This is a genomic window from Mycobacterium sp. SMC-4, assembly GCF_050205565.1.
Taxonomy (GTDB): Bacteria; Actinomycetota; Actinomycetes; order Mycobacteriales; family Mycobacteriaceae; genus Mycobacterium.
Window position 1 is genome coordinate 115,343 of record NZ_JBNMQU010000005.1, and the last position, 115,343, is coordinate 230,685.

Annotated in this window: 108 protein-coding genes (2 of these 108 running past the window's edge); 77 read left to right on the plus strand and 31 right to left on the minus strand. The window is 68.2% G+C overall.

Annotated elements, in window-relative coordinates; translation table 11 throughout:
* From yvcK to ppc, 8 genes are all read left to right on the plus strand, one after another.
* Window positions 1-464, plus strand: the end of a protein-coding gene (gene yvcK, locus ACQI46_RS10995; RefSeq protein WP_427094025.1) for a uridine diphosphate-N-acetylglucosamine-binding protein YvcK. Its footprint begins 562 nt before the window's first position; the window shows 464 of its 1,026 coding nt (coding positions 563-1,026); its start codon lies beyond the left edge, outside the window; the stop codon is at window positions 462-464.
* Window positions 461-1,438 (plus strand): DNA-binding protein WhiA, encoded by a 978-nt coding sequence (whiA, locus tag ACQI46_RS11000; protein ID WP_427094208.1) that lies wholly within the window; start codon window positions 461-463, stop codon window positions 1,436-1,438. Before yvcK ends, whiA begins: the two co-directional genes overlap by 4 nt.
* A 1-nt stretch (window position 1,439) precedes the next feature.
* Window positions 1,440-2,144 (plus strand): ABC transporter substrate-binding protein, encoded by a 705-nt coding sequence (locus ACQI46_RS11005; RefSeq protein ID WP_427094026.1) that lies wholly within the window; start codon window positions 1,440-1,442, stop codon window positions 2,142-2,144.
* 103 nt (window positions 2,145-2,247) lie between these two features.
* A complete protein-coding gene (gene gap / locus ACQI46_RS11010; RefSeq protein ID WP_427094027.1) occupies window positions 2,248-3,270 on the plus strand; it encodes a type I glyceraldehyde-3-phosphate dehydrogenase in 1,023 nt (340 codons plus the stop codon).
* A gap of 6 nt (window positions 3,271-3,276) precedes the next feature.
* Window positions 3,277-4,491 carry a phosphoglycerate kinase gene (locus tag ACQI46_RS11015; RefSeq protein WP_427094028.1) on the plus strand — a complete coding sequence of 405 codons (1,215 nt, stop codon included), beginning with the start codon at window positions 3,277-3,279 and terminating at the stop codon, window positions 4,489-4,491.
* 12 nt (window positions 4,492-4,503) lie between these two features.
* On the plus strand, window positions 4,504-5,289 hold the full coding sequence (tpiA, locus tag ACQI46_RS11020; protein WP_427094029.1) for a triose-phosphate isomerase: 786 nt from the start codon (window positions 4,504-4,506) through the stop codon (window positions 5,287-5,289).
* A gap of 31 nt (window positions 5,290-5,320) precedes the next feature.
* On the plus strand, window positions 5,321-5,554 hold the full coding sequence (gene secG / locus ACQI46_RS11025) for a preprotein translocase subunit SecG (protein ID WP_427059929.1): 234 nt from the start codon (window positions 5,321-5,323) through the stop codon (window positions 5,552-5,554).
* A gap of 53 nt (window positions 5,555-5,607) precedes the next feature.
* Window positions 5,608-8,403 (plus strand): phosphoenolpyruvate carboxylase, encoded by a 2,796-nt coding sequence (gene ppc / locus ACQI46_RS11030; protein ID WP_427094030.1) that lies wholly within the window; start codon window positions 5,608-5,610, stop codon window positions 8,401-8,403.
* Window positions 8,404-8,445: 42 nt separating this feature from the next.
* Here the strand turns inward: ppc and ACQI46_RS11035 are convergent, their stop codons facing one another.
* Window positions 8,446-8,817, minus strand: a complete 372-nt coding sequence (locus tag ACQI46_RS11035; RefSeq protein ID WP_427094209.1) for an ATPase — start codon at window positions 8,815-8,817, stop codon at window positions 8,446-8,448.
* A gap of 208 nt (window positions 8,818-9,025) precedes the next feature.
* On the opposite strand from ACQI46_RS11035, the gene ACQI46_RS11040 reads away from it, so the two are divergent.
* Window positions 9,026-10,627, plus strand: a complete 1,602-nt coding sequence (locus tag ACQI46_RS11040; RefSeq protein ID WP_427094031.1) for a DUF222 domain-containing protein — start codon at window positions 9,026-9,028, stop codon at window positions 10,625-10,627.
* A gap of 22 nt (window positions 10,628-10,649) precedes the next feature.
* On the opposite strand, the gene pgl is transcribed toward ACQI46_RS11040, so the two are convergent.
* Genes pgl through tkt form a run of 5 tightly spaced genes read right to left on the minus strand, consistent with a single transcriptional unit; the run spans window position 10,650 to window position 17,054 of the window.
* Window positions 10,650-11,378, minus strand: coding sequence for a 6-phosphogluconolactonase (pgl, locus tag ACQI46_RS11045; protein ID WP_427094032.1), 729 nt, complete (start codon window positions 11,376-11,378; stop codon window positions 10,650-10,652).
* On the minus strand, window positions 11,375-12,286 hold the full coding sequence (gene opcA, locus ACQI46_RS11050; RefSeq protein WP_427094033.1) for a glucose-6-phosphate dehydrogenase assembly protein OpcA: 912 nt from the start codon (window positions 12,284-12,286) through the stop codon (window positions 11,375-11,377). Before opcA ends, pgl begins: the two co-directional genes overlap by 4 nt.
* A gap of 2 nt (window positions 12,287-12,288) precedes the next feature.
* Window positions 12,289-13,818: a glucose-6-phosphate dehydrogenase gene (gene zwf / locus ACQI46_RS11055; protein WP_427094034.1), complete on the minus strand. Its 1,530-nt coding sequence runs from the start codon at window positions 13,816-13,818 to the stop codon at window positions 12,289-12,291.
* A gap of 10 nt (window positions 13,819-13,828) precedes the next feature.
* Window positions 13,829-14,947 carry a transaldolase gene (tal, locus tag ACQI46_RS11060; protein ID WP_427094035.1) on the minus strand — a complete coding sequence of 373 codons (1,119 nt, stop codon included), beginning with the start codon at window positions 14,945-14,947 and terminating at the stop codon, window positions 13,829-13,831.
* Between the two features lie 16 nt (window positions 14,948-14,963).
* Complete coding sequence (gene tkt / locus ACQI46_RS11065) at window positions 14,964-17,054, minus strand: transketolase (protein ID WP_427094036.1); 2,091 nt, start codon at window positions 17,052-17,054, stop codon at window positions 14,964-14,966.
* Window positions 17,055-17,315: 261 nt separating this feature from the next.
* Here tkt and ACQI46_RS11070 point away from each other — a divergent pair, with 261 nt between their 5' ends.
* Window positions 17,316-18,209: a heme o synthase gene (locus ACQI46_RS11070; RefSeq protein WP_427094210.1), complete on the plus strand. Its 894-nt coding sequence runs from the start codon at window positions 17,316-17,318 to the stop codon at window positions 18,207-18,209.
* On the opposite strand, the gene ACQI46_RS11075 is transcribed toward ACQI46_RS11070, so the two are convergent.
* Entirely contained in the window at window positions 18,206-19,180 is a 975-nt protein-coding gene (locus ACQI46_RS11075; protein WP_427094037.1) for a quinone oxidoreductase family protein, read from the minus strand. The genes ACQI46_RS11070 and ACQI46_RS11075 overlap by 4 nt on opposite strands.
* Window positions 19,181-19,223: 43 nt before the next feature.
* On the opposite strand from ACQI46_RS11075, the gene ACQI46_RS11080 reads away from it, so the two are divergent.
* Window positions 19,224-20,162: an ATP-grasp domain-containing protein gene (locus tag ACQI46_RS11080; protein ID WP_427094038.1), complete on the plus strand. Its 939-nt coding sequence runs from the start codon at window positions 19,224-19,226 to the stop codon at window positions 20,160-20,162.
* Here ACQI46_RS11080 and ACQI46_RS11085 read toward each other — a convergent pair.
* The 4 genes from ACQI46_RS11085 to mptB all read right to left on the minus strand — a co-directional run bounded on the left by ACQI46_RS11085 (window position 20,112) and on the right by mptB (window position 24,517).
* Entirely contained in the window at window positions 20,112-21,041 is a 930-nt protein-coding gene (locus tag ACQI46_RS11085) for a COX15/CtaA family protein (protein ID WP_427094211.1), read from the minus strand. The genes ACQI46_RS11080 and ACQI46_RS11085 overlap by 51 nt on opposite strands.
* A gap of 91 nt (window positions 21,042-21,132) precedes the next feature.
* Window positions 21,133-21,909 (minus strand): ABC transporter permease, encoded by a 777-nt coding sequence (locus ACQI46_RS11090; RefSeq protein ID WP_427094039.1) that lies wholly within the window; start codon window positions 21,907-21,909, stop codon window positions 21,133-21,135.
* Window positions 21,906-22,835 (minus strand): ABC transporter ATP-binding protein, encoded by a 930-nt coding sequence (locus tag ACQI46_RS11095; RefSeq protein ID WP_427094040.1) that lies wholly within the window; start codon window positions 22,833-22,835, stop codon window positions 21,906-21,908. The genes ACQI46_RS11090 and ACQI46_RS11095 overlap by 4 nt, the downstream gene beginning before the upstream one ends.
* Window positions 22,832-24,517 (minus strand): polyprenol phosphomannose-dependent alpha 1,6 mannosyltransferase MptB, encoded by a 1,686-nt coding sequence (gene mptB / locus ACQI46_RS11100; protein WP_427094041.1) that lies wholly within the window; start codon window positions 24,515-24,517, stop codon window positions 22,832-22,834. The genes ACQI46_RS11095 and mptB overlap by 4 nt, the downstream gene beginning before the upstream one ends.
* 30 nt (window positions 24,518-24,547) lie before the next feature.
* Here mptB and ACQI46_RS11105 point away from each other — a divergent pair, with 30 nt between their 5' ends.
* The 8 genes from ACQI46_RS11105 to ACQI46_RS11140 all read left to right on the plus strand — a co-directional run bounded on the left by ACQI46_RS11105 (window position 24,548) and on the right by ACQI46_RS11140 (window position 32,995).
* Window positions 24,548-25,360 carry a helix-turn-helix transcriptional regulator gene (locus ACQI46_RS11105; protein ID WP_427094212.1) on the plus strand — a complete coding sequence of 271 codons (813 nt, stop codon included), beginning with the start codon at window positions 24,548-24,550 and terminating at the stop codon, window positions 25,358-25,360.
* 64 nt (window positions 25,361-25,424) lie between these two features.
* Complete coding sequence (sufB, locus tag ACQI46_RS11110) at window positions 25,425-26,876, plus strand: Fe-S cluster assembly protein SufB (protein WP_427094042.1); 1,452 nt, start codon at window positions 25,425-25,427, stop codon at window positions 26,874-26,876.
* Window positions 26,876-28,066, plus strand: coding sequence for a Fe-S cluster assembly protein SufD (gene sufD / locus ACQI46_RS11115; RefSeq protein WP_427094043.1), 1,191 nt, complete (start codon window positions 26,876-26,878; stop codon window positions 28,064-28,066). The genes sufB and sufD overlap by 1 nt, the downstream gene beginning before the upstream one ends.
* A gap of 1 nt (window position 28,067) precedes the next feature.
* Complete coding sequence (gene sufC, locus ACQI46_RS11120) at window positions 28,068-28,838, plus strand: Fe-S cluster assembly ATPase SufC (RefSeq protein WP_427094044.1); 771 nt, start codon at window positions 28,068-28,070, stop codon at window positions 28,836-28,838.
* A gap of 2 nt (window positions 28,839-28,840) precedes the next feature.
* On the plus strand, window positions 28,841-30,088 hold the full coding sequence (locus ACQI46_RS11125) for a cysteine desulfurase (RefSeq protein ID WP_427094045.1): 1,248 nt from the start codon (window positions 28,841-28,843) through the stop codon (window positions 30,086-30,088).
* A gap of 8 nt (window positions 30,089-30,096) precedes the next feature.
* On the plus strand, window positions 30,097-30,594 hold the full coding sequence (gene sufU, locus ACQI46_RS11130; RefSeq protein WP_427094046.1) for a Fe-S cluster assembly sulfur transfer protein SufU: 498 nt from the start codon (window positions 30,097-30,099) through the stop codon (window positions 30,592-30,594).
* Window positions 30,587-30,934 carry a metal-sulfur cluster assembly factor gene (locus ACQI46_RS11135; RefSeq protein WP_427094047.1) on the plus strand — a complete coding sequence of 116 codons (348 nt, stop codon included), beginning with the start codon at window positions 30,587-30,589 and terminating at the stop codon, window positions 30,932-30,934. The genes sufU and ACQI46_RS11135 overlap by 8 nt, the downstream gene beginning before the upstream one ends.
* Window positions 30,935-31,489: 555 nt before the next feature.
* Window positions 31,490-32,995 carry a glycoside hydrolase family 16 protein gene (locus ACQI46_RS11140; RefSeq protein WP_427094048.1) on the plus strand — a complete coding sequence of 502 codons (1,506 nt, stop codon included), beginning with the start codon at window positions 31,490-31,492 and terminating at the stop codon, window positions 32,993-32,995.
* Here the strand turns inward: ACQI46_RS11140 and ACQI46_RS11145 are convergent.
* Window positions 32,983-33,774: a helix-turn-helix transcriptional regulator gene (locus ACQI46_RS11145; protein WP_427094049.1), complete on the minus strand. Its 792-nt coding sequence runs from the start codon at window positions 33,772-33,774 to the stop codon at window positions 32,983-32,985. The two genes, ACQI46_RS11140 and ACQI46_RS11145, sit on opposite strands and share 13 nt — an antisense overlap.
* Before the next feature lie 101 nt (window positions 33,775-33,875).
* On the opposite strand from ACQI46_RS11145, the gene ilvD reads away from it, so the two are divergent.
* The 5 genes from ilvD (at window position 33,876) to ACQI46_RS11170 (ending at window position 38,931) form a co-directional block, all read left to right on the plus strand.
* A complete protein-coding gene (ilvD, locus tag ACQI46_RS11150) occupies window positions 33,876-35,750 on the plus strand; it encodes a dihydroxy-acid dehydratase (RefSeq protein WP_427094050.1) in 1,875 nt (624 codons plus the stop codon).
* A gap of 7 nt (window positions 35,751-35,757) precedes the next feature.
* The gene (trxA, locus tag ACQI46_RS11155) at window positions 35,758-36,120 is read left to right on the plus strand and encodes a thioredoxin (RefSeq protein ID WP_427094051.1); all 363 of its coding nucleotides are present in this window, start codon (window positions 35,758-35,760) and stop codon (window positions 36,118-36,120) included.
* Complete coding sequence (locus tag ACQI46_RS11160; protein ID WP_427094213.1) at window positions 36,117-36,962, plus strand: enoyl-CoA hydratase; 846 nt, start codon at window positions 36,117-36,119, stop codon at window positions 36,960-36,962. Before trxA ends, ACQI46_RS11160 begins: the two co-directional genes overlap by 4 nt.
* Window positions 36,963-37,044: 82 nt before the next feature.
* Window positions 37,045-38,673 (plus strand): ABC-F family ATP-binding cassette domain-containing protein, encoded by a 1,629-nt coding sequence (locus tag ACQI46_RS11165; RefSeq protein ID WP_427094052.1) that lies wholly within the window; start codon window positions 37,045-37,047, stop codon window positions 38,671-38,673.
* A 63-nt stretch (window positions 38,674-38,736) separates the two neighbouring features.
* The gene (locus ACQI46_RS11170) at window positions 38,737-38,931 is read left to right on the plus strand and encodes a helix-turn-helix domain-containing protein (RefSeq protein ID WP_427094053.1); all 195 of its coding nucleotides are present in this window, start codon (window positions 38,737-38,739) and stop codon (window positions 38,929-38,931) included.
* Here the strand turns inward: ACQI46_RS11170 and ACQI46_RS11175 are convergent, their stop codons facing one another.
* A complete protein-coding gene (locus ACQI46_RS11175) occupies window positions 38,932-39,495 on the minus strand; it encodes a TetR/AcrR family transcriptional regulator (RefSeq protein ID WP_427094054.1) in 564 nt (187 codons plus the stop codon).
* Window positions 39,496-39,505: 10 nt separating this feature from the next.
* Window positions 39,506-42,325, minus strand: coding sequence for an aconitate hydratase (locus tag ACQI46_RS11180; RefSeq protein ID WP_427094055.1), 2,820 nt, complete (start codon window positions 42,323-42,325; stop codon window positions 39,506-39,508).
* A 190-nt stretch (window positions 42,326-42,515) separates the two neighbouring features.
* Between ACQI46_RS11180 and ACQI46_RS11185 the strand changes: the two genes are divergently transcribed.
* From ACQI46_RS11185 to ACQI46_RS11225, 9 genes are all read left to right on the plus strand, one after another.
* Entirely contained in the window at window positions 42,516-43,052 is a 537-nt protein-coding gene (locus ACQI46_RS11185) for a DUF6676 family protein (protein WP_427094056.1), read from the plus strand.
* A 209-nt stretch (window positions 43,053-43,261) separates the two neighbouring features.
* Window positions 43,262-44,698 carry an NlpC/P60 family peptidoglycan endopeptidase RipA gene (ripA, locus tag ACQI46_RS11190; RefSeq protein WP_427094057.1) on the plus strand — a complete coding sequence of 479 codons (1,437 nt, stop codon included), beginning with the start codon at window positions 43,262-43,264 and terminating at the stop codon, window positions 44,696-44,698.
* Window positions 44,699-44,702: 4 nt separating this feature from the next.
* Window positions 44,703-45,389 (plus strand): NlpC/P60 family peptidoglycan endopeptidase RipB, encoded by a 687-nt coding sequence (gene ripB, locus ACQI46_RS11195; RefSeq protein ID WP_427094214.1) that lies wholly within the window; start codon window positions 44,703-44,705, stop codon window positions 45,387-45,389.
* 175 nt (window positions 45,390-45,564) lie between these two features.
* Window positions 45,565-46,722, plus strand: coding sequence for an AAA family ATPase (locus ACQI46_RS11200; protein ID WP_427094058.1), 1,158 nt, complete (start codon window positions 45,565-45,567; stop codon window positions 46,720-46,722).
* 58 nt (window positions 46,723-46,780) lie between these two features.
* Complete coding sequence (locus tag ACQI46_RS11205) at window positions 46,781-47,704, plus strand: DUF58 domain-containing protein (RefSeq protein WP_427094215.1); 924 nt, start codon at window positions 46,781-46,783, stop codon at window positions 47,702-47,704.
* A 21-nt stretch (window positions 47,705-47,725) separates the two neighbouring features.
* Window positions 47,726-48,733, plus strand: coding sequence for a VWA domain-containing protein (locus ACQI46_RS11210; protein WP_427094059.1), 1,008 nt, complete (start codon window positions 47,726-47,728; stop codon window positions 48,731-48,733).
* Between the two features lie 43 nt (window positions 48,734-48,776).
* The gene (fabG1, locus tag ACQI46_RS11215; RefSeq protein WP_427094060.1) at window positions 48,777-49,535 is read left to right on the plus strand and encodes a 3-oxoacyl-ACP reductase FabG1; all 759 of its coding nucleotides are present in this window, start codon (window positions 48,777-48,779) and stop codon (window positions 49,533-49,535) included.
* Between the two features lie 18 nt (window positions 49,536-49,553).
* The gene (gene inhA / locus ACQI46_RS11220) at window positions 49,554-50,363 is read left to right on the plus strand and encodes an NADH-dependent enoyl-ACP reductase InhA (RefSeq protein WP_427094061.1); all 810 of its coding nucleotides are present in this window, start codon (window positions 49,554-49,556) and stop codon (window positions 50,361-50,363) included.
* A gap of 9 nt (window positions 50,364-50,372) precedes the next feature.
* The gene (locus ACQI46_RS11225; RefSeq protein WP_427094062.1) at window positions 50,373-51,410 is read left to right on the plus strand and encodes a ferrochelatase; all 1,038 of its coding nucleotides are present in this window, start codon (window positions 50,373-50,375) and stop codon (window positions 51,408-51,410) included.
* Between the two features lie 4 nt (window positions 51,411-51,414).
* On the opposite strand, the gene ACQI46_RS11230 is transcribed toward ACQI46_RS11225, so the two are convergent.
* Window positions 51,415-52,272, minus strand: a complete 858-nt coding sequence (locus tag ACQI46_RS11230; RefSeq protein ID WP_427094063.1) for a hypothetical protein — start codon at window positions 52,270-52,272, stop codon at window positions 51,415-51,417.
* A 59-nt stretch (window positions 52,273-52,331) separates the two neighbouring features.
* On the opposite strand from ACQI46_RS11230, the gene ACQI46_RS11235 reads away from it, so the two are divergent.
* From ACQI46_RS11235 to ACQI46_RS11245, 3 genes are read left to right on the plus strand one after another with little or no spacing between them, the layout of a single operon-like run.
* Complete coding sequence (locus ACQI46_RS11235; RefSeq protein ID WP_427094064.1) at window positions 52,332-52,766, plus strand: NfeD family protein; 435 nt, start codon at window positions 52,332-52,334, stop codon at window positions 52,764-52,766.
* 15 nt (window positions 52,767-52,781) lie between these two features.
* On the plus strand, window positions 52,782-53,969 hold the full coding sequence (locus ACQI46_RS11240) for an SPFH domain-containing protein (protein WP_427094065.1): 1,188 nt from the start codon (window positions 52,782-52,784) through the stop codon (window positions 53,967-53,969).
* A 4-nt stretch (window positions 53,970-53,973) separates the two neighbouring features.
* A complete protein-coding gene (locus tag ACQI46_RS11245; RefSeq protein ID WP_427094066.1) occupies window positions 53,974-54,330 on the plus strand; it encodes a DoxX family protein in 357 nt (118 codons plus the stop codon).
* Here ACQI46_RS11245 and ACQI46_RS11250 read toward each other — a convergent pair.
* Window positions 54,327-55,049: a TVP38/TMEM64 family protein gene (locus ACQI46_RS11250; protein WP_427094067.1), complete on the minus strand. Its 723-nt coding sequence runs from the start codon at window positions 55,047-55,049 to the stop codon at window positions 54,327-54,329. The genes ACQI46_RS11245 and ACQI46_RS11250 overlap by 4 nt on opposite strands.
* A 105-nt stretch (window positions 55,050-55,154) precedes the next feature.
* On the opposite strand from ACQI46_RS11250, the gene mutA reads away from it, so the two are divergent.
* From mutA to ACQI46_RS11270, 4 genes are all read left to right on the plus strand, one after another.
* Entirely contained in the window at window positions 55,155-57,038 is a 1,884-nt protein-coding gene (gene mutA, locus ACQI46_RS11255) for a methylmalonyl-CoA mutase small subunit (protein ID WP_427094068.1), read from the plus strand.
* 1 nt (window position 57,039) lies between these two features.
* Window positions 57,040-59,295 (plus strand): methylmalonyl-CoA mutase, encoded by a 2,256-nt coding sequence (scpA, locus tag ACQI46_RS11260; RefSeq protein ID WP_427094069.1) that lies wholly within the window; start codon window positions 57,040-57,042, stop codon window positions 59,293-59,295.
* Entirely contained in the window at window positions 59,296-60,291 is a 996-nt protein-coding gene (gene meaB, locus ACQI46_RS11265; RefSeq protein WP_427094070.1) for a methylmalonyl Co-A mutase-associated GTPase MeaB, read from the plus strand.
* A 111-nt stretch (window positions 60,292-60,402) separates the two neighbouring features.
* Window positions 60,403-61,596, plus strand: coding sequence for a serine hydrolase domain-containing protein (locus ACQI46_RS11270; RefSeq protein ID WP_427094216.1), 1,194 nt, complete (start codon window positions 60,403-60,405; stop codon window positions 61,594-61,596).
* A gap of 13 nt (window positions 61,597-61,609) precedes the next feature.
* On the opposite strand, the gene ACQI46_RS11275 is transcribed toward ACQI46_RS11270, so the two are convergent.
* On the minus strand, window positions 61,610-62,344 hold the full coding sequence (locus tag ACQI46_RS11275) for a hypothetical protein (RefSeq protein ID WP_427094071.1): 735 nt from the start codon (window positions 62,342-62,344) through the stop codon (window positions 61,610-61,612).
* 57 nt (window positions 62,345-62,401) lie between these two features.
* Window positions 62,402-62,773 (minus strand): XRE family transcriptional regulator, encoded by a 372-nt coding sequence (locus tag ACQI46_RS11280; protein WP_427094072.1) that lies wholly within the window; start codon window positions 62,771-62,773, stop codon window positions 62,402-62,404.
* Window positions 62,774-62,907: 134 nt separating this feature from the next.
* Here ACQI46_RS11280 and ACQI46_RS11285 point away from each other — a divergent pair, with 134 nt between their 5' ends.
* Together ACQI46_RS11285 and ileS are read left to right on the plus strand one after the other, a co-directional pair.
* Entirely contained in the window at window positions 62,908-63,513 is a 606-nt protein-coding gene (locus ACQI46_RS11285; RefSeq protein WP_427094073.1) for a hypothetical protein, read from the plus strand.
* Window positions 63,514-63,777: 264 nt separating this feature from the next.
* Entirely contained in the window at window positions 63,778-66,894 is a 3,117-nt protein-coding gene (gene ileS, locus ACQI46_RS11290; protein WP_427094217.1) for an isoleucine--tRNA ligase, read from the plus strand.
* Between the two features lie 8 nt (window positions 66,895-66,902).
* Here ileS and usfY read toward each other — a convergent pair whose 3' ends face one another.
* Both usfY and ACQI46_RS11300 read right to left on the minus strand, forming a co-directional pair.
* Window positions 66,903-67,214 carry a protein UsfY gene (usfY, locus tag ACQI46_RS11295; RefSeq protein ID WP_427094074.1) on the minus strand — a complete coding sequence of 104 codons (312 nt, stop codon included), beginning with the start codon at window positions 67,212-67,214 and terminating at the stop codon, window positions 66,903-66,905.
* Between the two features lie 56 nt (window positions 67,215-67,270).
* Window positions 67,271-67,489: an RNA-binding S4 domain-containing protein gene (locus tag ACQI46_RS11300; RefSeq protein ID WP_427094075.1), complete on the minus strand. Its 219-nt coding sequence runs from the start codon at window positions 67,487-67,489 to the stop codon at window positions 67,271-67,273.
* A gap of 32 nt (window positions 67,490-67,521) precedes the next feature.
* Between ACQI46_RS11300 and ACQI46_RS11305 the strand changes: the two genes are divergently transcribed.
* On the plus strand, window positions 67,522-68,886 hold the full coding sequence (locus ACQI46_RS11305) for a DNA polymerase IV (protein WP_427094076.1): 1,365 nt from the start codon (window positions 67,522-67,524) through the stop codon (window positions 68,884-68,886).
* Between the two features lie 4 nt (window positions 68,887-68,890).
* On the opposite strand, the gene ACQI46_RS11310 is transcribed toward ACQI46_RS11305, so the two are convergent.
* The gene (locus ACQI46_RS11310) at window positions 68,891-69,820 is read right to left on the minus strand and encodes an asparaginase (RefSeq protein WP_427094077.1); all 930 of its coding nucleotides are present in this window, start codon (window positions 69,818-69,820) and stop codon (window positions 68,891-68,893) included.
* 84 nt (window positions 69,821-69,904) lie between these two features.
* Here ACQI46_RS11310 and lspA point away from each other — a divergent pair, with 84 nt between their 5' ends.
* The 16 genes from lspA (at window position 69,905) to ACQI46_RS11390 (ending at window position 87,476) form a co-directional block, all read left to right on the plus strand.
* A complete protein-coding gene (lspA, locus tag ACQI46_RS11315) occupies window positions 69,905-70,441 on the plus strand; it encodes a signal peptidase II (protein ID WP_427094218.1) in 537 nt (178 codons plus the stop codon).
* Complete coding sequence (locus ACQI46_RS11320; RefSeq protein WP_427094078.1) at window positions 70,438-71,367, plus strand: RluA family pseudouridine synthase; 930 nt, start codon at window positions 70,438-70,440, stop codon at window positions 71,365-71,367. The genes lspA and ACQI46_RS11320 overlap by 4 nt, the downstream gene beginning before the upstream one ends.
* Window positions 71,364-72,260: an EamA family transporter RarD gene (gene rarD / locus ACQI46_RS11325; protein ID WP_427094079.1), complete on the plus strand. Its 897-nt coding sequence runs from the start codon at window positions 71,364-71,366 to the stop codon at window positions 72,258-72,260. The genes ACQI46_RS11320 and rarD overlap by 4 nt, the downstream gene beginning before the upstream one ends.
* 59 nt (window positions 72,261-72,319) lie before the next feature.
* A complete protein-coding gene (gene dnaE, locus ACQI46_RS11330) occupies window positions 72,320-75,853 on the plus strand; it encodes a DNA polymerase III subunit alpha (RefSeq protein ID WP_427094080.1) in 3,534 nt (1,177 codons plus the stop codon).
* Window positions 75,838-77,049, plus strand: coding sequence for an MFS transporter (locus ACQI46_RS11335; protein WP_427094081.1), 1,212 nt, complete (start codon window positions 75,838-75,840; stop codon window positions 77,047-77,049). Before dnaE ends, ACQI46_RS11335 begins: the two co-directional genes overlap by 16 nt.
* An 89-nt stretch (window positions 77,050-77,138) precedes the next feature.
* Window positions 77,139-77,645, plus strand: coding sequence for a hypothetical protein (locus ACQI46_RS11340; RefSeq protein ID WP_427094082.1), 507 nt, complete (start codon window positions 77,139-77,141; stop codon window positions 77,643-77,645).
* Window positions 77,642-78,547, plus strand: a complete 906-nt coding sequence (locus ACQI46_RS11345) for an ABC transporter substrate-binding protein (RefSeq protein ID WP_427094083.1) — start codon at window positions 77,642-77,644, stop codon at window positions 78,545-78,547. Before ACQI46_RS11340 ends, ACQI46_RS11345 begins: the two co-directional genes overlap by 4 nt.
* Entirely contained in the window at window positions 78,544-79,608 is a 1,065-nt protein-coding gene (locus ACQI46_RS11350) for an ABC transporter substrate-binding protein (RefSeq protein WP_427094084.1), read from the plus strand. Before ACQI46_RS11345 ends, ACQI46_RS11350 begins: the two co-directional genes overlap by 4 nt.
* Window positions 79,605-80,498: an ABC transporter permease gene (locus tag ACQI46_RS11355; RefSeq protein ID WP_427094085.1), complete on the plus strand. Its 894-nt coding sequence runs from the start codon at window positions 79,605-79,607 to the stop codon at window positions 80,496-80,498. Before ACQI46_RS11350 ends, ACQI46_RS11355 begins: the two co-directional genes overlap by 4 nt.
* The gene (locus ACQI46_RS11360) at window positions 80,495-81,307 is read left to right on the plus strand and encodes an ABC transporter ATP-binding protein (protein WP_427094086.1); all 813 of its coding nucleotides are present in this window, start codon (window positions 80,495-80,497) and stop codon (window positions 81,305-81,307) included. Before ACQI46_RS11355 ends, ACQI46_RS11360 begins: the two co-directional genes overlap by 4 nt.
* On the plus strand, window positions 81,304-82,194 hold the full coding sequence (locus ACQI46_RS11365; protein ID WP_427094087.1) for a carbon-nitrogen hydrolase family protein: 891 nt from the start codon (window positions 81,304-81,306) through the stop codon (window positions 82,192-82,194). Before ACQI46_RS11360 ends, ACQI46_RS11365 begins: the two co-directional genes overlap by 4 nt.
* The gene (locus ACQI46_RS11370; protein ID WP_427094088.1) at window positions 82,191-83,714 is read left to right on the plus strand and encodes an amidohydrolase family protein; all 1,524 of its coding nucleotides are present in this window, start codon (window positions 82,191-82,193) and stop codon (window positions 83,712-83,714) included. The genes ACQI46_RS11365 and ACQI46_RS11370 overlap by 4 nt, the downstream gene beginning before the upstream one ends.
* Window positions 83,711-85,093 carry a dihydropyrimidinase gene (gene hydA / locus ACQI46_RS11375; protein ID WP_427094089.1) on the plus strand — a complete coding sequence of 461 codons (1,383 nt, stop codon included), beginning with the start codon at window positions 83,711-83,713 and terminating at the stop codon, window positions 85,091-85,093. The genes ACQI46_RS11370 and hydA overlap by 4 nt, the downstream gene beginning before the upstream one ends.
* On the plus strand, window positions 85,090-85,797 hold the full coding sequence (locus tag ACQI46_RS11380; protein WP_427094090.1) for a GntR family transcriptional regulator: 708 nt from the start codon (window positions 85,090-85,092) through the stop codon (window positions 85,795-85,797). The genes hydA and ACQI46_RS11380 overlap by 4 nt, the downstream gene beginning before the upstream one ends.
* A 22-nt stretch (window positions 85,798-85,819) precedes the next feature.
* Entirely contained in the window at window positions 85,820-86,239 is a 420-nt protein-coding gene (locus ACQI46_RS11385) for an allophanate hydrolase-related protein (RefSeq protein ID WP_427094091.1), read from the plus strand.
* Complete coding sequence (locus tag ACQI46_RS11390) at window positions 86,220-87,476, plus strand: Zn-dependent hydrolase (RefSeq protein ID WP_427094092.1); 1,257 nt, start codon at window positions 86,220-86,222, stop codon at window positions 87,474-87,476. Before ACQI46_RS11385 ends, ACQI46_RS11390 begins: the two co-directional genes overlap by 20 nt.
* Here ACQI46_RS11390 and ACQI46_RS11395 read toward each other — a convergent pair whose 3' ends face one another.
* Window positions 87,477-87,707, minus strand: coding sequence for a hypothetical protein (locus ACQI46_RS11395; protein ID WP_427094093.1), 231 nt, complete (start codon window positions 87,705-87,707; stop codon window positions 87,477-87,479).
* A 191-nt stretch (window positions 87,708-87,898) separates the two neighbouring features.
* Here ACQI46_RS11395 and ilvA point away from each other — a divergent pair, with 191 nt between their 5' ends.
* Window positions 87,899-89,155 (plus strand): threonine ammonia-lyase IlvA, encoded by a 1,257-nt coding sequence (gene ilvA / locus ACQI46_RS11400; RefSeq protein ID WP_427094219.1) that lies wholly within the window; start codon window positions 87,899-87,901, stop codon window positions 89,153-89,155.
* 4 nt (window positions 89,156-89,159) lie between these two features.
* On the opposite strand, the gene treZ is transcribed toward ilvA, so the two are convergent.
* Genes treZ through ACQI46_RS11420 form a run of 4 tightly spaced genes read right to left on the minus strand, consistent with a single transcriptional unit; the run spans window position 89,160 to window position 97,531 of the window.
* The gene (gene treZ / locus ACQI46_RS11405) at window positions 89,160-90,893 is read right to left on the minus strand and encodes a malto-oligosyltrehalose trehalohydrolase (RefSeq protein WP_427094094.1); all 1,734 of its coding nucleotides are present in this window, start codon (window positions 90,891-90,893) and stop codon (window positions 89,160-89,162) included.
* On the minus strand, window positions 90,886-93,186 hold the full coding sequence (gene treY / locus ACQI46_RS11410) for a malto-oligosyltrehalose synthase (RefSeq protein WP_427094095.1): 2,301 nt from the start codon (window positions 93,184-93,186) through the stop codon (window positions 90,886-90,888). Before treY ends, treZ begins: the two co-directional genes overlap by 8 nt.
* Window positions 93,187-93,188: 2 nt before the next feature.
* Window positions 93,189-95,354 carry a glycogen debranching protein GlgX gene (gene glgX / locus ACQI46_RS11415; protein WP_427094096.1) on the minus strand — a complete coding sequence of 722 codons (2,166 nt, stop codon included), beginning with the start codon at window positions 95,352-95,354 and terminating at the stop codon, window positions 93,189-93,191.
* Window positions 95,339-97,531: an acyltransferase family protein gene (locus tag ACQI46_RS11420; protein WP_427094097.1), complete on the minus strand. Its 2,193-nt coding sequence runs from the start codon at window positions 97,529-97,531 to the stop codon at window positions 95,339-95,341. The genes glgX and ACQI46_RS11420 overlap by 16 nt, the downstream gene beginning before the upstream one ends.
* A gap of 23 nt (window positions 97,532-97,554) precedes the next feature.
* On the opposite strand from ACQI46_RS11420, the gene ACQI46_RS11425 reads away from it, so the two are divergent.
* The 4 genes from ACQI46_RS11425 to ACQI46_RS11440 are packed head-to-tail and all read left to right on the plus strand — an operon-like array spanning window position 97,555 to window position 101,252.
* Window positions 97,555-98,856 carry an adenosylmethionine--8-amino-7-oxononanoate transaminase gene (locus ACQI46_RS11425; RefSeq protein WP_427094098.1) on the plus strand — a complete coding sequence of 434 codons (1,302 nt, stop codon included), beginning with the start codon at window positions 97,555-97,557 and terminating at the stop codon, window positions 98,854-98,856.
* A 51-nt stretch (window positions 98,857-98,907) separates the two neighbouring features.
* Window positions 98,908-100,050 carry an 8-amino-7-oxononanoate synthase gene (locus ACQI46_RS11430; protein ID WP_427094099.1) on the plus strand — a complete coding sequence of 381 codons (1,143 nt, stop codon included), beginning with the start codon at window positions 98,908-98,910 and terminating at the stop codon, window positions 100,048-100,050.
* Complete coding sequence (gene bioD, locus ACQI46_RS11435; protein WP_427094100.1) at window positions 100,047-100,727, plus strand: dethiobiotin synthase; 681 nt, start codon at window positions 100,047-100,049, stop codon at window positions 100,725-100,727. The genes ACQI46_RS11430 and bioD overlap by 4 nt, the downstream gene beginning before the upstream one ends.
* On the plus strand, window positions 100,728-101,252 hold the full coding sequence (locus tag ACQI46_RS11440) for a 2'-5' RNA ligase family protein (protein ID WP_427094101.1): 525 nt from the start codon (window positions 100,728-100,730) through the stop codon (window positions 101,250-101,252).
* Here the strand turns inward: ACQI46_RS11440 and ACQI46_RS11445 are convergent, their stop codons facing one another.
* The gene (locus tag ACQI46_RS11445; protein ID WP_427094102.1) at window positions 101,253-101,825 is read right to left on the minus strand and encodes a TetR/AcrR family transcriptional regulator; all 573 of its coding nucleotides are present in this window, start codon (window positions 101,823-101,825) and stop codon (window positions 101,253-101,255) included.
* A gap of 92 nt (window positions 101,826-101,917) precedes the next feature.
* Here ACQI46_RS11445 and bioB point away from each other — a divergent pair, with 92 nt between their 5' ends.
* The 3 genes from bioB to ACQI46_RS11460 are packed head-to-tail and all read left to right on the plus strand — an operon-like array spanning window position 101,918 to window position 103,778.
* A complete protein-coding gene (gene bioB, locus ACQI46_RS11450; RefSeq protein ID WP_427094103.1) occupies window positions 101,918-102,913 on the plus strand; it encodes a biotin synthase BioB in 996 nt (331 codons plus the stop codon).
* Window positions 102,913-103,140 (plus strand): hypothetical protein, encoded by a 228-nt coding sequence (locus ACQI46_RS11455; protein WP_427094104.1) that lies wholly within the window; start codon window positions 102,913-102,915, stop codon window positions 103,138-103,140. The genes bioB and ACQI46_RS11455 overlap by 1 nt, the downstream gene beginning before the upstream one ends.
* The gene (locus tag ACQI46_RS11460; RefSeq protein ID WP_427094105.1) at window positions 103,137-103,778 is read left to right on the plus strand and encodes a DUF2567 domain-containing protein; all 642 of its coding nucleotides are present in this window, start codon (window positions 103,137-103,139) and stop codon (window positions 103,776-103,778) included. Before ACQI46_RS11455 ends, ACQI46_RS11460 begins: the two co-directional genes overlap by 4 nt.
* On the opposite strand, the gene ACQI46_RS11465 is transcribed toward ACQI46_RS11460, so the two are convergent.
* The gene (locus ACQI46_RS11465; protein WP_427094106.1) at window positions 103,729-105,081 is read right to left on the minus strand and encodes a lipase family protein; all 1,353 of its coding nucleotides are present in this window, start codon (window positions 105,079-105,081) and stop codon (window positions 103,729-103,731) included. The two genes, ACQI46_RS11460 and ACQI46_RS11465, sit on opposite strands and share 50 nt — an antisense overlap.
* 42 nt (window positions 105,082-105,123) lie before the next feature.
* Complete coding sequence (locus tag ACQI46_RS11470; RefSeq protein ID WP_427094107.1) at window positions 105,124-105,828, minus strand: NUDIX hydrolase; 705 nt, start codon at window positions 105,826-105,828, stop codon at window positions 105,124-105,126.
* 48 nt (window positions 105,829-105,876) lie between these two features.
* Between ACQI46_RS11470 and nadA the strand changes: the two genes are divergently transcribed.
* The 4 genes from nadA to ACQI46_RS11490 are packed head-to-tail and all read left to right on the plus strand — an operon-like array spanning window position 105,877 to window position 109,765.
* Window positions 105,877-106,908, plus strand: a complete 1,032-nt coding sequence (gene nadA / locus ACQI46_RS11475; RefSeq protein ID WP_427094108.1) for a quinolinate synthase NadA — start codon at window positions 105,877-105,879, stop codon at window positions 106,906-106,908.
* Entirely contained in the window at window positions 106,905-108,458 is a 1,554-nt protein-coding gene (locus ACQI46_RS11480) for an L-aspartate oxidase (RefSeq protein ID WP_427094109.1), read from the plus strand. Before nadA ends, ACQI46_RS11480 begins: the two co-directional genes overlap by 4 nt.
* The gene (gene nadC / locus ACQI46_RS11485) at window positions 108,458-109,315 is read left to right on the plus strand and encodes a carboxylating nicotinate-nucleotide diphosphorylase (RefSeq protein ID WP_427094110.1); all 858 of its coding nucleotides are present in this window, start codon (window positions 108,458-108,460) and stop codon (window positions 109,313-109,315) included. Before ACQI46_RS11480 ends, nadC begins: the two co-directional genes overlap by 1 nt.
* 3 nt (window positions 109,316-109,318) lie before the next feature.
* Window positions 109,319-109,765: a hypothetical protein gene (locus tag ACQI46_RS11490; RefSeq protein ID WP_427094111.1), complete on the plus strand. Its 447-nt coding sequence runs from the start codon at window positions 109,319-109,321 to the stop codon at window positions 109,763-109,765.
* Window positions 109,766-109,768: 3 nt separating this feature from the next.
* Here the strand turns inward: ACQI46_RS11490 and ACQI46_RS11495 are convergent, their stop codons facing one another.
* Together ACQI46_RS11495 and ACQI46_RS11500 are read right to left on the minus strand one after the other, a co-directional pair.
* The gene (locus tag ACQI46_RS11495; RefSeq protein ID WP_427094112.1) at window positions 109,769-110,407 is read right to left on the minus strand and encodes a LysE family transporter; all 639 of its coding nucleotides are present in this window, start codon (window positions 110,405-110,407) and stop codon (window positions 109,769-109,771) included.
* Between the two features lie 21 nt (window positions 110,408-110,428).
* Complete coding sequence (locus ACQI46_RS11500) at window positions 110,429-110,812, minus strand: nitroreductase family deazaflavin-dependent oxidoreductase (protein WP_427094113.1); 384 nt, start codon at window positions 110,810-110,812, stop codon at window positions 110,429-110,431.
* A 36-nt stretch (window positions 110,813-110,848) separates the two neighbouring features.
* Between ACQI46_RS11500 and hisD the strand changes: the two genes are divergently transcribed.
* The 6 genes in view from hisD to ACQI46_RS11530 are tightly spaced (at most 29 nt apart) and all read left to right on the plus strand, a layout consistent with a single transcriptional unit that may run on beyond the window.
* Window positions 110,849-112,204, plus strand: coding sequence for a histidinol dehydrogenase (gene hisD / locus ACQI46_RS11505; protein ID WP_427094114.1), 1,356 nt, complete (start codon window positions 110,849-110,851; stop codon window positions 112,202-112,204).
* The gene (locus ACQI46_RS11510) at window positions 112,201-113,298 is read left to right on the plus strand and encodes a histidinol-phosphate transaminase (RefSeq protein ID WP_427094115.1); all 1,098 of its coding nucleotides are present in this window, start codon (window positions 112,201-112,203) and stop codon (window positions 113,296-113,298) included. Before hisD ends, ACQI46_RS11510 begins: the two co-directional genes overlap by 4 nt.
* Entirely contained in the window at window positions 113,295-113,933 is a 639-nt protein-coding gene (gene hisB, locus ACQI46_RS11515; protein WP_427094116.1) for an imidazoleglycerol-phosphate dehydratase HisB, read from the plus strand. Before ACQI46_RS11510 ends, hisB begins: the two co-directional genes overlap by 4 nt.
* Window positions 113,930-114,550 (plus strand): imidazole glycerol phosphate synthase subunit HisH, encoded by a 621-nt coding sequence (gene hisH, locus ACQI46_RS11520; protein ID WP_427094117.1) that lies wholly within the window; start codon window positions 113,930-113,932, stop codon window positions 114,548-114,550. Before hisB ends, hisH begins: the two co-directional genes overlap by 4 nt.
* 29 nt (window positions 114,551-114,579) lie before the next feature.
* Window positions 114,580-115,308 carry a bifunctional 1-(5-phosphoribosyl)-5-((5-phosphoribosylamino)methylideneamino)imidazole-4-carboxamide isomerase/phosphoribosylanthranilate isomerase PriA gene (priA, locus tag ACQI46_RS11525; RefSeq protein ID WP_427094220.1) on the plus strand — a complete coding sequence of 243 codons (729 nt, stop codon included), beginning with the start codon at window positions 114,580-114,582 and terminating at the stop codon, window positions 115,306-115,308.
* A 10-nt stretch (window positions 115,309-115,318) separates the two neighbouring features.
* Window positions 115,319-115,343, plus strand: partial view of an inositol monophosphatase family protein gene (locus ACQI46_RS11530; protein ID WP_427094118.1) — the 5' portion only. 791 nt of this gene lie beyond the right edge of the window; the window shows 25 of its 816 coding nt (coding positions 1-25); it begins with the start codon at window positions 115,319-115,321; its stop codon lies off the right edge, out of view.

Sequence of the window (115,343 nt, forward strand, 5' to 3'; positions counted from 1 at the left end):
ACCTGGTCGTACTCGGTCCCGGCTCCTGGTTCACCAGTGTCATTCCGCACGTCCTGGTCCCCGAACTCGCCGCGGCGCTCAAGGAGACCACGGCGCGCCGGGCGCTGGTGCTCAACCTGGTGGCCGAGCCCGGGGAGACGGCCGGCTTCTCCGTCGAGCGGCACATCCACGTGCTCGCTCAGCACGCACCGGACTTCACGGTCGCCGACATCATCGTCGATTCGTCACGGGTGCACAGCGAACGGGAGCGTGAACAGCTGCGCCGCACCGCCACCATCCTCGACGCTTACGTCGAGTTTGCTGACGTTTGCCGGCCTGGTACACCTTTACATGACCCGGCCAAGTTGGCCGCGGCATTGGAGGGGGTGCTCCAAAAAGGCGAGAATCCCGCCGGCACGGTTGTCCCACCGACAGTGCCCACCCCGACAGCGAACGGACCGAGAGGTGACGACCCGTGGCGATGACAGCCGAGGTCAAAGACGAACTCAGCCGCTTGGTGGTCAATTCGGTCAGCGCGCGCCGCGCGGAGGTGGCCTCGCTGCTGCGCTTCGCGGGCGGACTGCACATCGTGTCGGGCCGAGTCGTCGTCGAAGCCGAGGTCGACCTGGGAATCATCGCCCGCCGGCTGCGCAAGGACATCTACGACCTGTACGGCTACAACGCCGTGGTGCATGTGCTCTCGGCCAGTGGAATCCGCAAGAACACCCGTTATGTGGTGCGCGTCGCCAAGGACGGCGAGGCGCTGGCGCGCCAGACCGGGTTGCTCGACCTGCGCGGCCGCCCGGTGCGCGGTCTGCCCGCCCAGGTGGTCGGCGGGAGCGTCGCTGATGCCGAAGCCGCTTGGCGCGGCGCGTTTTTGGCCCACGGGTCGCTGACCGAGCCGGGCCGTTCGTCGGCGCTGGAGGTCAGCTGCCCCGGCCCGGAAGCCGCGCTGGCACTCGTCGGTGCGGCTCGGCGTCTCGGCGTCAGCGCCAAGGCGCGCGAGGTCCGCGGCAGCGACCGCGTGGTGGTCCGCGACGGCGAGGCGATCGGCGCGCTGCTCACCCGGATGGGCGCCCAGGACACCCGGCTGACGTGGGAGGAGCGGCGCATGCGTCGCGAGGTCCGCGCCACCGCCAACCGGTTGGCCAACTTCGACGACGCGAACCTGCGTCGCTCGGCGCGCGCGGCCGTGGCTGCCGCGGCGCGGGTGGAGCGTGCGTTGGAGATCCTCGGCGACACCGTCCCCGACCATCTGGCCGCTGCCGGCCATCTGCGGGTCGCGCACCGCCAGGCCTCCCTGGAGGAACTCGGCCGGCTGGCTGACCCGCCGATGACCAAAGATGCTGTGGCAGGGCGGATTCGACGACTGTTGTCGATGGCCGACCGCAAAGCCAAACAAGACGGCATCCCCGACACCGAATCGGCCGTCACACCGGATCTGCTCGAAGACGCCTGACGTGCGGGTCGGTGTGGCGCTCCCGGATCCGCCGTTCAACGCGATGCCCGGCCACGGCGGCCTCGACATCGACGTGATGACGGCGCTGGCCGCGGTCCTCGGCGAGGAGGTCGAGTTCGTCGCCGACGACGGCGCGGAGTTCGACGGCATCTTCGACCGACTGGCCGCCGGCGAGTACGACTGCGTGATCTCCGGGACCACCGTCACCCCCGAACGCGAACGCCGCGCGGCGTTCCTGCCGCCGTACCTGATCTCCGGGCAGGGGCTGGCGGTCGACACCGCGCGGCTGCCGCACGTGCGGTCCGTCGACGATCTGGCCGGGCTGACCATCGGCGTGCAGCGCGGCAACACCGGGGAGGCGCTGGCCCGGCAGCTGGTCGCCGACGGGAAGGCCGCACACCTGCGGCTCTACGACCACGGCGCGGTGGCCACCGCGATCGCCGACCTGGTGGCCGGCGGCTGTGACGCGGTGATCAAGCTCGCACCGGCACTGGCCGAACTGGTCAGGCAGGTGCCCGACGTCGAGCTCGTGGCGCGTGGACTGTCGGTGGAGAACATCGCGATCGCGGTGCGGCGCGACGACCAGCAGCTACTGGCGCGTCTGCAGGTCGCGCAGGCCGAACTCGAAGAGAACGGAACCCTGCAGCGCATCCGGCGAACCTGGCTGGGCAACCCGTACGTCGACCAGAGTCTGGGAGCGCTCTGACCTCGATGCGGGGCGACCGCACCCGGCGCCGGCGACACTACTAGGCTGGCCTGGAGTAGTCGTCGGCGCAGTTCAACAGAGACAAAGCACAGAGGAGAGACACGTGACGATCCGAGTAGGCGTAAACGGTTTCGGCCGTATCGGACGCAACTTCTTCCGCGCGCTGGACGCGCAGAAGGCCGAAGGCAAGAACACCGACATCGAGATCGTGGCAGTCAACGACCTCACCGACAACGCCACGCTGGCCCACCTGCTGAAGTTCGACTCGATCCTGGGCCGTCTGCCTTACGACGTCAGCCTCGAGGGCGAGGACACCATCGTCGTCGGCGACCACAAGATCAAGGCGCTCGCGATCAAGGAGGGGCCCGCGGCGCTGCCGTGGGGTGACCTCGGTGTCGACGTCGTCGTCGAGTCCACCGGCATCTTCACCGCCCGCGACAAGGCACAGGGCCACCTGGACGCCGGCGCCAAGAAGGTCATCATCTCCGCGCCCGCCAGCGACGAAGACATCACCATCGTGCTCGGCGTCAACGACGACAAGTACGACGGCAGCCAGAACATCATCTCCAACGCGTCGTGCACCACGAACTGTCTGGGACCGCTGGCCAAGGTGCTCAACGACGAGTTCGGCATCGTCAAGGGCCTGATGACCACCATCCACGCCTACACGCAGGACCAGAACCTGCAGGACGGCCCGCACAAGGATCTGCGGCGCGCCCGCGCTGCCGCGCTCAACATCGTCCCGACCTCGACAGGTGCGGCCAAGGCCATCGGGCTGGTGCTGCCCGAGCTCAAGGGCAAGCTCGACGGGTACGCGCTGCGGGTGCCGATCCCCACGGGCTCGGTCACGGACCTGACCGCCGAACTGTCGAAGTCGGCCACCGTCGACGAGATCAACGCCGCGATGAAGGCCGCCGCCGAGGGCCCGCTCAAGGGCATCCTGAAGTACTACGACGCCCCGATCGTGTCGGCCGACATCGTCACCGACCCGCACAGCTCGCTCTACGACGCCGGCCTGACCAAGGTCATCGACAACCAGGCCAAGGTCGTGTCCTGGTACGACAACGAGTGGGGCTACAGCAACCGTCTCGCCGACCTGATCGCTCTGGTCGGGAAGTCGCTGTAGTCGACGATGGCCATCAAGTCGCTCTCCGATCTTCTGGCCGAGGGAGTTTCGGGGCGGGGCGTGTTGGTGCGCTCCGACCTGAACGTCCCGCTCGACGACCAGCGCCAGATCTCTGACCCGGGTCGCATCATCGCGTCGGTGCCCACGCTCAAAGCCCTGGCCGACGCAGGGGCCAAGGTCGTCGTCACCGCCCACCTGGGCCGCCCCAAAGGTGAGCCCGATCCCAAGTACTCGCTGGCCCCGGTGGCTGCGGCACTGGGGGAGAAGCTCGGCCGGCACGTGCAGTTGGCCGGTGACGTCGTGGGCAGTGACGCGCTGGCGCGTTCGGAAGGCTTGACCGACGGCGACGTCCTGTTGCTGGAGAACGTGCGTTTCGACGCCCGGGAGACCAGCAAGGACGACGCCGAGAGGCTGGCGTTCGCCAAGTCGCTGGTCGAAATGGTCGGCGACGACGGGGCTTTCGTCTCGGACGGCTTCGGCGTCGTGCACCGTAAGCAGGCCTCGGTCTACGACGTCGCCACCCTGCTGCCGCACTATGCGGGCACGCTGGTGGACACCGAGGTCAAGGTGCTCGAGCAGCTCACCAGTTCCACCGAGCGCCCGTATGCGGTGGTGCTCGGCGGTTCGAAGGTGTCGGACAAGTTGGCGGTCATCGAGAACCTCGCCACCAAGGCCGACAGCCTGATCATCGGTGGCGGCATGTGCTTCACTTTCCTTGCCGCACAGGGTTGTTCGGTGGGCAGCTCGCTGCTCGAGGAAGGCATGGTCGACACCTGCCGCAAGCTGCTCGACACCTACGGCGACGTGCTGCACCTGCCGGTCGACATTGTGGTGGCGGAGAAGTTCGCCGCCGACTCGCCGGCCGAAACCGTTGCCGCCGACCGCATTCCGGACGGGAAGATGGGCCTGGACATCGGCCCCGAGTCGGTCAGACGGTTCACCGCGCTGCTGTCGAACGCCAAGACGGTCTTCTGGAACGGGCCGATGGGCGTGTTCGAGTTCCCGGCGTTCGCGGCGGGCACCAAGGGTGTGGCCGAGGCCATCATCGGCGCGACCGGGCGCGGCGCGTTCAGCGTCGTGGGCGGCGGTGATTCCGCCGCGGCGGTGCGCCAGCTCGGGTTGGCCGAGGACGGCTTCTCCCACATCTCCACCGGCGGCGGAGCGTCGCTGGAGTACCTCGAGGGCAAGACCCTGCCCGGCATCTCCGTACTCGAGAACTGAAAGGCGCCAGCTGTGACCCGCAAGCCGTTGATCGCCGGCAACTGGAAGATGAACCTCAACCACTTCGAGGCCATCGCGTTGGTGCAGAAGATCGCATTCTCGTTGCCGGACAAGTACTTCGACAAGGTCGACGTCACCGTCATCCCACCGTTCACCGACCTGCGCAGCGTGCAGACGCTCGTCGACGGGGACAAATTGCGGCTGACCTACGGCGCGCAGGACCTCTCGCAGCACGACTCCGGCGCGTTCACCGGCGAGATCAGCGGCGCCTTCCTGGCGAAGCTGGGATGCACCTTCGTCATCGTCGGGCATTCCGAGCGGCGCACCTACCACGGTGAGGACGACGCGCTGGTGGCCGCGAAGGCGGCCGCGGCGTTCAAGCACGGCCTCGTTCCGATCATCTGCATCGGTGAGCACCTCGAGGTGCGTGAGGCCGGCAACCACGTCGAGCACAACGTCAACCAGCTGCGCGGTTCGCTGGCCGGTCTGTCGGCCGAGCAGATCGGGCAGGCGGTCATCGCCTACGAACCGGTCTGGGCCATCGGCACCGGCCGCGTGGCCAGCGCCGCGGACGCCCAGGAAGTGTGTGCCGCCATCCGGGCCGAGCTGGGCAACCTGGCGTCGGCGGACGTGGCGGCGGGTGTGCGCGTGCTCTACGGCGGTTCGGTCAACGCCAAGAACGTCGGCGAGATCGTCGGGCAGACCGATGTCGACGGCGCGCTGGTCGGTGGGGCATCGCTGGACGGCGAGCAGTTCGCCACCCTGTCGGCCATCGCGGCCGGCGGACCGCTGCCCTGAGCTGGACTCGACACGTTGTAAGGTTGGCCCTATGCAATTGGCCCTGCAGATAACCCTGGTCGTGACCAGTGTTCTGGTCGTCCTCCTGGTCCTCCTGCATCGCGCCAAGGGCGGCGGTCTGTCCAGCCTGTTCGGTGGCGGTGTGCAGTCCAGCCTGTCGGGATCGACCGTCGTGGAGAAGAACCTGGACCGGCTGACGCTGTTCGTGACCGGCATCTGGCTGGTCTCGATCGTCGGCATGGCGCTGATGATCAAGTACAACTAGCGGCACCACCTCTACGTTCTGCGACGCGGCCGGTCGACCCGGATAATCGTGTGATGGCCGACCCCGCCGACGAGTCCCTCGAACCCATCGGAGCGGTCCAGCGAACCCAGGTGGGGCGTGAAGCGACCGAACCGATGCGGGAGGACATCCGCCTCCTCGGCGCGATCCTCGGCGACACCGTGCGCGAGCAAAACGGTGAGGCGATTTTCGACCTCGTCGAACGCGCGCGGGTCGAGTCCTTCCGGGTGCGCCGTTCCGAGATCGACCGCGCCGACTTGACCGAACTGTTCGACGGGATCGACGCGCGTGAGGCGATCCCCGTCATCCGGGCCTTCACGCACTTCGCGCTGCTGGCCAACGTCGCTGAGGACATCCACCGCGAGCGGCGCCGCGCAGTGCACGAAGCGGCCGGCGAACCTCCACCCAACAGCACCCTGGCGGCCACCTACGCCAAGCTCGATGCCGCCGCACTGGACGCCGACACCGTCGCCGACGCGCTGCGCGGAGCGCTGGTTTCGCCCGTCATCACCGCGCATCCCACCGAGACGCGGCGCCGGACCGTCTTCGACACCCAGCACCGGATCACCGAATTGATGCGGCTGCGGCTGCACGGCCATCACACCACCGAGGACGGCCGCGACATCGAACACGAGTTGCGGCGCCACATCCTGACGCTGTGGCAGACCGCGCTGGTTCGGTTGTCCCGGCTGAAGATCAGCGACGAAATCGAGACCGGTCTGCGGTACTACCCGGCGGCGTTCTTCGACGTGATCCCCGCCGTCAACGCCGCGGTCCGGGACGAGCTGCAGCGCCGCTGGCCCGACGCGGCCCTGCTGGACGAGCCCATCCTGCGGCCGGGCTCATGGATCGGCGGGGACCGGGACGGCAACCCGAACGTCACCGCTGAGGTGGTCCGACTGGCCACCGGCAGCGCCGCCTACACCGCGTTCGACCACTATTTCGGTGAGCTCACCGCCCTCGAGCAGGAGCTCTCGATGTCCAAGCGGCTGGTGCAGCCGAGCGCCGCCCTGTTGGAGCTGGCCGAAGCCTGCGACGAAGCCGCCCGCGCCGACGAACCGTACCGGCGCGCGCTGCGCGTCGTGCATGCGCGGCTGACGGCCACCGCCCGCGAGATCCTGGACCGGCAGCCCGAGCACGAACTCGACCTGGGTCTGCAGCCGTACCCGACACCGGGCGAGGTGCTGGCGGATCTGGACATCGTCGATGCGTCGCTGCGCTCGCACGGCAGTGCGGTACTCGCCGACGACCGGCTGGCCCGGCTCCGGGAATCGGTGCGCGTCTTCGGGTTTCACCTCTGCGGGCTCGACATGCGGCAGAACTCCGACGTCCACGAAGAGGTGGTGGCCGAACTGCTCGCGTGGGCCGGTGTGCACACCGACTACGCCTCGTTGAGCGAGCCCGAGCGGATCGATCTGCTCGCCGCCGAACTGGCCACCCGCAGGCCGCTCACCGGGCCCGGCGCCGAACTGTCCGAGCTGGCGCGCAAGGAACTCGACATCGTTACCGCGGCCGCCCGCGCCGTGCATGTGTACGGTCCGGCGGCCGTGCCGAACTACATCATCTCGATGTGCGAGTCGGTCTCGGACATGCTGGAGGCCGCGCTGCTGCTCAAGGAAGCCGGTCTGCTCGACGCCTCGTCGGAGCATCCCTACGCGCCGGTGGGCATCGTCCCGCTGTTCGAGACCATCGACGATCTGCAACGCGGGGCGTCGATTCTCGAAGCAGCCCTTGACCTTCCGCTGTACCGAGCCGTCGTCGCCGCCCGCGGTGACAGCCAGGAGGTGATGCTCGGATACTCGGACTCCAACAAGGACGGCGGCTACCTGGCGGCCAACTGGGCGCTGTACCGCGCGGAACTGGACCTGGTGGAATCCGCAAGCAAGACCGGGATCCGGCTGCGGCTCTTCCACGGGCGCGGCGGCACGGTGGGTCGGGGCGGCGGACCCAGCTACGACGCGATCCTCGCGCAGCCGCCCGGGGCGGTGCAGGGCTCGCTGCGGCTGACCGAGCAGGGCGAGGTGATCGCCGCCAAGTACGCCGAACCCCGCATGGCTCACCGCAACCTCGAGACCCTGCTGGCCGCGACGCTGGAAGCCACCCTGCTCGACATCGAGGGACTGGGAGGCCTCGCCACCAGCGCCTATCAGGTTCTCGACGACCTGGCCGCGCGGGCGCAACGCGCCTACGCCGAGCTGGTACACGAGACACCAGGGTTCGTGGACTACTTCAAGGCATCCACACCGGTCAGTGAGATCGGCGCGCTCAACATCGGCAGCCGCCCCACCTCGCGGAAACCGACCACGTCGATCTCGGACCTGCGCGCGATCCCCTGGGTCCTGGCGTGGAGCCAATGCCGCGTCATGCTGCCCGGCTGGTACGGCACCGGCACCGCGTTCGAGCAGTACATCGACGAAGAGGACGGCCGACTGGAGGTCTTGCAGGACCTGTATCGACGCTGGCCGTTCTTCGCGACGGTGCTGTCGAACATGGCGCAGGTGCTCGCCAAGTCAGATCTCGGACTCGCGGCGCGCTACGCCGAACTCGTCGAAGATGAAGAACTGCGCCGACGGGTGTTCGACAAGATCGTCGATGAGCACGCCCGCACGATCCGGATGCACAAGCTGATCACCGGCCACGACGATCTGCTGGCCGACAACCCCGCGCTGGCACGGTCGGTGTTCAACCGGTTCCCGTACCTCGAGCCGCTGAACCACCTGCAGGTCGAGCTGTTGCGGCGGTACCGCTCCGGAGACGACGACGAGCTGGTCCAGCGTGGCATCCTGCTGACGATGAGCGGCTTGGCCACCGCGCTGCGCAACTCCGGTTAGATTTGTCGCTGCCGCGACGGTGGCTAGATCTGTCGCTGAGTTTCAGAGCCCCGTGCTGCGCCGCACCCGGTTCAGCGCCCCGCGGACGACGTGCTCGGTGGCGGCCAGCGGCATGATCACCGACTCGCCCATCCCGACGATGCGTTCCACCCGCGTGACGATGCCATCCATGCGGTCCAGGATCGAGATCAGGCGCGGAGCCAGCTCATCGAACAGGCCGATGGTGGCGTTGAACCTTTCCATGGTGGCGTCCAGGTTGGCCGTCGAGCGGTCCAAGTCCTGCAATGTGTCGCTCAAGCCCTCGAGGATCGTGTCCACCTGCTCGACGGTGACGTCGGCGTTCAGGGCTGCCTGCGCCAGTTTGCGGATCCGTTCGGGACCGGTGCGTACGGGCCTGTCGCCTCTGTCAGCCATAACGGCCAGTATGACGGACAGCTTCGATACCTCGTTCTGGAAGATCAGATGAACATTCGCCCCGCGCTGTTCGCGACCTGCCGCGCGGCACCGGCGCGTCGACCACCGCGACGCTGGTGGCCGCCGCGCGCTGAGCTTGGCTTCGGTTATCCACAGGCCGGAAAAATAGTGCAGCAGGGACACTTCGGGCGGCACTAGAGTCGAACCTATGTTCGATAGATTGTTGGCTGACCTGCCTGATGAGGGGTTGGTGGCTGCCATCGAGCAGGCTGCGCGGGAGGAGAACCAAGCCAGCGCGCGGCGTTACGCGGCGATCGCGGAGTTCGTCCACCGCACTGTCGACGAGGACGATGAGCGCGGTGGGTGGGCGTTTGATCCGTGGAACAACGCGGCGGCGCATGTGGGGGCGGCGCTGTCGGTGGGGCAGCGGCGGGCGTCGGGGCAGATGCGGATCGCGGTGGCGCTGCGTGATCGGTTGCCCAGGATCGCTGCGTTGTTCTTGGCCGGCTCGCTGAGCGCGCGGTTGATCTCGGAGATCACCTGGCGCACGCACCTGGTCGAAGATCATCGGGTGTTGGCGCTCATCGATGCCGCGCTGGCCGAACGGGCGAGCCGGTGGGGGCCGTTGTCGGATGCCAAGCTCGTCGGTGCGATCGAGGCGGTGATCGAGCGCTATGACCCGGATGCGGTGCGTCGGGCGCAGGAGGTGATCAGAGCGCGCGATTTCCGTATCGGTGCCTGTGATGATCCCAATGAGATCGTGTCGGTGCACGGGCAGTTGACCGCCGGTGACGGTGAGGCTTTCCAAGCGCGGATCGCTGCACTGGTCAAGGGCCTGTGCGAGGACGATCCGCGCACCGCGGGGGAGCGTCGTTCTGATGCCGCGGGTGCCATTGTGCAGGACATCGAGCGCTTGGCCTGCCGTTGCGGCTCCCCGGAGTGTCCGGCGCCTGATCCGGTGTCCTCGCGTGTGGTGATCCAGGTGATCGCCGATCAGGACGCCGTCGATGCCGCCCAGGATCTGATCGCCGCCCAGGACCGCGAGCAGCAGCATAAGCAGGCCGAGAACCAGAAACCTGCCGAACCAAGGTCAGAGCCGGAGACGGAACCCGAGAAAGACTCGGATCCGGTGCAGCCCAAGAGGGAGTCTGGCGTCGCCGTCCGCTCGAAAGGGCGGGTCCTGCCGATCCCCGCGTTGGCGGAGGCCATTCGTGGTGGTGCGGTGATCAAGCCGCTGTGGATGCCCGGCCCCGACCCCGAGCCGCACTATCGTCCGTCGGCGAAGCTCGCCGCGTTCGTGCGGGCCCGTGACATGTTCTGTCGGTATCCGGGTTGTGATGTGCCCGCTGAGCATTGCGACATCGACCATGTGGTGCCGTGGCCGTTCGGTCCCACGCATGCGTCGAATCTGAACTGCAAGTGTCGAAATCATCACTTGGCCAAGACTTTTTGGGATGGCTATCGGGACGTGCAGCTGCCCAGCGGGGAGGTCATCTGGACCACTCCGGAGGGTCGCACGTATTCAACGATGCCGGCGAGTCGCCTGTACTTCCCGGCCTGGGATACCACGACCGCACAACTTCCGCCGATGGCGCAGCCGCCGCCGGGGCTGCTGCGCACCGGCAAGATGCCCAGACGGCGCCGTACCCGCGCCGCTGAGAACGCCGCGCGCATCAAAACCGAACGCGAACACAACGCAACCCAACGCGCCCTCGAGCGCGAACGCATGCGCACGCAGCGCGAGACGCGGCAACCGAAACGCCAACCGGCGCATCAACCCGACTACGGCGCCGACCCGCCGCCCTTCTGACTCGAGCCCGCGGGAACCGCGGTCAGAGCTTGGATGCGGCTCCCGCGTCGAGCAGCCACACCGTCTGTTCACTGCCGACGGCGCCGGCGGCCGGGACATCCACCGGGTCGGCGCCGCCGATCGCCGCGGCCACCGCGTCGGCCTTGCCTTCACCGGACACCACGAGCCAGACTTCGCGGGACCGTTGAATCGCCGGCAGCGTCAACGTGATTCGTTGCGGGGGCGGCTTGGGGGAGTCGGTCACGCCGACAACGGTGCGGGTGGTCTCGCGTACCGCCGCGGTGTCGGGAAACAACGAGTTGACGTGTCCCTCCCCGCCCATGCCGAGCAGATGTACGTCGAACACCGGTGTCGGTGCCGCACCACCGGCCTCTGCCAGCGCGTGCGCGTAAGCCTGGGCAGCTGCGTCGAGCGCATCACCGAACTCGCCGTCACTGGCCGCCATCGGATGCACGTTGGCCTCCGGGATGTCGACGTGGTTCAGCAGCGCCTCGCGGGCCTGCTTGTCGTTGCGTTCCGCATCGTCGCTGGGCACGAATCGTTCGTCACCCCAGTAGATGTGGACCTTCGACCAGTCGATCTCATCGGCGCGCGCAGCCACCCGCTCGAGCAGACCGATGCCGGTACCGCCACCGGTCAGCACGATGTGCGCCACGCCCCGGGCACCGATGGCCGCAACGATGACCTCCACCAGCCGGTCGCCGGCGGCGGCAGTCAAAGCAGCGGTGTCCGTGTACTTCTCGATGATCATCGGTATGTCACCCTGTCGATTCCGGCCAGCGCCTCGTGGTAGATCTCGTCGGCGTCGAGGCGGCGCAGCTCCTCGGCCAGACATTCCTTGACGTCGCGACGAGCAAGAGGAAGCAGCGCCACGGGACGCGACGTGCGGCTCAGCGTCGCCGTCACCCCCTCCTGTGGACGGCTCAACGTCACCGTCTCACTGGCCCTGTGCAGTTCGACCTTCAAGGTGCCCACCGTCCGAGTCACCGATCCGTCGATCCGGCTGGCCAGCCAGCCGGCCAGGACGTCCAGTGCGGGTTCGGTCGCCAGGCCCGACACCACCGCAGAGTCGATGGGTTCATGGGGCGGTTCGTCGATGGCGGAAGCGAGCAGCGCCCGCCAATAGGTGATGCGACTCCAGGCGATGTCGGTGTCACCCGGCGAGTATCCGGGCAGCCGGCCCTTGATCGCGGCCAGCGGATCCTGCGCGTGGGTGGCATCGGTGATTCGGCGAACCGCCAGCTTGCCGACCCGGTCCGCGGCCGGCGCGTCCGGGGCGGCCGTCGGCCACCACGCCACGATGGGGGTATCCGGCAGCAGGAACGGCAGCACCACGCTGTCGGCGTGGTCGGCCAGATCTCCGTGCAGGCGCAACACGACGACCTCGCCCGCCCCGGCATCGCGGCCCACGCGCAACTGCGCGTCGAGACGCGCGTCTGTCCTGGAGCGTTCGCCGGGCACGGTCACGATCACCCGGCACGGATGTTCACGGCTGGCGAAGACCGCGGCGTCCACCGCGTCCTCGAGCGCGTCGTCACCATCGACCACGACCACCAGCGTCAGAACCCGGCCGAGAGTGAGCGCACCGCCTTCCTCGCGCAGAACCGTGATCTTCTTGTTGATTTCGTTGGTGGTGGTGTCGGCAAGGTCGACGATCATGGTTAAGGACGCCTCCATTCCCGGCCCAGCCGGTGCACCATGTCGTTCGCCGACGGCGGACCCCAGGTTCCGGCCGGATACGGCTCCGGACGTCCGTGGGAAGCCCAGTGGTCCAGAACCGGATCGAGGATCTCCCACGATCGCTCGACCTCGGCGTTGAGCGGGAACAACGACGGCTCGCCGAGCAGGACGTCGAGGATCAGTCGCTCGTATGCCTCCGGAGAGTCCTCGGCGAAGGCCGAGCCATACGAGAAATCCATGTTGACGTCGCGCACTTCCATCGCGCTGCCCGGCACCTTGGAACCGAACCGCATGGTGATGCCTTCGTCGGGCTGGATGCGCATCACCAGGGCGTTCTTCCCGAGCTCCTCGGTCATGGTGGCGTCGAACGGCAGATGCGGCGCCCGCTTGAACACCAGAGCCACCTCAGTGACCCTGCGGCCCAACCGTTTTCCGGTGCGCAAGAAGAACGGCACCCCGGCCCACCGGCGGGTGTCGACCTCCAGGGTGATCGCGGCGAACGTCTCGGTGGTCGAATCGGGGGAGAACCCGTCCTCGTCGAGCAGCCCGGGTACCCGCTCGCTGCCCTGCCAGCCGGCGGCGTACTGACCGCGCGCGGTGGTCTGATCCAGCGGCTGCATCGGCTGGGTGGCTGCGAGCACCTTGATCTTCTCGGTCTGCAGCTCGTGCGGGTTGAAGCTGACCGGCTCCTCCATGGCCGTCAGCGCCAGCAGCTGCAACAGGTGATTCTGGATGACGTCGCGCGCCGCTCCGATGCCGTCGTAATAGCCTGCGCGGCCGCCCAATCCGATGTCCTCGGCCATGGTGATCTGCACATGGTCGACATAGTGCGAGTTCCAGATCGGCTCGAAGAGCTCGTTGGCGAAGCGCAGCGCCAGGATGTTCTGCACCGTCTCCTTGCCGAGGTAGTGGTCGATGCGGAACACCGAATCCTCGGGGAAGACGTTGTTGACCACGGCGTTGAGTTCCTGCGCGCTCTCGAGGTCGTGTCCGAACGGCTTCTCGATGACGACGCGGTTCCAGCGGTTGTCCTGTTGACGGGCCAACCCCGATTTCTCGAGTTGCTCGCAGACCACGGGGAACGCGTTCGGCGGAATCGAGAGATAGAACGCGTGGTTGCCGCCCGTGCCGCGTTCGGCGTCGAGCTTTTCCAGTGTCTCGCTGAGCCGCTCGAAGGCGCTGTCGTCGTCGAAAGTGCCCTGGACGAAGCGGAATCCCTCGGCCAGCCGGTCCCACACCTCCTGCCGGAACGGTGTGCGGGCGTGTTGCTTGACCGCGTCATAGACGACCCGGCCGAAGTCCTCGTCGGCCCAATCGCGGCGCGCAAACCCCACCAGAGCGAACGACGGGGGGAGCAACCCGCGGTTGGCGAGGTCGTAGATGGCCGGCATGAGTTTCTTGCGGGCCAGGTCTCCGGTGACCCCGAAGATCACCACACTGCACGGTCCTGCGATGCGGGGCATGCGCTTGTCGCGCTTGTCCCGCAACGGGTTGCGCCGCGGCTGGCTCATCGGCGCGGCGTTACTTCTTGGCCGCGTCGAGTTGGTCCTGCGTGGCCTCCAGCAGTTCCTGCCAGGACTTCTCGAACTTGTCGACGCCCTCGTTCTCCAGAACCAGGAACACATCGGTCAAGTCGATGCCGAGCTCGGCGAGCTTGTCGAAGATCTCCTGGGACTCGGCGCCGCGCCCGGTGACCGTGTCACCGGTGACCACTCCGTGGTCGGCGACCGCCTCGAGCGTCTTCTCCGGCATGGTGTTGACGGTGTTCGGCGCGACCAGCTCGGTGACGTAGAGCGTGTCGGAGTAGTCCGGGTTCTTCACCCCGGTCGACGCCCACAGCGGCCGCTGCACGCGGGCGCCGGCGGCTTTGAGTGCCTCGAACCGCTGTCCACCGAGGAACACCTCTTCGTAGGCCGCGTACGCCAGGCGCGCATTGGCCACACCGGCCTTGCCCAGCAACGCCGACGCCTCGGGGCTGTCGATCTTCTCCAGCCGGTTGTCGATCTCGGTGTCGACTCGGGACACGAAAAACGATGCCACCGAATGGATCCGGGACAGGTCGTGCCCGGCTTCCTTGGCCTTCTCCAGGCCCTGCAGGTAGGCGTCCATCACCAGCCGGTAGCGCTCGACGGAGAAGATCAGCGTCACGTTCACCGAGATGCCCTCGGCCAGAACGGATGCGATGGCCGGGATACCGGCCTCGGTGGCGGGAATCTTGATCAGCAGGTTCGGCCGGTCGACGATCTTCCACAACTCGATGGCCTGCAGGATCGTCTTGTCGGTGTCGTGCGCCAGCCGCGGGTCGACCTCGATGGAGACCCGGCCGTCGACACCGTCGGACTGCTCGTAGGTCTTGGCGAAGACGTCGCAGGCGTTGCGCACGTCGTCGGTGGTGACGGTGCGGATCGTCGCGTCCACGTCGGCGCCCCGCTCGGCGAGCTCGCGGATCTGACCGTCGTACGCCTCGCCCTTCGACAGCGCGGCCTGGAAGATCGACGGGTTGGTGGTCACGCCCACCACCGACCTGGTGTCGATGAGTTCCTGCAGGTTGCCGGTCTGCAGGCGTTCGCGGGACAGGTCGTCCAGCCACACCGATACCCCGGAACCGGCCAGCGCCGCCAGGTTCTGATTCTGAGTCATGTCTCGTCCTCTTTCACTAGTTCGCGATTACGCGTTGCGCGGCGGCCACCACAGCCTCTGGGGTGAAGCCGAACTCGCGGAACAGGGTCTTGTCGTCGGCGGACTCGCCGTAGTGCTCGATCGAGATGATCTCGCCGGTGTCGCCGACGATCTTGTGCCAGCTCTGCGCCACACCCGCTTCGATCGCGACCCGCGCGCAAACATTGGGCGGCAGCACGGCATCCCGGTACTCCTTGGGCTGGGACTCGAACCACTCCAGGCAGGGCATGGACACCACTGCGGCACCGATACCCTTGTCGCCCAACGCTTTCTGCGCTTCGATCGCGATCTGGACCTCGGATCCGGTCGCGATCAGCAGCACGTCGGCGGCCGTGGCGTCACCGCCGCCGATGACGTAGCCGCCGCGCGCCACGCCATCGGAGTCGGTGCCCTCGAGCACCGGAACACCCTGGCGGGTCAGGATGAAACCGACAGGCCCGCTGCCGTTTCCGCGAGCGATGATGCTGCGCCACGCGTACGCGGTCTCGTTCGGGTCGGCGGGGCGCACCACCGACAGGTTCGGGATCGCGCGCAGCGCGGCGAGGTGCTCGATGGGCTGGTGGGTGGGGCCGTCCTCGCCCAGGCCGATGGAGTCGTGGGTCCAGATGTAGATGGTGTCGATGTCCATCAACGACGCCAGCCGCACCGCGGGCCGCATGTAGTCGGAGAACTGCAGGAAGGTGCCGCCGAACGCGCGGGTGGGGCCGTGCAGCACGATGCCGGACAGGATGGCGCCCATCGCGTGTTCGCGGACACCGAAGTGCAGGACCCGCCCGTACCAGTCGGCGGTGAAGTCCTTGGTCGAGATCGACGGCGGACCGAACGACTTCACGCCCTTGATCGTGGTGTTGTTGCTGCCCGCCAGGTCCGCCGAGCCGCCCCACAGTTCCGGCAGCTTCGGGGCGACGTCGTTGAGCACCTGCCCGAACGCCGCACGGGTGGCGACGGCCTTGGAACCCGGCTCCCAGTACGTCAGGTCGGCGTCCCAGCCCTCGGGCAATTCCTCGGCGGTCAGCCGGTCGAGCAGCTTCTTGCGTTCGGGCTCGCGCGCCGCCCATGCCTCGAAGTCCTGCTGCCACGCGTCGTGGGCCTCTTTGCCGCGGGCCACCAGTCCACGGGTGTGGGTGATGACGTCCTCGCTGACCTCGAAGGTCTTGTCCGGGTCGAACCCGAGGATCTCCTTTACCGCGGCGACTTCGTCGTCGCCGAGCGCCGAACCGTGGATCCCGCCGGTGTTCATCTTGTTCGGGGCCGGATAGCCGATGACCGTGCGCAGCGCGATGAACGACGGCTTGTCGGTCACCTTCTTCGCCTCGGCGATCGCCGCTTCGATCCCGGTGACGTTCTCGCCGCCCTCGACCTCCTGGACATGCCAGCCGTAGGCGCGGTAGCGGTCGGCGACGTTCTCCGACAGCGCGATGTTGGTGTCGTGCTCGATGGAGATCTGGTTCTGGTCGTAGAACACGATCAGGTTGCCGAGCTGTTGCGTGCCTGCCAGCGACGAGGCCTCACTGGTGACCCCCTCTTCGATGTCGCCGTCGGAGGCGATCACGTAGATGAAGTGGTCGAACGGGCTGGTTCCCGGCGCGGCGTCGGGGTCGAACAGGCCGCGTTCGTAGCGGGCGGCCATCGCCATGCCCACCGCCGAGGCCAGACCCTGACCGAGCGGCCCGGTGGTGATCTCCACGCCGGGGGTGTGCCGGAACTCGGGGTGACCGGGGGTCTTGGACTTGAAGGTGCGCAGTGCCTGGATGTCGGACAGCTCGAGACCGAACCCGCCGAGGTAGAGCTGGATGTACAACGTCAGGCTGGAATGCCCACAGGACAGGATGAAGCGGTCGCGTCCCAGCCAGTGCACGTCGCTGGGATCGTGGCGCATCTGTCGCTGAAACAGCGTGTAGGCCAGCGGAGCGAGGCTCATCGCGGTGCCGGGATGGCCGTTGCCGACCTTCTGCACGGCGTCGGCGGCCAACACCCGGACGGTGTCGACCGCCCGCGAATCCAGGTCCGTCCAGTCGTCCGGGTGGTGCGGCTGGGTAAGGGAAGCGATCTCTTCGATCGTGGTCACGAGGGTGCACTCCTAAACTTGGCGGGCGTATCGATCCGCATCAACCACCCTAGTGTTCAACCCGGTCACCACGCAGTCCTCATCCCCCCTTGCGGCGGCGGAAATCGGACCCTGCGATTTCGGGCACTGGCCCATGCGGTCTACCATCGTCTGTAGTAGACGCCCCGCTGGGTGTTTCGTTCGGCCCCGAGTTGTTGCTGAGGAGTTGGTGGCGTGAGGATTCGCGAAGGCCAGCTTGTCGACGACGCCGCCAAGGGGCCGATCCGCCTCCGCGACCGCGTACTCGGCTACATCGGTCTGACCAAGCCCCGCGTCATCGAGCTGTTGCTGGTCACCACCATCCCCGCGATGCTGTTGGCCAACCGCGGCACGGTCGACCCGTTGCTGATCTTCAACACCCTGGTCGGTGGACTGCTGGCCGCAGCCGGCGCCAACACCCTCAACTGTGTCGCCGACGCCGACATCGACAAGAAGATGAAGCGCACCGAGCGCCGGGCGCTGGCCCGTGCGACCGTGCCGCGCAGCCACGCGCTGGTCTTCGGTCTGACGCTGTCGGTCACCTCGTTCTTCTGGCTGTGGTGGACCACCAACATGCTCTCGGCGCATCTGGCCGGCGCCACCATCGCGTTCTACGTGCTGGTCTACACGCTGCTGCTGAAGCGCCGCACGTCGCAGAACGTGGTGTGGGGCGGGGCCGCCGGATGCATGCCGGTGATGATCGGCTGGTCCGCGGTCACCGGCACGATCGAGTGGCCCGCGCTGGTGATGTTCCTCATCATCTTCTTCTGGACGCCTCCGCACACCTGGGCGCTGGCCATGCGCTACAAGGAGGACTACGAGGCCGCCGGTGTCCCGATGCTGCCCGTGGTCGCCACCGAGCAGCAGGTCACCAAGCAGATCCTGGTGTACACCTGGCTGACCGTGGCCGCGACGCTGGCGCTGGCGCTGGCGACCGGCTGGCTGTACGCGTCGGTGGCGATCCTCGCCGGCACCTGGTTCCTGGTGATGGCTCACCAGCTCTACGCCGGGGTCAAGCGCGGGGAAGCGGTGAAGCCGCTGCGGTTGTTCCTGCAGTCGAACAACTACCTGGCCGTCGTGTTCTGCGCGCTCGCGGTCGACTCTGCGCTGGCACTGCCCACGCTGCTGCACCTCTAGGGCACGAGCACCACCGACCCGACCGTCTTGCGGCCCTGCAGGTCGCGGTGCGCCTGTTCGGCCTCGCGCAGCGGGTAGCGCCCGCTGACCGTGACGTTGAGGGTTCCGTCCGCCACGGCGCTGAGGAATTCACCCGCCCGCCACGCGAATTCGTCCGGGGTGCGGGTGTGGTGCGCCAGATTGGGCCGGGTCAGGTAGACCGAGCCGGCGGCGTTGAGCCGCTGCGGATCCACCGGTGGCACCGGCCCGCTGGACGCCCCGAACAGCGCCAGGGTGCCGCGCACGGCGAGGCTGGCCAGGCTCGCCTCGAACGTCGACGCACCGACGCCGTCGTACACGGCGGCCACGCCGTTCCCGTTGGTCAGCTCACGGATGCGGGAGGCGAACTCCTGCGGGTCGTCCGGGTAGTCGAGCACCTCGATGGCGCCGGCCTGCCGGGACATCTCGGCCTTCTCGGGCGTCGACACCGTGGTGATGACCTTGGCGGCGAGGCTGGTGGCCCACTGGGTCAGGATCAGGCCGACACCGCCGGCGCCGGCGTGCACGAGGACCGTGTCGCCCTGCTGGACGGGATACGTCGACTTGATCAGGTAGTGCGCGGTCATGCCCTTGAGCAGGGCCGAGGCCACCGCTTCGGGCGCGACGCCGTTCGGTACGTAGGCCACGTAGTCCGCCGGAGCCAGGCAGTACTCGGCATACGCACCGAGCCCCTTGTCGGTGACGACCCGGTCGCCGACGTTGAGCGCGGCGACGTCGGGACCGACGGCCTCGATGGTCCCGCACACCTCGCTGCCGACGACGAACGGGAGATCGCGGGGATACAGGCCCGACCGGAAGTACGTGTCGATGAAATTCACCCCGATGGCCTCGGCTCTGATCAGCACCTGACCGGGCCCGGGTGAGGGCTGGGGTTTCTCCACATGGGTCAGGACTTCAGGTCCGCCGGTCTGCGTCACTTCGATCGCGTACATGTCCACCATCCTTACCCGTCGGGGGCGGCTAGCATCCACTGGAGTGTCTCTGGTCCGCCCCGATCTCTTCCACCCCCGCATCGTCCTGGCGGGATGTCCGGCCCTGCCGGAGGGGGACGGCGACGACGCCGGCTTGATCGGTGCTCTGCGTGCACGCGGACTCCACGCGCGCTGGTTGCCGTGGGACGATCCGGCCACCCTGGAGGCCGACCTGGTCATTCTGCGCGCCACGTGGGACTACGCGGAACGCCTCGACGAGTTTCGGGCGTGGACCACCCGAGTTGCCCACTTGCTCAACCCGTCTCGGGTGGTCGCCTGGAACACCGACAAGCGTTATCTGATCGACCTCGCCGTCGCGGGTGTACCGACGGTGCCCAGCGCGTTCTACGCGCCCGGTCAGGACGTGTGGGTCCCCGACGAGGAGGTCGTGGTCAAGCCGGCCGTGGGTGCCGGCTCGAGAGGCGCGCTGCGCTGCGACGACCCCGAGCAGGCGCGGGCACACGCCGCGGCGCTGCACGCCGAGGGCCACACAGTCCTGGTCCAGCCGTACGACCCGCGCGTCAGCGACGGTGAAACGGCGCTGGTGTTCCTGCGCGGAGCCGCGTCGCACGCGTTCACCAAAGGTCCGATGCTGCCCGCACCCGGCCAGGCGCCCGGCCTCGACGAGTCCGGAACCTTCGCGACCGAGAGGCTGGGCCCGGCCGATCCGGACCCCGAACTGTGGGAGCTGGGGCACGCCGCACTGGTCGCGGCGGCAGCCCATCTCGGTCTGGAGGTCACCGACCTGCTCTACGCACGGGTCGACCTGCTCGGTGCCGCCGATGCGCCGGTGCTGCTGGAGCTCGAGCTGGTCGAGCCGTCGCTGGGATGGCGCCTGCTCGACGAGCGCACCAGGGACGCGCAGCAGCGGCAGTTCGCTCTGGCCGTCGAGTCAGCGCTGGAGAGCTTCGGGCTCGGCCCGCTCTCGCATCGACGCCCATAGCGCCGCGGTGGCGGCCGTGCACGCGGCCGCGCCGGCCACGTGGACGGCGACCAGCGCCGCGGGCACGCCGGTGAAGAACTGCACCGCGCCCAGCGAGCCCTGCGCGGCGACGAGCACCAGCAGCACGCCCAGGCGTTTGCGGATCGCGGCCGGCGCACCCACCGCCAACAGCCCGAAGCCCAGCCCGACCAGCAGCGCCAGGTAGGCCACCAGCAGCGACGAGTGCATGTGCACCAGCGTGGTGATCTCGACCTGCAGCCGCGGCACCGGACGGTCGATGCTCTTGTCCCCGGCGTGCGGCCCGGCGCCGGTCACCATGGTTCCGGTCACCAACACGGCGGAAAGCGTCAGCGCGCTCAGCACGGTCAACTGGCGCAGCGGCTTCGGCGCCGCAGCCGTGACGACACCGTCGTCGGGCTGGCCGATCTTGACGAACAGCAGCACCGCCACCCACACCATCGCCATGGAGGCCAGCAGGTGGATGGCCACGGTCCACCACAGCAGCCCGGTCAGCACGGTGATGCCGCCGATGACCGCCTGCACCACCGTCGACGCCGGCATTAACCACGCATAGATCAGGACTTCCCGGCGGCGGCGGGCACGGGTGACCACGATGACCGCGGCGGCCGCGGTCAGGACCACCAAAAACGTCAGCAGTCGGTTGCCGAACTCCACCGCCTGATGGATACCGGCGACCTCGGGGTGGGGGACCGGGGTGAAGCTGCCCGGGAAGCACTGCGGCCACGTCGGGCAGCCGAGACCGGATGCGGTGACGCGCACGATCGCCCCGGTGACGGAGATTCCGCCCTGGGTGAGGATCACCGCAGCGGCGACGATGCGCTGCACCCGCAGACTGGGCTCGGGAAGCACGTCGACCAGCCGCAGGAAGATACGTCCGACGGACACGTGTCGATGGTAGAGGTCCGCTAACTACGTGCCGTAGTAGGGGCGGGCTCCCGGCCTCGGCGACTCAGGTGAACCGGAACCAGCGCAACGCACCCACGGCGGCCACCGCGCCCCAGATGGCGAGCACCACGAGGCCGACCCAGTCGACCGACAGCGCCATGGCTGCCGACAGCGACTCCGTCAGCGCGCCCGAGGGCGTCAGCCGCGCGACCCACTGCACGCCGGACGGCACGTCAGCGCCGTCGAGCACCAGGGCGCCCAGACCGGCGAAGACGAACCACGCCAGGTTGGCCACCGCCAGGACGATCTCGGCGCGCAGCGTGCCACCCAGCAGCAGCCCGAGAGCAGCGAACACGGCGGTGCCGAGCGCGATCACCAACCCGCCGAGCGCCAGCCCGGGCAGCGACGGGCGCCATCCCAGGGCGAAGCCGATGGCGCCGAACAGCACCGACTGCAGGATCACCACGGCGACCACCGCCAGCGACTTGCCGGCGATGATGCCCCACACCGGCAGCGCGGTGGCGCCCAGGCGTTTCAACGCGCCGTAGCGGCGATCGAAGGCCACGGCGATGGCCTGTCCGGTGAACGCCGTCGAGATCACCGCCAACGCCATGATGGCCGGCACGAAGACGGCCGCACGGTTGGGCCCGAACGACCCCAGCGGCAACAGCGTCAGGCCGACCAGCAGAGTGATCGGAATGAACATCGTCAGCAGGAGTTGTTCGCCGTTGCGCAACAGCAGGCGCAGTTCCAGACCGAACTGTGCGCGCAGCATCTTGGGCACCGGAGCCGGGCGTGGGTCGGGAGTGAAGGTGCCTGCGGCGAACCGGTTGACGGTCATTTGCGGAGCTCCCGCCCGGTGAGTTCGAGGAAGACGTCTTCGAGGCTGCGTTGTTCGACGCGCATGTCGGTGGCCAGCACGTCCAATCGGGCGCACCAGGCGGTGACGGTCGCCAGCACCTGCGGGTCGATGTGTCCTTCGACCAGGTACTCGCCCGGGGCGGCCTCCGTGGCGCGGTAGCCCTCCGGGAGCGCGGCCACCAGCAGCGCGAGGTCGAGCATGCGGGGTGCACGGAAACGCAGCTGGTTCTCGGCGCCGCTGCGCATCAACTCCGCCGGCGTGCCGGTGGCCACCGACCGGCCGTGGTCGATGATGACGATCCGGTCGGCGAGCTCCTCGGCCTCGGCCAGTTGATGTGTGGTCAGTACCACCGTGACGCCGTCCCGGCGCAGCGCGTCGATCAGCTCCCACACCACCAGCCGGGCGTGGGCGTCCATGCCGGCCGTCGGCTCGTCGAGGAACACCAGCTCGGGACGGCCGACCACCGCGCACGCCAGAGCAAGCCGCTGTTGCTGGCCGCCGGACAACCGGCGGTAGGTGGTCTTGACCGAGTCGGTGAGCCCGAGGGTGTCCAGCAGCCACTGCGGGTCCAGCGGGTCGGCCGCGTAGGAGGCGACGAGATCGAGCATCTCGCCGGCCCGCGCGGCCGGATAGGCGCCGCCGCCCTGCAGCATGACGCCGGTACGGGACCGGACCTGCGCGTTGTCGGCGACAGGGTCCAGTCCGAGGATCCGGATCGAGCCTTCGTCGGGCCGCAGGAACCCTTCGCACATCTCCACGGTGGTCGTCTTGCCGGCGCCGTTGGGGCCGAGCAGCGCGAGGACCTCGGCGGTCTGCACGTCGAGGTCGAGCTCGCAGACGGCCGTTGTTGACCCGTACCGCTTGCTGACGTTGCGCAACAGCACGGGTGGGGAGTTCGCGCTCACGGTGACTCAGCGTAAGCGTCGGTCACGGCGGTCGGTGGCGGCGGTGGTGAGCCGTCACGACCCTTGTCGTTGCCGTCGTCCTCGGCGAGGGTTCCGGAGGCGGCTTCCGGGACGGCGCGCCACGGCAGCCAGCGGTAAGTCAGCGCCATCAGCGCCAGCACGATCACGGTGCTGGCCACGGTGGCCAGCACGATCTGGAACAGCGCGAACCGGTCGCCGTTGGCGGTCGGACCGAAGATGCCGACCACGAGCGTCACGACGATGACCGCGGAGCGGAAACCCGGTCGGGTTGCCCACGCGGCCAGCGGGATGATGGCCCACAGCAGGTACCACGGCTGGACCACCGGGAAGAGCAGCACTGTGGCACCCAGCGCCACGCCCAGACCGCCGACGGGGTGGAGTCGGCCGCGCAGCACCGACAACAGCAGCCAGGTCACGATCACCGCGATCAGGCTGACGCCGATCGCGCGGGTCAGTCCCAGGACGGCGGTGGTGTGGTCGCCCAGGCCGAGCAGAATGCCGACCTGCCCGGTGCCCAGCGCCAACAGGGTCGGCGGGGACATCCAGCTGCGCACCACATTGGCCGTGCCCAGGGTGAACAGCCAGCCGAACCCCAGCCCGCTGGCCCAGCCGATGATCGCCATCACCGCGACCGACACCGCGGTCAGCGCGGCACCGGAGCACAAGAACGCCTTGACCGTGCCGCCCCACCGGTGGGCCAGCGCCATCGCGACGAACCCGAGCGCCAGCAGGGACGGGAGCTTGACCTGCGACGACATGGTGATCAGCACCGTGCCGACCACCAGCATCGCCGCCGGGTACCACCGGGCTCGCGTCGCATCGCCGATCGCCTCGATGCCGCGCAACGCGAACTCCGTGCCGGCCAGCATCAGCCCGAGCATCAGCGCCTCGTTGTGGATACCGGCCACCAGATGCATGAACAGCAGCGGGTTCGTCGGTCCCAGCCACAGCGCGCTGACCTCGGCGACGCCGCACCGGCGCGCCAGCCGTGGCGTCGCCCAGACGATCAGCCCCACGCCGAACAGCACCACCAGCCGGTGGAACAGCACCGCCTCGACGACGTTCTCCCCGGTGATCGACGAGATCCCCCGGCCGATCCAGAGGAACAGCGGGCCGTAGGGGGCCGGCGTCTCGCGCCACAGGCTCGGCACCGACAGCGTGAAGATGTGGTCCAGACCCAACCCCGGCGCGGGACCCACCCGATACGGATCGGCGCCCTGCAGGGAGATCTCGCTCTGCGCCAGGTAGGAGTAGACGTCCTTGCTGTACATCGGCGGCGCGATGAGCAACGGCAGCGCCCACAGCAGCAGCGTCCGGTCCAGCTGGCTGCGCGTCATCTTCCGCCGGCCCAGGGTGAACCGGCCGAGCATCAGCCAGGCCAACGCCATCATCACCGCGCCCGTGGTGGTCATCGTCAGCGAAACCGTCTGGATGCGGGAGGGCAGGTTCAGGAGCCGGACACCGAACGTCGGATCCTGCACCACCGGACGAGCCCCGGCGCCGAGGGCGCCGATGGCCATCAGTACGGTTCCGGTGGCGCCGAACAGCCGGGTCCGGTGCATCGCGACCAGCTCGGCAGGGGTGAGTGGGCTGCCGACGGTCCGCTCGTCGCCGTGCCACCCGGCGATCGAGGTACTGAGGGAATGTCGGCGGGCTGCCACCAGGGCAGCGTAACGGGCCGCGTATTCCCGATTCGTCGCGTCAAGGGTTGTGAGAAGAGCAACGACCGGCTAAGGGTGCCCTTGCTGGACCCGATCCGGGAATTGCGTCACACTGGTGTAGTGAAATTCAGCCAGCAGGGTTCGACTGTGCCGAGACCGGTACCGTCGCACGCTGTCGACGGGGATTCACACGGGCATACCCGCAGCGCGATCATTCAGTTGCTGCTCGAATCCGGTCCGACGACCGCCCGCAGCATCGGTGCGCGGCTGGGACTGTCCCCGGCCGGAGTGCGCCGCCACCTCGATGCGCTCATCGAGGCAGGTGACGCCAAGGCGACGGCCGCGGCAGCCTGGCAGCAGGAGGGGCGGGGCCGCCCGGCCAAGCGCTACCAGCTCACCGCTGAGGGGCGCGCCAAGCTCGACCACGCGTACGACGATCTCGCCTCGGCCGCCATGCGGCAGCTCCGCGAGATCGGCGGTGACGAAGCCGTCCAGGCGTTCGCGCGGCAGCGGATCGACACGATCCTCGCCGACATCCGCCCCGTCGACGGACCTGCCGACAGCGCGGACGTCGAAGCCGCCGCGGAACGGATCGCCGACGCGTTCACCGGTGCCGGGTACGCCACCACCACGGCGCGGGTGCGGGGACCGATGCCCGGGGTGCAGATCTGTCAGCACCACTGCCCGGTGTCACATGTGGCCGAGGAGTTCCCCGAGTTGTGCGAGGCCGAGGAGCAGGCCATGGCCGAGGTGCTGGGGACCCACGTTCAGCGGTTGGCCACGATCGTCAACGGCGACTGCGCGTGCACCACCCACGTTCCGCTCAGCGCAGCGGAGCGCTAGACGTACCACCTTCGGCGCACAGCCCGCGCCGAAGCCACCACACGAGCAAGAGGAGTGTGTCGCAATGACACTCACACCGGAGGCTTCAGTTTCTGAGACCGCCGCCCCTTTGACTCAGGAAGAGACCATCGCTTCCCTGGGCAAGTACGGGTACGGCTGGGCCGACTCTGACGTCGCAGGAGCCAGTGCGCAACGGGGGCTGTCCGAAGCCGTGGTCCGTGACATCTCGGCCAAGAAGAGCGAGCCGGAGTGGATGCTCGACATCCGACTCAAGGCGCTGCGCACCTTCGACAAGAAGCCCATGCCGAAGTGGGGCTCCGACCTCGAGGGCATCGACTTCGACAACATCAAGTACTTCGTGCGCTCCAGCGAGAAGCAGGCGGCCACGTGGGACGACCTGCCCGAGGACATCAAGAACACCTACGACAAGCTCGGCATCCCCGAGGCGGAGAAGCAGCGTCTGGTTTCGGGAGTGGCGGCGCAGTACGAGTCCGAGGTGGTCTACCACTCCATCCGCGAGGACCTCGAGGCCCAGGGCGTCATCTTCCTCGACACCGACACCGCGCTCAAAGAGCACCCCGACCTGTTCAAGCAGTACTTCGGCACGGTCATCCCGGCCGGTGACAACAAGTTCTCCGCGCTCAACACCGCGGTGTGGTCGGGCGGTTCGTTCATCTACGTCCCCAAGGGCGTGCACGTCGACATTCCGCTGCAGGCCTACTTCCGCATCAACACCGAGAACATGGGCCAGTTCGAGCGCACCTTGATCATCGTCGACGAAGACGCCTACGTGCACTACGTGGAAGGCTGCACCGCGCCGATCTACAAGAGCGACTCCCTGCACAGCGCCGTCGTCGAGATCATCGTCAAGCCGGGCGGCCGCTGCCGCTACACGACCATCCAGAACTGGTCGAACAACGTCTACAACCTGGTCACCAAGCGTGCCCGCGCGGAGGCCGGCGCCACCATGGAGTGGATCGACGGCAACATCGGCTCCAAGGTCACGATGAAGTACCCGGCGGTGTGGATGACCGGTGAGCACGCCAAGGGCGAGGTGCTCTCGGTGGCATTCGCCGGCGAGGGACAGCACCAGGACACCGGCGCCAAGATGCTGCATCTGGCCCCGCACACGTCGAGCAACATCATCTCCAAGTCGGTCGCCCGTGGCGGGGGACGCGCGTCCTACCGCGGCCTGATCCAGGTCAACAAGGGTGCCCACGGTTCGCGCTCCAGCGTGAAGTGCGATGCGCTGCTCGTCGACACCGTCAGCCGCTCCGACACCTATCCGTACGTCGACATCCGCGAGGACGACGTCACGATGGGCCACGAGGCCACCGTGTCGAAGGTCAGCGAGGATCAGCTGTTCTACCTGATGAGCCGCGGCCTGACCGAGGACGAGGCGATGGCGATGGTCGTGCGCGGCTTCGTCGAGCCCATCGCCAAGGAACTGCCGATGGAGTACGCGCTCGAACTCAACCGCCTGATCGAACTGCAGATGGAAGGCGCGGTGGGCTAGTGACTTCCGGTGCGAATCTCACTGAAGCGGTGGAGGGTTCGGCCCTCGCAGTGAACAAGGGCGAGCTGTTCTCGTCGTTCGACGTCAACGCCTTCGAGGTACCCGGCGGGCGCGACGAGATCTGGCGGTTCACGCCGCTCAAGCGGCTGCGCGGGCTGCACGACGGGTCCGCGACGCCCAGCGGTGCGGCCGGAATCGCCGTCGCCGAACAACCCGGTGTGACGGTCGAGACCGTGCGCCGCGGGGACGAGCGACTGGGACAGGCCGGTGTGCCGAGTGATCGTGTTGCCGCGCAGGCGTTCTCGTCGTTCGACACGGCCACCATCGTGACCGTGGCCCGCGACACCGAGGTCGCCGCTCCCATCGAGGTCGACATCAACGGACCCGGGGCGGACAAAGTCGCCTACGGCCACCTGCAGATCCGGGTCGAGGAACTGTCCCGCGCCATCGTCGTGGTCGATCTGCGCGGCAGCGGCACCTACGCCGACAACGTCGAGATCATCGTCGGCGACTCGGCGGGCCTGGGCGTCATCTGGATCGCCGACTGGGCCGACGACATGGTGCACGTCAGCTCGCATCACGCCAGACTCGGCAAGGATGCGGTGCTCGGCCACGTCAACGTCACCCTCGGCGGCGACGTGGTCCGCACCACCGCGACCGTGCGCTTCACCGCGCCGGGCGGCGACGCGAAGATGCTGGGCACCTACTTCGCCGACGACGGACAGCATTTCGAGTCCCGGTTGCTGGTCGACCACTCGGAGCCCAACTGCAAATCCGACGTGCTCTACAAGGGTGCGCTGCAAGGCGATCCGGATTCGGACAAGCCCGACGCGCACACCGTGTGGGTGGGCGACGTGCTGATCCGCGCCGAAGCGACCGGGACCGACACCTTCGAGGTCAACCGCAACCTGGTGCTCACCGACGGCGCCCGCGCCGACTCGGTGCCCAACCTCGAGATCGAGACCGGCGAGATCGTCGGCGCCGGACACGCCAGCGCGACAGGCCGTTTCGACGACGAGCAGCTGTTCTACCTGCAGGCGCGCGGCATCCCCGAAGATCAGGCCCGCCGGCTGGTGGTGCGCGGATTCTTCAACGAGATCATCGCGAAGATCGCGGTACCCGAGGTCCGCGAGCGCCTCACCGAAGCCATCGAACGAGAACTAGCGATCACAGAATCGAGAACGAACTGACATGACCACGCTGGAAGTCAAAGACCTGCACGTCTCGGTCCACACACCCGAAGGCGACGAAGTCCCGATCCTCAAAGGCGTGAACCTGACCGTCAAATCGGGGGAGACCCACGCGGTCATGGGGCCCAACGGGTCCGGCAAGTCGACGCTGTCCTACGCCGTCGCCGGCCATCCGAAGTACACCGTGACCTCCGGGTCGATCACCCTGGACGGTCAGGACGTGCTCGAGATGAGCATCGACGAACGCGCCCGCGCGGGCCTGTTCCTCGCGATGCAGTACCCGGTGGAGGTGCCGGGGGTGTCGATGTCGAACTTCCTGCGGACCGCGGCCACCGCCGTGCGCGGCGAGGCCCCGAAGCTGCGGCACTGGGTCAAAGAAGTCAAGGCCGCGATGGGCGACCTCGGCATCGACCCGGCGTTCGGCGAGCGCAGCGTCAACGAGGGATTCTCCGGCGGCGAGAAGAAGCGCCACGAGATCCTGCAGCTGGGCCTGCTCAAGCCCAAGATCGCGATCCTCGACGAGACCGACTCCGGTCTGGACGTCGACGCCCTGCGCGTCGTCAGCGAGGGCGTCAACCGCTACGCGCAGGCGGAGAACGCCGGCGTGCTGCTGATCACCCACTACACCCGCATCCTGCGCTACATCCAGCCGCAGTTCGTGCACGTCTTCGTCGACGGGCGCATCATCGAGTCCGGCGGCCCGGAGCTGGCCGACGAGCTCGAGGAGAACGGTTACGAGCGCTTCACGCAGGCCGCCGCCACTGGAGCCTGACGGTGACGGCCGCGAAGACGCTCGACCTGACGGCGATCAGGGCTGACTTCCCGATCCTGAATCGGGTGATGCGTGGCGGAAACCAGCTGGCCTACCTCGACTCGGGCGCGACGTCGCAGAAGCCGCTGGCTGTCCTCGACGCGGAGCGGGAATTCCTGCTGCACTCCAACGGCGCGGTGCACCGCGGTGCCCACCAGCTGATGGAGGAGGCCACCGACGCCTACGAGCAGGGTCGCGAGGACATCGCCGCCTTCGTCGGCGCCGACTCCGACGAGTTGGTGTTCACCAAGAACGCCACCGAGGCTCTCAACCTGGTCGCGTACACGGTGGGGGACAAGCGGTTCCAGAACGCGGTCGGCCCCGGTGACGTGATCGTCACGACCGAGCTCGAACACCACGCGAACCTGGTGCCGTGGCAGGAGCTGGCGCTGCGCACTGGCGCCACGCTGAAGTGGTACTCGGTGACCGACGACGGCCGCATCGACCTGGACTCGCTCGAACTCGACGAGCGCGTGAAAGTCGTTGCCTTCAGCCATCATTCCAACGTCACCGGTGCGGTGGCTCCTGTCGCCGAGCTGGTGTCGCGGGCCAGGGCGGTGGGTGCACTGACCGTGCTGGACGCATGCCAGTCGGTGCCGCACCAGCCCGTCGACCTGCACGCTCTCGACGTCGACTACGCGGCGTTCTCCGGGCACAAGATGCTCGGACCCACCGGGATCGGGGTGCTCTACGGACGTCGTGAACTGCTCGACGCGATGCCCCCGTTCCTCACCGGCGGATCGATGATCGAGACCGTCACGATGGAGGCCACCACCTATGCGCCGGCGCCGCAGCGTTTCGAGGCGGGCACGCCGATGACGTCGCAGGTGGTCGGGTTGGCCGCTGCGGCACGTTATCTCGACAAGATCGGAATGGCGGCAGTGTGCGAGCACGAGCACGAATTGGTCCGGGCCGCGCTCGACGGGCTCGCCACCATCGACGGAGTGCGGGTCATCGGGCCGACCACGCCGGTCGATCGCGGCTCGCCGGTCTCGTTCGTCGTCGACGGTGTGCACGCGCACGACGTCGGCCAAGTGCTCGACGACGAAGGTGTGGCCGTGCGCGTCGGCCACCACTGCGCGTGGCCGCTGCACCGCCGGTTCGGGATCGCCGCGACCGCGCGGGCATCGTTCGCCGTCTACAACACCACCGACGAGGTCGACCGGCTGATCGCCGGTGTGCGCCGCGCCGTGGAGTTCTTCGGGGACTGACACCGGCGATGCGTCTCGAGCAGATCTACCAGGAAGTGATCCTGGACCACTACAAGCGTCCGCACCACCGCGGGCTGCGTGAGCCGTTCGATGCCCAGGTGCACCACGTGAATCCGACCTGCGGCGACGAGGTGACGTTGCGCGTGGCGCTGTCCGGGGACCACGAAACCGTCGTCGACGTCTCCTATGACGGGCAGGGCTGCTCCATCAGCCAGGCGGCGACGTCGGTGCTGACCGACCAGGTCATCGGGCAGAGCGTCGGCGATGCGCTCAAAACCGTGGCGGCGTTCTCCGAGATGGTCTCGAGCCGGGGCAGAATCGAGGGGGACGAGGATGTGCTCGGTGACGGTGTGGCGTTCGCCGGGGTTTCGAAGTATCCAGCCCGGGTGAAGTGCGCGCTACTGGGATGGACGGCCTTCAAGGCCGCCGTCGCGGAAGCGCACGAATCAGACACCGTCGCGGAGGCACACGGGTCCGACAACGTGAAGGAGAACGTCAGTGAGTGACACAGCGATACCCGAGGACCAACTACTCGCCGAGATCGAGGAGGCGATGCACGATGTCGTCGACCCCGAACTCGGTATCAACGTCGTCGATCTCGGCCTGGTCTACGGGCTCGGCGTGGAGAGCGGTGAGGCAGGCAAGGTCGCGCTGATCGACATGACGCTGACGTCGGCGGCGTGCCCCCTGACCGACGTGATCGAGGACCAGTCCCGCACCGCACTCGTCGGCGCCGGCCTGGTCAACGAGATCAAAATCAACTGGGTGTGGAACCCGCCGTGGGGTCCGGACAAGATCACCGACGACGGTCGCGAACAGCTGCGCGCTCTGGGCTTCACCGTCTGACATCCGCGCCCGCAGGCCCTCCGCGAGCCCAGCCTGCGCGACATTCTTGACCTGTATCTGCCCACCTGCCTTGCCCGAGGCGGGTGGGCAGAGTCATAGCCACGCTGTGTTGCTCCCGGCGTGTCTGGCAAGTCGGCTGACGTGGCACCTGCCGTTCCAGTGACGGCGAAACGGGCATGTCGTCAGCCCCCAGTGTGCTGCCCACGCCCCCGGGTCGTCTCTGCTGGCAAACATCCTCCGCCGCGCTGTTCTAGCAGCAAATTGGTCAACTGGCGCTAATTGCGAGCCTCCATCCTTTTTGGATTGCTCACTGCCGCAGGAATTCTGGCGAAAAGCCGTACCGTGAGCGACAATTGGCTATCGTTTGCTGTGCTCACCGCGCAGCAGTCGGAAGGAGGCGACCAGAGGTCGCGTCTTACAGGGGAAGTCATGCACGTGGGGGAATCTATGGGTCGTCACTGACCCAACCATTGCGTTCGCTCCAAGCGGTTGTCGCATCGCGCCGACCGTTGAGTTCTTCTACCTTCTTCATCCCTTCGACGAAATGGATGGTCGATGCACAAAGGGCGACCCGCTGGGGTCCAGATCGGCAGTGGCAAACACTGGTTCGCCGGAAGTGTGGTGGCGGCCGGTCTGGGTGCGGCGATGATGGCCGGCGCCGGGGCGGCGAGCGCGGAGACTTCAGGTGCCGCGGGGGCCGACAGCTCCGGCAACTCGGTGTCGGCCTCGCGTGACTCTCAGTCGACCCGGACGCCGCGAGAGCACCGCAGCAGCCGCGCCGACAAAGCGACCAGGGCGCGCAAGACGGTGACGGTCGAAGTCGGCGACAAAGCGATTCGGGACATCAAGGACATCAAGGACACCGAGGACATCAAGGACACCGAGGACATCAAGGACACCGAGGACACCGAGGACGACGCCGCCGTTCCGGCTCTGGCCGCGGCCACCCGAAAGGACCTCCGGGCGGCGCGCGTCGACTCCGACGAAGATGCCAGGGGAACGGGCGTGGTGGGCGAGTCACGCTCTGCCGCAGTGGAACCCGAAGAGCTTCCGGCCACGGTGGCGGCAATGGCGACGGCCTCGGCGGCGCCCACCACGGTCCGGGTCACCGTCGGCTCGATGATCGTCGACTGGCTGTATTCCATCGGGGTGAAGAACACCAAGTACGGTCCCGACTTCCTGGCCATCCCGGTGCCCGGGTTCGTCGAGAGGTGGTGGCTGGGTGTACGTGCGCGGATCTACCGTGACGTCGTGCCGGGTCCCGGCGCTCCCGGCGAGCCGCAAGGGCCGGCGCAGAAGAGGCTGTTGTGGGAGACCAACTTCTCGAGTCAGGCCGAGGCCGAGCGGTATTGGGGCTTCCAGACCGGGCGGTGGGGTTGGCCGGCCGGTGAGAACCAGTACTACACCGACGGCGACAACGCCTACGTCGATTCCGCGGGCAACCTGGTCATCGAGGCGCGTCGGGAGGAGACCCCCGACCGGTTCGGGGCACCGCACAACTACACCTCGGCGCGGGTGGTGACGTTCGGCAAGCAGTCGATCGGAGTGGGCACCCGGGTGGTGGCGCGCATCCAGATGCCGGTGAACCAAGGTGCGCTGCCGGCGTTCTGGACCGTCGGCCTCGAGCCCGGCCACGAGTACGACTGGCCGCGCCAGGGCGAGATCGACATCGTCGAGGTCCCCGGCTTCGGCACCCCGGTGGCCCGCCGCACGTGGACCGGCAACATCCACGGCCCGGCCGACCGCGACAACACCATCGACGTCAAACTCCCTGGCTTCAGCAAGGATCTCGCTGCCGACCTGTCGCAGGGCTTCCACGAGTACGGAATCGACTGGTACAGCGACCGCATCGTCTGGCACGTCGACGGTGTCGAGGTCGGCCGCGTCACCAAGGCTCAGTACGAGGCTCTCGGCGGAGACTGGAGGCCGTTCTCCGGCGAGTGGGATCACTACCTGATCCTCAACGTCGCCGTCGGCAACCCGTGGACCGGCGACCCGGCGGCCCACGCGCCGTTCGTGGCTCAGATGAAGGTGGACTGGGTGAAGGCCTACGAGCTGTAAGGCGTGTAGACGACGATCTGCAGATCGGGCCGGTCGGAAGGCCGCAACTGGTGGTGTTCCAACCGCACCAGCCCGCTGACGGGGTGGTGAAACACCCGTTCGCGTGACTCGAATCCGGCCACCGGATGGGTGTCCCAGCCGCGCCGGAACTCTGCGCTGACGGCGCGCAGCCGGTCGAGCAGTTCGCGGATGGGCGGCTCACCGAGGCGTCCCGCGACCTCTGCGCGGAACTCCGCCAGAAAGCGCGCGCTGGTGACCTCCCAGTCGTCGAGCAGCTCACGGACCGAGGGATCGGTGAACACCAGCCACAACAGGTTTCGTTCGTCGTCGTCGACACGGGCGACATTCGGATACAGCTCGGCGTAGGCAGCGTTCCAGCCGGTGATCGACCAGTCCGCGGCCAGCACGTACGCGGGCCGGTCACCCAGCGCATCAAGTAGGCGCTGGATGTGGGGCGGGGCCGGTTCCACCCGCGCCGGATGGGCCGGCGGCGCGTATCCGGCCAGCCCCAGCAGGTAGTGGTGCTCGGTCGCCGAGAGCTGAAGGGTTCGCGCGACCGCATCGAGCACCTGGCGCGACGGGGTGATCGCCCTGCCTTGTTCGAGCCACGTGTACCAGGTGATGCTGACTCCGCACAGGGTGGACACCTCTTCCCGGCGCAGACCGGCGTCGCCTCCGCGGGGCAGCGGAGGCAGCCCGTACAGGCTGCGCGGAACCCGTTGGCGGCGCGCCCGCAGAAAGGCGCCGAGTTCGGCTCGGTTCTCGGCCTGCACCGCCATGGACGACATGCTATTTCGGCGCGGCAGCGATCGGCTGGTGCTCTGACTACCAGTAGCGAGGCCGCCTTGGTACAGGAAGTGGCTCCGACGAGGCTGAGGTCATGCCTGAACTGCGGTCCAGAACCGTCACGCACGGACGCAACATGGCCGGCGCCCGCGCTCTCCTACGTGCCGCCGGAGTCTCGGCCGACGACTTCGGCAAGCCGATCGTCGCGATCGCCAACAGCTTCACCGAGTTCGTCCCCGGTCACACCCATCTGCAACCGGTCGGCCGGATCGTCGCCGATGCGGTCTGCCGCGCCGGCGGGATCCCGCGGGAGTTCAACACGATCGCCATCGACGACGGCATCGCCATGGGGCACGCAGGCACGTTCTACTCGTTGCCGTCGCGCGACCTGATCGCCGACTCGGTGGAGTACGTCGTCGAAGCCCACCGCGCCGACGCCCTGGTGTGTATCTCCAACTGCGACAAGATCACTCCGGCGATGCTGATGGCTGCACTGCGCATCGACATCCCGACCGTGTTCGTCGCCGGCGGTCCGATGGAAGGTGGGCGGACCGCGCTGGCCGACGGCACGACCCGTGACGGCCTTCATCTGATCGATCCGATGTCGGCGGCCGCCGACGGCCGCGTCACCGACGACGATCTGCGCCGCATCGAAGAGGCCGCCTGCCCGACCTGCGGTTCGTGTGCCGGGATGTTCACCGCCAACTCGATGAACTGTCTGGTCGAGGCGTTGGGACTCGCGCTGCCCGGCAATGGGTCCACTCTGGCCACCCACACCGACCGTCGCGCGCTCTACGAGCGCGCCGGTGCCGTCGTCGTCGAGCTCGCTCGCCGGTGGTACGACGGTGACGACGCGCGGGTGCTGCCGCGAAGGATCGCCGGACGTGCGGCGTTCCACAACGCGATGGCCGTCGATGTCGCCATGGGCGGGTCGACGAACACCGTCCTGCATCTGCTTGCCGCCGCGCACGAAGCGGAGTTGGACTTCACCCTCGATGACATCGACGAGATCTCGCGGCACGTTCCATGCCTGTGCAAGGTCGCGCCCAACGGGACGCATCTCATGGAAGACGTGCACCGCGCCGGCGGCGTGCCCGCGCTGATGGGGGAGCTGCGCCGCGCCGGGGTGCTCGCCGAGGACGTGTGGGCGGTACACGCCGAGGACCTGGGCGCGTGGCTCGACGACTGGGATATCCGCGGTGCCGCCGCGACCACCGCAGCGACGGAGCTGTTCCGCGCCGCACCGGGCGGAACGCGGTCGTCGTCGGCGTTCTCCCAGTCACGGCGGTGGGAGGACTCGGACGTCGACGCGTCCGCCGGGTGCATCCGCGACGTCGCGCACGCCTACAGCGCAGACGGTGGGCTGGCGGTGTTGCGGGGCAATCTGGCCGCCGACGGCTGCGTGGTCAAGACCGCCGGCGTCGTCGAGGCGATGCGGGCATTTCGCGGTCCCGCTGTCGTCGTGGAGTCGCAGGACGACGCCGTCGAGGCGATCCTCAGCGGCCGGCTCCGACCCGGCGATGTGTTGGTCGTGCGGTACGAGGGGCCGCGCGGGGGCCCGGGCATGCAGGAGATGCTGCACCCGACGTCGTTCATGAAGGGGAGGGGGCTGGCGACCCGGTGCGCGCTGGTGACCGACGGCAGGTTCTCGGGCGGCAGCTCCGGACTGTCGATCGGGCACGTGTCTCCGGAAGCAGCCGCCGGGGGACTGATCGCGCTGGTCGAGGACGGTGACGTCATCGAAATCGACATCGCTGCCCGCCGGATCCACCTCGATGTCGCCGACGATGTGCTGGCGATGCGCCGGGATGCCCTCGACGGCTTCAAACCGCGGGCACGGAACCGGCCGGTGTCGGCTGCGCTGCAGGCCTATGCCGCACTGGCCACCTCGGCCGACCGAGGCGCGGTGCGGGTCGTCTCGACGGGAGCGACCGCAGCACGGGAACATGGGTTGACACCGCGACGTTAGGACAATCATGGCTACCCGAGACATCACTGCCGAAGAATTCAACGACACCATCAACGACAACGACATCGTGTTGGTCGATTTCTGGGCGTCGTGGTGCGGCCCGTGCAAGGCATTCGCGCCTACCTTTTCCGCATCGTCGGAGAAGCACCCTGACGTCGTCTACGCGAAGGTCGACACCGAAGCCGAGCAGCAGCTCGCCGCCGCGGCCGACATCCGTTCGATCCCGACGCTGATGGCATTCAAGAAGGGCAAGCTGGTGTTCAACCAGGCCGGCGCGCTGCCCCCTGCCGCGCTGGAGGATCTGGTCCAGAAGGTCAAGGAGTTCGACATCGACGCCGCGATCGCCGCCCAGGAGGACGGTCAGGGCTGATTGCCCGTTACCGTGCAGGCGTGACCACGCCTGAGCCGTTCGTCCTCGTCGAGCGGCCGCGCCCGCACGTCGCCCTGGTGACGCTGAACCGTCCCGAGCGCATGAACTCGATGGCCTTCGACGTCATGGTCCCGCTGCGCGACGTGCTGGGGCAGCTGACCTACGACAACGACGTGCGCGTCGTCGTCCTCACCGGCGCCGGCCGGGGATTCTCCTCGGGAGCCGACCACAAGTCGGCAGGCGCGGTCCCGCACGTCGACGGCCTGACCCGCCCCACCTTCGGGCTGCGGTCCATGGAGCTGCTCGACGACGTCATCCTCGGCCTGCGGAAACTGCACCAACCGGTGATCGCCGCGGTCAACGGAGCAGCGATCGGCGGCGGTCTGTGTCTGTCGCTCGCCGCCGACATCCGAGTCGCCTCCACCGAGGCGTACTTCCGCGCCGCGGGCATCAACAACGGGCTGACCGCCAGCGAACTGGGACTGAGCTACCTGTTGCCGCGCGCCATCGGTTCGTCCCGGGCGTTCGAGATGATGCTGACCGGGCGCGACGTCGACGCCGACGAGGCCGAGCGCATCGGTCTGGTGTCCCGCACGGTGCCCGCCGAGGCGCTGCTGGAGACCTGTTTCGAGATGGCCGAGCGGATCGCCGGGTTCTCGCGGCCCGGCACCGAACTGACCAAGCGGACGTTGTGGAGTGGCCTGGACGCCGGCTCGCTGGAGTCACACATGCAGGCCGAAGGTCTCGGTCAGCTCTACATCCGACTGTTGACCAACAACTTCGAAGAAGCGGTCGCGGCCCGCAAAGAGGGACGCCCGGCGCACTTCACCGACGACAAGTAACCGGTAATCGATTGGCTTCCGGCAGGTCGGAGCCATTAGCCTTGCCGACGAACCCCACCCTCGTTTTCTCAGGAGCATCAGCGTGATCACCGCAACGGACCTCGAGGTCCGCGCCGGAGCGCGCACCCTGCTCTCCATCGAAGGTTCTGCACTGCGCGTCCAGCCCGGCGACCGCATCGGCCTCGTCGGCCGCAACGGTGCCGGCAAGACCACGACGATGCGCATTCTCGCCGGCGAAGGCGAACCCTATGCGGGGACGATCACCCGGACCGGCGAAATCGGTTACCTCCCACAGGATCCCCGCGAGGGTGACCTCGACATGCTCGCCCGCGACCGGGTCTTGTCGGCGCGCGGGCTGGACACCCTGCTCTCGGACCTGGAAAAGCAGCAGGCGTTGATGGCCGAGGTCGCCGACGACGCCGCCCGCGACAAGGCGGTGCGCCGCTACGGTCAGCTCGAGGAGCGGTTCGCCGCCCTCGGCGGATATGCCGCCGAGAGCGAAGCCGGCCGGATCTGTGCCAGTCTCGGCCTGCCCGACCGCGTGCTGACCCAGCCGCTGCGCACGCTGTCCGGCGGTCAACGGCGCCGCGTGGAGCTGGCTCGCATCCTGTTCGCCGCCTCCGAAGGCGGCAGCGGGTCGGCCACCACCCTGCTGCTCGACGAGCCCACCAACCACCTCGACGCCGACTCGATCGGTTGGCTGCGCACCTTCCTGCAGAACCACACCGGCGGGCTGGTCGTCATCAGCCACGACGTCGAGCTGCTCGCCGACGTGGTCAACCGCGTGTGGTTCCTCGATGCCGTGCGCGGTGAGGCCGACGTCTACAACATGGGTTGGCAGAAGTATCTCGACGCGCGCGCCACCGACGAGCAGCGCCGCCGGCGGGAACGCGCCAACGCCGAGAAGAAGGCGTCCGCGCTGCGCGCCCAGGCCGCCAAGATGGGGGCCAAAGCCACCAAAGCCGTTGCCGCGCAGAACATGTTGAAACGTGCCGACCGGATGCTGGCTGCACTCGACGAGGAACGGGTGGCCGACAAGGTCGCGCGGATCAAGTTCCCGACCCCGGCGCCGTGCGGTAAGACCCCGCTGATCGCCAAGGGATTGACCAAGACGTACGGATCGCTGGAGATCTTCACCGGCCTGGACCTGGCCATCGACCGCGGTTCCCGCGTGGTGGTCCTCGGCCTCAACGGCGCCGGAAAGACCACGCTGTTGCGCCTGCTGGCGGGGGTGGAGAAACCCGACGCCGGGGGATTGGAACCCGGTCACGGGCTCAAGATCGGCTACTTCGCGCAGGAGCACGACACCCTCGACAACCTCGCGACGGTGTGGGAGAACATCCGCCACGCCGCCCCCGATACCGGGGAACAGGACCTGCGGGGACTGTTGGGCGCGTTCATGTTCAGCGGCGCTCAGCTCGATCAACCCGCAGGCACACTGTCCGGCGGGGAGAAGACCCGGCTCGCGCTGGCGGGCCTGGTCGCATCGACGGCCAACGTGCTGCTCCTCGACGAGCCGACCAACAACCTGGACCCGGCCTCCCGCGAGCAGGTGCTCGACGCGCTGCGCAGCTACGCGGGATCAGTGGTGCTGGTGACCCACGACCCCGGCGCCGCCGAGGCGCTCAACCCGCAGCGTGTGCTGCTGCTTCCCGACGGCACCGAGGATTTCTGGTCCGACGAGTACCGGGATCTCATCGAGCTCGCCTGACCCACGTGTCAACGCTTCTCCCGCGGGGTAATCGGTCGCGAGCACATCTGCGGGAGGGCGTCGATGAAAAAGGACAACAAAAACAGGGATCAGTTGATCAACGAGCTCCGCAACGCCTACGAGAGCGGCGCGAGCATCCGCACCCTCGTAGCGTCGACCGGACACTCCTACGGGTCGATCCACAGCATGCTTCGCGAATCCGGCGCGACGATGCGCAGCCGCGGCGGGCCCAACCACCGCGGCCGCAAGTCGGCCTGATCAGCGCTGACGCACTGAATCCTCCACCAGGTCGAGGACCGCGCTGAGCCGGTCGGGGTCGTCGCCCGAAGCCAGCCGTGCCACCAAGCCGTCCAGCACCAGCTCGAGGTACGTGCGCAGCACGTCCCCGGGTACGTCGTCACGCAGCCGACCCGCCTGCTTCTGACGGCGCAGCCGCTCACTGGTGGCTGCCGACAGTTCGGCCGAACGCTCCGCCCAGCCCCGGCTGAACGCCGGGTCGTTGCGGAGCTTGCGGGCGATCTCCAGCCGTGTGGCCAACCAGTCGAACTGTTCGGGCGCAGCCAGCATGTCGCGCATCACCTGGATGAGGCCCTCGCGAGCGGCCACGTCGGCCATCCGCTCGGCGTCCTCACGGGCCAATTCGAAGAACAGCGTGTCCTTGTCGCGGAAGTGGTGGAAGATCGCGCCGCGCGACAGCCCGATGGTCTGTTCGAGCCGCCGCACGGTCGCGTTCTCATATCCGTATTCCGCGAAGCACCGGCGGGCGCCGTCGAGAATCTGGCGACGGCGCGCCGCCAGGTGATCGTCGGTCACCCGGGGCATGTCTGAACGTCTATGACTTCAGCATGTTGCGCAGCACGAACTGCAGGATGCCGCCGTTGCGGTAGTAGTCGGCCTCGCCGGGCGTGTCGATGCGCACCACGGCGTCGAACTCGATGGCCTTGCCATCTTCCTTCGTGGCCTTCACGTGCACCGTCTTCGGGGTCTTGCCGCTGTTGAGCTCCTCGATACCGGTGATGTCGAAGGTCTCGGTGCCGTCCAGGCCCAGGCTCGAGGCGTTCTCACCCTCGGGGAACTGCAGCGGGATGACGCCCATGCCGATGAGGTTCGACCGGTGGATGCGCTCGAACGATTCGCAGATCACCGCGCGCACCCCGAGCAGTCGCGTGCCCTTGGCGGCCCAGTCACGCGACGAACCGGAGCCGTACTCCTTGCCGCCCAGTACCACCAGCGGGATGTTCTGCTCGGCGTAGTTCTGCGCGGCGTCGTAGATGAACGCCTGCTCGCCGCCCTTGGTGAAGTCGCGCGTGTATCCGCCGGACACGTCGTCGAGCAGCAGGTTGCGCAACCGGATGTTGGCGAACGTCCCGCGGATCATCACCTCGTGGTTGCCGCGACGCGACCCGAAGGAGTTGTAGTCCGCCCGGTCGACGCCGTGCTCGTCGAGGTACTTCGCGGCCGGGGTGCCCGGCTTGATGCTGCCGGCAGGGGAGATGTGGTCGGTGGTGACCGAATCACCCAGCAGCGCAAGGACTCTCGCGCCCGAGATGTCGCTGACAGACTCCGGCTCGGCGGGCATGCCGTCGAAGTACGGAGGCTTGCGCACGTACGTCGAGTCCTGGTCCCACTCGAAGGTGTTGCCGCTCGGCGTGGGCAGATTGCGCCACCGCTCGTCACCCTTGAACACGTCGGCGTAGTTCTTGGTGAACATCTCCTGGCTGATCGCGTTGGCGATCGTGTCGGTGATGTCGGACTGCGACGGCCAGATGTCGCGCAGGTACACCTCGTTGCCGTCCGAGTCCTTGCCCAACGGGGTGTTGTCGAAGTCGAAGTCCATCGACCCGGCCAGCGCGTAGGCGATGACCAACGGCGGTGAAGCCAGGTAGTTCATCTTCACGTCGGGGTTGATGCGACCCTCGAAGTTGCGGTTGCCCGAGAGCACGGCGGTGACCGCCAGGTCGTTGTCGTTGACGGCCTTGCTGATCTCCTCGGGCAACGGCCCGCTGTTACCGATGCAGGTGGTGCATCCGTAGCCGACGAGGAAGAAGCCCAGCTTCTCCAGATACGGCCACAGCCCGGCCTTGTCGTAGTAATCGGTGACCACCTGTGAGCCCGGGGCCATCGTGGTCTTGACCCACGGCTTGGTGGTCAGGCCCTTCTCGACGGCGTTCTTGGCCAGCAGCGCCGCCCCGAGCATGACCTCGGGGTTGGACGTGTTCGTGCAGGACGTGATGGCCGCGATGACCACCGCGCCGTGGTCGAGGACGAACTCGCCGTACTCGTCGGTCTTCACGGTGACCGGCTTGCTGGGCCGGCCGTCCGGCTCGGTGGCGGCGCTCTCGACGTGCGCAGGCGCCCCGTTGGACAGGAACTCGGTGTTGCGCACCGGGTCGCTGGCGGGGAACGTGTCGTCGATGGCCTCGTCGAGTTCGGAGTACTCCCCGTTGAGTTCGCCGTTCTCGACGTAGTCGGTGATGTCCCGGCGGAAGGCGGCCTTGGCTTCGTTGAGCGCGATGCGGTCCTGCGGACGCTTCGGGCCGGCGATGGACGGGACGACCTCCGACAGATTCAGCTCGATGTACTCGGAGTACTTGGGCTCACGCGACGGGTCGTGCCACATGCCCTGGGCCTTGGCGTAGGCCTCCACCAGCGCGAGCTGTTCCTCGCTGCGCCCGGTGAACCGCAGGTAGCTGATGGTTTCCTCATCGATGGGGAAAATGGCTGCGGTGGAGCCGAATTCGGGGCTCATGTTGCCCAGGGTGGCGCGGTTGGCCAGCGGCACCTCGGCGACGCCTTCGCCGTAGAACTCGACGAACTTGCCGACGACGCCGTGCTCGCGCAGCATCTGGGTGACGGTGAGCACCACGTCGGTGGCGGTCACGCCGGGCTGACGCTCGCCGGTGAGTTTGAAGCCGACGACGCGGGGGATCAGCATTGACACGGGCTGACCCAGCATGGCGGCCTCGGCCTCGATGCCGCCCACGCCCCAGCCCAGCACACCCAGGCCGTTGACCATCGTGGTGTGACTGTCGGTGCCCACGCAGGTGTCCGGGTAGGCGATGCCGTCGCGTTCCATCACCACCGGCGCCAGGTACTCGATGTTGACCTGGTGCACGATGCCGGTGCCGGGCGGCACCACCTTGAAGTCGTCGAATGCGCCTTGGCCCCAACGTAGGAACTGGTAGCGCTCGCCGTTGCGCTGGTACTCGATCTCGACGTTGCGCTCGAACGCGTCGGCGCGGCCGAACAGGTCGGCGATCACGGAGTGGTCGATCACCAGGTCGGCCGGTGCCAGCGGGTTCACCTTCTCGGGATCGCCGCCGAGGTCGGCGATCGCCTCGCGCATCGTGGCGAGGTCGACGATGCACGGCACGCCGGTGAAGTCCTGCATGACCACGCGGGCCGGGGTGAACTGGATCTCGATGCTCGGGTCGGCCGAGGGATCCCAGTTCGCGATGGCCTCGATGTGGTCCTTGGTGATGTTGGCCCCGTCCTCGGTGCGCAGCAGGTTCTCCGCGAGCACCTTGAGGCTGTAGGGCAGCTTGTCGGCGCCGGGCACGGCGTCGAGGCGGTAGATCTCGTAGCTCTTGTCTCCAACTTCGAGCGTGTCTTTTGCTCCGAACGAGTTCACGGATGAATTCGTGCTGCTCACATCAACTCCCGGCTTGATCAATTCGCCGCGGCGGGCTGTGCCGCGGCGCTCATACTCTAACAGTACGCTTGTCCTGTAAGTAATCCCAGGGCAGATGGGACGCCCCCTGGGTACCCGAGCGGCGACGACGAAACGCCCCGCCGCCCGTGTCGCGCTCGGGTGTGTCGCGCGGTCGCGTACCTTGCTTGTCGTGACCGGACCGCTCTGGATTCCGCATCTGCCGGCCTACATTCCGCCGGAGGTCGACATCGAGGATGTCAAAGCCGACGTCGCCGACGACGGGGTCAGCGTCCCGCCCACGGCGGAGGCCGACGTGCCGGCGCTGCGCGACGTCGTCAGCCAGGCGCGCGACGAGGGCATCGACCTCAAGATCGTCGTCATCGATTTCAATCCGCCGGTGGACACCCCGCTGCGCGATATCGCCACCGAGGTCGGCATGGCGTACCCGGGCTCGACGGTGTTGGCGCTGAGCCCGAGTTTCGTCGGCACCTACAGTCCGACCTTCGATCGCGTGACCCTGGAGGCCGGCCAGGACCTGGCCCGAACCGGCAACTCCGTGCAGTCGTCGAAGAATTTTCTCGGCGAGTTGACAACGCCGCACTTTCCCTGGACGCCATTCACCATTGTGCTCGTTTTGGCGGTGACTTTGGCGGTGGTGGGGACCCGAATGCTGCAGCGGTGGAGCAAACGGCAGGCGCCTGCAGAAACCGCCTCCGAACAGGTCTGATCGACTGCGGGCGGATATCCGGCCAACCAAGAGATAACCGTTTGATAACGCCGTTCGCAATTACATTGTTGTAATTTGTTACAAAAGTTTCTTCAGCGTCAGAAGTGACGTACGGTGCAATCGGCGCCGCATGTTGCAGTTGTTCTATTTGTGACTCCTGTGACGGCGCCGTGAAAGTGCCGACACGTTCGCGTGGAGCCTGAGGAGATTTGAATCGGATGAGACGCATCCCCGGCGGCGCCTCCGCTTCGCGGCTGTGCGCGGTGTCGTTGGCGTTCGGCATGGTCGTCACGACCCCACACCTGGCGCAGGCGCAACCCAAGAACAACGACGTCGCCCAACTCGTGATCGAAGTGGCCGACGTCAATCAGAAATTGCAGAACCTGGGCGCGGCGATCCAGACGCAACAGGAAAGCGTGAACAAGGCGATCCTGGACGTGGCCAACGCCCGCGACGCCGCTGCGGCGGCGCAGGGCGAAGTCGACGCCAGTGCCCAACGCGTCAAAGAGGCCGACGCCGCGATCGCCGCGGCGCAGCGCCGCTTCGACACCTTCGCCGCGGCGATGTACACCCGCGGCCCGTCGAGTTCGTATCTGACCGCGGCCGACCCGGCCGACATCCTCAGCACGGCCGCTGCCGGCCAGACCTTGTCGATCAGCTCGCAGAAGGTGATGTCCGACCTTCTCAAGGCCCGCACCGAACAGGTCAACAAGGAATCGGCCGCACGGCTGGCCAAGCAGCAGGCCGACGATGCCGTCAAGGCGGCCGAGTCCAGCCAGCAGGACGCCGTGGCAGCGCTCACCCAGGCGCAGCAGACCTTCCAGGCACAGCAGGCCGAGCTCGACCGCCTCTCCGCCGAGCGTGCCGAGGCGCAGGCCAAGCTGCGGCAAGCTCAATCACTGGCCGCGCCGTCGGCGCCCGCCCCGGCGGCCGCGCCGACCGGGTCGAGCACTTCGGCGGCCGGCAGTGCACCCGCCGGCGGTCCGGCGCCGGGCGGCGCCAACCCGGACTGGGACGTCGATCCGGCCACCGGCAACCGCGAGACCGCCTGGGACATGACGCTGCCGCAGATCCCCAGCGCGTTCGTCAGCGGCGACCCGATCCAGATCATCAACGCGGTCATCAAGATCATCACGACGTCGTTCGAGATCACCCAGAACCTGGGCCGCAAGTTCCTGCAGAGCCTGGGCCTCCTTCCGACGCCGACCGGCATCACCAACGGCGCCATCCCGCGGGTCTACGGCCGGCAGGCCACCGAGTACATCATCAAGCGCGGCATGTCGCAGATGGGTGTGCCGTACTCGTGGGGCGGCGGCAACGCGGCCGGCCCGAGCCGCGGCATCGACCGCGGCGCGAACACCGTCGGCTTCGACTGCTCGGGCCTGATGCTCTACATGTTCGCCGGTGTCGGCATCAAGCTCGACCACTACTCCGGCTCGCAGTACAACGCGGGCCGCAAAGTCCCGTCGTCGGAGATGCGGCGCGGCGACATGCTCTTCTGGGGCCCCAACGGCAGCCAGCACGTCGCGATGTACCTGGGCGACGGCCAGATGCTCGAAGCCCCCTACACCGGTTCGGTGGTCAAGATCTCGCCGGTGCGCACCAGCGGTATGACCCCGTTCGCCGTCCGAATGATCGAGTGGTGATCGTCTGTTGCGTCGTCTTGTCCTGTCCCTGATCGCAGCCGCTGCCGTGCTCATCGGCACGGCGGTACCCGCGGGCGCGCAGCCCGAGGCCGGCCAGTGGGATCCGACTCTGCCCAAGCTCATCAGTGCCGGCGCCCCGGGCGACCCGTTGGCGATCGCCAACGCGTCGCTGGCCGCCACGGCCCAGGCCACCCAGGTCACGATGGACCTCGGTCGCAAGTTTCTGCAGACCATCGGCCTGGCACCCAAGGATGCGCCGGCCACCGTGGCCCCGGGCTTCGTGCGCGGTCCGGCGGCCATCGAGTACGTCATCCGCCGCGGCGGCAGCCAGATGGGCACGCCGTATTCGTGGGGCGGCGGCAAGCCGACCGGACCCAGTCGCGGCATCGACTCCGGCGCCAACACCGTCGGCTACGACTGCTCGGGCTTCACCCAGTTCTCGTACGCCGGCGTCGGGGTGCTGATCCCGAAGTACTCCGGCGACCAGTACAACACCGGCCGCAAGGTGCCGCTGTCCCAAGCCAAGCGCGGCGACCTCCTGTTCTGGGGTCCCGGCGGCAGCCAGCACGTCGCGATCTACCTGGGCAACGGCAAGATGCTGGAGTCCTCGGGCAGCGCCGGCAAGGTCACCGTGAGCCCGGTCCGCACGGCGGGATTGCAGCCGCACGTCGCCCGCATCATCGAATCCTGAGCGCCACCTGAGCCTGCGCTGAGCGCGGCTGGTGAAAGCCGCTGCGGCAGACGGCGCGCCGCCGGGCGGCGTCGACGGATGCCGACCCGCCTGGAATAGTTGACGACGAGCGCTCGGCCCGATCGGCCGGCGCCTGAGCACACCGACATGTACTGCACATGTGGAAGGAACGTTGATGACCTCACCGAGTGGGCCGTCCCAGGGCGCTGGCGGATATCCCGGACAGGCCCCGTCGCAGGGCCCCTCCGCCGGTGCGCACGCCGCCGCGGCCCCGCCACCGTCGGGCCAGCCGCAGTCCAACGGACTGCAGAACGAGGTACACACCCTCGAGCGGGCCATCTTCGAGGTCAAGCGCATCATCGTCGGCCAGGACCAACTCGTCGAGCGGATGCTCGTCGGCCTGCTGGCCAAGGGGCACGTGCTGCTCGAAGGCGTGCCCGGTGTCGCCAAGACGCTGGCCGTCGAGACGTTCGCCAAGGTCGTCGGCGGCACCTTCGCGCGCATCCAGTTCACCCCCGACCTGGTGCCCACCGACATCGTCGGCACCCGGATCTACCGACAGGGCAAAGAGGAGTTCGACATCGAGCTCGGGCCCGTGGTGGTCAACTTCCTGCTCGCCGACGAGATCAACCGCGCGCCCGCCAAGGTGCAGTCGGCGCTGCTGGAGGTCATGGCCGAGCGCAAGATCTCCATCGGCGGCCGCACGTTCCCGCTGCCCAGCCCGTTCCTGGTGATGGCCACCCAGAACCCGATCGAGCAGGAGGGCGTCTACCAGCTGCCCGAGGCGCAGCGCGACCGCTTCCTGTTCAAGCTCAACGTCGACTACCCGTCGCCGGAGGAAGAGCGCGAGATCATCTACCGGATGGGCGTCAAACCCCCGGAGCCCAAAGCGATCCTGACCACCAACGATTTGCTGCGCCTGCAGGACGTCGCGGCCAACACGTTCGTCCACCACGCGCTGGTCGACTACGTCGTGCGCATCGTCACCGCCACCCGTGAGCCGGAGAAGTTCGGTATGCCCGACGCGAAGGCGTGGATCGCCTACGGCGCCTCGCCGCGCGCGTCGCTGGGCATCATCGCCGCATCGCGCGCGCTGGCCCTGGTCCGGGGACGCGACTATGTCATCCCGCAGGACGTCGTGGAGATCATTCCCGACGTGCTGCGTCACCGGCTGGTGCTGACCTACGACGCGTTGGCCGACGAGATCTCGTCGGAGACGGTGGTCAACCGCATCCTGCAGACCGTGGCGCTGCCTCAGGTCAACGCCATTCCGCAGCAGGGTCACGCGGTGCCGCCGGTGGTTCCGTCGGCGGCGGCTGCGGCGAGCCGCTGACCCGCCGAGGCCTGGAGTGACTTCACCTTCCGAATCCTCGGACCGGCCGCGTCGCGGCGTGGACCTGCCGTCCCTGCAGCGCGGCGAGATCCGCGACCCCGCGCTGACCGCCGCGTTGCGCAAGCTCGAGTTGACGGTGCGCCGCAAGCTCGACGGGGTGCTGCACGGCGACCATCTCGGTCTGCTGCCCGGGCCCGGCTCGGAGCCGGGGGAGTCGCGCGCCTACCAGCCCGGCGACGACGTCCGCCGCATGGACTGGTCGGTCACCGCGCGCACCACCCAACCCCACGTCCGGCAGATGATCGCCGACCGCGAACTCGAGACCTGGCTGGTGGTCGACATGTCGGCCAGCCTGGACTTCGGTACCGCGGGCTGTGAGAAGCGCGACCTGGCCGTCGCCGCGGCGGCGGCCATCGCATTCCTCAACAGCGGCGGTGGAAACCGGTTGGGCGCCATCATCTCCAACGGCAACGAGATGCGCCGGGTACCGGCCCTGTCGGGACGAATGCACGAACAGGAGCTGCTCCGCGCCATCGCCACGACCCCGCGGGCGCCGGTCGGCGTACGCGGTGATCTCGCCGCGGCGATCGACGCGCTGCGCCGGCCCGAGCGTCGTCGTGGGATGGCGGTCATCATCAGCGACTTCCTCGGGCCGATCAACTGGATGCGCCCGCTGCGGGCCATCTCCGGCCGCCACGAAGTCCTGGGCATCGAGATCCTCGACCCCCGCGACGTCGAACTGCCGGCGGTCGGAGACGTCGTCCTGCAGGACACCGAGACCGGCCGGACCCGTGAGTTCACCATCGACGAGCAACTGCGTGCCGACTTCGCCCAAGCGGCCGCCGCCCACCGCGCCGACGTGGCCCGCACGCTGCGCCGCTGCGACGCCCCGCTGCTGACGCTGCGCACCGACCGGGATTGGATCGCCGACGTGGTGCGCTTCGTGGCGAGCCGCCGGCGCGGCGCCCTGGCTGCCCGATAGAAACGAAAAGACAACTAGCACATGACTTTACCGTTTTTCGGACCGATGTCGCTGACGGGGTTCGAACACCCCTGGTTCTTCTTGTTCTTCATCGTGGTGATCGGGCTGATCGCGCTCTACATCGTGGTGCAGCTGGCTCGTCACAAGCGGATGCTGCGCTTCGCGAACATGGAGCTGCTCGAGAGCGTTGCCCCCAAACGGCCCAGTCGCTTCCGTCATCTGCCCGCGACGCTGCTGATCCTGTCGCTGGTGTCGTTCACCATCGCGATGGCCGGCCCCACCCATGACGTACGCATCCCGCGCAACAGGGCGGTGGTGATGCTGGTGATCGACGTGTCGCAGTCGATGCGCGCCACCGACGTCGCCCCGAACCGGTTGAATGCCGCGCAGGAAGCCGCCAAGCAGTTCGCCGACCAGCTCACCCCCGGCATCAACCTCGGGTTGATCTCCTACGCCGGCACCGCGACGGTGCTGGTCTCACCGACCACCAACCGCGAGTCGACCAAGAACGCCATCGACAAGCTCCAGCTGGCCGACCGCACCGCCACCGGTGAAGGCATCTTCACCGCGCTGCAGGCCATCGCCACCGTCGGCGCGGTCATCGGCGGCGGCGACGAACCGCCGCCCGCCCGAGTCGTGCTGATGTCCGACGGCAAAGAGACGGTGCCGTCGAACCCGGACAACCCGAAGGGCGCCTACACCGCGGCCCGGACGGCCAAGGACCAGGGTGTGCCGATCTCGACGGTGTCGTTCGGCACGCCCTACGGCTACGTCGAGATCAACGATCAGCGCCAGCCCGTTCCGGTCGACGACGAGATGCTGGCGAAGATCGCCGAACTCTCCGGTGGCGAGGCGTTCACGGCGTCGAGCCTCGAGCAGCTCAAGGCCGTCTTCACCGACCTGCAGGAGCAGATCGGCTTCGAGACGATCAAGGGTGACGCGAGCGTGGGTTGGCTGCGCCTGGGCGCGCTGGTACTGGCCGGCGCGGCGCTGGCCGCGTTGCTGATCAACCGGCGACTGCCCAACTAAGGCGATTTCTTAAGAACACGGCGCAACGACTAAGTTGGCGGTCATGACTTCAACGGAGAGCAGCGCCGAGGAATCCGTGGGCGGCCGTCCCGCCTTCGTGTCGCGTTCGGTGCTGGTGACCGGCGGCAACCGTGGCATCGGTCTGGCGATCGCGCAACGCCTGGCCGCCGACGGCCACAAGGTCGCGGTCACCCACCGTGGGTCCGGCGCCCCGGAGGGCTTGTTCGGCGTCGAGTGCGACGTCACCGACAACGCGGCCGTCGACCGCGCCTTCACCGAGGTCGAGGAACACCAGGGCCCCGTCGAGGTCCTGGTGTCCAACGCCGGCATCTCCAAGGATGCGTTCCTGATGCGCATGACCGAAGACCGGTTCGAAGAGGTCATCAATGCGAACCTCACCGGGGCGTTCCGGGTCACTCAGCGCGCGTCACGCAGCATGCAGCGCAAGCGATTCGGCCGGATCATCTACATCGGCTCGGTCTCCGGCATGTGGGGCATCGGCAACCAGGCCAACTACGCCGCGGCCAAAGCCGGTCTGATCGGCATGGCCCGCTCCATCTCGCGGGAACTGTCCAAAGCCAACGTCACCGCCAACGTGGTCGCGCCCGGCTACATCGACACCGAGATGACCCGCGCGCTCGACGAGCGCATCCAGAAGGGCGCGCTGGACTTCATCCCGGCCAAACGCGTCGGGACCGCCGAAGAGGTCGCCGGGGCGGTCAGCTTCCTGGCGTCAGAGGACGCGAGTTACATCGCCGGCGCGGTGATCCCCGTCGACGGCGGCATGGGCATGGGCCACTAACCAGTAAGGACTTTCACAATGGCAGGCATTCTCGAAGGCAAGCGGATCCTCGTCACGGGGATCATCACCGACAGCTCGATCGCGTTCTACATCGCCAAGGTCGCCCAGGAGGCGGGCGCAGAGATCGTGTGCACCGGATTCAACCGGATGCGCCTGATCGAGCGCATTCTCGACCGGCTGCCGTCGAAGCCGCCGCTGCTCGAACTCGACGTGCAGAACGAAAAGCACCTGGACACGCTCGCCGACCGCGTCACCGAGGTGATCGGCGAGGGCAACAAGCTCGACGGCGTCGTGCACTCGATCGGTTTCATGCCGCAGACCGGTATGGGCATCAACCCGTTCTTCGACGCGCCGTACGAGGATGTCTCCAAAGGCATTCACATCTCGGCGTATTCGTATGCCTCCCTGGCCAAGGCGGTGCTGCCCATCATGAATCCCGGCGGCGGCATCGTCGGCATGGACTTCGACCCGACGCGCGCCATGCCCGCCTACAACTGGATGACCGTCGCCAAGAGTGCGCTGGAGTCGGTGAACCGGTTCGTCGCCCGCGAAGCGGGCAAGGTCGGGGTCCGCTCCAACCTTGTTGCCGCAGGCCCCATCCGGACGCTGGCGATGAGCGCGATCGTCGGCGGAGCGCTCGGTGAGGAAGCCGGCGCCCAGATGCAGCTGCTCGAGGAGGGCTGGGACCAGCGGGCTCCGTTGGGATGGAACATGAAGGATCCCACCCCGGTCGCCAAGACGGTGTGCGCCCTGCTGTCGGACTGGCTGCCCGCCACCACGGGCACCGTGATCTTCGCCGACGGCGGCGCCAGCACCCAGTTGTTGTAGTGAGCTGACATGTCTTCCCCCGCCCCGTCGTTCGACGCCCTGCTGCTGTTGTCGTTCGGCGGACCCGAAGGACCGGACCAGGTCATGCCGTTCCTGGAGAACGTCACCCGCGGCCGGGGGATACCGCGCGAGCGGCTGAAGTCCGTCGCCGAGCACTACCTGCATTTCGGCGGCGTGTCACCGATCAACGGGATCAACCGTGACCTGATCACCGCGATCGAGGCCGAACTGGCCCGCCGCGGCCGGGAACTGCAGGTCTACTTCGGCAACCGCAACTGGGACCCGTTCGTCGAGGACACGGTGAAACAGATGCGCGACAACGGTGTTCGTCGTGCAGCGGTGTTCGCCACCTCCGCATGGGGCGGCTACTCGGGCTGCACCCAGTACCAGGAGGACATCGCCCGCGCCCGGGCCGCCGCAGGACCGGGCGGGCCCGAACTGACCAGGCTGCGCCAGTATTTCGACCACCCGCTGCTCATCCGGCTGTTCGCCGATGCCATCGCCGAGGCGGCCGCCCAGTTGCCTGCCGAGGTGCGCGCCGGTGCCCGCCTGGTGTTCACCGCCCATTCGATCCCGTTGCGCGCCGCGTCCAGATGCGGACCGGATCTCTACCAGCGGCAGGTCGCCCACGCTTCGGCCCTGGTGGCACAGGCCGCCGGCTTCGCCGACTACGACCAGGTGTGGCAATCGCGATCCGGGCCGCCGCAGGTGCCGTGGCTGGAACCCGACGTCGGCGACCACCTCGAGTCGTTGGCACGCAGCGACGTCGAGGCTGTGATCGTGTGCCCGATCGGATTTGTCGCCGACCACATCGAGGTGGTCTGGGATCTGGACAACGAGGTGGCCGAGCAGGCCGCCGAGGCCGGGATCGCCTACGCGCGCGCACTGACTCCGAACGCCCACCCGCGCTTCGCCCAGCTGGTGGTCGATCTGATCGACGAGCTGGAGAACGGCTCGGCCCCGTTGCGCGCAGGCGATCCCGAAGTGGTGCCGAGCTACGGCTGCACGGTCAACGGAGCACTGTGCACTCCTGCTTGCGAGGCGTGAAACCCTAACTGCGCCAAGCGGAATGCAGGATCGCATCGACTGCGGCCAGCCGCGCCGACCGGACCACGGAGATCAACGGCCGCAGCGCGTCGCCGGCCAGCTGAACCTCCGAGGAGCTCTGCAGCCCACTCGGGATGAGCCCCGAACTCACGGTGATGATCGCGTCGACGTGCGCGGCGTTCTCCAGCACCCGCACCGCGCGGGTAGGCGCGTGATCGGGAATACGGTGCACCAGAACGGATTCGAGTACCTGCTCGACCAGCATGCGGGGATCGGCGACCTCGCTGCCGGAAGCGCCGGCCCGTAACGTCCCGAGCGCGTCGGCCGCGCTGCGCACCGCGTCTCGCAGCTGGTACTCGGCCTCGCCGAGCTCCACGTGCGGGGTATGTGCGACGTGCTCGAGCGAGTACACCGTCCACGACAACGCCGACAGTTCGACCTCGAACTCGTCGTCCGCCTCGAGGTCAGGGTCAGCGGGATATTCGAAGTCGGGCACCAGCCCCACCGCGCCGTGCGGATTCGTCACCAGGATCGCTTCACCCGCGGTGATCGCATCGCGGCCGAACTGCGTTCCCGGCGGTATCCCGCGAACATCCCCGGGAATGGGTAGGGCCACCGAGATCGCGGGGCCCGACGTGCCCCGGCCGGCGGCGGTCCGCATGGTCTGCAGCAGCGAAACCGCGCCCGCATCGTCGAGGTCAGGCCACGCCAGACCGGTTCGCTCCGCAGCGGTCGAATCGTAGGCGGTCACCGAATGCTTTGGCGCCCATTGAGATAACGCATCCAGCACATCGTCGGGCGCGGCGGCACCGGCCAACCACGAGTTGGCCCACACCGACAGCGAAACACTCGGACACCACATGATGGCTGCAGTGTAGTTGTTGACCGCCCGCAGGGCCGGTTGCGCGTAGGCTGAGTCACATGCCCGTTGCGCTGATCTGGCTGATCGCAGCCCTTGCGCTCGCCGGTGCCGAAGCCCTCACCGGCGATCTTTTCCTCCTGATGCTCAGCGGGGGTGCGCTCGCCGCCGCGGCCACCAGCTGGCTGCTGAACTGGCCGATCTGGGCCGACGGTGCGGTGTTCGCGCTCGTATCGGTGCTGCTGTTGGTTGCGGTTCGGCCCGCGCTGCGTCGGCGGCTGCAATCCGGTACCGGCCTGCCCGAGCCGGTCAAGGCGCTCGAGGGCCGCAGCGCGCTGGTGCTCGACCGGGTGGGCGCCCACAGCGGTCAGGTCAAGCTCGACGGCGAGGTCTGGACGGCACGACCCCTGAACGAGAACGATGTCTTCGAACCGGGCGACCAGGTGACCGTCGTGCACATCGACGGCGCCACCGCGAAGGTCGTCAAAATCGACTAGCAGAAGGAGCCCGTCGTGGATGGTGCCGTCGCAGGACTGATCCTGCTGGCCGTGCTGGTTCTGTTCGCAGCGATCATCGTGGCCAAGTCGGTCGCGCTGATCCCGCAGGCCGAGGCAGCGGTGATCGAACGGTTGGGCCGCTACAGCAAGACGGTGTCGGGTCAGCTGACGCTGCTGCTCCCGTTCGTCGACAAGATCCGCGCCAGGGTGGACCTGCGCGAGCGGGTGGTGTCCTTTCCGCCGCAGCCGGTGATCACCGAGGACAACCTGACGGTGCAGATCGACACCGTGGTGTACTTCCAGGTCACCAACCCGCAGGCCGCGGTGTACCAGATCAGCAACTACATCGTCGGTGTCGAACAGCTGACCACCACCACACTGCGCAACCTGGTCGGCGGCATGACGCTGGAGCAGACGCTGACCTCGCGGGACCAGATCAACACCGCGCTGCGTGGTGTGCTCGACGAAGCCACCAACCGCTGGGGCCTGCGCGTCGCCCGCGTCGAGTTGCGCAGCATCGATCCACCCCCGTCGATCCAGGACTCGATGGAAAAGCAGATGCGCGCCGATCGCGAGAAGCGCGCCATGATCCTGACCGCCGAAGGCAACCGCGAGTCCGCGATCAAGCAGGCCGAAGGTCAGAAGCAGGCGCAGATCCTGGCCGCCGAGGGTGCCAAACAGGCCGCCATCCTGTCAGCCGAAGCCGAGCGGCAATCCAGGATCCTGCGCGCCCAGGGTGAACGGGCCGCCCAGTATCTGCGCGCCCAAGGTGAAGCCAAGGCGATCGAGAAGACCTTCGCCGCGATCAAGGCCGGCCGGCCCACCCCCGAACTACTGGCCTACCAATATCTGCAGACGCTGCCGGAGATGGCCAAGGGGGAAGCCAACAAGGTGTGGGTGATCCCCAGCGACTTCGGTACCGCGCTGCAGGGTTTCACCAAGTTGCTGGGCGCACCCGGCGAGGACGGCGTGTTCCGCTACACCCCCTCACCGGTCGACGACGCTGCGGCGGCCGACGACTCCGACGAGGTCGCCGACTGGTTCGACACCCAGACCGATCCGGCGATCGCCCATGCGGTCGCACGCGCCGAAGCCGAGGCGCGCTCACCGGTCGAGGGACCCGGCCTGCTGTCGTCGACGCCACCGCCGGTGCAGCTGGGCTCCTCGACACAGCAGCAGCCGGCCGACAAGCCCGCGGAGTAGTGCCGTGGCCGCGCTGAACTCGACCCGCACCTACGCCGCGCTGGCGGCCATCCAGGCGCTCGACGCGGCCGCGTGCGTCGGACCCATCGCGCCGATCGAAGACGCGCTCACGAGCGTCCGGCTGCCCAAGCGGTTCTGGCCGGTGCTACCGGTGGTGAAGGCAGCGTCGGCGGTGGGTCTGCTGTCGGTGTTTCGCTATCCGACGCTCGCGCGCGTGACGACGTTCCTGCTGACCGTTTACTTCGTGCTGGCGGCCGGGTCGCATGTGCGAGCCCGGGACTGGAGTCCCGGGTTGGTGGCGTCGTCGTCGTTCCTCGTGCTCTACGCCGCGCTGACGGCGAAAGGCCCGGCGGAGGTCTAACTCAGCGAGCCGCATCGCGACTCGGTGTCAGCCCGGCGGTGACTGCGCAGCTCGAAGGCCAGCCCGGCGATGCCGATGCCGGCCGTGCACACCGAGATCAGGACCAGCAGCGGATTGACCCGCCCGGTCAGTGCGTCGCCGAGGATCACGACCGCTGCGGTGCCGGGAAGCAGGCCCGCCAGGGTGGCCACCGTGTACGGGAGCAGCCGCACCGCCGAGGCGCCCGCCGCATAGTTCAACACCGAGAACGGCACGGCCGGGATCAACCGCATCGCCATGACCGCCGCCCAACCACGCTGGCGGAGCCGGGCGTCGAGTGCATCGATCCGGGGGTGGTCGGGGAGCCTGCTCAGCTGCCATCCGGCCGCCCGCACCAGCACCACGGCGATGACGGCGCTGACCGTGCTGGCGGCCACCGCGATCGGGATGCCGATGTACGGACCGAACAGCAGACCCGCGGCCAAGGTGAACGCCGTGCGTGGAAACGGGAACACCGTGACGGCGACGTGCGCGGCCAGGAACGCCAGCGGAAACCAGGCGCCGACCGATGTCGCCCAGTCCCGCAGCTGGATCGCAGTGGGGAGCGGAACCCACACCGCAACTGCGACGAGAATCACAATGCCGGTCAAACCGGCCGCCAGCCGCGTCCGCGGTACTGCTGCGACGGTGGTCACCACTGCCGCGCCGACGGTGCGCAACGTGCTGACGACGGGTTTCACGACTCCATACCTTACGGGGAGCGCAGGCGGAAACAGGTGCCGGCGAAGGCCCGCGTCGGGCGACCGGCATTCACTACCGCCAGACCCATCATTTAGCCTGATGGCGTGCAGAAACCCAGCGCCGGCGCTGCCGGGGGAGTACTCGATTCCGATCTCGACCGCTGGCGCTCCGCGGTGGCGGGCGTGCTGGCCAAGTCCACGCGGCGAGACCCCGCCGATCTGCCCGCCGAACCGGAACGGCTGCTCGATTCTGAGACCTATGAGGGCTTCGCCATCCGGCCGCTGTACACCCGCGTCGACGAGTTGGCCGAACCGCCCCTGCCGGGGCGCTGGCCGTTCACCCGCGGCGGGGACGCCCTGCGCGACGTCAAGGCGGGTTGGAAGGTCGCCGAACTCTTCCCGGTCGACGACGCCGGTGTCGACCAGGCCAACGGTGCGGTGCTGCTGGGGCTGACCGAAGGCATCAGCGCACTGATCCTGCGGATCGGCGACCACGGTCCCGCGCGGCCCGGAGTCCTGCCCACCGAGCTGCGCCGGCTGCTCGACGGGGTTTTCCTGGATCTGGTGCCGGTCATCGCCGACATCGCCGGTGACGGCGCCACGCTGCGCGCGACGATCGACGAACTGCTGGCGCTGCTGGCCGACTTCGACGACGACCAGCGCTCGCGACTGTCGATCGATCTCGGCGCTGATCCGCTGACCGCGGCGCTGGTCGGCCGGGTGACGCCCGTGCTGTCCGAGGTCGTCGAGGTGGCGCGCAGCGTCGGCGACTACGCCGGGCACGTCCGCACCATCACCGTCGACGGCCCGACGCTGCACGACCTCGGCGCCAACGCATCCTGGGAACTCGGTGCGGCAGTGGCCGCCGGTGTGGCCTACCTGCGTGCGCTCACCGATGCGGGCCTGTCGGCCAAGGATGCGCTCGCGCAGATCAGCTTCCGGTTCTCCGTCGACGACGACCAGTTCCTCGGCATCGCCAAACTGCGTGCCGCCCGCCAACTCTGGGCCCGGGTCGCCGAGGTGCTCGGTGAGCCCGCGGCCGGCGCGGCAACTGTGCACGCCGAAACCTCGCTGGCCATGATGGCCCGGCGCGACCCCTGGGTGAACATGTTGCGTACCACGGTGGCCGCGTTCGCCGCGGGAGTGGGCGGTGCCGACACCGTGCAGGTCCATCCTTTCGATGTCGCCATCGACGGCGGATTCCCGGGCACCGCGCGCAGTTTCGCGCGCCGCATCGCCCGCAACACGCAGCTGCTGCTGCTCGAGGAGTCGCACCTGGGGCAGGTGCTCGACCCCGCCGGCGGATCGTGGTTCGTGGAGGATCTCACGCGCCGGGTCGCCGAGCAGGCGTGGTCGCACTTCCAGGACATCGAAGCCGCAGGCGGATTCGGCGCGGCCGGCGGATTGATCACCGAACGCATCGCGGAGGTGGCGAACAGCCGTTCCGGTGACATCGCCCACCGCCGGACTGCGCTGACCGGCGTCAACGAGTTCCCCGACCTCGGGGAAGCGCCGCTCCCGCAAGGCGATCCACTGCCGGACGTGCACCGCTACGCCGCGGCGTTCGAAGCGCTACGTGACCGTTCGGACACGTTCCTGGCCGACAAGGGTTCCCGCCCCAAGGCGCTGCTGCTGCCGCTGGGACCGTTGGCCGAGCACAACATCCGAACCACCTTCGCGGCGAATCTGCTTGCAGCCGGCGGAATCGAAGCCGTCAATCCGGGACCGCTGCAGGCCGACGGCGTCGCCGCTGCGGTCGCCGACGCCGGCGTCGACGACGTCGCCGTCATCTGCGGTACCGACGCCCGGTACGCCGACGAGGTCGCGGGTGTGGTCGACGCGGCGCGTGCCGCCGGTGTGCGCCACCTGCTGCTGGCCGGACCGGAGAAGGCGGTCGCCGAGGCCGCGACCAAACCCGACGGCTATCTGACCGCGAAGATCGATGCGGTCGAAGCTCTGGCGGACCTGCTGACCCGATTGGGGGCATGACATGACTGCAACCGAACCCCGCAAGATCGACAGCTTCGCCGAGGTCTCGCTGTACGGGGGCGCCGAGACACCGGCGCCGACCCCCTCGGAGGCCGCAGAGCTGTTCGAGGCGGCCGCGACCACCCACGGGTACACCGCCGAACAGCTGACGTGGGAGACGCCGGAGGGCATCGACGTCAAGTCGATCTACCTCGGCGCCGACCGTGATGACGTCGTGCAGGCCGGCTACCCGCTCGACAGCGTGCCCGGCGAACCGCCCTTCGTGCGCGGCCCCTATCCGACGATGTACGTCAACCAGCCGTGGACCATCCGGCAGTACGCCGGGTTCTCCACCGCCGCGGAATCCAATGCGTTCTACCGGCGCAACCTCGCCGCCGGTCAGAAGGGTCTGTCGGTGGCGTTCGACCTGGCCACCCACCGCGGGTACGACTCCGACCACCCCCGGGTGGCGGGCGACGTCGGCATGGCCGGTGTGGCGATCGACTCCATCCTCGACATGCGTCAGCTCTTCGACGGAATCGACCTGTCCGCGGTGTCGGTGTCGATGACGATGAACGGCGCGGTGCTGCCCATCCTCGCGCTGTACGTGGTGGCCGCCGAGGAACAGGGTGTGCCTCCGGAGAAGCTCGCCGGGACCATTCAGAACGACATCCTCAAAGAGTTCATGGTCCGCAACACCTACATCTACCCGCCGAAGCCCTCGATGCGGATCATCTCCGACATCTTCGGCTACACCAGCGCGAAAATGCCGAAGTTCAACAGCATTTCGATCTCCGGCTACCACATCCAGGAAGCCGGGGCCACCGCCGACCTCGAGCTGGGCTACACGCTGGCCGACGGGGTGGAGTACATCAAGGCCGGGCTGGACGCCGGGCTGGACATCGACAAGTTCGCCCCGCGGCTGTCCTTCTTCTGGGGCATCGGGATGAACTTCTTCATGGAGGTCGCCAAGCTGCGCGCCGGCCGCCTGCTGTGGAGCGAGCTCGTCGCGGAGTTCGGCGCGAAGAACCCCAAATCGCTGTCCCTGCGCACACATTCGCAGACCTCAGGCTGGTCGCTGACCGCCCAGGACGCGTTCAACAACGTCGCCCGCACGTGCATCGAGGCCATGGCCGCCACCCAGGGCCACACCCAGTCGCTGCACACCAACGCCCTCGACGAGGCGCTGGCCCTGCCGACCGACTTCTCCGCGCGCATCGCGCGCAACACGCAGCTGCTGCTGCAACAGGAGTCGGGCACCACCCGGCCGATCGACCCGTGGGGCGGTTCGTACTACGTCGAGTGGCTCACCCATCAGCTGGCCGACAAGGCGCGGGGCCACATCCGGGAGATCGCCGAACACGGCGGCATGGCGCAGGCGATCAGCGACGGCATCCCCAAGCTGCGGATCGAGGAAGCCGCCGCGCGCACGCAGGCGCGCATCGACTCCGGTCAGCAGCCGGTCATCGGCGTCAACAAGTACCAGGTGGACGAGGACCACGAGATCGAGGTCCTCAAGGTCGAGAACAGCCGTGTCCGGGCCGAGCAGATCGCCAAGCTCGAGCGGCTGCGCGCCGAACGCGATGACGCCGCGACCCAGGCCGCGCTGGCCGAATTGTCCCGCGCCGCAGCCGCTTCCGGCACCGCCGGAGAAGACGGCCTCGGCAACAACCTGCTGGCCCTGGCCATCAACGCAGCGCGGGCGAAGGCCACCGTCGGCGAGATATCCGACGCGTTGGAGAAGGTCTACGGCAGGCACCAGGCCGAGATCCGGACCATCGCCGGGGTGTACCGAGACGAGGTGGGGATGGCCAGCAACGTCAGCAGCGCAACCGAACTGGTCGAGAAGTTCGCCGAGGCCGACGGCCGGCGTCCCCGCATCCTGGTGGCCAAGATGGGCCAGGACGGTCACGACCGCGGACAGAAGGTCATCGCGACCGCGTTTGCCGACATCGGGTTCGACGTCGACGTGGGCTCGCTGTTCTCCACACCGGACGAGGTCGCCCGCCAGGCCGCCGACAACGACGTGCACGTCGTCGGGGTGTCGTCGCTGGCGGCGGGACACCTGACGCTGGTGCCCGCACTGCGTGACGCGCTGGCCGAGGTCGGCCGGCCCGACATCATGGTCGTGGTCGGAGGTGTCATTCCGCCCGGCGACTTCGACGAGCTCTACGCGGCCGGGGCCACGGCGATCTTCCCGCCCGGCACCGTGATCGCCGACGCCGCGATCGGGTTGCTCAACAAACTCGCCGACCGCCTCGGCTACAGCTTGAGCTAGATGAGCCGGCCGGTCAGCGAACTCGCCGCGGCGCTCCGCGGTCGGGACCGCTCAGCGTTGGCGCGCGCCATCACGCTGGTGGAGTCGACGCGTCCCGACCATCGGGAGCGCGCTCAGGAACTGCTGCTGGAACTCACCGACGACGCCGGCAGCGCGCTGCACGTCGGCATCACCGGTGTTCCGGGCGTCGGCAAGTCCACGTCGATCGAGGCGCTGGGCATGCATGTCATCGAGCGCGGACACCGCGTCGCGGTGCTGGCGGTGGACCCGTCGTCGACGCGGACGGGTGGCTCGATCCTGGGCGACAAGACCCGCATGGCGCGGCTGGCGGTCCATCCCGATGCGTACATCCGGCCGTCGCCGACCTCCGGCACGCTGGGCGGCGTCGCGAAGGCCACCCGCGAGACCATCGTGCTGCTCGAAGCTGCCGGTTACGACGTCATCCTGGTCGAGACCGTCGGTGTCGGGCAGTCCGAGGTGACCGTGGCGAACATGGTTGACACGTTCGTGTTCCTGACCTTGGCGCGCACCGGTGACCAGCTCCAAGGCATCAAGAAGGGTGTGCTCGAGCTCGCCGACATCATCGTGGTCAACAAGGCCGACGGCGCACACGCCACCGAGGCCAAGGCCGCGGCACGGGAACTCAGCGGCGCGATCCGGTTGATCTATCCGCGCGAGACGCTGTGGCGCCCACCGGTCTTGACCATGAGTGCGCTCGAGGGCACCGGGCTGGCCGAGCTGTGGGAGACCGTCCTCAGGCACCGCGATGTGCTCACCGAAGCCGGCGAGTTCGAGGCCCGCCGCCGGGCCCAGAACGTCGAGTGGACGTGGTCGATGGTGCGGGACACGGTGCTCGACCGGGTGCTGTCGAGCCCGGGGGTGCGGGCGATCCGCGGCGACGTGGAGCGCCAGGTGCGCGACGGAACGCTCACTCCGGCACTTGCTGCGCAGCACCTGCTCGATGCGGTGGAAGCCCCTCTGACGTCCGCCGACTAACGAATCGATAACTCTCGTTTTGTTAGCCGCGTCACAGGGTAGATTGACCTCATTGTGACAGGCGTCAATAATCTCCCGCGCGGGGTCCGCGGCGCTGCGGACCCCAACTTCATGCTCGCCGTGCGGGCCTTCGCCCAGATGTTCCCGTACAAGCGGCTCGGCGGCGGCGCTCTGTCGGTCTATCTGGATGGCGAGTGCGTCGTCGACGTCTGGGCGGGGTGGGCCGACCGCCGCGGAAAGAGGCGCTGGGTCGCCGACACCGCGCCCATGGTCTTCTCCGCGACCAAAGGGGTCGCCGCGACCGTCATCCACCGCCTGGCCGACCGCGGGCTGATCGACTACGACGCGCCGGTCGCGGAGTACTGGCGCGAGTTCGGCGCCAACGGCAAGTCCACGATCACCGTCCGCGACGCACTGCGGCATCGGGCCGGACTGTCTCAACTCAACGGCGCCGACAAGACACATCTGATGGATCACCTGGTGATGGAGGAGCGGCTGGCCGCGGCACCGGCCGGCTGGCTGCTGGGCAGGCCGGCCTACCACGCCTTCACCTTCGGGTGGTTGCTCTCGGGTCTGGCGCGCTCGATCACCGGGCTGGGGATGCGGGACCTCATCCGCTCCGAGGTGGCGGCTCCGTTGAACACCGACGGTCTGCACCTGGGACGCCCGCCGGCCGAGGCGCCCACCCATGCCGCGAGGATCATCGGACCCCAGACCCGGCTGCAGAACCCGGTCTTCAACCTCGTCGCACCGCGCATCGCGGCGTTGCCCTTCTCCGCCGGTTTCGGCGCCATGTACTTTCCCGGAGTGAAGTCCTTCGTCCAGGGCGACACACCTCTGCTGGACGGGGAGATCCCGGCCGCCAACGGCATCGCCACCGCGCGTGCCTTGGCGCGGATGTACGGCGCGATCGCCAACGGCGGGCGGATCGACGGCACGCAGTACCTGTCCAAGGAGACAGCCGCGGCACTGGTCGGTCGGCGCAGTCTGCGTCCGGACCACAGCATGGTGATGCCGCTGTCCTTCCATCTCGGCTACCACGGCCTGCCCATCCCCGGCCTGATGCCCGGCTTCGGGCACGTCGGACTCGGCGGCTCCCTCGGATGGGCGGATCCGCGGACCGGGCTGGCGTTCGGGTTCGTGCACAACCGACTGCTGACCCCGCTGGTTGTCAGCGATCAGGCCGGGTTCGTCGCGACGGCGTCACTGATCCGGCGTGGCGCTGCCGCGGCCCGCCGCAACGGTTATCGCGCGGTGCCGGAGTTCGGGGCGCCGTACGCCGACATCACCGCCACCGCGGTGTGAGCCCGGGACCGGTCTAGGACTTCGCGCTGGTGAACCAGCGCGTCTTCAGCCGCCATGAGTGCGCCGAGGTCAAGGCGAAGCCGGCGCCGCAGGCGCACGCGAACACCCACACCAGGATCGTGCCCGCCATGGTCTGGAGTTGCGGGATGAAGGCGGTGGTGACCCGCACCAGGCACGCGCCGATACCCATAGCGGAGGCGAACAGGTACACGTTGGCGATCGGCCGCGACCGCGGATCGTGGCGCAGGATCAGCAGTGCCCGGCCACCGTAGAGCAGCAGGTAGATCAGCATGCTGCAGAGCAGCAGCCAGTAGACGTTCAGCCAGAAGTCGGTCGGCACGTCGAAGAAGTCGGGCCGGTAGATCGCTGCGCCGTTGCCCAACCAGAAGGCCGCCAGCAGAAGCGGGATGCACAGTGTCGCGGGCAGTTCGACGAACTGCTTGAAGCGCTGATGCAGCGCGTGGTCCTGCTCCAGCCGGCCCAGTGCGTTGTACACCACCGCGGACGCGGCCACGATGTAGCAGTCGTGGCCGATGTAGTCCTCGAGGTTCCACTTGCCGGTCATCGAGTGCAGCCAGTGGCCGAGCGTCTCGGAGGCCAGCGGCGACATCAGCAGCACTGCCGCGCCCTGCAGGGCGATGTTCAGCGTGGCGGCGACTTCCCAGCGGCAGGACCAGGTCACGCGGCGAATCCAGAGACTCCATGCGATGCACGAGAGAGTGATCGCGATCAGTGTTGCCAGAGCCATCGGGGGGTTTCGCTTTCGGGCGGTGCGTCGTCAGCGAATTCTAGACGTTTGCGAGTCCTACAGCGGCGGTGCGTCCAGGCGTGGTGTCAACTCCGAGAGCTTCGGGCGACGTCTGGTGGCGGTGCGTTCGGCGGTCTGCGGCAGGGTGGCCACCAGTTGAGCCGAACCGGCGGCCTCGACGTAGCTCCACACCTCTTGACGGCTCATCAGCCCGAACTGAATCTGCAGGTCGGGATAGTTCAGTTCGAAACGGTCGGCGACTCGCCGCAGCTCTTCGGCGTTGGGGTAGTCGGCCTCTTTGATGCGCCGGTAATAGGTGCTGCTGGAGATGCCGAGCGCGTCGAAGATGTCCTTGGCGTCGATCTCCCCGTCGAGGAGGTAGTCGAGCAGGGCTTTGAGCTGTCGGCCGTTCTCATCAGTCCTGGGCACATGAACACCATAAACCGTGTCCCCGTCAAGGGGAATTGGTCCCGGCAAACCAGTGAAACAATCTTAATTGACATGGCCGTCACAGTTTTGGGACCACTCTCCCAAAATTGGGACATCCGCTGTACGGTAGCTGCATGGTTGCTCCCTACATCGCTGACGAGGTCAAACAAGGGCCCGTCTTCGCCATGCCGGTAACGCTGGAGGTGTTTGACCGCCCGGTCGGGTCGTCGCCGCAGCAGTTGCAGAAGTTCCGCACTTCGCCATCGAGCGAATTATTGGCCGAACTTGATGCCGCAGCCGAATGGCTCGGGGTGCCGACCGAAGAAATTCTGCTCGCCGCGCTCGCCCGCACCTTCGGGCGCACCCGCGGCGACGGCGCCGTCGCCGTCGACGTCACCGGCGGGCGCCGCTGGTTGACCCACGCGGTGACGCTGCCCTGCGCGGCTTCGCTGCCGATGGGGCCCACCGAATTGCTGCAGGGCGCTCACAGCGCGCTCGCCTCGGCATCCGGCTATCCCGAACCGCGGTCCGCGGTGCTGCTCGACGTCACCGACCGGGAAAACGATCGACCTTCCAGTGGCTGCGCCCTGGAGCTGCGCGTCCAGCGCGTCGACGACGGGCTTGCCATCGACTGGTGGTACGACGCCGCCCGTCTCGACGACTATTCGGTCGAGGAGATGGCCGAGCAGTTCCCGCTCGCGCTCGTCGAGATCACCTCGGACGCTGCCGCGCCGCTGTGAGATAGAATCCCGGCCAACGACATCGATCCGGCCATCACCGGGGAGTCTTCGGAAGAACAGCGTCTTCGCCCAGTAGAACCGAACGGGTCGGCCCGTCACAGCCCACAATGAGCGGCGCACACCGGTGCGCAAGCGGGGTGGTACCGCGGTGCTCACGCAAACGCGTCGGCGTCGTCCCCGTGCCCGGAACTCGAGGCACGAAAGAGACGTACCGACGTGAGCGCCTACCCCAAGCCGGCAAGCGGATCGCCGAGCTTCCCCCAGATGGAACGCGAAGTCCTCGCCTACTGGAACGAGGATGACACTTTCCGCGCCACCATCGAGAACCGGGACGGCGCAGCAGAATTCGTGTTCTACGATGGGCCGCCGTTCGCCAACGGGCTGCCCCACTACGGCCACCTGCTGACCGGGTACGTCAAGGACATCGTTCCGCGCTATCGCACGATGCGCGGCTACAAGGTGGAACGGCGGTTCGGCTGGGACACCCACGGGCTGCCCGCCGAACTCGAGGTGCAGCGCCAACTCGGCATCACCGACAAGGCCCAGATCGACGAGATGGGCATCGAGAAGTTCAACGACGCGTGCCGGGCGTCGGTCCTCAAATACACCGACGAGTGGCAGGACTACGTCACCCGCCAGGCGCGGTGGGTCGATTTCGACAACGACTACAAGACCCTCGACATCGGCTTCATGGAGTCGGTCATCTGGGTGTTCAAACAGCTGTGGGACAAGGGCCTGGCCTATGAGGGCAACCGGGTGCTGCCGTACTGCTGGAACGACGAGACCCCGCTGTCCAGCCATGAGCTGCGCATGGATGACGATGTCTACCAGAACCGGCAGGATCCTGCGCTCACGGTCGGCTTCCGGATCGATGGAGGGCCCGTTCCCGACCTGCTCGGCGCCCACCTGCTGATCTGGACCACGACCCCGTGGACCCTGCCGTCCAATCAGGCCGTCGCGGTCCACCCCGACGTCACCTACGTCATGGTAGAGGCCGACGGGCGACGGTTCGTGCTCGCCGAGGCCCGGCTCGGCGCCTACGCACGGGAGCTGGGCGAGTCGCCCACGGTCGTCGCCACCTACACGGGGCGCGATCTGCTCGACGTGCGTTATGCGCCGCCGTTCCCGTACTTCATGGACTCGCCCAACGCTTTTCGCGTGCTGCCGGCCGACTTCGTCAGCACCGAGGACGGAACCGGGCTGGTGCACATGTCACCGGCCTACGGCGAGGACGACATGGCCACCGCGCAGGCGGGCGGCATCGACGCCGTCACCCCGGTGGACGCCAAGGGGCGCTTCGACGCGACCGTGCCCGACTACGCCGGCCAGCACGTCTTCGACGCCAACCCGCAGATCATCCGCGATCTGAAGAACGGCACCGGTGCTGCGGCCCGAAACGGCGCCGTGCTGCTGCGGCACGACACCTACGAGCACTCCTATCCGCACTGCTGGCGCTGCCGCAATCCGTTGATCTACCGCGCGGTGTCGTCGTGGTTCATCAAGGTCACTCAGTTCCGGGACCGCATGGTGGAGCTCAACCAGCAGATCACCTGGTACCCCGAGCACGTCAAGGACGGCCAGTTCGGCAAGTGGCTGGCCGGCGCCCGGGACTGGTCGATCTCGCGAAACCGGTACTGGGGCACGCCCATTCCGGTGTGGAAGTCCGACGACCCGGCCTACCCGCGGATCGACGTCTACGGCAGCCTCGACGAACTCGAACGTGACTTCGGGGTGCGGCCGGACAACCTGCACCGCCCGTTCATCGACGAGCTGACCCGCCCCAACCCCGACGATCCGACGGGCCGCTCCACGATGCGCCGCATCGAAGACGTGCTCGACGTGTGGTTCGACTCCGGGTCGATGCCTTACGGCCAGGTGCACTACCCGTTCGAGAACCAGGACTGGTTCGACTCGCATTTCCCGGGCGATTTCATCGTCGAGTACATCGGGCAGACCCGCGGCTGGTTCTACACCCTGCACATCCTGGCCACCGCGCTGTTCGACCGGCCCGCGTTCCGCACCTGCGTGTCGCACGGCATCGTGTTGGGCAACGACGGCCAGAAGATGAGCAAGTCGCTGCGCAACTATCCGGACGTCACCGAGGTGTTCGACCGTGACGGCTCCGACGCGATGCGCTGGTTCCTGATGGCCTCGCCGATCCTGCGCGGCGGCAACCTGATCGTCACCGAGCAGGGCATCCGCGAAGGTGTCCGGCAGGTGCTGCTGCCGCTGTGGAACGCCTACTCCTTCCTGGCGTTGTACGCGCCCAAGAAGGGCACGTGGCGTACCGATTCGCCGCACGTGCTGGACCGCTACATCCTGGCCAAGCTCGCGGTGCTGCGCGACGACCTGACCGCGTCGCTGGATGTCTGCGACATCTCGCAGGCCTGCGACCAGCTGCGCCAGTTCACCGAAGCGTTGACGAACTGGTATGTGCGACGGTCACGTTCGCGGTTCTGGGACGAGGACGCCGACGCCATCGACACGCTGCACACGGTGCTGGAGGTGACGGGCCGGCTGGCGGCGCCGCTGCTGCCGTTGATCACCGAGGTGATCTGGCGCGGCGTCACCGGCGAGCGGTCGGTGCACCTGACCGACTGGCCCGAGGCCGGCGAGGTGCCCGCGGATGCACAGCTGGTTGCCGACATGGACCTGGTGCGCGATGTCGCCTCGGTGGCCTCTTCACTGCGCAAGGCCAAGAAGCTGCGGGTGCGGCTGCCGTTGCCGAAATTGACTGTGGCGGTGGAAGATCCTTCGCGGCTGATGCCTTACCGCGACCTGATCGCCGACGAGCTCAACGTCAAGTCCGTCGAGCTCACCGACGACATCGCCGCCCACGGCCGATTCGAGTTGACGGTCAACGCGCGCGTGGCGGGCCCGCGGCTGGGCAAGGACGTCCAGGCCGCCATCAAGGCCGTCAAGGCCGGGCAGGCGTCGGTCAACGACGACGGGACGCTGACCGCGGGACCGGCGGTGCTGCGGCCCGAGGAGTACAGCTCGCGCCTGGTCGCCGCCGACCCGGAGTACACCGCCGCGCTGCCCGAGGGTGCCGGTCTCGTGGTGCTCGACGGCACGGTCACCCCGGAGCTGGAGGCCGAGGGTTGGGCACGCGACATGATCAGGGAGTTCCAGGAGGCGCGGCGGCGGTTCGGGCTCGACATCGGTGATCGCATCGAGCTCGAGCTGACCGTGCCGGAGCTGCCCGACGGCTGGCGTTCGGAGCTGGCCGATCTGATCGCGCACGAACTGCTCGCCACGCGGTTCCGCATCGACAGCACCGCCGACGCCGAGCCCGGGCAGGACGGTGACGGCTGGCTGACCGGTCGCGTCGGCGCCGATCATCCGTTCCGCCTGCGTCGGGTCGAGCGCGCAGGCGGCTAGGAGCAGTCCTATCCGGCGCGCAGTTGCCGTCCGGTGTCGGGGTGTTCGGCCTGCCACTGCCGCTCCACGCGCTTGACGCGCTGGTGCTCGAGGGCGATCAGCAACGCCCCTGCTGTCACCAGCGCACCGGCGATCAGGCCGAGCACCAGGGACAGGTCTCGGTTTCCGTACGCTGTCGCGGCGACGGTGCCGGCGATCAGGACGGTCCCGACGGCGATGAGGATCAGTCCGGGCCACCACAGGGTGTCGATGAAAGATTCGCCGGCGTGTTGAAAGGTTGTCCGCACGTGGTCCACCGGGTCTCGATGAGCGCCCTTCATGGGTATCTCCCTCCTGCTGCAGAGATACCTCGACCGTACGCCTGTGGTGACCTGGATCACAGTGTCGAGTCGGTGACGCGGGCGCTGCGACCGTCGAACTCGACGACGTCGCCGGCGTGCAGTTGCCGTCCGCGACGAGTCTCGGTCTCACCGTTGACCGAGACCCGGCCGTCGGCGATCACCGACTTGGCGTCCGCGCCGGTGTCGATGAGACTCGCCAACTTCAGGAACTGGCCGAGTCGAATCGTGTCGTCGCGGATCGGCACGTCGTCCATGACCGTCACCGTAGCGCCCTAGCATCGACACGATGGGCGCTCGGTGGGTCCTGCACCTGGACATGGACGCGTTCTTCGCGTCCGTCGAGCAGCTGACCCGCCCGACGCTGCGAGGGCGTCCCGTTCTGGTCGGCGGCGTCGGTGGCAGGGGAGTGGTCGCCGGCGCCAGCTACGAGGCCCGGGTGTTCGGTGCGCGTTCGGCGATGCCCATGCATCAGGCGCGACGACTGGTCGGTGCCGGCGCGGTGGTGTTGCCGCCGCGCGGTGTCGTGTACGGACTCGCCAGCCGTCGGGTGTTCGACACGGTGCGCCGACGGGTGCCGGTCCTCGAACAGCTGTCGTTCGACGAAGCATTCGGCGAGCCGGCCGAATTGTCCGGTGCCGACGAGTCCGACGTCGAGCAGTTCTGCCAGGACTTGCGCGCTCAGGTGTACACCGTGACGGGGCTGGTGGCGTCGGTCGGTGCAGGGTCGGGCAAGCAGCTCGCCAAGATCGCATCCGGGCTGGCCAAACCCGACGGCGTGCGGGTCGTGCCACGCCACGACGAACAGCGTCTGCTGGCAGCGCTGCCGGTGCGGAAGCTGTGGGGGATCGGCCCCGTGGCCGAGGACAAACTGCACCGGCTGGGCATCGAGACGATCGGGGCGTTCGCAGCGTTGAGTGAGTCCGAAGCCGCCAGCATCCTCGGGGCCACCGTCGGGCCGGCGCTGCACCGGTTGGCCCGCGGCATCGACGAGCGCCCGGTCGCGGAGAACGCGCCGGCCAAACAGATCAGCGCGGAGTCCACGTTCGCCGAGGACATGCGCACTCTCGACCAGTTGCGCGATGCGATCGGCCCGATCGGCGACCACGCGCACCGCCGGCTACTCAAGGACGGGCGCGGTGCGCGCACCGTCACGGTGAAGCTCAAGCGGTCCGACATGAGCACGTTGACCCGGTCGGCGACCCTGCCGTACGCCACCACCGATCCCGCCACCTTGATCGGGACGGCTCGGCGGCTGTTGCTCGATCCCGTCGACATCGGCCCCATCCGCCTTCTCGGCGTGGGGTTTTCGGGTCTCAGCGATGTGCAGCAGGAGCCGTTGTTCCCGGAGTTGGAATCGGTGACCGAAGAGACTTCCGACCAGGACGTCCCGGCGACGGTGAGCGACCTCGCCGAAGCGGCGCCGGCGTGGCGGCTCGGCGACGACGTCGTCCACACCGACTACGGGCACGGCTGGATCCAGGGCGCCGGTCACGGGGTGATGACCGTGCGCTTCGAGACCCGCAGCACCGGCGCGGGGCCGGCGCGCACCCTGGCCCTCGACGATCCGGCGGTGTCACGGGCCAACCCGGTCGACAGTCTGGACTGGGCCGACTACGTCGAACAGGTGGCGCGTCACCCGAGCACGCCGTAGACCTTCAGCCCCAGCGTGCGAAGACGGTGTCCGGCGTCTCGCCGCCGGCCAGTGCGGCCATCAGCAGCACCCTGGCCTGGGGCGGCCGCAGCTGCGGGACGATCACCGCGCCCACGTCGACCAGTGCGCGGCCCGGGCCGTAGCCGGGACTGACCAGTCCGCCGGCCACTCGGGTCGAGACTGCGACCACCACGCCGTCGCGGCAGTGCCGACGCACCGCGTCGATCACCGCGGCACCGGCGTTGCCCGAACCCATCGCCTCCAGCACGAGGCCGCGCGCGCCGGCCCGCACGCACGCGTCCAGCGCCGTCGCGTCGGCGCCCGGGTACGCCGCGACGATGTCGACGCGCGGCGCGTCGGCGGCCCGCAGCGGTCCCAGGTACGGCGCGTGAACCCGGGAACCGGCCGGCGAGTACGCGCCGGCGACAACCGAACCCGTCACCGGTCCGGTGAAACTCTGTAGGTCGGTGGTCGTGGTCTTGGCCAGCCCCAGCGGCGCGAACACCGTGCCGGCGAAGCAGACCGCGACGCCCAGTCCGTGCGCGGCCGGGTCGCCGGCGACGGCCACGGCGTCGCGCAGGTTGCGCGGGCCATCCGGGTCGGGGGCATCAGCGCTGCGCTGCGCGCCGGTCATCACGACCGGCGTCGCACCGTCATAGGTCAGTGCCAGCCACAGCGCGGTCTCCTCCATCGTGTCGGTCCCGTGGGTGACGACGACGCCGTCGGCCCGATCCGCGGCGTCGCGCACCGCAGCGGCGATGCGGTCCCAGTCGGTGGGTACGAGCGCGGAGCTGTCGACGCTCATGACGTCGTGCACCTCGACGTCCAGACCCGCGGTGAGATCGCTGCCCGAGCGGGTGGGGCGTTTCACGCCCTGGGTGTCGGCGCTGGTCGCGATCGTGCCGCCGGTGGTGATCACGACGAGTCGGGCCATGGGTGGAATTGTCGCTCATCGGGGCTTTGGGATGATGGACCGGTGACTGACGATTCCGCCGGCCCGGCCGCTGAGGACCAGCGCATGCAGCCTGCGCCACGACGCCGGGTGCGTCTTCTGCTCGGGGTGGCCGCCGTGGTGCTCGTGGTGGACGTCGTCACCAAGGTGCTCGCTGTCGAACTGCTGACGCCCGGGGAACCGGTGTCGATCATCGGCGACACCGTGACGTGGACGTTGGTGCGCAATTCCGGTGCCGCATTCTCGTTGGCCACCGGCTACACGTGGGTGCTGACGTTGATCGCGACCGCGGTGGTGATCGGCATCATCTGGATGGGTCGTCGCCTGGTGTCGCCGTGGTGGGCGATCGGGCTGGGGATGATCCTCGGCGGCGCGATGGGCAACCTGATCGACCGCTTCTTCCGCTCTCCGGGCCCGCTGCAGGGCCACGTGGTCGACTTCTTGTCGATCGGATGGTGGCCGGTGTTCAACGTGGCCGACCCGGCGGTGGTCGGCGGGGCCATCCTGCTGGTGGTGTTGTCGTTGTTCGGCTACGACTTCGATTCCCCGGGGAGGCGCCAGCCGGACGGCGGCGAGGATTCCGCTGAGGCCGAGACCGCATGACGACGCGGTCGATGCCGGTGCCCGAAGGGTTGGCCGGTATGCGGGTGGACGCCGGACTGGCGCGGTTGCTGGGCTTGTCCCGGACGGCGGCGGCCGCGCTGGCCGAGGACGGCGGTGTCGAACTCGACGGCACGGTCGCCGCGAAGTCCGACAAGCTGACGGCCGGGGCCTGGCTGGAGGTCCGGTTGCCCGAAGCGCCGGCACCGGTGGAGAACACCCCCGTCGACATCGAGGGGATGGAGATCCTCTACTCCGACGACGACATCGTCGCCGTCGACAAGCCGCCGGGCGTGGCCGCCCACGCGACGGTGGGCTGGCACGGACCCACCGTGCTGGGCGGGTTGGCCGCGGCCGGGTTCCGGATCAGCACCTCGGGAATCCACGAGCGTCAGGGCATCGTGCACCGCCTCGACGTCGGCACGTCGGGGGTGATGGTGGTGGCGCTGTCCGAACGCGCCTACACGTTGCTCAAGCGCGCGTTCAAGCAACGCACGGTGCAGAAGCGCTATCACGCTCTGGTGCAGGGCCATCCCGACCCGTCGAGCGGCACCATCGACGCGCCGATCGGCCGCCACCGCGGCCATGACTGGAAGTTCGCGGTCGTCGAAGGCGGTCGGCACAGCATCACCCACTACGACACCCTGGAGGCGCACCGCGCGGCGAGCCTGCTCGACATCGAACTGGAGACGGGCCGAACCCACCAGATCCGGGTGCACTTCGCCGCGCTGCACCATCCGTGCTGCGGCGACCTCACCTACGGCGCCGATCCGACGCTGGCCAAGAAGCTCGGGCTGGAACGGCAATGGCTGCATGCGCGGTCGTTGGCGTTCGCGCACCCCGCCGACGGTCGACACATCGAGATCGTCAGCGAATACCCCGCGGACCTACAGCGCGCGCTCGACGCGCTGCGCAACCACGAACTGTGAGGTCCGGACTGCTCTTCGGAGTGGGTGCGTACGGGATGTGGGGAATGTTCCCCGCGTTCTTCCCCCTGCTCAAACCGGCGGGCGCGGTGGAGGTGCTGGCCCACCGGATCATCTGGAGCTTCCTGCTGATGGTCGTCGTGGTCGCCGTCGTCCGCCGGATGGGCGACCTGCGCCGGATCACCCGCCGGGAATGGTTGCTCCTGACCGCGGCCGCGGCGCTCATCTCGATCAACTGGCTGATCTACGTCTACGCCGTCAACAACGGCCATGTGGTCGACGCGGCGCTCGGCTACTTCATCAACCCGCTGGTCTCGATCGCGCTGGGCCTGCTCATCTTCCGGGAGACGCTGAACCGCTGGCAGCTCGCTGCGCTGGTGATCGCGGTCGTCGCGGTCGTGGTGCTCACGGTCAACGTCGGTGAGCCCCCGTGGATCGGACTCGGCCTCGCGGCGTCCTTCGGGCTCTACGGTGCGGTGAAGAAGCTGGTGCCCACCGACCCGCGGGTCAGCGTCGGCGTGGAAGCCGGCCTGGCCACGCCGTTCGCGCTGGCCTACGTGATCGTCATCGGGCTCACCGGGCACGGCACCTTCACGGCGCACGGAAGCGGCCACGTGGTGCTGATGATCATGGCGGGAGTGCTCACGGCCCTTCCGCTGCTTTTCTTCGCGGCCGCCGCGCAGCGACTGCCGCTCGTCACGCTGGGGCTGTTGTTCTACATGACGCCCGCGATGCAACTGACGTGGGGCGTGCTCGTCGGCCAGGAGCCGATGCCGCCCGCGCGGTGGTTCGGCTTCGCTTTGATCTGGGTGGCTCTGCTGCTGTTCACGGTGGACGCGGTACGTCGTGGCCGTGCTGATCGGCGCACCGTGCGGGCCGCACAATCGGTGGTCTGAAGACACGCATCCACGACACGCCGAGCGGTGTCGGTGGACGGCCATAGACTGGCCACCCTATGAGCGGGTCATTCGTACATCTCCACAACCACACCGAGTACTCGATGCTCGACGGTGCCGCGAAGGTCAAGCCGATGCTGGCCGAGGCGCAGCGCCTGGAGATGCCCGCGATCGGGATGACCGACCACGGAAACATGTTCGGCGCCAGCGAGTTCTACAACGCCGCGACCGACGCCGGTATCAAGCCGATCATCGGGATCGAGGCCTACATCGCGCCGGCGTCACGCTTCGAGACCAAGCGCGTGCTGTGGGGCGATCCCAGCCAGAAGAGCGACGATGTGTCCGGCAGCGGGTCCTACACCCACATGACGATGGTCGCCGAGAATGCGACCGGGCTGCGGAACCTGTTCAAGCTGTCCTCCCTCGCGTCGTTCGAGGGGCAGCTGGGCAAGTGGGCGCGCATGGACGCCGAGATCATCGCCGAGCACGCCGAGGGCATCATCGCCACCACCGGCTGCCCCTCCGGGGAGGTGCAGACCCGGCTGCGGCTCGGCCACGAGCAGGAGGCGCTGGAAGCGGCCGGCAGGTGGCGCGAGATCTTCGGCCCGGACAATTTCTTCCTCGAGCTGATGGACCACGGGCTCGACATCGAACGCCGCGTGCGTGAGGGTCTGCTCGACATCGGACGCAAGCTGGGCATCCCGCCGCTGGCCACCAACGACTGCCACTACGTCACCCGCGACGCGGCGCAGAACCACGAAGCACTGCTGTGCATCCAGACCGGCAAGACGCTGTCCGATCCCACCCGGTTCAAGTTCGACGGCGACGGTTACTACCTCAAGTCGGCCGCCGAGATGCGGGCGCTGTGGGACGGTCAGGTGCCCGGTGCTTGCGACTCGACCCTGCTGATCGCCGAACGGGTGCAGTCCTACGCCGACGTGTGGACGCCGCGCGACCGGATGCCGATCTTCCCGGTGCCCGACGGACACGATCAGGCGTCGTGGCTGCACCACGAGGTGATGGAAGGCCTCAAGCGCCGCTTCCCGGCCGGCGTCGGGCAGGACTACATCGAGCGCGCCGACTACGAGATCAAGGTCATCTGCGACAAAGGCTTCCCGTCGTACTTCCTGATCGTCGCCGACCTGATCAACTACGCGAAGTCCGTCGACATCCGGGTCGGGCCGGGTCGCGGGTCGGCCGCCGGTTCGCTGGTGGCCTATGCACTCGGCATCACCAACATCGACCCGATCCCGCACGGCCTGCTGTTCGAGCGGTTCCTCAACCCGGAGCGCCCGTCGGCGCCCGACATCGACATCGACTTCGACGACCGGCGGCGCGGCGAGATGCTGCGCTATGCGGCCAACAAGTGGGGCAGCGACCGGGTCGCCCAGGTCATCACGTTCGGCACCATCAAAACCAAAGCGGCGCTGAAGGACTCGGCCCGCGTACACTACGGGCAGCCGGGCTTCGCGATCGCCGATCGGATCACCAAGGCGTTGCCGCCGCCGATCATGGCCAAGGACATCCCGGTGTCGGGCATCACCGACCCCACCCACGAGCGGTACAAAGAGGCCGCCGAGGTCCGCACCCTGATCGACACCGATCCCGACGTGCGCACCATCTACGAGACCGCGCGCGGCCTCGAGGGACTGGTCCGCAACGCCGGCGTGCACGCGTGCGCGGTGATCATGAGTTCCGAGCCGCTGATCGACGCGATCCCGCTGTGGCGGCGCCCGCAGGACGGCGCGATCATCACCGGCTGGGACTATCCGTCGTGTGAGGCCATCGGCCTGCTGAAGATGGACTTCCTCGGTCTCCGAAACCTGACGATCATCGGCGACTGCATCGAGAACATCAAGACCAACCGGGGCATCGACGTCGACCTGGAGGCACTGGCTCTCGACGACCCCAAGGCCTACGAACTGCTGGGCCGCGGCGACACCCTCGGTGTGTTCCAGCTCGACGGCGGACCGATGCGCGACCTGCTGCGCCGCATGCAGCCCACCGAGTTCAACGACATCGTCGCGGTGCTGGCGCTCTACCGGCCGGGTCCGATGGGCATGAATGCCCACAACGACTACGCCGACCGCAAGAACGGCCGCCAGCCGATCAAGCCGATCCACCCGGAGCTCGAAGAGCCGCTCCAAGACATCCTCGCCGAGACCTACGGCCTGATCGTCTACCAAGAGCAGATCATGTTCATCGCCCAGAAGGTCGCGTCCTACACGATGGGCAAGGCCGATGCGCTGCGCAAGGCGATGGGCAAGAAGAAGCTCGAGGTGCTCGAGGCCGAGTATCAGGGCTTCCGCGAGGGGATGACCGCCAACGGGTTCTCCGAGGGCGCGGTGAAAGCCCTGTGGGACACCATTCTTCCGTTCGCCGGCTACGCGTTCAACAAGTCACACGCGGCCGGCTACGGCCTGGTGTCCTACTGGACGGCGTACCTGAAGGCCAACTATCCGGCCGAATACATGGCCGGTCTGCTCACCTCGGTCGGCGACGACAAGGACAAGGCCGCGGTGTACCTGGCCGACTGCCGGCGACTGGGCATCACGGTGCTCCCGCCGGATGTCAACGAATCGGTGCAGAACTTCACCTCGGTCGGTGACGACATCCGGTTCGGCCTGGGCGCCATCCGCAACGTCGGTGCCAACGTCGTCTCCTCGTTGGTGGCCACGCGCAGCGAGAAGGGCAAGTACACCGACTTCTCCGACTATCTGAACAAGATCGACATCGCCGCCTGCAACAAGAAGGTCACCGAGTCGCTGATCAAAGCCGGCGCCTTCGACTCGCTCGGGCACCCGCGCAAGGGGCTGTTCCTGGTGCACACCGACGCCGTGGACTCGGTGCTGGGGACCAAGAAGGCCGAGGCCATGGGGCAGTTCGATCTGTTCGGCGGGGGCGACGACGGCGCCGGCGAGTCCGTGTTCACCATCAAGGTGCCCGACGAGGAGTGGGAGGACAAGCACAAGCTGGCGTTGGAGCGCGAGATGCTCGGGCTCTACGTGTCCGGTCATCCCCTCAACGGCATCGCCCACATGCTGGCCGCTCAGGTCGACACGCAGATCCCGGCCATCCTCGACGGCGACGTGCCCAACGACACGCAGGTCCGCGTCGGCGGCATCCTGGCCTCGGTGAACCGCCGGGTCAACAAGAACGGACTGCCCTGGGCCTCGGCACAATTGGAGGATCTGACCGGCGGTATCGAGGTGTTGTTCTTCCCGCAGACCTACTCGATGTTCGGCGCCGAGATCGCCGACGACGTCGTCGTCCTGGTCGGTGCGAAGGTCGCCATCCGCGACGACCGCATTTCGTTGATCGCCAATGAGCTTGTGGTGCCGGACTTCTCGACTGCGCCCGCCAACCGCCCGGTGGCGGTGAGTCTGCCCACCCGGCAGTGCACCGTGGACAAGGTCAGTGCGCTCAAGCAGGTGTTGGCCCGCCATCCCGGCCCGGCGCAGGTTCATCTGCGGCTGATCAGCGGCGAGCGGATCACCACGCTGGAGCTCGACCAGTCGCTGCGGGTGACGCCGTCCTCGGCGCTGATGGGTGATCTCAAGGAGCTGCTCGGCCCGGGTTGCCTCGGCGGGTGAACGCCGCCGCGCCGGTGCGTCTGAGTGCCTGGCGGTTCGTCACGACGTTCGGTCTCGTCAGCATGCTGGCCGACGTCGTCTACGAAGGCGCCCGCTCGATCACCGGCCCCTTGCTCGCATCTCTCGGCGCCACCGCGGTCGTGGTGGGCATCGTGACGGGTGCGGGGGAGGCCGCGGCCCTGGTGTTGCGTGTCGTGTCGGGTCCGCTGACCGACCGCACCAGGAGGTTCTGGGCGTGGGCCATCGGCGGGTATGCCCTGACCGTCCTGTCCGTCCCGTTCCTCGGCGTGACGGGAGTGTTGTGGGTCGCCGCGGCGCTGGTGATCGTCGAACGCATCGGCAAGGCTGTGCGCAGCCCCGCCAAGGACACCTTGCTCTCACACGCCACCGCGGTCACCGGCCGGGGGCGGGGGTTCGCCGTGCACGAGGCGATGGACCAGATCGGTGCGTTCGCCGGGCCGTTGGCGGTCGCGGCGATGCTGGTGGCGTTCGGGGGCGACTATCGACCGACGTTCGCGATGCTGGCGATCCCCGGCATCGGCGTGCTGGCGCTGCTGTGGTGGCTGCGTTCCCGGGTGCCGCGGCCCGATCTCTACGAAGTCGCGGTCCAGGTGCGCCCGGGTGGGTCCGCACGCACATTCGTGCGGTCACTGCCGCGGGCGTTCTGGGTCTATTCGGGATTCTCCGCGGTGACGATGGCCGGGTTCGCGACGTTCGGTGTGCTGTCGTTTCATCAGGTCACCGCCGGGGTGGTGCCGGTGGCTGCGGTGCCGGTGATCTACGCGGCGGCGATGGCCGCCGATGCGGTGGCCGCGCTGATCACCGGCTGGCGCTACGACCGGGTGGGGGCCCGGGTGCTGGTCTGGTTGCCGGTACTGGCGGTGCTGGTTCCGCTGCTGGCCTTCGGTGACCACCTCGCGATGGTCGTCGCCGGTGCTCTGGTGTGGGGTGCGGCAGTCGGCATCCAGGAGTCGACGCTGCGCGCGGTCGTGGCGGACCTCGTCGAGCCGGGCCGGCGGGCGACGGCGTACGGGATGTATGCCGCGGTCATCGGGACAGCCGCCGCCGTGGGCGGGGTACTCACGGGATTTCTTTATTCCCAATCGATTACGGCGCTGATCGTGGTGGTGACCGCCGTGCAGGTCGCCGCGCTGGGGTTGCTTCCCGTGGTGCGCCGTGCCGCGGCTCGGCGGTGAGAAACCGTTAACACCGCGGGACGTCTCGGGTAACACTCCCGAAACGGCCGCTGCATGTAATGCTCGGCATGCGTTGTATACAGGACACAATGGCCGGCCTGGCCGTTGTCGAACGGCCCGGCGTGGCCCCCGATGAAGCGTTCGACCACCTCGACGGGGTGCTGAGCCGTCGCCTGCACATCGCGGTCGGGGACGACCGCTCGTGTTGCACCGCGCAGATCGAACTGGTGGCGGTGCACGGCACCGACCGCACCCTGCCGTCCGCGACGCGCGACGCCCTGGCGGCTTTGGCGCCGGGAAGTGCAGTGGCCTCCACGCATGTGCCTGCGGTCGCAGGTGGCTGGATTGCCGTGCCCGGGTTGAACATCCGCGTAGCCGCGGTCGCCGACCTCGGTGGTCCGGTGATCGCGATCAGCTACGACGACGCCGCGGCGATGCTGGCCGCAGACCGCGACGGCCGGCTCGTGGTGCGCACTGTCGCCGTCGTCCTCGGCCTACCGGACCGAGGGCTGCCCGGCTGGCACGTGGTGGCCACCGGCGCCGACACGGTGGCGCTGCCCGCCGGCCCCGGCCATCGCGCGGGGTGTGCGGCATGAGCGAGACCCTCGTCCTGACCCACGGCTGCTCCCTGTCGAATCTGCCGCTGTTCGTTGCCGTCGGCGAAGGCCTCTTCGCCGATGAGGGCCTGCGCGTCGAGGCACCCTACTTCAATGACATCAGTTCCACCGCAGAGCTTCTCGCAACCGGGGTGGCCGACCTCGGCACCGCCGGCTTCACCCAGCCGCTCATCGATTCGTGTCGGCCCGACCCGCCGGTGCTGGTCGCCGGCAGCGGTCTGATGGGAGTCTTCGTGCTCACCCGGGACCCGATGTCCGATGCCGCGCCGCTGGCCGGCAAACCCGTCGGGACCTTCCGCACCGACCCGATGGAAGTGCTGCTCCACGACGTCCTGGCCGCGGCCGGGCTGGCCATGAGCGACGTCGACATCCGCTATTTCGACGTGCTCAACGACGCGATCGAGGCCTTCGAGGCCGGTGAACTGGCCGCACTGACGCTGGCCGAGCCGTACGCGGGTCGAGTGCGCGCCGCAGGCGGACACGTCCTCAGCGACGGCACGGACGTGTGGGGATACCCGTTCCCTGACACCGCCCTCGTGGCCTCCAGCCGATTCCTGCGAGAACGTCCCGACCAGGTGCGCGCGGCCATCCGCGCGATGCTGCGCGCCTATGACCTGATCGTCGCGGACCTCCCGGCCGCACTGCGCCACGCGCAGAAGTACTTTCCCGGATACACCCTCGACGAACTCGTCGATGCCGTCGGACGTCAGCCCTCGATGGTCGACATCCGTGACCTCACCGAGGTCGTCTACGGCAGATGGGACACCCTGCGGTCCCTGGCACTGGTGCCCGAGAACGCCGAAATGCCGCTTCACGCCGTCAATCTCGACCTGCTCAACGTCGAGCTCGCCGTACCCGCCGCCAAGGAGAACGCCCGATGAAGGACACGTTTCACACACCCCACAACCGCCGCATGTTCTTTCGCAACGCCGCGATCGCGGGCACGGCGGTCGCCGTACCGGCCTGGCTGCTCAGCGGCTGCTCCGGCGCCGGCACCACGGGCACCGCGCCCAACGCCGCCGGCGTCACCACGCTGAAGGCGACCCACGGCACCGGCCTGTGCAACCTCGGCATCTTCCTGACCAAAGAGCGTAAGCTCAGCGAACCCGACGGCACCGCAATCGAATTCGTCGTCACACCCACCAACGCCGACATCGTCACCTTGTTCGGCGCCGGGCAGGTCGACATGTCGCTGGTGCCCTACACCCAGTTCCTGACCCTCTACGACGCCGGCGCGCCCGTGACGATCGTCGCCGGCGGTGGCGTGGAGGGCTGCTCGATCGTGGCGCAACCGGGCATCAACTCGGCCGCGGACATGAAAGGCAAGACGCTCGGCACGTTCCAGGCCGACACGCTCGAGATGCTGCCGTACGACTACCTGAAGAAGGCCGGTCTGTCGTTCGGCGACATCCAGGTCCGCTACTTCGGCACCTCGCCCGAACTCGCGCAGGCGTTCATCAGCGGTTCCATCGACAGCATGTGTCACATCGAGCCCTACGTCACCCAGGCGCTCAACGCCCGGGCCGGTTCGGTGCTGCTCTCCGACGGCAAGGACGTCTACGGCCCCGGCTACACCGACTGCGTTCTGGCCGTGCGCAACCCGCTGCTGGAGGAGAACCCGAAGGCGGTCAAGGCGGTGATCAAGGGCCTGATGGAGGCGCAGCAGCAGACCGAGGCCGACCGCAGGGCGGCGGTCGAGGTGGCCGTGGGTAGCTACTTCAAGACCAGCCTCGAGGACGCGCTGGACGCGTCGAACAAGCAACCCAACGTCGTCGACCAGCGCAACAAGACGCAGTTCATGCTCGAACGCGCCGTCGGCATGAAGGACCTCGGCTACCTGAAGAAGCTGCCCGACGAGAAGATCGCCGACTGGTCGCTGCTCGAGGAAGTCATCAACGAGAACCAGAGCCTGTACAACTCGCTGAAGGTGAAGACCGCATGACCGCGATCACGCACATCGACCTGCCGGCCCAGCGCACCGCGCCCGCCGCACCGCACCGCCCGCGCAGCAGATACCGCCGCGTCGCCACCGCCGCCGGCTGGTGGGTGGCGTCGGTGGCCCTGTTCGCCGGCCTCTGGGAACTGGCGTGGCTGATGGGTTGGGCGCCGGAGCTGCTCCTGCCGCCACCGCACATCTTCCTGCAGGACTTCAGCAGTCAGGCCCAGTTCTTCGACACCGCGACGATCGGCGCCGAACAGGCCACCCCGGTGGTGGCGGTGGCCACCACGGTGCTCGCCACCGTGGCGCGGGTGCTTGCCGGCCTGGCGCTCGGCTTCCTCGCCAGCCTCATCACGGGCGTGCTGATCACCCAGTTTCTGACGGTGCGGGGCCTGGTACTGCCGACGATCACCCTGCTCGCGCCGATCTCCCCGATCGCGTGGCTGCCGGTGTCGATCTTCCTGTTGGGCATCGGCAACGGCGCGGCCGTGTTCATGGTGTTCATCGGCGTGTACTTCGTCATGACGCTGGCCACCATCGGCCTGATCAACGACGTACCCGCGACCTACATCAACGTGGCCCGCACGATGGGCGCCTCCCGACGGCAGATCCTGTTCCAGGTCATCCTGCCCGCGATCCTTCCGGGCCTGCTGCAGAGCCTGCGGCTGAACCTGTTCGCCGCGTGGATGGTCGTGCTGCTGGCCGAGGCCGTCGGCGTCGGCAGCGGGCTCGGCCAGGTGGTCATGCTGGCCCGCAACACGTTCAACTCGAGTCTGGTGTTCTTCTCGATGACCGTCATCGGAATCGCCGGCTACCTGCTCGACATCGCGTTCCGCCAGATGCAGAACCGGTTGCTGTGGTGGCAGCCGGCCGGGAAGGGAGCCCTCCGATGACACCCGCCGCAGCCAAGCAAGCCACCGGTGCGGTGCAGTGCCGCTCCGTCAGCAAAGTGTTCGGCGACAACGGATCTGAGGTGGTGGCCGTCGACTCGGTCAACCTCGATGTGGCCCCGGGAGAGTTCGTCGTCATCCTCGGACCCAGCGGCTGCGGGAAGAGCACGCTGCTGTCGATGATCGCCGGGCTGGAGCCGATCACTTCGGGTGAGATCACCGCCGACGGTGCGCCGGTCGTCGCACCCGGACCCGACCGCTGCATGATCTTCCAGCAGTCCTCGCTGTATCCGTGGATGTCGGTGGTCGACAACGTCAGCTTCGGGCTGAAGCTGCGTGGCGTACCGAAAGCCGAAAGGCGCGAGACCGCAAGGGACCTCTTGCAGACCATGGGGCTGGGTGATTTCGCCGACGCCCACCCCGACGGCCTGTCCGGCGGGATGCGCCAGCGCGCGGCGATCGCCCGCGCGCTGGCGATGCAGCCGCGGGTGCTGCTGATGGACGAACCGTTCGCGGCTTTGGATGTGCAGACCCGGGCCAAGTTGCAGGACTACATCGTCTCGTTGCGCGAGGAGAGCGGCGCCTCGGTGCTTTTCGTCACGCACAGCATCGACGAGGCCGTCGCACTGGCGGACCGCATCGTGGTGTTCACGGCGCGGCCAGGCCGTATCAAGGCGATGGTCGAGGTCGACATGGAGCGCCCGCGCGACCCGCGGTCGCCCGGGTACCACACGCTGCACGACCAGCTCGTCGACTTGCTGGCCGACGAAGTCGACCGCGCCTTCGCTCAGCAGGAGGGCGCCCGCAAGTGAGCACCCTCGTCGTTGCGGCCGCACAACTCCCGGCGTGTGCAGACGACCCGGACAAGAACCTGGCGGTCGTCGAGGCGGCGCTGTGCGACGCAGCCGCCGCCGGTGCCGGCCTCGTCGTCTTCCCGGAGTTGGCCACGACCCCGTACTTCTGCGGTGAGCAGTCCGGCGCCTATCGTGACTGGGCGCAGCCGGTGCCCGGCGCGCAGTCCGACCGCATCTCCGCTCTGTCGGCGGAACTCGGTGTGGCGGTGGTGTTCCCGCTCTTCGAACGGGATGACAGCACACAGACGTTCCACAACTCGGCGGTGGTCCTCGACGAGCACGGCGCCGTGGTGCCGTGTGTCGACCGCGCAGGACAGACCCACACGGTCGCGCGCAAACTGCACCTGCCAGTCGGCGACCACCCGGCGCCCGGCTTCGACGAGCCGGCACACTTCACCCCGGGACAGTGGCTCGGCGTGCACACCGTGGCCGGTGCGCGGCTCGGGATCCCGATCTGCTACGACCGGCGATTCCCAGAGTGCTGGCGAGAACTGCGCGCGCTGCGCGCCGATCTCGTCGCGGTGCCGGTCGCCGGCAGCGGCGGTGACAGCCCCGACTTCTTCCTGGCCGAACTGCGCACCCACGCCCGCGAGAACGGACTGTTCGCCGTGGCAGCCAACAAGATCGGCGTCGAATGGGTGGGCGGCCACGCCGTCGAGAATTTCGGTGACTCCTGCATCGTCGGCCCCGACGGCGAGCTGATCGCGCACCGGCCCGGCGCCGACGGCCCCGGCCTGGTGATCGCCGAGCTCGACCTCGGCGGGCTCGCCGAAACCCGCCGCGTGCTGCGCTACTTCGATCACCGCCGCACCGACCTTTTCCCCAGCGCAGAGGAGATCTCATGACCACCCTGTTCCGCAACGCCCTCGTCGTCGCGATGGACGACATCAACCGCAGCAAGCCCTTCCGGTCCGACGTGCTCGTCGTCGGCGACCGGATCACCGCGGTGGCACCGGATCTGGCGGTGCCCGACGGGGCCGACGTCATCGACTGCACCCACCGGCTGGTGATGCCCGGCCTGGTCAACGCGCATGTGCACTCGTGGGAGGCGCTGTTCAAGGGCCGCTACGACAACCTTCCGCTGGAACTCTGGATGCTGCTGTCCTATCCGATCCTCGGCCTGGAACCGATGTCGGAGCGGCTCATCTACCTGCGCACTCTGCTGGTGGGTATGGAGTCACTACGCAACGGTGCGACGTGTCTGCTCGACGACGTCATCGAGTCGCCCACTCAGAGTCTGACCGCCCTGGAAGCCGTCTTCGACGGATACGAGCACATCGGGATCCGGGCCAACTGCTCGGGCAACATCGTCAACCGGCTCTACATCGACACGATCCCGTTCGTCGACGAGATGGTGCCGGCCCAGTTGCTCGCCGAGGCGCGCGCGGTCGCGCCGCGGACCACCGAGGACTATCTGCAGTTCAGCAAGGAGGCGTTGACGCGTTTCGACGGCCGCGCGGGCCGGTTGCGCTACGTGATCGCCCCCAGCGGCCCCCAGCGGTGCACCGACGAGCTGTTCATCGCGGCCGACGAGCTGTCCCGCGAACACGACACGACCTTCCACGTGCACGTCCTGGAAACCAAGATGCAGGCCGTGACGGGCCGCGAGTTCTACGGCTCGACCCTGGTCGAATACCTGGACTCGCTCGGTGTCCTGACCGACCGGGCCACGCTGGCGCACGGGATCTGGCTGACCGACGGCGACATCGAACGCCTCGGCGCCGTCGGCGCATCGGTGGCGCACAACCCGATCTCGAACCTCAAGCTCGGATCGGGCATCGCGCCGTGGCGTGCCCTGCTCGACGCCGGCGTCAACATCGGGCTGGGCTCGGACGGGTTGTCCAGCAACGACTCTGCACGAATGTTCGACGTGGTCAAGTCCGCGGCCCTGCTGCACAAGGTGACCCAGCCCGACTTCGATGCGTGGCCCACCGCCGACGAGGTGCTGTGGGCGGCCACCCGCGGCGGTGCCCGCTCGGCGCGGTTGGCCGACGAGGTCGGCGCCATCGCGCCCGGCCGCAAGGCGGACCTGGTGCTGCTGGACCTCAACGCGCTGAACTTCACCCCGGTCAACGACATCGCCCAGCATCTGGTCTACGTGGAGAACGGCGACTCGATCACCGAGGTGTGGGTCAACGGCGAAGTGGTCGTGCGGGACGGGCGCTGCCTGCACATCGACGAGGACGCGGTCCTGGCCGAGGTGCGCGAGCTGGGCGGGGAGTACCTGGCGCGCTACGCCGAGATCGAGCATCGCAACCACGCGCTCATGCCGCACTTCCGTGCGATCTACCAGCGTTGCTGCCGGGAGGCCATGGGCATCAACAGGTTCAGTGGCGACGAACGGGCATGGGTGGGGGCGCTGTGAGCCTTCTGATCAAGGGCGCGCGGGTGGTCACCGCCGCCGACGACTACGTCGCCGACGTGTACGTCGCCGAGGACAAGGTGACCACGATCGGTGCCGCGCTGGACATCCCGGCCGACCAGGTGATCGACGCCGACGGCTGCTACCTGTTGCCGGGCGGGGTGGATCCGCACACCCACTTGGCGTTCAGCATGGCGAGCACGACCACCGCCGACGATTACGCCTCGGGCACCATCGCCGCCGCGATCGGCGGTACCACGACGGTGGTCAACTTCGCACAGCAGCGCAAGGGGCAGCATCTGCGCGCCGCGATCGACGACGGTCTGGCCGCGGCCGAGGGCAAGGCCGTCATCGACTATGCCCAGCACATCGTGGTCACCGATCTGGCCACCGAATCCCTCGGGGAGATCGACGAACTGGTCGACGAGGGCGTCACCAGCATCAAGATGTTCATGGCCTATCCCGGTGAGCTGATGGTCGACGACGCCACCTTGTTCCAGGTCATCGAGCGGGCCGGCCAGGTCGGCGCACTGTGCTGCATCCACGCCGAGAACGGACCGGTCATCGACGTCCTGGTCCGCCGCGCCCTGGCCCAGGGGCGCACCAACCCGTCCTGGCACGGCCGCACCCGGCCTGAGCTGGCTGAGGCCGAAGCCACGCATCGTGCGATCGCGTTGGCGGAGATGGCCGACGCGCCGGTGTATTTCGTGCACCTGTCGTGCGCTGAGGCGCTGCAGGAGGTGACCAACGCGCGCGACCGGGGCCGTCCGGTGTTCGCCGAGACATGCCCGCACTACCTGTTCCTGGACTCCAGCGTCTACGACGACGAGAGTTTCGACACCGCCAAGTACGTGCTCACCCCACCGCTGCGCCCGGCGCACCACCACGAGCACCTGTGGCGCGGTCTGCGCACCGACGACCTGCAGGTGGTCTCGACCGACCACTGCCCGTTCTGCCTCAACGGGCAGAAGTCGATCGGGGCGCACGACTTCTCCCAGATCCCCAACGGAGGCCCGGGCATCGAGCACCGTCTGCAGCTGCTCTACTCCGGAGGTGTTGTCGCAGGCAATCTTTCGCTTCGGCGCATGGTCGACGTCTTCTCCACCACGCCGGCGCGGCTGTTCGGGTTGTTCCCGCGCAAGGGCACCATCGCCGTCGGCTCCGACGCCGACCTGGTGATCTTCGATCCGAGCGGTTCGACCACCATCAGCGCGGACACCCATCACATGAAGGTCGACTACAGCCTCTACGAGGGCTGGACGCTGAGCGGCGCGGTGCGCACCGTCGTCTCCGCGGGCCGACCCGTGGTCGTCAACGGTCTGTTCGTCGGCAAGCACGGCTCCGGGCGGTATCTGCAGCGCGAAGCGAGTGGTCAACTGTGAGCGGGTCGGAGCGGCTCGGGGCCGTCGCGTCGCTGTCGGTGCAGACGCGGCGCAAGACCTACGAGCACGTATACCGGGCGTTGCGTCACGCGCTGATCACCGGTCAGATCCCGCACGGTACCCACCTGGTGGAGACGGAGTTGGCCGCCCAACTCGGTGTGAGCCGGACGCCGGTGCGTGATGCGTTGCGTCGGCTGGAAAGTGACGGCTTCGCCGAACGCGGCAGCGCGGGCGGGCTGTGGTCGCGGGGCATCGGCGCCGAGGAGATCGAGGATCTGTTCCTGGTCCGCACCGAATTGGAGAAGCTGGCCGCCCGGCTGGCGTGCGAACGCGCCAAGCCCGAGCAGTGGGGTGAACCCCGCGCGCTGTTGGTGAGGATGGCCGAGGTGATCGACACCCACGGCGTCGGCTCCGAGGAGTTCGCCGAAGTCCACCTGGCGTTCCACAGCTCGATCTACCGAATCGCGTTCGGCGACAGGTTCGCCGGACTTCTCGACGGTTACCTCCTGCAGTGCCTCGACGTCGCCGGCGAGCTGAGTTACCGCGACCCCGGACGCACGCTGCCGGCAGTCGAACAGCACGAACTGCTGCTCACCGAGCTGTGCAGTGGAGACGTCGACCGTGCTGTCACCGCCGCCGGGGCACACGTGCGCCGCGGCGCCGACGACGCGCAGCGCGCCCACACCGACACCGCTCTGTCCTGAACGACCCACCGAAAGGTTTCTCATGCAACACATGTTTCTCAACGGCACCGCCATGTCGGGGCAGAAGGACCACGGCTGCATCGCCGGTCTGGCGAAGCTCGTCGGTCCCGCCACCACCGCGCCGGACTTCAGGTTCTTCGCCGTGCGCGACGAATTCCCCGGTCTGTTCCCGGTGGACAGCGGTGGTCTGCCGATCACCGGAGAGCTCTACGAGATGTCGGACGAGCTGCTGTTCGACATCTTGCTGCCGCAGGAACCCAAGGAGCTCGAACTCGGCTCGATCCGGCTCGCCGACGGAACCACGGTGCGGGCCATGATCTTGCAGCCGGACCGCATCGCGACCGGCGACAAGGTCGTCGACATCGCCGACTTCGGTGGCTGGCGCGCGTACCAGGCGCACTTGGCGGCCAATGCCCGGGTCGATGAAGTCCTCGGCTTCTGATCTGGCGGTCGCCGGCGCCCTGATGCTGGACCGGTTGCGGTGTCTGGCCGCGATCGGTGCCGACGCTGCCGGCGGGGTCACCCGGCTGGCCTACTCGCCGGAGGACGTCTGCGCGCGCGACACCGTGGCGGCGTGGATGGCGGCGGCGGGTCTACAGGTCTGGGTCGACGAGGCCACCAACCTGTTCGGCCGCCTGCCCGGCCGCGATCCGCAGGCAGGTGCGCTGCTGACCGGAAGTCACCTCGACAGCGTGTCCCGGGCCGGGGCGCTGGACGGTCCGGCCGGCGTGGTGGCCGGCCTGGCGGCCGTGCAGGCCGTGCGCGACTCGGGGACGACGTTGCGGCACGACGTCGTCGTGGTGGCGTTCAGCAATGAGGAGGGAACGCGCGGTACACCCGGCATGGTGGGATCGAAGGCGATCGCGGGGCTGCTCTCACCGGAAGACCTGGCGAAGCCCGGTGACGGAGGCGTCACCCTGGCGGAGCGCATCCGGTCTGCCGGCGGCGAGCCGGAGCGCATCGCGCGGGCGGCGTGGTCGCCCGACCGCGTCGCGGCCTTCGTGGAGATGCACATCGAGCAGGGTCCGGTGCTGGAGGCCGAAGAGGCACGTATCGGAGTGGTCAGCTCCATCACCGGTCAGGTAGGGGTGACCGCGACGATCACCGGGGCGGCCAACCACGCCGGTTCGACGCCGATGGCGCGTCGGCGCGACGCGGCGGTGGCCGCCGCGCACCTGGTGCTGGCCGTCGAGGCTCTGGCCACCGACGGTCATGTCCGGGTCGCAACGACCGGAATCCTCGGGGTCGCACCGGGAGCGCGCAATGTGATCCCGGGGGAGGCGGTGCTCGGCATCGACATCCGTGACAGTGAAGCCGGTCGGCTGGCGGCGGGACTGGCGCGGCTGGACAGGCAGGCGGCCGAAGTGGCCGCGCGGACCGGGACGACGATCCGCCTGACGGCGGCGCCGCTGCAGCGGCCCGTGCCAACCGACCGGCGACTGGCCGGGCACATCGTCGCAGCGGCCGAGGGCTTGGGGGCGCGCTGGGTCGAGCTTGCCAGCGGCGCAGGACACGACGCGCAGATCATGGCGGCGCTGGCGCCGATGGCCATGGTGTTCGTACCGAGCGTGAACGGAGTCAGTCATTCCCCGGAGGAAGCGACGAAGGCGGAGGACCTGGTGCTCGGTGCCGATGTGCTGCTGCGCACGATCGTCGCGGCCGACGCGGAGTTGCCCTGATCAGTGATGGATCGTGGTGGTGAGGGCGCCACCGACCCAGACGAGGGTGGCGACGCCGGTCGCGGTGAGCACCGCGGGTGCGGCGGTGGAGGCGACGAGAGCCACCAGGGCGAACGTCACGAATCCCACGACGAGGGCCACCGCTTTGTACGCCGGCCACGGGACGCCGGCGATCGAGACGGTGGCAGCGCGCGGTGCGCTGACGTCGCGAGCGTGTTCGGCGGTGGTCATGAGTTCAACGATAACCCTTACGCAAGGTTTCGGCCACCCGAAACACCGCATTGGGGGAACCGGTCAGCGGTTGGGGTCAGCGATCCCATTTCCGCTGGACCGCTGCTCAGTGGCACCATTGACCGGTGTCCACCGAGCTGAGCCAGCAGTACCGCCTCGATCGCGCCGACGAGCGCTCGCGCGAGGAGAAGATGGCTGGAGCGCCGCTGTGCGCTGCGGACATCGACGAGGCGGCCCGGCGAATTTCGGGCGTGGTGTCGAAGACTCCGCTGCAATTCAGTGACCGGTTGTCCGACATCACCGGCGCGCAGGTCTACCTCAAGCGCGAGGACCTGCAGGCGGTGCGGTCCTACAAGCTGCGCGGCGCTTACAACCTCCTGATGCAGCTGACCCCGGAAGAGACCGCCGCCGGGGTGGTCTGTTCCTCGGCCGGCAATCATGCGCAGGGATTCGCGCTGGCGTGCCGGTCGATGGGCATCCGCGGCCGGGTCTACGTGCCTGCCAAGACGCCCAAGCAGAAGCGCAACCGGATCCGCTACCACGGCGGCGAGTTCATCGAGCTGATCGTCGGTGGCAAGACCTACGACATGGCCGCTCAGTCCGCCATCGACGACGTGGCACGCACCGGCGCCACCCTGGTTCCGCCGTACGACGATCTGCGCACGATGGCCGGTCAAGGCACCATCGCCGTGGAGATCCTCGACCAACTCGGCGCTGAGCCTGACGTGGTGATCGTTCCGGTGGGCGGCGGAGGCTGCATCAGCGGCATGACCACCTATCTCGCCGAGCGGACGGCGGCGACCTCGGTGCTGGGTGCCGAACCGGCCGGCGCGGCGTCGGTGGTGGCGGCACTGGCCGGGGGCGCGCCCGTGACGTTGGAGCACGTCGACCAGTTCGTCGACGGCGCAGCCGTCGCCAGGGTCGGCACCCTGCCCTTCGCTGTGCTCTCCGCCGCCGGTGACATGGTGTCGATGACGACGGTCGACGAGGGCGCCGTGTGCACGGCGATGCTTGACCTGTATCAGAACGAGGGCATCATCGCCGAGCCCGCCGGAGCATTGTCGGTGGCGGCGCTGCTCGATGCCGACCTCGAACCAGGCTCCACCGTCGTCTGTCTGATTTCCGGTGGGAACAACGACGTCTCGCGTTACGGCGAGGTGCTCGAGCGTTCTCTGGTGCACCTGGGCCTCAAGCACTACTTCCTGGTCGACTTCCCGCAGGAGCCCGGCGCGTTGCGTCGCTTCCTCGACGACGTACTCGGACCGAACGACGACATCACGCTGTTCGAGTACGTCAAGCGCAACAACCGCGAGACCGGTGAGGCGCTGGTCGGCATCGAGTTGGCGTCGGCGGCCGACCTCGAGGGCCTGCTGGAGCGGATGGAGGGCTCCGAGTGCCACATCGAACTGCTCGAGCCGGGCTCGCCGACGTACCGCTATCTGACCTGACCTTCTAGGGGTTCACGCGCAGCACTGCGGCGGAGTGCGCTCCCATCCGGCACACCGAACCGGCGGCGGTCACCTCACCCCACGCCAGTACGGCCTCACCCGACACCGGAACCTCCACGGTCTCGGTGCCGAGGTTGCACACGATGTCGAAGCTGCCGCGGTGCATGACAAACCAGCGGGCGGCTTCGTCGTAGTCGATGCGCAGGTGGTCCAGCCACGGATCGGCGAGGTCGGACTCGTTGTGGCGCAGCGCGATCAGATCCCGGTAGAACGCGTACAACTGCGCGTGCTCGCCGTCGCTGACCTCGTCCCATCGGAGTTTCGAGCGCTCGAAGGTCGCCGGGTCCTGCGGGTCCGGAATCTCGTCGGCGTCCCAGCCGTGGTCGGCGAACTCGCGTTTGCGACCCTCGGCGGTGGCTCGGGCCAGTTCCGGTTCGGGGTGGCTGCTGAAGAACTGGAACGGTGACGTCGACGCCCACTCCTCGCCCATGAACAGCATGGCCGTGTACGGCGATCCGAGCGCCAGGGTCGCCTTGATGGCCAACTGCCCCATGGTCAGGTTCTGTGACGGCCGGTCCCCGAGCGCACGGTTGCCCACCTGATCGTGGGTCAGGGTGTAGGCCAGCAGCCGGGTCGCCGGTATCCGTGAGGTGTCCAGCGGTCGCCCGTGTCGGCGCTGCCGGAACGACGAATAGCTACCTGCGTGGAAATAGCCGTGGCGCAACGTTTCCGACAACGTTTCCAAGGTGCCGAAGTCGCCGTAATAGCCCTGGCGTTCACCGGACACCGCGGTGTGGATCGCGTGGTGAATGTCGTCGTCCCACTGTGCGGTCATGCCCAGGCCGCCCTCGTCGCGCGGAGTGATCAGCCGCGGATCGTTCATGTCGCTCTCGGCGATCAGCGACAGCGGGCGATCCAGTTCCGCTGAGAGTGCGTCGGTTTCGGCCGAGAGTTCCTCGAGGATGTGGTAGGCGGTGGTGTCGACCAGCGCGTGCACCGCGTCCAGGCGCAGACCGTCGGCGTGGAAATCGCGCATCCAGCGCAGTGCGCAGTCGAGGATGTACCGGCGAACCTGATCGGCGCCGGCGTCGGCGATGTTGATCGACTCGCCCCAGGGATTGGAACCGCTCGACAGGTAGGGGCCGAACTTCGGCAGGTAGTTGCCCGACGGGCCGAGGTGGTTGAAGACGGCGTCGATGAGGACCCCGAGGCCGTGGGCGTGGCACGCGTCGATGAACCGGATCAGTCCGTCCGGACCACCGTACGGTTCGTGCACGGCGTACCACAGCACCCCGTCGTAGCCCCAGCCGTGGGTGCCGCCGAACGCGTTGACCGGCATGACCTCCACGAAATCCACGCCGAGGTCCACCAGATGGTCGAGCTTGTCGATGGCGGCGTCGAATGTGCCTGCCGGCGTGAAGGTTCCGATGTGCAGCTCATAGATCACCGCACCCTCGATGGACCGACCCCGCCAGCTGTCATCGGTCCACGCGTCCGCGGCGGGCTCCCACAGTTGTGAGCGTTCGTGCACACCCTCGGGTTGCCGGGCCGAACGCGGGTCGGGAAGCACCTTCGGGTCGTCGTCGAGCACGAAACCGTAGCGCGCCTGCGGCTGCGCCTCGACCGTCGCGCGCCACCAGCCGTCGTCGTCGCGCCGCATCGGGTGCAGCACCCCGTCGACGTCCAGCCGCACCTGCTCGGGAAGGGGTGCCCACACTGCGAACTCGCGCTCAGACATCGCCACGCACCAACAACGCGACGGGGAGCTCGGCGAACAGTGCCTCGGCGGCCACCGTGCCGCTGTACACCGCACCGCCGAGACGTTCGGTCCAGGTGCCCTCCGGCAACGTCACGGTGGTGTCGCCCCAGCCGTCGTCAGCCAGGCGCACGCTCCAGCGGTTGACCGCCACCAGTACGTCGTCCCCGCGCAGGAACGCCACCACGTGCTCGGCGTGGTCGCCGTCGGCGAGCACCGGCCGATACCCGCCGGACAGGAACGTCTCGGGCCGTTCGCGGCGCAACTGCAGAGCCGACCGCACGACCCGCAACTTGGGATGCGACATCTTCTCCAACTCTGCGCGGCGGACCGCGTAGTCGACCCGGCGCCGGTTGTCGGGGTCGACCAGGCTGTCCTCCCACAGCTCGGTGCCCTGATACACATCCGGGATGCCGGGAGCGGTCAGTGCGATCAGTTTCTGTCCCAGCGCATCGGACTGGGCGTGCTTGTCCAGTCGGGAGACCACGGCGGTCAACTCGGTTGCCGTCGGGCCGTCGAGGATCGTGTCCAGCCAGCTGTGTACGGCCGACTCGAACGCCTCGTCGGGGTCGTTCCAGGTGGTGTGCAGCGCCGCCTCGCGGATCGCCTTCTCGGTGTAGGCGTGCAGCCGCCCGCGCAGCTCGTCGGTCACGACACCGTCGGCCGGCCACACCCCGAAAATGTTCTGCCACAGGAAAAGACCGGTCTGGGCATCGGGGGAGGGGTTCACCCGCTCCCATCCGCGCACCATCTCCGCCCACAGACTCGGCACCTGGGAAAGCACCCCGATCCGGGCGCGGACGTCCTCGCCGCGCTTGGTGTCGTGCGTGCTCAACGTGGTCATCGCGTGCGGCCAGAGCGCGGCGCGGGCACCGGCGCGGCGATGGAACTCCGCGGCGCCGACCCCGAACTTGTCGGGCTCCCCGCCCACCTCGTTGAGCGACACCAACCGCGGGTCGCGGTAGAAGAGGCAGTCCTCCATGGCTTTTGCGGTCGCCGCTCCGCACAACTGTTGCAGGCGTACCTCGACCTCGGCGCTGGCGGCCAACGCCGCGGCGACCAGTGTCAGCGGGTCGTCGAGTTCGGGATGCTCGGCGGCGGCCGCGGCGAACGCTTCGGGAAGCACGGTCGACAACGCGCGGTAGTCCGAGCGGTACACACCGACATGGCTCAGCAGCGCAGCCACGGAATCGGCGAGCTGGGGGTGGTCGCGGCCGGTCGCGGCGACGATGGTGCGGCACAGGCGCGCGAGTTCGCTTGCCAGCGTGGCGGTCACGGCCTGGACCTTCAGTTTCCGGCCGGCGTGGGCCATGGCCTCGTAGTCGAGGCCGGCGGAGGTGACCAGCGCGGTCAACGCCTCCACACCGGCCGGGTCGACGAAGATGCCGCCGACTTCCCGCAGTGCGTCGTAGCCGGTGGTGCCGTGCACCGGGAGAGTGGGGTCGAGCGCCTCGTCGACCGCCAGGATCTTCTCGATGACCAGCCAGGCCTGCGGGCCGATGGCCTCGCGCAACCAGGTCAGGTAGCCGGCCGGGTCGGACAGGCCGTCCGGGTGGTCGATGCGGATCCCGTCGACCAGGCCCTCGACGAACCACCGCCGGACTTCGGCGTGGGTGGCTTCGAACACGCCGCGGTCCTCCTGGCGCAGACCGGCCAGCGACGTGATCGAGAAGAAGCGCCGGTAACCGCATACGCCGTTGCGCCAGCCGATCAGCTTGTAGTGCTGGCGAGCGTGTACCTGCGCGCCCGTGGCGCCGTCGTCAGCGGTGCCGGGAGCGATGGGGTAGGCCAGGTCTCCGAGCCGCAGCACGTCACCGTCGACGGTCAGGTCGTCGACGTCGTCGTCGGACCCCAGCACCGGCAGCACGATGCGGCCGGCGGGATCGAGATCCCAGTCGATGTCGAAGTACGACGCGTACTGCGACTGACGGCCATGGGTCAGCAAGTCCCACCACCACGGATTCTGCCGCGGCACATCGACGCCGACGTGGTTGGGCACGATGTCGACCACCAATCCCAGGCCGGCCGTGCGTGCCGCCGCAGCGAGACGGTGCAGGCCTTCGGGTCCGCCGAGTTCGGCGGACACCGTGGTCGGGTCGGTGACGTCGTAACCGTGCGTCGACCCCTCGGCGGCGGTCAGGATCGGCGACAGGTACAGGTGCGACACGCCCAGGTCGGCGAAGTAGTCCACCAGGTTCTCGGCGTCGGCGAAGGTGAAGGCTTCACCGCTGGCCGCGCCGCGCATCTGCAGTCGATAGGTCGACAGGACAGCCATGGTCACGCCGTCTTACGCAGAACGAGCAGGGACCGTGGGTGCAATGAGATCTTCTCTCCGGCAATGACTTCCAAGTCGGTCTCCCCGGTCGGGTGCGCGGTGTCCAGCGCGCCCTCCCACGCTTGGGCGTATATCCCGTCCGGCGTGACGAATTCCTGAGCTTCGGCATGGGTGTTGAAGCACAGCAGGAACGAATCGCCGACGACACGTTCGCCACGTTCGCCGGGCGCGAAGATGGCTTCGCCGTTGAGGAACACCGCGACACACTCGTCGAGCCCGGACCCCCAGTCCTCGAGTTCCATCTCCTTGCCCGAGCGGGTCAGCCACGCGATGTCGCGGAGTTGGTCGCCGCTGCGGATCGGCTTGCCCTCGAAGAATCGACGACGCCGGAACACCGGGTGGCTCTTGCGGAAGCGCACGACTTTGCGGGTGAACTCGAGAAGATCTGCGTTGGTCTCGCACAGCGACCAGTCCATCCAGGACAGCTGGGAGTCCTGACAGTAGACGTTGTTGTTGCCGGACTGCGTGCGTCCGATCTCGTCGCCGTGCGAGATCATCGGCGTGCCCTGCGAGAGCATCAGCGTGGCCATGATGTTGCGCATCTGCTTGCGCCGCAACGCATTGATCTCCGGGTCGTCGGTGGGCCCCTCGACCCCGCAGTTCCACGACCGGTTGTGGCTCTCCCCGTCGCGGTTGTCTTCCCCGTTGGCCCAATTGTGCTTCTCGTTGTAGGACACCAGGTCGGTCAGGGTGAAACCGTCATGGCAGGTCACAAAGTTGATGCTGGCGCTCGGTCGCCGACCGGTCGCCTCATACAGATCCGACGACCCGGTCAACCGGGAAGCGAATTCGCCCAGGGTCGCGGGCTCGCCCCGCCAGTAGTCACGCACAGTGTCGCGATACTTCCCGTTCCACTCGGTCCACAAACCTGGGAAGTTGCCCACCTGGTAGCCGCCCTCGCCGATGTCCCACGGCTCGGCGATCAGCTTGACCTGGCTGACCACCGGGTCCTGCTGGACCAGGTCGAAGAACGCGCTGAGGCGATCCACGTCGTAGAACTCGCGGGCCAGCGTGGCGGCCAGGTCGAACCGGAATCCGTCGACGTGCATGTCCAGCACCCAATAGCGCAACGAGTCCATGATCAGCTGCAGCGTGTGCGGGTGCCGGGCGTTGAGGCTGTTGCCGGTGCCGGTGAAATCCTTGTAGTACCGGTGGTCCCCGTCGAGCAATCGGTAATAGGCGGCGTTGTCGATGCCGCGGAAGTTGATGGTCGGGCCCAGATGATTGCCTTCGGCGGTGTGGTTGTAGACCACGTCGAGGATGACCTCGATGCCGGCCTCGTGGAAGGCGCGCACCATCGCCTTGAACTCCGCGACCGCACCGCCGGCGTTTCCGGTCGCGGCGTACTCGTTGTGCGGCGCGAAGAACCCGAAGGTGTTGTAGCCCCAGTAATTTCGCAGCCCCAGATCCAACAGCCGGTGGTCGTGCAGGAACTGGTGCACCGGCATCAACTCGATCGCGGTGACGTTCAGCGACTTGAGGTGGTCGATGATCGCCGGATGGGCCAGCCCGGCGTAGGTGCCGCGCAGTTCCTCCGGAATGTCGGGGTGCGACTGCGTCATGCCCTTGACATGCGCCTCGTAGATCACCGTCTCGTGGTACGGCGTGCGCGGCGGGCGGTCGGACCCCCACTGGAAGAACGGGTTGATCACGACGCTGACCATGGTGTGGCCCAGTGAGTCGACGCGCGGGGGCACACCTCCACTGGCGAGGTCGTCGGCCTCCAGATCGTAGGAGTACAGCGCCTGACCGAACCTGAAGTCGCCGTCGAACGCCTTGCCGTACGGGTCGAGCAGCAGCTTGCTGGGGTCGCACCGGTGTCCGGCGACCGGATCCCAGGGCCCATACACGCGGAACCCGTAGCGCTGGCCCGGCGTGACCGTCGGCAGATAGCAGTGCCAGACGTAGCCGTCGACCTCTTCGAGCTCGAGGCGGCGTTCGCTGCCGTCCCTGGCGATCAGGCACAGCTCGACGCGGTCGGCGACCTCGGAGAAAAGAGAGAAGTTGGTGCCCGCCCCGTCGTAGGTGGCGCCCAGTGGATACGGGGCTCCGGGCCACACCATCGGGAACGAGGCCGGCTCGGCGGTGGACATCAGCCCTTCCACCATCCGGTGGCGATGCCCATCTGACGGCCGAGTTCATCGGTCATGGTGCGCATATAGGTCGACGAGATGTGATGAGCATCGTGGTAGAGCAGCACATTTCCCTCCACGGCTCGGCAGTAGTCGGCACGACACACCGCATCGCTCATGTCCAGCGGCATCAGCAACGGGAAGCGCGCGGTGTAATCCAGTGTCGGGTTGGAATCCGAGAGTACTTCGGATCGTTCGATCCCGCAGGAGATGGCGTCGCCGCCGTCGGCCAGGCAGTCTTTCGGCAGGAACGGGTCGCCGTCGCGTACCATCCACGGTGTGTCGCGCATGGCCAGGATCGGGATTCCGTTGTCGGTCAACGCCTCCCAGATGCCGAGGTAGCCGGACGGCATCACGTCACCGGGCTTGATGTTCCAGGGTCGGGTGGAGGTGGTGAAGACGAAATCGGGCCGGTCGGCGATGATCCGGGGCAGCACGCGGTCGTTCCATTCCCGGCATTTGGGATACGGATCGTTGTTTCCCATCACCAACGGTGTCTCTTCGGTGGTCAGCGGGCAACCCATCTTCAGGTACGTGACGACCTTGAAGTGGTGCAGACGTCCGAGGATGTCCAGGGCGGTGATCCAGTGCTCGGCATGTGAGCCGCCGGCCAGCGCGATGGTTCGGGTCGCGGTCCGGTCGCCGTAGGTGCAGTTGATGATGTTGATGGTGTCGAAGTCGCTGATGCACCCGTCGACGGTGGTCTGCGGAATGTCCTCCTTGGCTTCCAGGACGCTGGGACGCATCGGCAGCTTGGGGACTTTGGCCTTCTCGACCAGGGCGCGCGCACCCGGGTAGTCGCGGGCCGACAGCCCGGAGAGTTCCTTGCCGTTGGACCGCAGCACCATCACGTGCTCACGCCAAGTGAACGATGTCGCCGTCAACGCCACGCCGAGCAGCGCCACCGTCGAGCCCAGGACGATCGTGGGTCTGCGCAGCCGCTTGCGTAGCGGCACCGTGGTCACCCGGGCCTTGGCCGACGAGGAGCGGGCCCGCAGCGGATCCTCGACGTAGCGGGTCGTGAGCCAGGCCAACACCCCGGAGACCGCCAGGACGGCGGCCCCCTCGGCGAAGTTGACCCGGGAGTTGCCGGTGTAGGCGAGATAGAAGATCAGCAGCGGCCAGTGCCACAGGTACAGCGAGTAGGCCATCGCGCCCAGCGCGACGAACGGTTTGGTCGCCAGCAGTCGGTTGGGCGCGGGAATCCGACCGCGGGTGTGCGGGTCGGCGTGGCGGTTGGCCGCCGACAGGATGAACAGCAGCGTCGCACCCACGGGTACCAACGCCCACGGACCCGGGAACTCGCGCACGCCGTCGATCAGGGCCCCGCAGGCCAGGATCGCCGCGAGCGCGACGGTGGCGGCGATGGTGCGCAACCACATCTGCCAGCGGATGTAGGGCACGACCGCCCCGACCAGCGCGCCCAGCAACAGTTCCCACGCCCGGGCGAAGCTGTCGTAGTAGGCGGCGGCCTGGTCGGTGTTGTGGGCGATCGTGGCATAGACGAATGACGCGACGGTCAGACCGGTCAGCAGCGCCACGAACGCGACGCGCATGTACCGCCCGAGCGGACGCCGGAATGCGAACGCCGACAGCAGGATCAGCGCCAGGAACGCGATGTAGAACTGTCCTTGCACCGACATCGACCAGATGTGTTGCAGCGGGCTGACCGACTCGCCCGCACGCAGATAGTCCGACGCGGTGCGCGCCAACTCCCAGTTCTGGTAGTAGCCCAGGCTGGCCAGGCTCTGGTCGGCGAACGTCTCCCACCGTGTCTCGGGCTGGATGAGGATCGTCAGGACCGCGGACGCGGCCAGCACCACGACCAGCGCCGGGAGAAGCCGACGGATCAGCCGGGTGACCTCCGGGACCGGACGCAGGGTGGTGCCGGGAGTGAGCGCCCCGCGCAGCAGGCGTCCGCCGAAGAAGAAACCCGACAGGACCAGGAAGACGTCGACCCCGCCGGAGACCCGACCGAACCACACGTGGAACACCGCGACCAGGGCGATGGCGACCCCGCGCAGACCGTCCAGATCGTGCCGGTAGAAGCCGGAGGAGCGGGTGCCCATGCCAGGAGCCGACGGTTTGACGGCAGTCTGGACTGGACCCGGTGCCGAGCGTGACGACGGCCGGGCGGGGGCGAGGGTCATCATGATCGGGGGCTAATCTACCGAAGGTGTGTGCGTTGACGCCCATCGAGATCAGCGCCATCGATGCCGCCCACATCTGGCATCCGTACAGCTCGATCGGATCTGATGCACTGGAACCGATCGTGGCGCTGGCTGCGCGCGGGCCTCACCTGACGCTCTCCTACCACGGCCGGGAAGTCGAGGTGCTGGACGCGATGGCGTCCTGGTGGACCGCCGTCCACGGGCATGGGCACCCCGTGCTCGACGAGGCGATCACCCGTCAGCTGGGTCGGATGAACCACGTCATGTTCGGTGGATTGACGCACGAACCGGCTGCGCGGCTGGCGCAGCTGCTGGTCGACATCACGCCGTCGGGACTGGAGACGGTGTTCTTCAGCGACTCCGGTTCGGTTTCGGTCGAGGTCGCGATCAAGATGGCGCTGCAGTATTGGCGCAGCAGCGGGCACAGCGCCAAGAGTCGGTTGATGACCTGGCGCGGCGGTTACCACGGCGACACGTTCACACCGATGAGCGTGTGCGATCCCGACGGCGGCATGCACCAGCTGTGGCGTGGTGAGCACTCACTGCTGGCCGAGCAGGTGTTCGCTCCACCGGTGCCCGCCGCCTACGAACCCGGGTACGTGGCGGCCTTCGCCGAGCAGTTGGGCCGACACGCCCACGAACTGGCCGCGGTGATCGTCGAGCCCGTGGTCCAGGGCGCCGGCGGCATGCGATTCCATGATCCCCGCTATCTGCGCGACCTGCGCCGCCTGTGCGATGAGCACGACGTGCTGCTGATCTTCGACGAGATCGCCACCGGCTTCGGCCGGACCGGTGAGCTGTTCGCCGCCGACCACGCCGGGATCAGCCCCGACATCATGTGCGTCGGCAAGGCATTGACCGGCGGCTATCTGACCCTGGCCGCGACCCTGTGCACGCGTGAAGTGGCCGTGACGATCAGCGACAACGAACCGGGAGCGCTGATGCACGGCCCGACGTTCATGGCCAACGCGCTGGCATGTGCGGTGTCCGTCGCCGCTGTGGAGTTGCTGCTCTCGGGGGACTGGCGGGCACGGGTGCACGCGATCTCGGCCGGTCTGGCCGACGGTCTGGCGCCCGCACGGGAGTTGCCCAACGTCACCGACGTGCGGGTGCTCGGCGCGATCGGGGTGATCGAGACGGATCGGCCTGTGGATCTGCGCGTCGCGACACCGGTGGCTGTCGACAACGGCGTCTGGCTGCGCCCGTTCCGCAACCTCATCTACGTGATGCCTCCATATATCTGTACGCCCGAGCAGGTCGACGACATCACCTCGGCGATGATCGCGGTCGCGCGTGCTCTAACCTGAACGGTGTTCAATACTCGGCTCGCCGAGGTGTTCAACACACAAGGAGCGCCCATGACCCGCGTCAGCACCGATCCGCTGGCGTGGCTCGCCGACGTGGCGACACGGCGCCGAGCCGAGGGGTTGCGCCGGACGTTGCGCACCCGCCCGCCGGTCGGCGCCGAAGTGGATCTGGCCTCTAACGACTACCTCGGGCTCTCCCAGCATCCCCGCGTCATCGACGCGGGCGTCGCGGCGCTGCGCACCTGGGGCGCCGGTTCCACCGGCTCACGGCTGGTCACCGGCAACACCGAATTGCACGAGACGTTCGAGCAGGCGCTGGCCGAGTTCGTCGGCGCCGAGTCGGCGCTGGTCTTCTCCTCGGGCTACACCGCCAACCTGGGTGCTGTCGTCGCGCTGTCGGGGCCGGGATCGCTACTGGTGTCGGACGCCCTGACCCACGCATCACTGGTCGACGCCTGCCGACTGTCGCGCGCACGGGTGGTGGTCAGCCCGCACAATGACGTCGCCGCCGTCGAGGCCGCGTTGGCTTCACGTGACGAGGCGCGCGCCGTGGTGGTCACCGACTCCGTCTTCTCCGCCGACGGGACCCTCGCACCGATCCGCGCGCTGCACGACGCGTGCCGCCGGCACGGCGCGTTACTGCTGGTCGATGAGGCGCACGGCCTCGGTGTGCGCGGCGACGGCGGCCGTGGCCTGCTGCACGAGGTCGGCCTGGCCGGCTCGCCCGATGTCGTGATGACGACGACGCTGTCCAAGGCGCTGGGCAGCCAAGGCGGTGTGGTGCTGGGGCCGGCGGCGGTCCGCGAACATCTGATCGACGCGGCGCGGCCCTTCATCTTCGACACCGGGCTGGCGCCGGCGGCCGTCGGTGCCGCCCTCGCGGCGTTGGAGGTGCTCGTCGCAGAACCTGGTCGCGCGCAGCGGGTGCTCGACCGCGCCGCCGAACTCGCGGCGATGTGCGGAGTCGAGGAAGTCCCGCCCTCCGCGGTGGTGTCGGTGATCCTCGGCGACCCAGACGTCGCGGTCGCCGCGGCCGCGGCGTGCCTGGACCGCGGTGTGCGCGTCGGCTGCTTCCGGCCGCCCACGGTGCCGGCGGGCACCTCCCGGTTGCGTCTGACGGCGCGCGCGTCGCTGACCGACGACGAGATGGCGCTGGCCCGGCAGGCCTTCACCGAGGTGCTCTCGCCGGCGTGAGTGTTCTCGTCGTCACCGGGACCGACACAGGGGTCGGCAAGACCATCGCCACCGCAGCGCTGGCGTGCCACGCCCGGCTTGCCGGCCTGGACGTCGCGGTGTGCAAACCGGTGCAGACCGGTACCGCTGACGGCGACGACGACCTCGCCGAGGTCGGGCGGCTGTCCGGTGTGCAGGAATTGCACGGGCTGGGCCGGTTCCCCGAACCGCTCGCACCACTGGCCGCAGCGCAACGCGTCGGTGCGCAGCTACCGAGCCGCGGCGATCTCACGGCGCTGGCCGCCACGGTGGACCGGCCCGGACGACTCACGTTGGTCGAAGGTGCGGGCGGTCTCCTCGTGGAGATCGGGTCCGGTGCTGTCACCCTGCGCGATGTCGCCCACGATCTGGCTGCGCCGGTGTTGGTGGTCGTCCGCTCCGGCCTGGGCACCCTCAACCACACCGCGTTGACCCTAGAGGCGCTGAGCACCGCGGGACTTGTCTGTGCGGGCCTGGTGATCGGTTCCTGGCCGGAGTCGGCAGGCGTGGCCGATGTCGACAACCGCGACGCGCTGGCCCGCCAGGCTCCGGTGCGCGCGGTGCTGCCGGCCGGTGCCAGGACACTGTCCGCCGACGAGTTCGCCTCGGTCAGCCAAGCAGCCTTCGACACGTCCTGGGTGCGGGCACTGGTGACCTGAATGGTCCATTCAGTCGAGTTGCTGTTCGACGACGACACCGAGGCCGCGGTGCGGCAGGTGTGGCAGGACCTCGCCGATGCGGGCATCCGCAGCCTGGCGGGGCACACGTCGCCGACGAACCGGCCGCACGTGACACTGACCGTCTCCGAGCATCTCGACGACGCAGTCGATGAATCGCTGCGCACGCTCCTGAGCCGACTGCCGTTGCCGTGCATGATCGGTGCCCCGATGCTGTTCGGTTCCCCTCGTGCGCTGACCCTGGTGCGCCTGCTGGTCCCGTCTGCCGAACTGCTGGATCTGCACGCCGAGACGCACCGGGTGGCGAGGCCGTACATGCCCAACGGGCCATTGCCACACGCGGATCCGGGGCGCTGGACGCCGCACGTCACCCTGGCTCGGCGGGTACCGGCCGACCTGTTGGCGACGGCGATCGGACTGCGGCGGGTCACCCGGGACATCCGCGGCACCGCCCTGGCCCTGCGGCACTGGGACGGCAACGCCAAGGTGGTCGACCCGATCGAGTGATCAGGTCTGCGACCGGCTGTGCGCCGCGATCCCGTCCATCAACAGTTGGAGCCCGAATTCGAAACGCGCGGTCGGGTTTTCGGTCCACACCGTCTGCGATACCTGCGCACCGGCGGCGTCCCACTGCAGGCGGGACTGCTCGTCGACGGTGAATCCGAGCACGTAGTAGACGACCGTGCGGGCCGCCAACTCGGTATGTGCAGGCGCCACACCGGCTTCGGCGGCGGCGCCCCCCAGCGCTGCGAGCACTTCGTCCATGGTGGCCGACTGCCCGGCCGCGAAGCTCGCCGACACCAACTCGGCGCCGTCGGTGTGGGACAGCAGCGCATTGCGCAACCCGTGACAGATCGTCGTGACCCGCTCGTGCCATCCACCGGTGAGGTCGTCGAATGTCGGGAGCAGATGGTCGGCGACGGCGCCCAACAACTGTTGCTTGTTCGCGAAATGCCAGTACAGCGCGCCGGGGGAGACCTCGAGCTCGCGCGCGAGCCGACGCATGGTCAGATCGGCCAGGCCGTAGGAATCCAGCAGCGAGGTCGCCGCCTCGACCACGTCGCGTTTGTGAAGCTGCACACCGGTACCCTAACCTGAACGGTGTTCAAGGGTCGGCTCAGCCGACGTGTTCAACGGTCGGCTCAGCCGACGTGTTCAACGGAAGGCAATCGGTGAGCGACATTCTGGCAGTGGCCCGTGAGCAGGTACTGGAACGCGGCGAAGGCCTGAACCAGGACCAGACCCTGCAGGTGCTCCAACTGCCGGACGACCGACTCGACGACCTGCTCGCCCTGGCCCACGACGTGCGCATGAAGTGGTGCGGACCCGACGTGGAGGTCGAGGGCATCATCAGCCTCAAGACCGGTGGGTGCCCCGAGGACTGCCACTTCTGTTCGCAGTCCGGACTCTTCGCCTCGCCGGTGCGCAGCGCCTGGCTGGACATCCCGAGTCTGGTCGAAGCGGCCAAGCAGACCGCCAAGACCGGGGCGACCGAATTCTGCATCGTCGCGGCGGTACGCGGACCAGACGAGCGCCTGCTCGCGCAGGTGGCCGCCGGTATCGAGGCCATCCGCAACGAGGTCGACATTCAGATCGCCTGTTCGCTGGGCATGTTGACCCAGGAGCAGGTCGACCAGCTCGCAGCCATGGGCGTGCACCGGTACAACCACAACCTCGAGACCGCCCGCTCGTTCTTCACCAACGTCGTCACCACGCATTCGTGGGAAGAGCGTTGGGGCACACTGCAAATGGTGCGCGAGGCCGGCATGGAGGTCTGCTGCGGCGGCATCCTGGGCATGGGGGAGACGCTCGAGCAGCGCGCCGAGTTCGCCGCCAACCTGGCCGAGCTGGACCCGCACGAGGTACCGCTGAACTTTCTCAACCCGCGGCCCGGCACCCCGTTCGGCGATCTCGATGTGCTGCCGGCCGGCGAGGCGCTCAAGGCCGTCGCAGCGTTCCGGCTGGCCCTGCCCCGCACCATGTTGCGCTTCGCCGGCGGCCGCGAGATCACCCTGGGCGACCTGGGCGCCAAAAAGGGCATCCTCGGTGGCATCAACGCCGTGATCGTCGGCAACTACCTGACCACGCTGGGCCGACCCGCCGAAGCCGACCTCGAATTGCTCGACGACCTGCAGATGCCCATCAAGGCCCTCAACGCCACGCTGTGATGACCACCGACCTTCCCGCCCCGGTCGGCGCGGGAACCTACAACGTTTACACGGGCGGCCCGGCCGGTAGCTCCGTCCCGACAGCGGCGCAGCTCGGGCTCGAACCGCCACGGTTCTGCGCGGCCTGCGGGCGCCGGATGATCGTGCAGGTACGGCCCGACGGCTGGTGGGCCAAGTGCTCCCGTCACGGCCTGGTCGACTCACACGATCTGGACCTCTTCCGATGACCGCCGCCGTGAGGGAGTCCAGGGTGTCGCGTCGCGGCGCGGTGGTGCGGGTGCTCGCGGCACTGGTCGCGGCCGGGGCGATCGTCGGCGCACTCTGGGCGTTGGTGGCCCCACCGATCCACGGGATCGTGGCGCTGACGCGCAGCGGTGACCGCATCAAGGCTGCGATCGGCAACGAAGCCGATCACTGGTTCACCGCCGCCGCGATGTTCGTCGGGATGCTGTCGGTCCTGGCCGTCGTGGCGGCCGTCCTGGCGTGGCAGTGGCGGGCCCACCGCGGCCCGGTGATGATCGGTGCGCTGAGCGCCGGGGCGGTTGCGGCCGCTGCGGCGGCGGCCGGTGTCGGCACTCTGGTGGCGCGCTGGCGGTACGGCAGCATCGACGTCGCGACCGCGCCGGTCACCGAGGACGATCGCGTCCACTACATCACCGAGGCGCCCGCGGTGTTCTTCGGGCACACCCCGCTACAGATCGCGCTGACGTTGCTGCTGCCGGCCGCCATCATCGCCGGGGTGTACGTCCTGGCGGCCGTGGCGACGCCGCGCGACGATCTCGGTGCCTGGCCGCCGGTGGACTATCCGGTGGTGCTCACCGATCGAATTGCGACAGGGGCTGACGTTCCACCCGTCGTCCCGTGATGACCTTCGCGGTGATCTTGCCCAGCGTGAGCATGCCCCGATAGGTCGACGGGTTCAGCAACGTCGGCCATTTGGTGCGGGCGATGTGCGTGCCCAGCGGTCGTCCGGCGAACCGGTCGCGCAGCCAGCGGAGCGTCATCGGTGCCGACATCGGATGCAACAGCAGGTGCTCGCTGAACATGTCGCGGTGGTAGGTGACGCTGGCCCCGCCCCGGGTGTAGGTCTCGGTGAGGACGTCGATGTCGTTGACGGACACGATGCGGTCGTGCACGGCCTGCACGATCAGCACCGGCGTCCTGGGTGCGGCGGTGCCGAGTTTGATGGAGTCGAAGACCTTCTGCACCTCGGGGGTCAGCAGGATCTCCTCGAGCGGCCGGTCGATCATCGTGGCCATGTCCCGGCCCACGAGCGCCAGCATCGCGTGCGCGGTGGTCATCTTCTCGATGCGGGCCAGCATCGCCTTGCCCTCGACGGTGGCGTGCTCGTCGATGATGCGGTGCAACTCGGGATAGACGTGTGTCAACGCGGCGACGACCAGCGCCGGCAGACCCGAGTAGATGCTGCCGTTGAGGCGCTTGAACGCATGACCGAGGTCTCCGACCGGTGAGCCCAGCACGGCGCCGACGAGGTTGAGGTCGGGCGCATAGTCGTCCTGGACCTCGGCCGCCCACGCGGAAGCCAAGCCGCCGCCGGAGTACCCCCACAGACCGACAGGCGACTCGGGGGCCAGTCCGAACGGCTGGTGGTTGATCGCCGCGCGGACTCCGTCGAGCACGTGGTAACCGGGCTCGTACGGTGCGCCCCAGATGCCGGTCGACCCCTCGTGGTCGGGCACCGACACTGCCCATCCCTCGGCCAGTGCTGCGGCCACCAGCAGAAACTCGAACTGGGCCACCGCGCCGACCGCTTTGGCGCCGCGCCGCAGCGCGTAGGACGGGAAGCAGCGGCCGGCGATGGCATCGATGGCGCACTGGTAGGACACGATCGGCAGCGGCCGGTCGGTCGCGCGTTCCGCGGGGATCAACACGGTGGTGACGGCGGCCTGCGGATCACCGTTGAGGTCGGTGCTGCGGTACAGCAGTTGAGTGGCCTGCAGTTTCTGCGGGATCAGGCCGAGAAACGCCAGCTCGACCTCGCGGGAGCGCAGTACCGTGCCGGGGCGCGCATGCTCGAAACCGTTCGGTGGCTGGTAGAAGAGGTCGTCGCTCGGGAGGATCGGGCGCGCGTTGCGCTGCAGCGGCTCATGGGGGGCCTGACCGATCCATTCGGCGCCGGTCGACCGCGCCACGTTGCCCAAGTCCATCCAGGCATTGTTACTTAAGAGTGCTTTAAGAATCCAGTCGACTCACCCGGGCGGACGCAGCGCCGCGAACTCGTCGGTGACCCGGTACCGGGACTCGGTGAAGCGGTACAACGCGGCCGGGCGCCCACCGCTGCGACCGGATCGCGCAGTCGTACCGGTACGGGTGATCACGCCCCGGCGCTCGAGCACCCGCTGCAGGTTGGTGGCATCGACCTGGTAGCTCAGCGCCGCCCCGTAGATGTCGCGGAGCGTCGACAACGCGAATTCGGCTGGCGCCAAGGCGAATCCGATGTTGGTGTAGGACAGTTTGGCGACCAGCCGCTGGTGGGCGTGCTGCACCATCGGCCCGTGGTCGAACGCCATCGGCGGCAGCTCGCTGACCGGGTGCCATCGTGTGTCCGACGGTAGTTCGGGGGTCGCGGGGGAGGGCACCAGACCGAGGAATGTGGAGGCGATCGTGCGGGGTCCCGGCACCCGGGCCGGGTCGGAGAACACCGCCAACTGCTCGAGGTGGGCAAGTTCGCGCAGGTCGACCTTCTCGGCAAGCTGCCGTCGCACCGAGCTGGTCAGATCTTCGTCGGCGCCGAGCCGGCCGCCGGGCAACGACCACTTGCTGCGCTCGGGGTCCAACGCGCGCTGCCACAAGAGCACGTGAAGTGCGGGTTTGCCGTCGGCGCCCGACGTGTCGACGGGACGAACCTGGAACACGACGGCCAGCACTTCATGCTCGGTGCTAGTATGTGCCATGTTTTCGATTGTAAGTCGAAAACCTCGACCTTGGGAAAGGAGGCGGCGATGACGGTGATCGCTGACGATCTCGCGGATCGGATCGTGGACGGACCCGACGGGTTCTCCGGTGTCGACGCCGATGAGGCATGGGCCGCAGAAGTGCGCCGCCTCGTCGAGCTGCGGGGCGCGACGCTGCTGGCGCACAACTATCAACTGCCCGCCATCCAGGACGTCGCCGACCATGTCGGTGACTCGCTGGCCCTGTCGCGCATCGCCGCCGAGGCGCCGGAGGACACGATCATCTTCGCGGGCGTGCACTTCATGGCCGAAACCGCCAAGATCCTCTCGCCGGACAAGACGGTGCTGATCCCAGACCAGCGGGCAGGCTGCTCGCTGGCCGACTCGATCAGCGCCGAGGAACTGCGCGCCTGGAAGGCCGACCACCCCGGCGCGGTCGTGGTGTCGTATGTCAACACCACCGCAGCGGTGAAGGCCGAGACCGACATCTGCTGCACGTCCTCCAACGCCGTGGAGGTCGTCGCGTCCATCCCCGAGGATCGCGACGTGTTGTTCTGCCCGGACCAGTTCCTCGGCGCCCACGTTCGACGGATGACCGGTCGCAAGAACCTGCACATCTGGGCCGGGGAATGCCACGTACACGCCGGCATCAACGGTGACGAACTCGCCGAGCAGGCACGCACGCACCCGGACGCCGAACTGTTCGTGCATCCCGAATGCGGTTGCGCGACCTCGGCGCTCTACCTGGCCGGGGAAGGCTCGTTCCCGGAGGAGCGGGTGAAGATCCTGTCGACCGGCGGCATGCTCGACGCCGCCCGCGAGACCGGGGCGCGCCAGGTTCTGGTCGCCACCGAGGTGGGCATGCTGCACCAATTGCGCCGTGCGGCACCAGAAGTCGACTTCCGCGCGGTCAACGACCGGGCATCGTGCCGGTACATGAAGATGATCACGCCGGCGGCGATGCTGCGTTGCCTGATCGAAGGCGCCGACGAGGTCCACGTGGACCCGGACGTCGCTGCGGCCGCTCGCTTGAGCGTGACGCGGATGATCGAGATCGGGCAGCCCGGCGGCGGGGAATGACCCCAGCCTGCGGCGGCGCGGGAGTCTGGCGCCAACGCGCAGACGTGGTGGTGGTCGGCACCGGCGTGGCGGGTCTGGCCGCAGCGCTCGCCGCCCACCGGCAGGGGTCGAAGGTCGTCCTGCTCAGCAAGGCTGACCAGACCGCGACGTTCTACGCGCAGGGCGGCATCGCCGTCGTCCTGCCCGACACCGATGATTCGGTCGAAGCTCACGTCACCGACACCGTCGTGGCAGGCGCCGGTCTCAGCGATCCCGCGGCGGTGCGGTCCATCGTCGCCGACGGGCACCGCGCCGTCTGCGAACTCGTCGGCGCCGGAGCAGTGTTCGACGAATCAGCACCGGGCCGGTGGGCGCTGACCCGGGAGGGCGGGCACTCGCGCCGGCGGATCATCCACGCCGGCGGCGATGCCACCGGCGCCGAAGTGCAGCGCGCGCTCAACCACGCCGCGGCCACCCTCGACATCCGTCGCAACCACCTGGCCCTCGAGGTCCTGGTCAGCGACGCCGGGGTGTCCGGAGTGCTGGTCTCCAGCGACGACGGGCTCGGCGTCATCCATGCGCCCTCGGTGATTCTGGCCACCGGGGGATTGGGGCACCTCTACCAGTCCACCACCAACCCCGACGGCTCCACCGGCGACGGCATCGCCCTCGCACTGTGGGCCGGGCTGCCGGTCGCCGACATCGAATTCATCCAGTTCCACCCGACCATGCTCTACACCGCCGAGGCCGGGGGACGCCGGCCGCTGATCACCGAGGCTTTGCGCGGCGAGGGCGCGAAACTCGTCGATCGCCATGGTGTCTCGGTGACCGCCGGTGCCCACCCGATGGGCGACCTGGCGCCGCGAGATGTGGTGGCCGCGGCCATCGAGGCTCGGCTGAGCGCCTCGGGGGAGCCGTGCGTGTACCTGGACGCACGCGCGGTTCCGGACCTGCCGGTCCGCTTCCCGACCGTCACCGCTGCATGCCTGGCCGCTGGGATCGAGCCGACACAGCAGCCGATCCCGGTCGTGCCGGGAGCGCACTACAGCTGCGGAGGCGTGGTCACCGACGTCGACGGGCGCACTGCGCGGCCGGGTTTGTTCAGCGCCGGCGAAGTCGCCCGCACCGGAATGCACGGCGCCAACCGCCTGGCATCCAACAGTCTGCTCGAGGGGCTTGTCGTGGGTGACCGTGCCGGTCGCGCGGCCGCTCGTCACGCCGCGGCTGCAGGACCTGTCCGCATGCAGATCCCGTCGATGCCTGTGCGGCCCGCGATGCCGCGGGAACGGTTGCAGGCGCTGATGACCCGGCACGTGACGGTCATGCGCAGAGCCGCGGGATTGGCCGAGGCGCTCGACGAACTCGACTCCGCCGAACCTCGTCCGATGCGAACCCGCCGCGACATCGAAGACGCCGCGTTGACCGCGGTAGCCTCCGTGGTGGCCGCAGCGGCGTTGGCCCGCACCGAAACTCGCGGATGCCACCATCGTGCGGACTTTCCGGACACCGACCCGGCGCAGGCGTTCACCACTGAGCACACTGCAGCCGGCCTGACTCCCGCGGGGTGTTGATGGACTTCGGCGACGCCGAACGCAACGAGGCGCGCGACGTGATCGCGCGCGCGCTCGACGAGGATCTGCGCTATGGGCCCGATGTGACCACGCTGGCCACCGTGCCCGCCGAGGCCACCACGACAGCATCGGTGGTGGCCCGGGAACCCGGCGTGCTCGCCGGTTCCGAAATCGCCCTGCTGGTGCTCGACGCCGTGCTCGGCGAGGACGGATACCGCGTCATCCACCAGGTGCCCGACGGGACGCGACTCTCGCCCCGGGACGCCGCGTTGACCATCGAGGCGCCGACGCAGGGCCTGCTCACCGCCGAGCGCACGCTCCTGAACCTGGTGTGCCATCTGTCGGGCATCGCGACCACGACCGCCGCGTGGGTGGCGGCCGTCGCCGAAACCTCGGCGCAGATTCGCGACACCCGCAAGACCCTGCCCGGGCTTCGCGCCCTGCAGAAGTACGCAGTGCGGGTCGGCGGAGGCGTCAACCACCGCATGGGCCTCGGGGATGCCGCCTTGATCAAGGACAACCACGTGGCCGCCGCAGGATCGGTTGTCGCCGCGCTGCGTGAGGTCCGTTCGGCCGCACCGGATCTGCCGTGCGAAGTGGAGGTCGACTCGCTCGAGCAGCTCGACGAGGTGCTCGCCGAGGGAGTGGAACTCATCCTGCTCGACAACTTCCCGGTGTGGCAGACGCAGATCGCCGCTCAGCGCCGCGCCGCGACCAGTCCGCAGACCAAACTGGAGTCCTCGGGCGGGCTGGCACTGGAGAACGCCGCCGACTACGCAGGCACCGGCGTGGACTACCTCGCTGTCGGGGCGCTGACGCATTCGGTGCGGGTGCTTGATCTGGGGTTGGATCTCTAATCGATGAAAGTGTCGCTGTCGGTTGCCGTGCTGGCACTGGTGGTCGCGGTCTTCGCGCTGATACGCACCATCGACCGTGAACCGGACTACACCGAGGCGCAGCGCGCCGAGGCGACCCGGGCGACGTGCGCGGCGTATCAGACGGTCCGCACCGCCGTCGGCACCAACACCAACACCGAACCACCCGGCGGGTCCACCGACATCGCCGGTGCGCTTGCCGCGGCCGCCAACGCGCGCGTCGCGCTGCTCGACGGCGGACAGTACCTGTTGGCCCGCCTGGAACCGGCCACACCGGCCGATCTGGCCGACGACGTCCGCGAGTTCGCCAACCAGCTGATGGACATCGGCGCCGCAGCGACTGCCGGGGTGCCCAACACCGACGCAGACCAGGCTGCCCGCCTGGCCGCCGCCGAGGCGGCCAGTGCGGCGATCAGCGGCCGCTGCCGCTGACGGTCAGGCCGCAGCCGGTCCGCGCCGCAGTAGTGAGAGCAGCACAGCAGCCGCCGCGAACAGGGCGGAAAACGCGCGGTTGAGCAGCGTCTGTTGACGCCCCGTGCGCAACATGGTCAGCAGGCGGACAGCCAACCCGGTGTAGAGGCCCATCACCACCATGTCGACGGCGACCATCGTCGAACCGATCGCCAGATACTGCGGCAGCAGAGGCGCCGTCGGTACGACGAACTGTGGCATCACGGCGAGGAAGAACAGCAGTCCCTTCGGATTGGTGGCGTTGACCAGGAAGCCGCGCACCAGGAGGGCCCGCCTTCCCCCGTCGACCGCCACGTCCATCCCGGCAGTCACATCGACCGGCGCGCTGCGCCACTGGCGGATCGCCAGATAGATGAGGTAGGCGACACCCACCCACTTGATGACGGTGAACGCCACGATCGAGTTGGCCACGGCCGCACCCAGCCCGAACGCCACCAGCGCCAGCTGCAACATCAAGCCGACTTCGAGGCCGACGATGCTCCAGTAGCCGCGCTTGACTCCATGAGTCACACCGGTGGCCATGGACTGGATGGCTCCGGCACCTGGAGACACCGCGATCACGATGGCCGCGCCGGCGAAAGCCAGCCACATCTGCCACGTCATGGCGTCAGTGTGACAGCAGGGTCAAGCGATATCGGCGACGAACACCGCGACCGTCTTGGCCTGTCGGCGTGCAATGGCGGGCAGCGCCTCCACGCCCTGGCCGTTCGGCACGATCCGCGGGTTGACGATGTGGACTTCGTCACGGAAGAGCCGCACATCGGCTTCCCCAGCCGCGAGCACGTTCTTGGCCCAGTCGGTCTTGCCATGACCCAGCACGATCGCCAACTGGCCACCTTTACGGTAGGCCGTGACCACCGCCTCGTACTGCCGCCCGGACTTGCGACCTCGGTGTTTGATGATCGACAGGCCCGGCAGCTTGCCGCCGAGCGGCTTGATCACCGGGTTGAAATACTTGATCTGAATCCGGTCGAGCCATTCCGGGAACATTCTCGGCAAGTCGGTCATGACGCCTCCAAATTGGATTTGGCCTGCTCTGGGACAATGGTCAGCGTGAATGTATCGCCAGGGCTTCTGCGGCGCATCGATCTGCGTGGCACGACGTTGTCGGCGGCCCGTCTGCGCTCGGCTCTGCCGCGCGGCGGCGTCGACGTCGACGCTGTTCTGCCCAAGGTCCGGCCCATCGTCGAGGCGGTCGAAGCTCGCGGGGCCGAGGCCGCGCTCGAGTACGGCGCTTCCTTCGACGGCGTGCGGCCCGAGCAGGTCCGGGTGCCGTCCGAAAAGCTCGCGACGGCATTGGAGACGCTCGACGCCGACGTCCGCGTCGCGCTCGAGGTCGCCATCGAACGCGCCCGCGCCGTACACGCCGACCAGCGACGCACCGATACAACAACCACCCTGGCGCCGGGGGCGACCGTCACGGAGCGCTGGGTGCCTGTCGAGCGGGTCGGCTTGTATGTGCCGGGCGGCAACGCCGTCTACCCGTCCAGCGTTGTGATGAACGTGGTGCCGGCCCAGACCGCCGGAGTGGACTCCCTGGTCATCGCGAGCCCGCCGCAAGCCTCCGTGCAGGGCCCCTTCCACGGCCTGCCGCACCCGACCATCCTTGCTGCGGCCGCCCTGCTGGGCGTCGAGGAAGTCTGGGCGGTCGGCGGTGCGCAGGCGGTCGCGCTGCTGGCCTACGGCGGCACCGACACCGACGGGTCCGAGCTCGCGCCGGTGGACATGATCACCGGGCCGGGCAACATCTACGTCACCGCAGCCAAGCGGATCTGCCGCTCGCAGGTCGGGATCGACGCCGAAGCCGGCCCCACCGAGATCGCGATCCTCGCCGATCACACCGCCGATCCCGTCCACGTCGCCGCCGATCTGATCAGCCAGGCCGAGCACGACGAGATGGCTGCCAGCGTCCTGGTCACCGACAGCCAGGCACTGGCCGACGCCACCGACCGCGAACTCGCCGCGCAGCTGGAGACCACTGTGCACCGTGAGCGGGTCACCGCGGCACTGCGTGGGCAGCAGTCGGCCATCGTGCTGGTCGACGACCTCGACACCGGCGTTCGCACGGTCAACGCCTACGCCGCCGAGCACCTCGAGATCCAGACCGTCGAGGCCGCCGACGTCGCGACCCGGATCCGTTCTGCCGGCGCGATATTCGTCGGTCCCTACTCTCCGGTGAGCCTCGGCGACTACTGCGCCGGGTCCAACCACGTCCTGCCCACCGCCGGCTGCGCGCGGCACTCCAGCGGGTTGTCGGTGCAGACGTTCCTGCGTGGCATCCACGTCGTCGACTACACCGAGGCCGCACTCAAAGACGTGTCGGGACACGTCATCACGCTGGCCAACGCCGAGAATCTGCCGAGCCACGGCGAAGCGGTGCGTCGGAGGTTCGAGCGATGACCGAGGTGAGCCTCGACGATCTGCCGCTGCGTGCGGATCTGCGCGGCAAATCACCCTACGGCGCACCGCAATTGGCGGTCCCCGTGCGGCTGAACACCAACGAGAACCCGCACCCGCCGACCGAGGCGTTGATCGAGGATGTCGCCGCGTCGGTGCGCGACGCGGCAGCCGAACTGCACCGCTATCCCGACCGGGACGCGGTGGCGTTGCGCGCGGACCTGGCCGAGTATCTGACCAAGCAGACCGGGCACCGCGTCGGTGTCGAAAATGTATGGGCGGCAAACGGATCGAACGAGATCCTGCAGCAGCTCCTGCAGGCGTTCGGTGGCCCCGGGCGCAGCGCGATCGGCTTCGTGCCGTCGTACTCGATGCATCCGATCATCGCCGACGGAACCCAGACCACCTGGCTGGTGGCCAACCGGGCCGAGGATTTCAGCCTCGATGCCGGCGTGGCGGCGCGCGCGATCAAAGAGCATGCCCCGGACGTGGTGTTCGTGGCCAGCCCGAACAACCCGTCCGGTCAGAGCGTCCCAACCGAGGATCTGCGTCAGCTGCTCGACGCTCAGTCCGGCGGCATCGTGATCGTCGACGAGGCCTACGGCGAGTTCTCCTCGCAGCCCAGTGCGATCGGGTTGATCGAGGACTACCCGACCAAGCTCGTGGTGACGCGGACGATGAGCAAGGCGTTCGCGTTCGCCGGCGGACGGCTGGGCTACCTGGTGGCCACGCCGGCGATGATCGACGCCATGTTGCTGGTGCGACTGCCCTACCACCTGTCGTCACTCACCCAGGCCGCCGCACGCGCGGCACTGCGGCACGCGGACGACACGTTGGCCAGCGTCGCCACGCTGATCTCCGAGCGGGAACGGGTATCCCGGGAATTACAGACCCTGGGGTTCCGCGTTATACCCAGCGACGCGAATTTCCTGATGTTCGGGGAGTTCACCGACGCCCACGAGACGTGGCAGCGCTATCTCGACGAGGGCGTCCTCATCCGCGATGTGGGAATCCCCGGATACCTGCGCACAACGATCGGCCTGACCGACGAGAACGACGCGCTGCTGGCAGCCAGCGCACGAATAGGAGCATCGTGACCACTTCCACCGGCGAACCCGAGCGCGTCGCCCGTCGCGCCTCGATCACCCGCACGACCAAGGAGTCCGACATCGCCGTCGAGTTGAATCTCGACGGCACCGGACAGGTCAGCGTCGACACCGGTGTGCCGTTCTTCGACCACATGCTCACCTCGTTGGGGAGTCATGCCAGCTTCGATCTGACGGTGAAGGCCACCGGCGACATCGAGATCGAAGGCCATCACACCATCGAGGACACCGCGATCGTGCTGGGGCAGGCGCTCGGCCAGGCCCTCGGCGACAAACGCGGTATCCGCCGCTTCGGCGACGCGTACATCCCGATGGACGAATCGCTGGCACACGCCGCGGTAGACGTCTCCGGCCGGCCCTACTTCGTGCACACCGGCGAGCCCGACTACATGGTCGAATTCACCATCGCCGGGTCCTCGGCGCCGTATCACACCGTCGTCAACCGGCACGTCTTCGAGTCCCTGGCGTTCAACGCCCGGATCGCGCTGCACGTGCGCACCCTCTACGGACGCGATCCGCACCACATCACCGAAGCGCAGTACAAGGCCGTCGCGCGGGCGCTACGCACCGCCGTGGAGTACGACGCTCGGGTCAGCGGTGTGCCGTCCACCAAAGGCACCCTGTGAGCAAGAAACTCGTGGTGCTCGACTACGGATCGGGCAACCTCCGCTCAGCCCAGCGTGCTCTCGAGCGCGTGGGTGCAGATGTCGAGGTGACCGCCGATCCGTCCGCGGCGATGGCAGCCGACGGTCTGGTGGTGCCTGGCGTCGGAGCGTTCGAATCCTGCATGGCCGGTCTGCGCTCCATCGACGGTGAGAAGATCATCGCCGACCGCCTGTCCGCGGGTCGTCCGGTGCTCGGGGTGTGCGTGGGAATGCAGATCCTGTTCTCCCGCGGTGTGGAATTCGGGGTCGAGACCGCCGGATGCGGCCAGTGGCCCGGATCCGTCGTGCGTCTGGACGCCCCGGTGATCCCGCACATGGGCTGGAACGTCGTCGACGCCCCGTCCGACAGCGTGCTGTTCGCCGGAATGAGCGCCGACACCCGCTTCTACTTCGTGCACTCGTATGCGGCCCAGCAGTGGGAGGGCAATCCCGACGCCCGACTCACCTGGGCCACCCACCACGTGCCCTTCCTCGCCGCGGTCGAAGACGGGCCGCTGTCGGCGACCCAGTTCCATCCCGAGAAGAGCGGGGACGCCGGTGCCGAATTGCTGTCGAACTGGGTTGGAGCGCTAAGTTGACCAGCGTGAATTCCGTGAAGTCATCGAAGCTGATCCTGCTGCCCGCCGTGGACGTGGTGGAGGGTCGCGCCGTACGGCTGGTGCAGGGGCAGGCCGGCTCCGAGACGACCTACGGGTCGGCGCTCGACGCGGCGATGACGTGGCAGCGCGACGGTGCCGAGTGGATCCATCTGGTCGACCTCGACGCCGCTTTCGGCCGCGGCTCCAACCGCGAGTTGCTCGCCGAGGTGGTCGGCAAGCTCGACGTCGCGGTGGAACTCTCGGGCGGCATCCGCGACGACGAGTCCCTGGCCGCCGCGCTGGCGACCGGGTGCGCTCGCGTCAACCTCGGTACCGCCGCGTTGGAGAACCCGCAGTGGTGCGCCAAAGTCGTCGCCGAGCACGGCGAGAAGGTCGCCGTCGGTCTGGACGTCAAGATCGTTGACGGTCAGCACCGGCTGCGTGGACGCGGCTGGGAGACCGACGGCGGGGACCTGTGGACCGTGCTGGAACGCCTTGACCGCGAAGGATGTTCGCGCTTCGTCGTCACCGACGTCACCAAGGACGGCACGCTCAACGGGCCGAACCTCGAACTGCTGACCCAGGTCTGCGAACGCACCGACGCCCCGGTGATCGCCTCGGGCGGCGTCTCGAGCCTCGACGACCTGCGCGCCATCGCGACGCTGACCGGACACGGTGTCGAAGGCGCGATCGTCGGGAAAGCCCTCTACGCCGAGCGGTTCACGCTGCCGCAGGCGCTGGCCGCCGTCAGTCAGTGAGGGTGCCGCCATGCTCGATACAGACCAGCTGAAAG

Coding starts and splice junctions, on each gene's coding strand:
- whiA (WP_427094208.1), top strand. CDS start 461: ATGACAGCCGAGGTCAAAGACGAACTCAGCCGCTTGGTGGTCAATTCG.
- ACQI46_RS11015 (WP_427094028.1), top strand. CDS start 3,277: ATGGCCATCAAGTCGCTCTCCGATCTTCTGGCCGAGGGAGTTTCGGGG.
- secG (WP_427059929.1), top strand. CDS start 5,321: ATGCAATTGGCCCTGCAGATAACCCTGGTCGTGACCAGTGTTCTGGTC.
- ppc (WP_427094030.1), top strand. CDS start 5,608: ATGGCCGACCCCGCCGACGAGTCCCTCGAACCCATCGGAGCGGTCCAG.
- ACQI46_RS11035 (WP_427094209.1), bottom strand. CDS start 8,817: ATGGCTGACAGAGGCGACAGGCCCGTACGCACCGGTCCCGAACGGATC.
- ACQI46_RS11040 (WP_427094031.1), top strand. CDS start 9,026: ATGTTCGATAGATTGTTGGCTGACCTGCCTGATGAGGGGTTGGTGGCT.
- pgl (WP_427094032.1), bottom strand. CDS start 11,378: ATGATCATCGAGAAGTACACGGACACCGCTGCTTTGACTGCCGCCGCC.
- opcA (WP_427094033.1), bottom strand. CDS start 12,286: ATGATCGTCGACCTTGCCGACACCACCACCAACGAAATCAACAAGAAG.
- zwf (WP_427094034.1), bottom strand. CDS start 13,818: ATGAGCCAGCCGCGGCGCAACCCGTTGCGGGACAAGCGCGACAAGCGC.
- tal (WP_427094035.1), bottom strand. CDS start 14,947: ATGACTCAGAATCAGAACCTGGCGGCGCTGGCCGGTTCCGGGGTATCG.
- ACQI46_RS11075 (WP_427094037.1), bottom strand. CDS start 19,180: ATGTACGCGATCGAAGTGACGCAGACCGGCGGACCTGAAGTCCTGACC.
- ACQI46_RS11090 (WP_427094039.1), bottom strand. CDS start 21,909: ATGACCGTCAACCGGTTCGCCGCAGGCACCTTCACTCCCGACCCACGC.
- sufB (WP_427094042.1), top strand. CDS start 25,425: ATGACACTCACACCGGAGGCTTCAGTTTCTGAGACCGCCGCCCCTTTG.
- sufC (WP_427094044.1), top strand. CDS start 28,068: ATGACCACGCTGGAAGTCAAAGACCTGCACGTCTCGGTCCACACACCC.
- sufU (WP_427094046.1), top strand. CDS start 30,097: ATGCGTCTCGAGCAGATCTACCAGGAAGTGATCCTGGACCACTACAAG.
- ACQI46_RS11140 (WP_427094048.1), top strand. CDS start 31,490: ATGCACAAAGGGCGACCCGCTGGGGTCCAGATCGGCAGTGGCAAACAC.
- ACQI46_RS11145 (WP_427094049.1), bottom strand. CDS start 33,774: ATGGCGGTGCAGGCCGAGAACCGAGCCGAACTCGGCGCCTTTCTGCGG.
- ilvD (WP_427094050.1), top strand. CDS start 33,876: ATGCCTGAACTGCGGTCCAGAACCGTCACGCACGGACGCAACATGGCC.
- trxA (WP_427094051.1), top strand. CDS start 35,758: ATGGCTACCCGAGACATCACTGCCGAAGAATTCAACGACACCATCAAC.
- ACQI46_RS11170 (WP_427094053.1), top strand. CDS start 38,737: ATGAAAAAGGACAACAAAAACAGGGATCAGTTGATCAACGAGCTCCGC.
- ACQI46_RS11175 (WP_427094054.1), bottom strand. CDS start 39,495: ATGCCCCGGGTGACCGACGATCACCTGGCGGCGCGCCGTCGCCAGATT.
- ACQI46_RS11200 (WP_427094058.1), top strand. CDS start 45,565: ATGACCTCACCGAGTGGGCCGTCCCAGGGCGCTGGCGGATATCCCGGA.
- ACQI46_RS11210 (WP_427094059.1), top strand. CDS start 47,726: ATGACTTTACCGTTTTTCGGACCGATGTCGCTGACGGGGTTCGAACAC.
- fabG1 (WP_427094060.1), top strand. CDS start 48,777: ATGACTTCAACGGAGAGCAGCGCCGAGGAATCCGTGGGCGGCCGTCCC.
- inhA (WP_427094061.1), top strand. CDS start 49,554: ATGGCAGGCATTCTCGAAGGCAAGCGGATCCTCGTCACGGGGATCATC.
- ACQI46_RS11225 (WP_427094062.1), top strand. CDS start 50,373: ATGTCTTCCCCCGCCCCGTCGTTCGACGCCCTGCTGCTGTTGTCGTTC.
- ACQI46_RS11230 (WP_427094063.1), bottom strand. CDS start 52,272: ATGTGGTGTCCGAGTGTTTCGCTGTCGGTGTGGGCCAACTCGTGGTTG.
- ACQI46_RS11235 (WP_427094064.1), top strand. CDS start 52,332: ATGCCCGTTGCGCTGATCTGGCTGATCGCAGCCCTTGCGCTCGCCGGT.
- scpA (WP_427094069.1), top strand. CDS start 57,040: ATGACTGCAACCGAACCCCGCAAGATCGACAGCTTCGCCGAGGTCTCG.
- meaB (WP_427094070.1), top strand. CDS start 59,296: ATGAGCCGGCCGGTCAGCGAACTCGCCGCGGCGCTCCGCGGTCGGGAC.
- ACQI46_RS11270 (WP_427094216.1), top strand. CDS start 60,403: ATGCTCGCCGTGCGGGCCTTCGCCCAGATGTTCCCGTACAAGCGGCTC.
- ACQI46_RS11275 (WP_427094071.1), bottom strand. CDS start 62,344: ATGGCTCTGGCAACACTGATCGCGATCACTCTCTCGTGCATCGCATGG.
- ACQI46_RS11285 (WP_427094073.1), top strand. CDS start 62,908: ATGGTTGCTCCCTACATCGCTGACGAGGTCAAACAAGGGCCCGTCTTC.
- ileS (WP_427094217.1), top strand. CDS start 63,778: ATGGAACGCGAAGTCCTCGCCTACTGGAACGAGGATGACACTTTCCGC.
- usfY (WP_427094074.1), bottom strand. CDS start 67,214: ATGAAGGGCGCTCATCGAGACCCGGTGGACCACGTGCGGACAACCTTT.
- ACQI46_RS11300 (WP_427094075.1), bottom strand. CDS start 67,489: ATGGACGACGTGCCGATCCGCGACGACACGATTCGACTCGGCCAGTTC.
- ACQI46_RS11305 (WP_427094076.1), top strand. CDS start 67,522: ATGGGCGCTCGGTGGGTCCTGCACCTGGACATGGACGCGTTCTTCGCG.
- ACQI46_RS11310 (WP_427094077.1), bottom strand. CDS start 69,820: ATGGCCCGACTCGTCGTGATCACCACCGGCGGCACGATCGCGACCAGC.
- lspA (WP_427094218.1), top strand. CDS start 69,905: ATGCAGCCTGCGCCACGACGCCGGGTGCGTCTTCTGCTCGGGGTGGCC.
- ACQI46_RS11320 (WP_427094078.1), top strand. CDS start 70,438: ATGACGACGCGGTCGATGCCGGTGCCCGAAGGGTTGGCCGGTATGCGG.
- dnaE (WP_427094080.1), top strand. CDS start 72,320: ATGAGCGGGTCATTCGTACATCTCCACAACCACACCGAGTACTCGATG.
- ACQI46_RS11340 (WP_427094082.1), top strand. CDS start 77,139: ATGGCCGGCCTGGCCGTTGTCGAACGGCCCGGCGTGGCCCCCGATGAA.
- ACQI46_RS11345 (WP_427094083.1), top strand. CDS start 77,642: ATGAGCGAGACCCTCGTCCTGACCCACGGCTGCTCCCTGTCGAATCTG.
- ACQI46_RS11350 (WP_427094084.1), top strand. CDS start 78,544: ATGAAGGACACGTTTCACACACCCCACAACCGCCGCATGTTCTTTCGC.
- ACQI46_RS11355 (WP_427094085.1), top strand. CDS start 79,605: ATGACCGCGATCACGCACATCGACCTGCCGGCCCAGCGCACCGCGCCC.
- ACQI46_RS11360 (WP_427094086.1), top strand. CDS start 80,495: ATGACACCCGCCGCAGCCAAGCAAGCCACCGGTGCGGTGCAGTGCCGC.
- ACQI46_RS11370 (WP_427094088.1), top strand. CDS start 82,191: ATGACCACCCTGTTCCGCAACGCCCTCGTCGTCGCGATGGACGACATC.
- ACQI46_RS11385 (WP_427094091.1), top strand. CDS start 85,820: ATGCAACACATGTTTCTCAACGGCACCGCCATGTCGGGGCAGAAGGAC.
- ACQI46_RS11390 (WP_427094092.1), top strand. CDS start 86,220: ATGAAGTCCTCGGCTTCTGATCTGGCGGTCGCCGGCGCCCTGATGCTG.
- ACQI46_RS11395 (WP_427094093.1), bottom strand. CDS start 87,707: ATGACCACCGCCGAACACGCTCGCGACGTCAGCGCACCGCGCGCTGCC.
- ilvA (WP_427094219.1), top strand. CDS start 87,899: ATGGCTGGAGCGCCGCTGTGCGCTGCGGACATCGACGAGGCGGCCCGG.
- treZ (WP_427094094.1), bottom strand. CDS start 90,893: ATGTCTGAGCGCGAGTTCGCAGTGTGGGCACCCCTTCCCGAGCAGGTG.
- treY (WP_427094095.1), bottom strand. CDS start 93,186: ATGGCTGTCCTGTCGACCTATCGACTGCAGATGCGCGGCGCGGCCAGC.
- glgX (WP_427094096.1), bottom strand. CDS start 95,354: ATGGTGGAAGGGCTGATGTCCACCGCCGAGCCGGCCTCGTTCCCGATG.
- ACQI46_RS11420 (WP_427094097.1), bottom strand. CDS start 97,531: ATGATGACCCTCGCCCCCGCCCGGCCGTCGTCACGCTCGGCACCGGGT.
- ACQI46_RS11430 (WP_427094099.1), top strand. CDS start 98,908: ATGACCCGCGTCAGCACCGATCCGCTGGCGTGGCTCGCCGACGTGGCG.
- ACQI46_RS11440 (WP_427094101.1), top strand. CDS start 100,728: ATGGTCCATTCAGTCGAGTTGCTGTTCGACGACGACACCGAGGCCGCG.
- ACQI46_RS11455 (WP_427094104.1), top strand. CDS start 102,913: ATGACCACCGACCTTCCCGCCCCGGTCGGCGCGGGAACCTACAACGTT.
- ACQI46_RS11460 (WP_427094105.1), top strand. CDS start 103,137: ATGACCGCCGCCGTGAGGGAGTCCAGGGTGTCGCGTCGCGGCGCGGTG.
- ACQI46_RS11465 (WP_427094106.1), bottom strand. CDS start 105,081: ATGGACTTGGGCAACGTGGCGCGGTCGACCGGCGCCGAATGGATCGGT.
- ACQI46_RS11470 (WP_427094107.1), bottom strand. CDS start 105,828: ATGGCACATACTAGCACCGAGCATGAAGTGCTGGCCGTCGTGTTCCAG.
- nadA (WP_427094108.1), top strand. CDS start 105,877: ATGACGGTGATCGCTGACGATCTCGCGGATCGGATCGTGGACGGACCC.
- ACQI46_RS11480 (WP_427094109.1), top strand. CDS start 106,905: ATGACCCCAGCCTGCGGCGGCGCGGGAGTCTGGCGCCAACGCGCAGAC.
- nadC (WP_427094110.1), top strand. CDS start 108,458: ATGGACTTCGGCGACGCCGAACGCAACGAGGCGCGCGACGTGATCGCG.
- ACQI46_RS11490 (WP_427094111.1), top strand. CDS start 109,319: ATGAAAGTGTCGCTGTCGGTTGCCGTGCTGGCACTGGTGGTCGCGGTC.
- ACQI46_RS11495 (WP_427094112.1), bottom strand. CDS start 110,407: ATGACGTGGCAGATGTGGCTGGCTTTCGCCGGCGCGGCCATCGTGATC.
- ACQI46_RS11500 (WP_427094113.1), bottom strand. CDS start 110,812: ATGACCGACTTGCCGAGAATGTTCCCGGAATGGCTCGACCGGATTCAG.
- hisD (WP_427094114.1), top strand. CDS start 110,849: ATGGTCAGCGTGAATGTATCGCCAGGGCTTCTGCGGCGCATCGATCTG.
- ACQI46_RS11510 (WP_427094115.1), top strand. CDS start 112,201: ATGACCGAGGTGAGCCTCGACGATCTGCCGCTGCGTGCGGATCTGCGC.